The organism is Mycolicibacterium monacense, assembly GCF_010731575.1.
In the GTDB taxonomy this organism is placed as follows: Bacteria; Actinomycetota; Actinomycetes; order Mycobacteriales; family Mycobacteriaceae; genus Mycobacterium; species Mycobacterium monacense.
In genome coordinates this window covers 1089849-1204271 of sequence record NZ_AP022617.1, presented here as the reverse complement: position 1 = coordinate 1204271, position 114423 = coordinate 1089849, and the positions used below count along the sequence as shown (strand labels likewise).

Annotated in this window: 103 protein-coding genes and 1 tRNA gene (2 of these 104 running past the window's edge); 39 read left to right on the top strand and 65 right to left on the bottom strand. The window is 69.8% G+C overall.

The genetic code is table 11. The features are described 5' to 3' along the window. Window positions 1-1481, top strand: partial view of an acyl-CoA dehydrogenase family protein gene (locus G6N49_RS05760; protein WP_011856090.1) — the 3' portion only. It extends 457 nt beyond the left edge of the window; only the last 1481 of its 1938 coding nucleotides appear in the window; its start codon lies off the left edge, out of view; the stop codon is at window positions 1479-1481. On the opposite strand, the gene G6N49_RS05755 is transcribed toward G6N49_RS05760, so the two are convergent. Further along, window positions 1478-1966: an LppP/LprE family lipoprotein gene (locus G6N49_RS05755; RefSeq protein WP_011560819.1), complete on the bottom strand. Its 489-nt coding sequence runs from the start codon at window positions 1964-1966 to the stop codon at window positions 1478-1480. The genes G6N49_RS05760 and G6N49_RS05755 overlap by 4 nt on opposite strands. Window positions 1967-2043: 77 nt before the next feature. Here G6N49_RS05755 and G6N49_RS05750 point away from each other — a divergent pair, with 77 nt between their 5' ends. After that, the gene (locus tag G6N49_RS05750) at window positions 2044-2406 is read left to right on the top strand and encodes an LPXTG cell wall anchor domain-containing protein (protein WP_011856091.1); all 363 of its coding nucleotides are present in this window, start codon (window positions 2044-2046) and stop codon (window positions 2404-2406) included. A gap of 103 nt (window positions 2407-2509) precedes the next feature. Next, window positions 2510-4258, top strand: a complete 1749-nt coding sequence (gene ctaD, locus G6N49_RS05745) for an aa3-type cytochrome oxidase subunit I (RefSeq protein WP_011856092.1) — start codon at window positions 2510-2512, stop codon at window positions 4256-4258. Window positions 4259-4278: 20 nt separating this feature from the next. On the opposite strand, the gene G6N49_RS05740 is transcribed toward ctaD, so the two are convergent. Further along, complete coding sequence (locus G6N49_RS05740; protein WP_011856093.1) at window positions 4279-4593, bottom strand: hypothetical protein; 315 nt, start codon at window positions 4591-4593, stop codon at window positions 4279-4281. 138 nt (window positions 4594-4731) lie between these two features. After that, window positions 4732-4804, bottom strand: a tRNA-Asn gene (locus tag G6N49_RS05735). Window positions 4805-4953: 149 nt separating this feature from the next. Here G6N49_RS05735 and G6N49_RS05730 point away from each other — a divergent pair. Continuing rightward, a complete protein-coding gene (locus tag G6N49_RS05730; protein WP_011560823.1) occupies window positions 4954-5199 on the top strand; it encodes a hypothetical protein in 246 nt (81 codons plus the stop codon). 13 nt (window positions 5200-5212) lie between these two features. Here G6N49_RS05730 and G6N49_RS05725 read toward each other — a convergent pair whose 3' ends face one another. The 3 genes from G6N49_RS05725 to G6N49_RS05715 all read right to left on the bottom strand — a co-directional run bounded on the left by G6N49_RS05725 (window position 5213) and on the right by G6N49_RS05715 (window position 8773). Then, window positions 5213-5506, bottom strand: coding sequence for a DUF7155 family protein (locus G6N49_RS05725; protein ID WP_011560824.1), 294 nt, complete (start codon window positions 5504-5506; stop codon window positions 5213-5215). Between the two features lie 68 nt (window positions 5507-5574). Further along, entirely contained in the window at window positions 5575-7497 is a 1923-nt protein-coding gene (gene dnaG / locus G6N49_RS05720; protein ID WP_011856094.1) for a DNA primase, read from the bottom strand. 4 nt (window positions 7498-7501) lie between these two features. Further along, complete coding sequence (locus G6N49_RS05715; protein WP_011856095.1) at window positions 7502-8773, bottom strand: deoxyguanosinetriphosphate triphosphohydrolase; 1272 nt, start codon at window positions 8771-8773, stop codon at window positions 7502-7504. Between the two features lie 72 nt (window positions 8774-8845). Between G6N49_RS05715 and G6N49_RS05710 the strand changes: the two genes are divergently transcribed. After that, complete coding sequence (locus G6N49_RS05710) at window positions 8846-10837, top strand: TPM domain-containing protein (RefSeq protein WP_011856096.1); 1992 nt, start codon at window positions 8846-8848, stop codon at window positions 10835-10837. 85 nt (window positions 10838-10922) lie between these two features. Here the strand turns inward: G6N49_RS05710 and G6N49_RS05705 are convergent, their stop codons facing one another. Further along, window positions 10923-12329: a glycine--tRNA ligase gene (locus G6N49_RS05705; protein ID WP_011856097.1), complete on the bottom strand. Its 1407-nt coding sequence runs from the start codon at window positions 12327-12329 to the stop codon at window positions 10923-10925. Window positions 12330-12422: 93 nt separating this feature from the next. On the opposite strand from G6N49_RS05705, the gene G6N49_RS05700 reads away from it, so the two are divergent. Beyond that, window positions 12423-12785 carry an ArsR/SmtB family transcription factor gene (locus tag G6N49_RS05700; protein ID WP_011560829.1) on the top strand — a complete coding sequence of 121 codons (363 nt, stop codon included), beginning with the start codon at window positions 12423-12425 and terminating at the stop codon, window positions 12783-12785. Beyond that, window positions 12782-13177 (top strand): Fur family transcriptional regulator, encoded by a 396-nt coding sequence (locus G6N49_RS05695; protein WP_011560830.1) that lies wholly within the window; start codon window positions 12782-12784, stop codon window positions 13175-13177. The genes G6N49_RS05700 and G6N49_RS05695 overlap by 4 nt, the downstream gene beginning before the upstream one ends. On the opposite strand, the gene G6N49_RS05690 is transcribed toward G6N49_RS05695, so the two are convergent. From G6N49_RS05690 to recO, 3 genes are read right to left on the bottom strand one after another with little or no spacing between them, the layout of a single operon-like run. Continuing rightward, window positions 13166-13594: a hypothetical protein gene (locus G6N49_RS05690; protein WP_011560831.1), complete on the bottom strand. Its 429-nt coding sequence runs from the start codon at window positions 13592-13594 to the stop codon at window positions 13166-13168. The genes G6N49_RS05695 and G6N49_RS05690 overlap by 12 nt on opposite strands. Beyond that, window positions 13594-14490 (bottom strand): decaprenyl diphosphate synthase, encoded by an 897-nt coding sequence (locus G6N49_RS05685; RefSeq protein ID WP_011560832.1) that lies wholly within the window; start codon window positions 14488-14490, stop codon window positions 13594-13596. Before G6N49_RS05685 ends, G6N49_RS05690 begins: the two co-directional genes overlap by 1 nt. Then, window positions 14465-15295, bottom strand: coding sequence for a DNA repair protein RecO (gene recO, locus G6N49_RS05680; protein ID WP_011560833.1), 831 nt, complete (start codon window positions 15293-15295; stop codon window positions 14465-14467). Before recO ends, G6N49_RS05685 begins: the two co-directional genes overlap by 26 nt. A gap of 63 nt (window positions 15296-15358) precedes the next feature. Here recO and G6N49_RS05675 point away from each other — a divergent pair, with 63 nt between their 5' ends. Then, on the top strand, window positions 15359-16873 hold the full coding sequence (locus tag G6N49_RS05675) for an amidase (RefSeq protein WP_011560834.1): 1515 nt from the start codon (window positions 15359-15361) through the stop codon (window positions 16871-16873). Here G6N49_RS05675 and era read toward each other — a convergent pair. From era to G6N49_RS05650, 5 genes are all read right to left on the bottom strand, one after another. Continuing rightward, a complete protein-coding gene (gene era / locus G6N49_RS05670; protein WP_011856099.1) occupies window positions 16870-17769 on the bottom strand; it encodes a GTPase Era in 900 nt (299 codons plus the stop codon). The genes G6N49_RS05675 and era overlap by 4 nt on opposite strands. Window positions 17770-17836: 67 nt before the next feature. Continuing rightward, window positions 17837-18157 (bottom strand): cytidine deaminase-like protein, encoded by a 321-nt coding sequence (locus G6N49_RS05665; RefSeq protein WP_011560836.1) that lies wholly within the window; start codon window positions 18155-18157, stop codon window positions 17837-17839. After that, the gene (locus G6N49_RS05660; RefSeq protein WP_011560837.1) at window positions 18150-19460 is read right to left on the bottom strand and encodes a hemolysin family protein; all 1311 of its coding nucleotides are present in this window, start codon (window positions 19458-19460) and stop codon (window positions 18150-18152) included. Before G6N49_RS05660 ends, G6N49_RS05665 begins: the two co-directional genes overlap by 8 nt. Beyond that, the gene (gene ybeY, locus G6N49_RS05655) at window positions 19457-19990 is read right to left on the bottom strand and encodes an rRNA maturation RNase YbeY (RefSeq protein ID WP_011560838.1); all 534 of its coding nucleotides are present in this window, start codon (window positions 19988-19990) and stop codon (window positions 19457-19459) included. Before ybeY ends, G6N49_RS05660 begins: the two co-directional genes overlap by 4 nt. 4 nt (window positions 19991-19994) lie before the next feature. Continuing rightward, the gene (locus tag G6N49_RS05650) at window positions 19995-21068 is read right to left on the bottom strand and encodes a PhoH family protein (RefSeq protein WP_011768298.1); all 1074 of its coding nucleotides are present in this window, start codon (window positions 21066-21068) and stop codon (window positions 19995-19997) included. Between the two features lie 112 nt (window positions 21069-21180). Between G6N49_RS05650 and G6N49_RS05645 the strand changes: the two genes are divergently transcribed. Beyond that, entirely contained in the window at window positions 21181-21777 is a 597-nt protein-coding gene (locus tag G6N49_RS05645; RefSeq protein ID WP_225891946.1) for a DUF998 domain-containing protein, read from the top strand. Here G6N49_RS05645 and G6N49_RS05640 read toward each other — a convergent pair. The 3 genes from G6N49_RS05640 to hrcA are packed head-to-tail and all read right to left on the bottom strand — an operon-like array spanning window position 21748 to window position 24760. Beyond that, complete coding sequence (locus G6N49_RS05640; protein ID WP_011856100.1) at window positions 21748-22494, bottom strand: 16S rRNA (uracil(1498)-N(3))-methyltransferase; 747 nt, start codon at window positions 22492-22494, stop codon at window positions 21748-21750. The genes G6N49_RS05645 and G6N49_RS05640 overlap by 30 nt on opposite strands. A gap of 13 nt (window positions 22495-22507) precedes the next feature. Further along, window positions 22508-23662 (bottom strand): molecular chaperone DnaJ, encoded by a 1155-nt coding sequence (gene dnaJ, locus G6N49_RS05635; RefSeq protein ID WP_011856101.1) that lies wholly within the window; start codon window positions 23660-23662, stop codon window positions 22508-22510. Between the two features lie 54 nt (window positions 23663-23716). After that, window positions 23717-24760 (bottom strand): heat-inducible transcriptional repressor HrcA, encoded by a 1044-nt coding sequence (gene hrcA / locus G6N49_RS05630; protein ID WP_011560843.1) that lies wholly within the window; start codon window positions 24758-24760, stop codon window positions 23717-23719. A gap of 158 nt (window positions 24761-24918) precedes the next feature. On the opposite strand from hrcA, the gene G6N49_RS05625 reads away from it, so the two are divergent. After that, a complete protein-coding gene (locus G6N49_RS05625) occupies window positions 24919-25233 on the top strand; it encodes a type II toxin-antitoxin system VapB family antitoxin (RefSeq protein ID WP_011560844.1) in 315 nt (104 codons plus the stop codon). Between the two features lie 200 nt (window positions 25234-25433). Further along, a complete protein-coding gene (locus tag G6N49_RS05620; protein WP_011856102.1) occupies window positions 25434-26864 on the top strand; it encodes a hypothetical protein in 1431 nt (476 codons plus the stop codon). Window positions 26865-26948: 84 nt separating this feature from the next. Here the strand turns inward: G6N49_RS05620 and G6N49_RS05615 are convergent, their stop codons facing one another. Genes G6N49_RS05615 through G6N49_RS05580 form a run of 8 tightly spaced genes read right to left on the bottom strand, consistent with a single transcriptional unit; the run spans window position 26949 to window position 46538 of the window. Then, entirely contained in the window at window positions 26949-27164 is a 216-nt protein-coding gene (locus tag G6N49_RS05615; protein ID WP_011856103.1) for an MbtH family protein, read from the bottom strand. After that, complete coding sequence (mbtG, locus tag G6N49_RS05610; RefSeq protein WP_011856104.1) at window positions 27142-28434, bottom strand: NADPH-dependent L-lysine N(6)-monooxygenase MbtG; 1293 nt, start codon at window positions 28432-28434, stop codon at window positions 27142-27144. Before mbtG ends, G6N49_RS05615 begins: the two co-directional genes overlap by 23 nt. Then, window positions 28431-32813 (bottom strand): non-ribosomal peptide synthetase, encoded by a 4383-nt coding sequence (locus tag G6N49_RS05605; RefSeq protein ID WP_011856105.1) that lies wholly within the window; start codon window positions 32811-32813, stop codon window positions 28431-28433. The genes mbtG and G6N49_RS05605 overlap by 4 nt, the downstream gene beginning before the upstream one ends. Then, on the bottom strand, window positions 32810-38047 hold the full coding sequence (locus tag G6N49_RS05600) for a non-ribosomal peptide synthetase (protein WP_011856106.1): 5238 nt from the start codon (window positions 38045-38047) through the stop codon (window positions 32810-32812). The genes G6N49_RS05605 and G6N49_RS05600 overlap by 4 nt, the downstream gene beginning before the upstream one ends. Beyond that, a complete protein-coding gene (mbtD, locus tag G6N49_RS05595; RefSeq protein ID WP_011856107.1) occupies window positions 38040-40976 on the bottom strand; it encodes a mycobactin polyketide synthase MbtD in 2937 nt (978 codons plus the stop codon). Before mbtD ends, G6N49_RS05600 begins: the two co-directional genes overlap by 8 nt. After that, complete coding sequence (locus G6N49_RS05590; protein ID WP_011856108.1) at window positions 40973-42304, bottom strand: beta-ketoacyl [acyl carrier protein] synthase domain-containing protein; 1332 nt, start codon at window positions 42302-42304, stop codon at window positions 40973-40975. The genes mbtD and G6N49_RS05590 overlap by 4 nt, the downstream gene beginning before the upstream one ends. Next, window positions 42301-43038, bottom strand: coding sequence for a thioesterase II family protein (locus G6N49_RS05585; RefSeq protein ID WP_011856109.1), 738 nt, complete (start codon window positions 43036-43038; stop codon window positions 42301-42303). Before G6N49_RS05585 ends, G6N49_RS05590 begins: the two co-directional genes overlap by 4 nt. Then, window positions 43035-46538 (bottom strand): non-ribosomal peptide synthetase, encoded by a 3504-nt coding sequence (locus G6N49_RS05580; RefSeq protein ID WP_011856110.1) that lies wholly within the window; start codon window positions 46536-46538, stop codon window positions 43035-43037. Before G6N49_RS05580 ends, G6N49_RS05585 begins: the two co-directional genes overlap by 4 nt. Before the next feature lie 98 nt (window positions 46539-46636). Here G6N49_RS05580 and G6N49_RS05575 point away from each other — a divergent pair, with 98 nt between their 5' ends. After that, window positions 46637-48286 (top strand): (2,3-dihydroxybenzoyl)adenylate synthase, encoded by a 1650-nt coding sequence (locus G6N49_RS05575; RefSeq protein WP_011856111.1) that lies wholly within the window; start codon window positions 46637-46639, stop codon window positions 48284-48286. Between the two features lie 493 nt (window positions 48287-48779). On the opposite strand, the gene G6N49_RS29410 is transcribed toward G6N49_RS05575, so the two are convergent. Next, on the bottom strand, window positions 48780-48986 hold the full coding sequence (locus G6N49_RS29410) for a hypothetical protein (protein WP_041925089.1): 207 nt from the start codon (window positions 48984-48986) through the stop codon (window positions 48780-48782). A 375-nt stretch (window positions 48987-49361) separates the two neighbouring features. Between G6N49_RS29410 and G6N49_RS05565 the strand changes: the two genes are divergently transcribed. Then, entirely contained in the window at window positions 49362-51020 is a 1659-nt protein-coding gene (locus G6N49_RS05565) for an HNH endonuclease signature motif containing protein (protein WP_011856112.1), read from the top strand. A gap of 270 nt (window positions 51021-51290) precedes the next feature. Here the strand turns inward: G6N49_RS05565 and G6N49_RS05560 are convergent, their stop codons facing one another. After that, window positions 51291-56405 (bottom strand): type I polyketide synthase, encoded by a 5115-nt coding sequence (locus G6N49_RS05560; protein WP_011856113.1) that lies wholly within the window; start codon window positions 56403-56405, stop codon window positions 51291-51293. 54 nt (window positions 56406-56459) lie between these two features. Continuing rightward, a complete protein-coding gene (gene hemW / locus G6N49_RS05555; RefSeq protein ID WP_011856114.1) occupies window positions 56460-57638 on the bottom strand; it encodes a radical SAM family heme chaperone HemW in 1179 nt (392 codons plus the stop codon). Window positions 57639-57775: 137 nt separating this feature from the next. On the opposite strand from hemW, the gene G6N49_RS29820 reads away from it, so the two are divergent. The 6 genes from G6N49_RS29820 to G6N49_RS05530 all read left to right on the top strand — a co-directional run bounded on the left by G6N49_RS29820 (window position 57776) and on the right by G6N49_RS05530 (window position 63633). After that, on the top strand, window positions 57776-57871 hold the full coding sequence (locus G6N49_RS29820) for an Ms4527A family Cys-rich leader peptide (RefSeq protein WP_406540074.1): 96 nt from the start codon (window positions 57776-57778) through the stop codon (window positions 57869-57871). A 124-nt stretch (window positions 57872-57995) separates the two neighbouring features. After that, window positions 57996-59678: a nitrite/sulfite reductase gene (locus tag G6N49_RS05550; RefSeq protein WP_011856115.1), complete on the top strand. Its 1683-nt coding sequence runs from the start codon at window positions 57996-57998 to the stop codon at window positions 59676-59678. 8 nt (window positions 59679-59686) lie between these two features. Continuing rightward, the gene (locus G6N49_RS05545) at window positions 59687-60382 is read left to right on the top strand and encodes a phosphoadenylyl-sulfate reductase (protein ID WP_011560858.1); all 696 of its coding nucleotides are present in this window, start codon (window positions 59687-59689) and stop codon (window positions 60380-60382) included. Next, window positions 60379-61083 (top strand): sirohydrochlorin chelatase, encoded by a 705-nt coding sequence (locus tag G6N49_RS05540; protein ID WP_011856116.1) that lies wholly within the window; start codon window positions 60379-60381, stop codon window positions 61081-61083. Before G6N49_RS05545 ends, G6N49_RS05540 begins: the two co-directional genes overlap by 4 nt. A 182-nt stretch (window positions 61084-61265) precedes the next feature. Next, the gene (locus G6N49_RS05535; protein ID WP_011856117.1) at window positions 61266-62642 is read left to right on the top strand and encodes a hemolysin family protein; all 1377 of its coding nucleotides are present in this window, start codon (window positions 61266-61268) and stop codon (window positions 62640-62642) included. Further along, complete coding sequence (locus G6N49_RS05530) at window positions 62635-63633, top strand: hemolysin family protein (RefSeq protein WP_011560861.1); 999 nt, start codon at window positions 62635-62637, stop codon at window positions 63631-63633. The genes G6N49_RS05535 and G6N49_RS05530 overlap by 8 nt, the downstream gene beginning before the upstream one ends. 13 nt (window positions 63634-63646) lie before the next feature. Here G6N49_RS05530 and G6N49_RS05525 read toward each other — a convergent pair whose 3' ends face one another. The 6 genes from G6N49_RS05525 to G6N49_RS05505 all read right to left on the bottom strand — a co-directional run bounded on the left by G6N49_RS05525 (window position 63647) and on the right by G6N49_RS05505 (window position 67920). Then, the gene (locus G6N49_RS05525) at window positions 63647-64678 is read right to left on the bottom strand and encodes a sulfate/molybdate ABC transporter ATP-binding protein (protein WP_011560862.1); all 1032 of its coding nucleotides are present in this window, start codon (window positions 64676-64678) and stop codon (window positions 63647-63649) included. Then, window positions 64675-65496: a sulfate ABC transporter permease subunit CysW gene (cysW, locus tag G6N49_RS05520; protein ID WP_011560863.1), complete on the bottom strand. Its 822-nt coding sequence runs from the start codon at window positions 65494-65496 to the stop codon at window positions 64675-64677. Before cysW ends, G6N49_RS05525 begins: the two co-directional genes overlap by 4 nt. Before the next feature lie 7 nt (window positions 65497-65503). After that, complete coding sequence (gene cysT / locus G6N49_RS05515; protein WP_011560864.1) at window positions 65504-66349, bottom strand: sulfate ABC transporter permease subunit CysT; 846 nt, start codon at window positions 66347-66349, stop codon at window positions 65504-65506. Next, window positions 66346-67383, bottom strand: a complete 1038-nt coding sequence (locus G6N49_RS05510) for a sulfate ABC transporter substrate-binding protein (RefSeq protein WP_011560865.1) — start codon at window positions 67381-67383, stop codon at window positions 66346-66348. Before G6N49_RS05510 ends, cysT begins: the two co-directional genes overlap by 4 nt. A 121-nt stretch (window positions 67384-67504) precedes the next feature. Beyond that, window positions 67505-67597, bottom strand: coding sequence for an Ms4533A family Cys-rich leader peptide (locus G6N49_RS29815; RefSeq protein WP_353612146.1), 93 nt, complete (start codon window positions 67595-67597; stop codon window positions 67505-67507). Window positions 67598-67725: 128 nt separating this feature from the next. Beyond that, window positions 67726-67920 (bottom strand): hypothetical protein, encoded by a 195-nt coding sequence (locus tag G6N49_RS05505; protein WP_011560866.1) that lies wholly within the window; start codon window positions 67918-67920, stop codon window positions 67726-67728. Between the two features lie 111 nt (window positions 67921-68031). Here G6N49_RS05505 and G6N49_RS05500 point away from each other — a divergent pair, with 111 nt between their 5' ends. From G6N49_RS05500 to mddA, 3 genes are all read left to right on the top strand, one after another. Continuing rightward, entirely contained in the window at window positions 68032-70065 is a 2034-nt protein-coding gene (locus tag G6N49_RS05500; RefSeq protein ID WP_406540079.1) for a glycoside hydrolase family 15 protein, read from the top strand. 96 nt (window positions 70066-70161) lie between these two features. Continuing rightward, on the top strand, window positions 70162-70422 hold the full coding sequence (locus tag G6N49_RS05495) for an ANTAR domain-containing protein (protein ID WP_011560868.1): 261 nt from the start codon (window positions 70162-70164) through the stop codon (window positions 70420-70422). A 224-nt stretch (window positions 70423-70646) separates the two neighbouring features. Further along, entirely contained in the window at window positions 70647-71420 is a 774-nt protein-coding gene (mddA, locus tag G6N49_RS05490) for a methanethiol S-methyltransferase (RefSeq protein ID WP_011560869.1), read from the top strand. Between the two features lie 16 nt (window positions 71421-71436). Here mddA and G6N49_RS05485 read toward each other — a convergent pair whose 3' ends face one another. From G6N49_RS05485 to lepA, 7 genes are all read right to left on the bottom strand, one after another. Then, window positions 71437-72492 (bottom strand): hypothetical protein, encoded by a 1056-nt coding sequence (locus G6N49_RS05485; protein WP_011856120.1) that lies wholly within the window; start codon window positions 72490-72492, stop codon window positions 71437-71439. 28 nt (window positions 72493-72520) lie between these two features. Continuing rightward, a complete protein-coding gene (locus G6N49_RS05480; protein WP_011560871.1) occupies window positions 72521-73756 on the bottom strand; it encodes an acyl-CoA dehydrogenase family protein in 1236 nt (411 codons plus the stop codon). Between the two features lie 72 nt (window positions 73757-73828). Then, window positions 73829-74779, bottom strand: a complete 951-nt coding sequence (locus tag G6N49_RS05475; protein WP_234786826.1) for a LysR family transcriptional regulator — start codon at window positions 74777-74779, stop codon at window positions 73829-73831. A 59-nt stretch (window positions 74780-74838) separates the two neighbouring features. Next, the gene (locus G6N49_RS05470; protein WP_041925090.1) at window positions 74839-75819 is read right to left on the bottom strand and encodes an isopenicillin N synthase family dioxygenase; all 981 of its coding nucleotides are present in this window, start codon (window positions 75817-75819) and stop codon (window positions 74839-74841) included. 77 nt (window positions 75820-75896) lie between these two features. Further along, entirely contained in the window at window positions 75897-76592 is a 696-nt protein-coding gene (locus G6N49_RS05465; RefSeq protein ID WP_011856122.1) for a sensor domain-containing protein, read from the bottom strand. An 18-nt stretch (window positions 76593-76610) separates the two neighbouring features. Then, a complete protein-coding gene (locus G6N49_RS05460) occupies window positions 76611-77336 on the bottom strand; it encodes a sensor domain-containing protein (protein ID WP_011560875.1) in 726 nt (241 codons plus the stop codon). 43 nt (window positions 77337-77379) lie between these two features. Next, window positions 77380-79299: a translation elongation factor 4 gene (gene lepA, locus G6N49_RS05455; RefSeq protein WP_011560876.1), complete on the bottom strand. Its 1920-nt coding sequence runs from the start codon at window positions 79297-79299 to the stop codon at window positions 77380-77382. A gap of 22 nt (window positions 79300-79321) precedes the next feature. Here lepA and G6N49_RS05450 point away from each other — a divergent pair, with 22 nt between their 5' ends. From G6N49_RS05450 to G6N49_RS05435, 4 genes are all read left to right on the top strand, one after another. Then, entirely contained in the window at window positions 79322-79945 is a 624-nt protein-coding gene (locus G6N49_RS05450; protein ID WP_011560877.1) for a type II toxin-antitoxin system PemK/MazF family toxin, read from the top strand. Window positions 79946-80008: 63 nt separating this feature from the next. Continuing rightward, window positions 80009-80164: a hypothetical protein gene (locus G6N49_RS05445; protein WP_163647401.1), complete on the top strand. Its 156-nt coding sequence runs from the start codon at window positions 80009-80011 to the stop codon at window positions 80162-80164. Window positions 80165-80216: 52 nt separating this feature from the next. Then, the gene (locus tag G6N49_RS05440; protein ID WP_083045196.1) at window positions 80217-80501 is read left to right on the top strand and encodes a hypothetical protein; all 285 of its coding nucleotides are present in this window, start codon (window positions 80217-80219) and stop codon (window positions 80499-80501) included. 12 nt (window positions 80502-80513) lie between these two features. Next, on the top strand, window positions 80514-80720 hold the full coding sequence (locus G6N49_RS05435) for a hypothetical protein (protein WP_011560879.1): 207 nt from the start codon (window positions 80514-80516) through the stop codon (window positions 80718-80720). A gap of 72 nt (window positions 80721-80792) precedes the next feature. Here G6N49_RS05435 and G6N49_RS05430 read toward each other — a convergent pair whose 3' ends face one another. From G6N49_RS05430 to G6N49_RS05420, 3 genes are read right to left on the bottom strand one after another with little or no spacing between them, the layout of a single operon-like run. Continuing rightward, complete coding sequence (locus G6N49_RS05430) at window positions 80793-81401, bottom strand: GNAT family N-acetyltransferase (RefSeq protein ID WP_179967730.1); 609 nt, start codon at window positions 81399-81401, stop codon at window positions 80793-80795. A 20-nt stretch (window positions 81402-81421) separates the two neighbouring features. After that, entirely contained in the window at window positions 81422-82537 is a 1116-nt protein-coding gene (locus G6N49_RS05425) for an LLM class flavin-dependent oxidoreductase (protein WP_011856125.1), read from the bottom strand. Then, on the bottom strand, window positions 82534-83427 hold the full coding sequence (locus G6N49_RS05420) for an LLM class flavin-dependent oxidoreductase (RefSeq protein ID WP_011856126.1): 894 nt from the start codon (window positions 83425-83427) through the stop codon (window positions 82534-82536). Before G6N49_RS05420 ends, G6N49_RS05425 begins: the two co-directional genes overlap by 4 nt. A gap of 106 nt (window positions 83428-83533) precedes the next feature. Between G6N49_RS05420 and G6N49_RS05415 the strand changes: the two genes are divergently transcribed. Genes G6N49_RS05415 through G6N49_RS05400 form a run of 4 tightly spaced genes read left to right on the top strand, consistent with a single transcriptional unit; the run spans window position 83534 to window position 87538 of the window. Beyond that, window positions 83534-84535, top strand: a complete 1002-nt coding sequence (locus G6N49_RS05415; RefSeq protein ID WP_041925091.1) for a methionine ABC transporter ATP-binding protein — start codon at window positions 83534-83536, stop codon at window positions 84533-84535. Beyond that, window positions 84532-85215, top strand: coding sequence for a methionine ABC transporter permease (locus G6N49_RS05410; protein ID WP_011856128.1), 684 nt, complete (start codon window positions 84532-84534; stop codon window positions 85213-85215). The genes G6N49_RS05415 and G6N49_RS05410 overlap by 4 nt, the downstream gene beginning before the upstream one ends. Before the next feature lie 11 nt (window positions 85216-85226). After that, entirely contained in the window at window positions 85227-86129 is a 903-nt protein-coding gene (locus G6N49_RS05405; RefSeq protein WP_011856129.1) for a MetQ/NlpA family ABC transporter substrate-binding protein, read from the top strand. Window positions 86130-86158: 29 nt separating this feature from the next. After that, a complete protein-coding gene (locus G6N49_RS05400; protein WP_085975479.1) occupies window positions 86159-87538 on the top strand; it encodes an LLM class flavin-dependent oxidoreductase in 1380 nt (459 codons plus the stop codon). Here the strand turns inward: G6N49_RS05400 and G6N49_RS05395 are convergent. Beyond that, window positions 87525-87953 (bottom strand): CBS domain-containing protein, encoded by a 429-nt coding sequence (locus G6N49_RS05395; protein WP_011560887.1) that lies wholly within the window; start codon window positions 87951-87953, stop codon window positions 87525-87527. The genes G6N49_RS05400 and G6N49_RS05395 overlap by 14 nt on opposite strands. 110 nt (window positions 87954-88063) lie before the next feature. Here G6N49_RS05395 and G6N49_RS05390 point away from each other — a divergent pair, with 110 nt between their 5' ends. Further along, on the top strand, window positions 88064-88921 hold the full coding sequence (locus G6N49_RS05390; RefSeq protein WP_011560888.1) for a ribonuclease Z: 858 nt from the start codon (window positions 88064-88066) through the stop codon (window positions 88919-88921). Here the strand turns inward: G6N49_RS05390 and G6N49_RS05385 are convergent. The 3 genes from G6N49_RS05385 to G6N49_RS05375 are packed head-to-tail and all read right to left on the bottom strand — an operon-like array spanning window position 88905 to window position 92397. After that, window positions 88905-89744: a transglutaminase family protein gene (locus G6N49_RS05385; protein ID WP_011560889.1), complete on the bottom strand. Its 840-nt coding sequence runs from the start codon at window positions 89742-89744 to the stop codon at window positions 88905-88907. The genes G6N49_RS05390 and G6N49_RS05385 overlap by 17 nt on opposite strands. Window positions 89745-89746: 2 nt before the next feature. Beyond that, window positions 89747-90721, bottom strand: coding sequence for an alpha-E domain-containing protein (locus G6N49_RS05380; protein ID WP_011560890.1), 975 nt, complete (start codon window positions 90719-90721; stop codon window positions 89747-89749). Window positions 90722-90735: 14 nt separating this feature from the next. Beyond that, window positions 90736-92397: a circularly permuted type 2 ATP-grasp protein gene (locus tag G6N49_RS05375; RefSeq protein WP_082947898.1), complete on the bottom strand. Its 1662-nt coding sequence runs from the start codon at window positions 92395-92397 to the stop codon at window positions 90736-90738. A 150-nt stretch (window positions 92398-92547) separates the two neighbouring features. Here G6N49_RS05375 and rpsT point away from each other — a divergent pair, with 150 nt between their 5' ends. Further along, the gene (rpsT, locus tag G6N49_RS05370) at window positions 92548-92808 is read left to right on the top strand and encodes a 30S ribosomal protein S20 (protein ID WP_011560892.1); all 261 of its coding nucleotides are present in this window, start codon (window positions 92548-92550) and stop codon (window positions 92806-92808) included. 16 nt (window positions 92809-92824) lie between these two features. Here rpsT and holA read toward each other — a convergent pair whose 3' ends face one another. The 4 genes from holA to G6N49_RS05350 all read right to left on the bottom strand — a co-directional run bounded on the left by holA (window position 92825) and on the right by G6N49_RS05350 (window position 96642). Continuing rightward, window positions 92825-93787: a DNA polymerase III subunit delta gene (holA, locus tag G6N49_RS05365; RefSeq protein ID WP_011856130.1), complete on the bottom strand. Its 963-nt coding sequence runs from the start codon at window positions 93785-93787 to the stop codon at window positions 92825-92827. 12 nt (window positions 93788-93799) lie between these two features. Continuing rightward, window positions 93800-95344: a ComEC/Rec2 family competence protein gene (locus G6N49_RS05360; RefSeq protein ID WP_011856131.1), complete on the bottom strand. Its 1545-nt coding sequence runs from the start codon at window positions 95342-95344 to the stop codon at window positions 93800-93802. Then, the gene (locus G6N49_RS05355) at window positions 95341-96144 is read right to left on the bottom strand and encodes a ComEA family DNA-binding protein (protein WP_011560902.1); all 804 of its coding nucleotides are present in this window, start codon (window positions 96142-96144) and stop codon (window positions 95341-95343) included. Before G6N49_RS05355 ends, G6N49_RS05360 begins: the two co-directional genes overlap by 4 nt. A 93-nt stretch (window positions 96145-96237) precedes the next feature. Next, window positions 96238-96642: a RidA family protein gene (locus G6N49_RS05350; RefSeq protein WP_011856132.1), complete on the bottom strand. Its 405-nt coding sequence runs from the start codon at window positions 96640-96642 to the stop codon at window positions 96238-96240. A 51-nt stretch (window positions 96643-96693) separates the two neighbouring features. Here G6N49_RS05350 and G6N49_RS05345 point away from each other — a divergent pair, with 51 nt between their 5' ends. Then, on the top strand, window positions 96694-97749 hold the full coding sequence (locus tag G6N49_RS05345; protein ID WP_011856133.1) for an NAD(P)H-dependent amine dehydrogenase family protein: 1056 nt from the start codon (window positions 96694-96696) through the stop codon (window positions 97747-97749). 61 nt (window positions 97750-97810) lie between these two features. Here the strand turns inward: G6N49_RS05345 and G6N49_RS05340 are convergent, their stop codons facing one another. From G6N49_RS05340 to G6N49_RS05300, 9 genes are all read right to left on the bottom strand, one after another. Then, a complete protein-coding gene (locus G6N49_RS05340) occupies window positions 97811-98449 on the bottom strand; it encodes a maleylpyruvate isomerase family mycothiol-dependent enzyme (protein WP_011856134.1) in 639 nt (212 codons plus the stop codon). Then, window positions 98446-98919, bottom strand: a complete 474-nt coding sequence (locus G6N49_RS05335; protein ID WP_011856135.1) for an SRPBCC family protein — start codon at window positions 98917-98919, stop codon at window positions 98446-98448. The genes G6N49_RS05340 and G6N49_RS05335 overlap by 4 nt, the downstream gene beginning before the upstream one ends. Continuing rightward, the gene (locus G6N49_RS05330) at window positions 98916-99239 is read right to left on the bottom strand and encodes an ArsR/SmtB family transcription factor (RefSeq protein WP_011768316.1); all 324 of its coding nucleotides are present in this window, start codon (window positions 99237-99239) and stop codon (window positions 98916-98918) included. The genes G6N49_RS05335 and G6N49_RS05330 overlap by 4 nt, the downstream gene beginning before the upstream one ends. Before the next feature lie 105 nt (window positions 99240-99344). Beyond that, entirely contained in the window at window positions 99345-100181 is an 837-nt protein-coding gene (locus tag G6N49_RS05325) for a DegV family protein (protein ID WP_011856137.1), read from the bottom strand. Between the two features lie 3 nt (window positions 100182-100184). Then, complete coding sequence (octT, locus tag G6N49_RS05320; protein WP_011856138.1) at window positions 100185-100925, bottom strand: diglucosylglycerate octanoyltransferase; 741 nt, start codon at window positions 100923-100925, stop codon at window positions 100185-100187. Then, window positions 100912-101592: a glucosyl-3-phosphoglycerate phosphatase gene (gene gpgP / locus G6N49_RS05315; protein ID WP_011560910.1), complete on the bottom strand. Its 681-nt coding sequence runs from the start codon at window positions 101590-101592 to the stop codon at window positions 100912-100914. Before gpgP ends, octT begins: the two co-directional genes overlap by 14 nt. Beyond that, on the bottom strand, window positions 101589-101990 hold the full coding sequence (rsfS, locus tag G6N49_RS05310) for a ribosome silencing factor (protein WP_011856139.1): 402 nt from the start codon (window positions 101988-101990) through the stop codon (window positions 101589-101591). The genes gpgP and rsfS overlap by 4 nt, the downstream gene beginning before the upstream one ends. Then, on the bottom strand, window positions 101987-102646 hold the full coding sequence (nadD, locus tag G6N49_RS05305) for a nicotinate-nucleotide adenylyltransferase (protein WP_011560912.1): 660 nt from the start codon (window positions 102644-102646) through the stop codon (window positions 101987-101989). Before nadD ends, rsfS begins: the two co-directional genes overlap by 4 nt. Before the next feature lie 46 nt (window positions 102647-102692). Further along, window positions 102693-103451, bottom strand: coding sequence for a GntR family transcriptional regulator (locus G6N49_RS05300; RefSeq protein WP_011560913.1), 759 nt, complete (start codon window positions 103449-103451; stop codon window positions 102693-102695). Between the two features lie 151 nt (window positions 103452-103602). Between G6N49_RS05300 and G6N49_RS05295 the strand changes: the two genes are divergently transcribed. Genes G6N49_RS05295 through G6N49_RS05280 form a run of 4 tightly spaced genes read left to right on the top strand, consistent with a single transcriptional unit; the run spans window position 103603 to window position 109197 of the window. Then, on the top strand, window positions 103603-105102 hold the full coding sequence (locus G6N49_RS05295; RefSeq protein ID WP_011856140.1) for an amino acid permease: 1500 nt from the start codon (window positions 103603-103605) through the stop codon (window positions 105100-105102). After that, window positions 105102-106550 (top strand): FGGY family carbohydrate kinase, encoded by a 1449-nt coding sequence (locus tag G6N49_RS05290; RefSeq protein WP_011856141.1) that lies wholly within the window; start codon window positions 105102-105104, stop codon window positions 106548-106550. Before G6N49_RS05295 ends, G6N49_RS05290 begins: the two co-directional genes overlap by 1 nt. Continuing rightward, window positions 106547-107959 carry an NAD(P)/FAD-dependent oxidoreductase gene (locus G6N49_RS05285; protein WP_011856142.1) on the top strand — a complete coding sequence of 471 codons (1413 nt, stop codon included), beginning with the start codon at window positions 106547-106549 and terminating at the stop codon, window positions 107957-107959. Before G6N49_RS05290 ends, G6N49_RS05285 begins: the two co-directional genes overlap by 4 nt. Beyond that, window positions 107956-109197, top strand: coding sequence for an NAD(P)/FAD-dependent oxidoreductase (locus tag G6N49_RS05280; protein WP_083045197.1), 1242 nt, complete (start codon window positions 107956-107958; stop codon window positions 109195-109197). The genes G6N49_RS05285 and G6N49_RS05280 overlap by 4 nt, the downstream gene beginning before the upstream one ends. Before the next feature lie 84 nt (window positions 109198-109281). Here G6N49_RS05280 and G6N49_RS05275 read toward each other — a convergent pair whose 3' ends face one another. Genes G6N49_RS05275 through G6N49_RS05265 form a run of 3 tightly spaced genes read right to left on the bottom strand, consistent with a single transcriptional unit; the run spans window position 109282 to window position 112874 of the window. Beyond that, window positions 109282-110724: a vWA domain-containing protein gene (locus G6N49_RS05275; RefSeq protein ID WP_011560918.1), complete on the bottom strand. Its 1443-nt coding sequence runs from the start codon at window positions 110722-110724 to the stop codon at window positions 109282-109284. Then, window positions 110724-111611 carry an AAA family ATPase gene (locus G6N49_RS05270; RefSeq protein ID WP_011856144.1) on the bottom strand — a complete coding sequence of 296 codons (888 nt, stop codon included), beginning with the start codon at window positions 111609-111611 and terminating at the stop codon, window positions 110724-110726. The genes G6N49_RS05275 and G6N49_RS05270 overlap by 1 nt, the downstream gene beginning before the upstream one ends. A 15-nt stretch (window positions 111612-111626) precedes the next feature. Beyond that, window positions 111627-112874, bottom strand: a complete 1248-nt coding sequence (locus G6N49_RS05265; protein ID WP_011560920.1) for a glutamate-5-semialdehyde dehydrogenase — start codon at window positions 112872-112874, stop codon at window positions 111627-111629. A gap of 82 nt (window positions 112875-112956) precedes the next feature. On the opposite strand from G6N49_RS05265, the gene G6N49_RS05260 reads away from it, so the two are divergent. Beyond that, entirely contained in the window at window positions 112957-113814 is an 858-nt protein-coding gene (locus G6N49_RS05260; RefSeq protein ID WP_011856145.1) for a ribokinase, read from the top strand. An 11-nt stretch (window positions 113815-113825) separates the two neighbouring features. Next, on the top strand, window positions 113826-114423 hold the 5' portion of the coding sequence (locus G6N49_RS05255) for an enoyl-CoA hydratase/isomerase family protein (RefSeq protein WP_011856146.1). It continues 224 nt past the right edge of the window; only the first 598 of its 822 coding nucleotides appear in the window; the start codon lies at window positions 113826-113828; its stop codon lies off the right edge, out of view.

Genomic DNA, 114423 nt, shown 5'->3' with positions numbered 1-114423 from the left:
CGGACACCCAGGAGTTCGTCGTGAACTCCCCCACCCCCACCGCCCGCAAGGACTACATCGGTGGTGCGGCCCAGACCGCCCGCATGGCAGCGGTTTTCGCGCAACTCATCACCCACGAGGACGGCAAGCCGGTCAACCACGGCGTGCACTGCGTGCTGGTGCCGATCCGCGACGAGAACGGCAACGACCTGCCCGGGGTCACCACGTCGGACTGCGATTACAAGGGCGGTCTGCCCGGCGTCGACAACGGCCGCATCGTGTTCGACAACGTGCGGGTGCCGCGGGTGAACCTGCTGAACCGCTACGGCGACGTCGCCGAGGACGGGACCTACACCTCCCCGATCGAGAACCCCAACCGGCGGTTCTTCACGATGCTCGGCACGCTGATCCGGGGCCGGGTCACCGTCGGCGGCAGCGGGGCCGCCGCCGCGCGGGTGGCCCTCGACATCGCCACCCGGTATGCGTTGCAGCGCAAGCAGTTCTCCGCACCCGACGGCGGAGAGGTGGTCATCATGGACTACCTCGTGCACCAGCGCAGGCTGCTACCCCTGATCGCCCGCTCGTACGCCCTGCAGTTCGCGCAGAACGAACTCGTCGCCAAATGCCACGAACTGCAGAGCGCCGAGCACCCCGACGCCGAAGAGCAGCGGGAACTTGAGGCCCGCGCGGCCGGCCTCAAGGCGGCCAACACCTGGCACGCCAGCCGGGCGATCCAGGAGTCGCGCGAGGCCTGCGGCGGTGCCGGCTACCTCGCCGAGAACCGGCTCATCGGGCTGCGCGGCGACATCGACGTGTTCACCACCTTCGAAGGTGACAACCACGTGCTCACCCAGCTGGTGGCCAAGGAACTGCTGACCGCCTACGCCGACGACGTCAAGGGGATGAGCCCGGTGGAGTGGGTCCGCTTCGCGGCCAACACCGTCGGCACCCGCGTGATGAAACGTACTGCGGCCGAGACGATCATGCAGACCATCCTCGACACCCGCCAGGACAACGAGGAAGAGGGCAGCCTGTTCAACCGCGGCACCCAGGTGCAGATGTTCGAGGACCGTGAGGAGTATCTGCTGTCCTCGGTGGCCCGCCGGCTGCAGGGCAAGTCCAAGGAGATGTCGGCGTTCGACGCGTTCAACGCCGTGCAGGACCACGTGCTGCACACCGCGCAGGCCCACATCGACCGCATCGTGCTCGAGGCGTTCGTCGCGGGCATCGACGCGTGCGAGGACGAGGAGGCCAGGAACATCCTCGGCATGGTCTGCGACCTGTACGCGCTGTCGGTGATCGAAGAGGACAAGGCCTGGTACATCGAGCACCGCTTCCTGTCCACCGAACGCGCGAAGGCGGTCACCCGCGGCATCAACGAGCGGTGCCGCTCGCTGCGGCCGTACGCGGAACTCCTCGTCGACGGTTTCGGCATCCCCGAGCAGCTGCGCTACGCCGCGATGATGGACCCCAAGGAACTGTTGACGGCGGAGCCGGCCTAGCCGTTGGGGATCGGGTCGACGGCCTCGAGCTTGCCGTCTCCCCCGATCCGGAATCGGACGGTGCCGATACCCGTTGGGCAGCAGGGCGGTTCGTCGCTCTGGCGCCACTGGTACTGCACCTGCACGGTGTCTTCACCGGTCGGCAACACCGAGATGTAGGGCCGCGGATCCGGGGTGGCCGGGCCCAGCGGTGTGTTGCCTGCGAAGAAGAGGACCTGCTGCGGGCTGTCGGGCGCCGCGGCGGTCGGGCCGATCTGCACCCAGTACAGCCGGCAGTCGGTGGTGTGGCCGTTGGCCACCTCGGTCCACGTCGCGCCGGGCGCGGCCGGTGGGGTGCCGCTGATCTCCCGCTGGACCGTGTCGGGGGTGGGACCGTCGGCCGGCGTGCACGTATCGGGTTTGGGGGGCGCAGCCCCGGGCGGGCTCCACCCGCACCCCGCCGTGAGAACACCTGCGGACACGAGCACCGCCAGGACCAGCCGCATGGCCCGAGCCTACGCACCGGGGTCAGCAGCCGATCTCCTACGCTGACCACGACACACCTCTACCGAAGGAGTTGCCGATGGCGTGGTTCCTGGCGATGCAAGGACCGCCCAGCAAGCTCGGTCAGTCGCTGATCTACGAATTGCAGGAGTCGGCGGACCGGGCGAAGCTCGCCGAGGAGATGGCCAGCGCCGCGACGCTGGACCGGGTGGTCCCGGTTCCGGCCATCTTCGGTGGGCAGCGCCAGGAGGTGACGCTCTACGTCCGCCCCGCGGCGTGGGGTGTGTGGGCGTTCTACGAGATGTCCGATGAGGAGCGGCGCCAGATGATGGCCGCCGCCAACCCACTCATGAGCGCACTGGCACAGGCCGCGAAGCAACAGCAGACGGGCAGGGGCCAGAGGCAGGGTCCCGGGCCGAGTCAGACTCCGCTGGGTCTCTAGATCTCATAGTCGTGATCCGACCGGTCCTCGGTTTCGGATCACCGCGGCCCCGATCGGTCTAGCATCGGAACGACGATCGATTCTCGACGTTCCGGGGGTGTCCGTGACAACCGAATCCGTTGTGCAGCCGACGTTGACGGTCAGGCGTCCGTTTCCCGAACGGCTGGGCCCCAAGGGCAACCTGATCTACAAGCTCATCACGACCACCGATCACAAGCTGATCGGCATCATGTACTGCGTCGCCTGCTTCGCATTCTTCCTGGTCGGCGGGCTGATGGCGCTGTTCATCCGCACCGAACTGGCGGTCCCCGGACTGCAGTTCCTGTCGAACGAGCAGTACAACCAGCTGTTCACCATGCACGGCACCGCGATGCTGCTGTTCTACGCGACGCCCATCGTGTTCGGGTTCGCCAACCTGGTGCTGCCGCTGCAGATCGGCGCCCCGGACGTGGCGTTCCCGCGCCTCAACGCGCTGTCGTTCTGGCTGTTCGTCTTCGGTGCGCTGATCGCGCTGGCCGGGTTCATCACCCCCAGTGGTGCCGCGGACTTCGGCTGGACCGCCTATACGCCGCTGTCCGATGCGGTGCACTCACCCGGGCCGGGTGGTGACCTGTGGATCTTCGGCTTGGGTGTGGGCGGTCTTGGCACCATCCTCGGCGGCGTCAACATGATCACCACCGTGGTGTGCATGCGCGCCCCCGGCATGACGATGTTCCGGATGCCGATCTTCACTTGGAACATCCTGGTGACCTCGATCCTGGTGCTGCTGATCTTCCCGCTGCTGACCGCGGCGCTGTTCGCCCTCGCCGCAGACCGCCACCTCGGTGCGCACATCTACGACCCGGCCAACGGCGGTGTGCTGCTGTGGCAGCACCTGTTCTGGTTCTTCGGCCACCCCGAGGTGTATGTCATCGCGCTGCCGTTCTTCGGGATCGTGTCGGAGATCTTCCCGGTGTTCTCCCGCAAGCCGATCTTCGGCTACACCACCCTGATCTACGCCACCATCGCGATCGCCGCGCTGTCGGTGGCGGTGTGGGCGCACCACATGTTCGCGACCGGAGCCGTTCTCCTGCCGTTCTTCTCGTTCATGACGTTCCTCATCGCGGTGCCGACGGGGATCAAGTTCTTCAACTGGATCGGCACGATGTGGCGGGGTCAACTCACCTTCCAGACACCGATGCTGTTCTCGGTGGGCTTCCTGTTGACGTTCCTGCTCGGTGGTCTGTCGGGGGTGCTGCTGGCCAGCCCGCCGCTGGACTTCCACGTCACCGACAGCTACTTCGTCATCGCGCACTTCCACTACGTGCTGTTCGGCACCATCGTGTTCGCCACCTATGCCGGCATCTACTTCTGGTTCCCGAAGATGACCGGCCGACTGCTCGACGAGAAGCTGGGCAAGCTGCACTTCTGGTTGACCTTCATCGGCTTCCACACCACGTTCCTGGTGCAGCACTGGGTCGGTGACGAGGGTATGCCGCGCCGCTACGCCGACTACCTGCCGTCGGACGGGTTCACCACGCTCAACATCGTCTCGACCATCGGGGCGTTCATCCTGGGCATCTCCACGCTGCCGTTCCTGTGGAACATCTTCCGCAGCTGGCGCTACGGCGAGCCCGTCGTGGTCGACGATCCGTGGGGGCACGGAAATTCGCTGGAGTGGGCCACCAGCTGCCCGCCGCCGCGGCACAACTTCACCGAACTGCCCCGCATCCGGTCCGAGCGCCCGGCGTTCGAGCTGCACTACCCGCACATGGTCGAGCGGATGCGCGCCGAGGCGCACATCGGCCGCCACGCGACCGCCGGAGAGATCCAGGAGGGCTACGGGCCACGAACGGAGCCCGACCGCAGCTGAGCTGACGTGGCTGCCTCGGCTCAGGATTTCTCGGAGTCGGATTTCGCGGATTTCTCGGAGTCGTCGCTGTCGTCCGACTCGTCGTCATCGGAAGACTTCTCGTCCTCATCGGAAGACTTCTCATCGTCGGAGGACTTGTCACTGTCGGAGGACTTGTCGCGGTCGGAGGACTCCAGCTTGTCTGCGTGCTTGGTCAGGAGGGCAGCCAGCGCACGGGCCTCCTCGACCTCCAACACGTCTTCGGACACGCGCTCGTCGCCGTCATCGAATCGCTCGAGGGTGATCGCGTTGTCTCGCGTACCGACATCCCACCGACTGCCTTTTTCACGACCCATGACGTTGCTGCCTTCCCGAACGGAGTGACCTGGTCACGTTCGAGTACCCACTCGGAAACGCCGGAACCGGCCGGAAAAGGCTGCGCTATCTTTCATCGACGGTTTGCGGCGACGGAACGGCGCGAATCACGATCTGAGCTCCCCCGGCTGGACTCGAACCAGCAACCCTTCGGTTAACAGCCGAATGCTCTGCCAATTGAGCTACAGGGGACTGCGGTGTCCGCGTGAACCTTCCGCGCGAACCGAGGAGTGACTCTAGCCTATGCACCGGCACCCTCGCCAACGCGCTCCCCGGCACGGCGCGAACCGCCCGTCATGAGGCAGGATGGACACCACGCACCGTCTAGTGGAAGGGCCTTCGTGATCGGGTACGTCGCCGTCATGGCCGTCGGTTATGTGTTGGGTACCAAGGCAGGCCGGCGCCGCTACGAACAGATCGCGGGCACCTACCGCGCGGTGACCAGCAGTCCCGCCGCCAGAGCGGTGATCGATACGTCACGGCGCAAGATCGCCGAACGGGTGTCGCCCGACCCACAGTTGATGACGCTGACGCCGATCGACGAGCAGACGACGGTGCTGCGCCCGGAGGCGCCCACCGAGAAGTGAGGCGCGAGGCGGCCTAGTTGCCGATGCCCTGGCTGATGGTGGTACCGGGCAGCAGCGGACCCGTGGTGAGGCCGACGCCGGCGCCGCCGAAGGCCACCCCAGGCGTAGCGACGCCGACCGGTGTGCCGTTCGAGTAGGACAGGCACTTGCCGTCGTCCTTGTTGCCGAACCATGCCAGGCACGCCGGACCCGCCTGCGTGACCTGCTCGGGTGTGGTGGAGAGCGCAGCAGCCAGCGGAGCGGCCACCGCCGCCGCAGCGAACGCGCCGATCGCGACCGAGCGCCGGATCCGAATCATGGTTGCCACAGGTGTTGCCTTCCCTCGCCGTTCCCCCAACGGGTTATAGCGCGCTCACCATATCGTGTTACGCGGTATCACGCAGTCAAGTCATCCCCGCTGGCCTGTTCGAGCAGGCTGCGGCGGTAGGCCTCCATAGCCACCAGGTCGCCGAACAGCGCGTGGTACTCGTCGCCCTGCTCCACCGGCGACATGCGCTGCAGTTTCGACTTCACCTCGGCGATCTGCCGGCCCACCCAGACCTCCTGGAGCCGGGCCAGGACTCCGCCGATGTAGCGGGGCAGCTTGTCGTCGTCCTCGACCCGGATGGCCTCGACGCTCAACTCGTTGACCAGGTTGGCCGCCTGCGGGCTCGCGGTCTGCTCACGCACCACCTCGATCCACTGCGCACCCGAGAGCCCGGCGGCGGCACCGCCCGCCGCCTCGATCGCGGTGCGCACCGCGCGGTATCCGGGGTGGGTGAAGCTGTCGACGGTCAGCGCGTCGAACACCGGACCGGCCAGCGCGGGATACTGCAGCGCCGATTTGAGCGCCTCGCGCTGCGGCCACAGCGTCGGATCGGCCGGATCGGGCCGCGCGGCCACATCCGGCGCGCGCCGCGGTTGGGCGGGCGCCGCATCCGCTCCATTGCGCCGGCGGCCGCGGTCCGGCATACCGCGCTTGGCCGCCTCTTCGCGCACCCGGTTGAGCACCTGCGCCTCGTCGGCCCATCCGGTCCAGCCGGCCAGCCGGCGCGCGTACTCGTCGCGCAGCGCATAGTCACGGATCCGGGACACCAGAGGTACGCAGCGGCGCAGCGCCTCCACCTGCGCGGCGGGATCGTTGTCGAGGACGTCGCCGGCGGGGATCAGGCTGCGGATGGCGAACTCGAACATCGGGATCCGCCGCGCCACCAGATCGCGCAGCGCGTTGTCACCCGACTTCAGGCGCAGATCGCAGGGATCCATCCCGTCGGCGGCGACCGCGACGAACGACTTGCCGGCCACCTGCTGGTCACCGTCGAACGCCTTGAGCGCGGCCGCCTGCCCGGCGGCGTCCCCGTCGAACACGAAGATCAGCTCGCCGCGGTACCAGTTGTCGTCCATCATCAACCGGCGCAGCAGCGCGAGGTGGCCTTCGCCGAAGGCCGTTCCGCACGAGGCGACGGCGGTGGTCTCGTTGGCCAGGTGCATGGCCATCACGTCGGTGTACCCCTCGACGACGACGGCCCGGTGGGATTTGGCGATATCGCGTTTGGCCAGGTCCAGGCCGAAGAGCACCGCCGACTTCTTGTACAGGACGGTCTCGGGGGTGTTGACGTACTTGGCTTCCATCTGATCGTCGTCGAAGATCCGCCGCGCGCCGAACCCGATCACCTCTCCCCCGGCCGCCCGGATCGGCCAGAGCAACCGGCGGTGGAAGCGGTCCATCGGACCGCGTTTGCCCTCCCGGGACAGTCCGGCCGCCTCGAGCTCCTTGAACTCGAATCCCTTGCGCAGCAAGTGTTTGGTGAGCTTGTCCCAGCCAGAGGGGGCGAAACCGCACCCGAAGCGGGCGGCCGCCTGGGCGTCGAAGTTGCGCTCGATGAGGTACTGCCGGGCCGGGGCGGCCTCGTCGGATGTCAGCGCCTCGGCGTAGAACTCCTGCGCGGCGGCGTTGGCCGCCAGCAGCCGGCTGCGGCTGCCCCGGTCGCGCTGCACGTTGGTGTTCGAGGCGCCGGTGTAGGTGACGGTGTAGCCGATGCGGTCGGCGAGCAGTTCCACCGATTCGACGAAGCTGACGTGCTCGATCTTCTGGACGAACGCGTAGACGTCACCGCCCTCACCGCAGCCGAAGCAGTGGAAGTGGCCGTGGTTGGGCCGCACGTGGAACGACGGCGACTTCTCGTCGTGGAACGGGCACAGGCCCTTGAGCGAATCGGCGCCGGCGCGGCGCAACTGCACGTAGTCGCCGACGACATCCTCGATGCGCACACGTTCACGGATGGCCGCGATGTCGCGATCTGGTATCCGCCCGGCCACCGGGTCAGTCTAGAGGTCGGGGCGATCGGGCTTCGTGCACTCGTTCCAACCGCCCCTCGGTGTAGGACGCGATCTGATCGATCACCACGCGCAGCCGGGCGCCGTCGTCCTCGGCGGCGACGAACTCGGGCGCGAACAGCGGATCCAGGCTGCTCGGCGCCTGCCCCCACAGGATCAGGGCCACCTCGTGGATGCGGGTGCGCTGGTCGGCCTGGATCCCCAGGTGCCCGTGGTCGCTCATGATGAACTGCAGCGCCAGCATTTTCAGCACCGCCACCTCGGCGCGCACCAGGGTCGGCACCGCCAGCTCGGTATCAAAACGGTGTAGCGCACCTCCCCCCGCGACCGACCTGGTCTCGGTGATCGCCGCGTTGGCGAAGCGGCCGACCAGTTCGCTGGTCATCCGTTTGAGCGCGACCGATGCGCCCAGGGTTCCGTCGTACTTACCCACCTGCGACACCACCGGCATCTGCGAGAGGCGTTCGGCCGCGGCCAGCAGGTCGTCGGGCGCCAGGGTCGGGAATGCCTCGGCGCCCAGGCGCGCCAGCGAGGCGGCCGCATCGTCGTCGGCCAGCACCCGCAGGTCGATGCGGCCGGAGACGACGCCGTCCTCGACGTCGTGCACCGAGTAGGCGACGTCGTCGGCCCAGTCCATCACCTGGGCCTCCAGGCACGGCCGCTCGGCCGGGGCGCCGTCGCGCACCCACCGGGCCGCGGCCATGTCGTCGCCGTAGAAGCCGAACTTCGTGCGGTCACCGCGCTGCCACGGGTATTTCGTCACCGCATCCAGCGCCGCCCTGGTCAGGTTGAGCCCGGCGCTGCGACCGGTCGCGTCGAGCACCTTGGGTTCCAGCCGCGTGAGGATGCGGAAGTTCTGCGCATTGCCCTCGAAACCCCCGAAGGCCTTGGCGATCTCGTTGAGTGCGCGTTCGCCGTTGTGGCCGTAGGGCGGGTGGCCGATGTCGTGGGCGAGGCCGGCGAGGTCGACGAGGTCGGGGTCGCAGCCCAGGCCGACGGCCATCCCGCGGCCGATCTGGGCGACCTCGAGCGAATGCGTCAGCCGGGTCCGCGGGGTGTCCCCCTCGCGTGGGCCGACCACCTGCGTCTTGTCGGCGAGGCGGCGCAGCGCCGCACAGTGCAGCACCCGGGCGCGGTCGCGTGCGAAGTCGGTGCGGTGCTCGGTGCCGGTCCCCGGCAGGACAGCACTCTTCGCCGGTTCGTCCACCCGGCGTTGGCGATCGAACTCGTCGTAGCTGTCCTGCAGTCGTGGGTTCACCGAGGCACAGTCTGCCAGGACGGTCCGCCGGTCTTCCGAAGCTCCGGTGTGCGCGGCACTACATTGGCGATCATGCGCATGACGCGACTGCTCGCCCTGCTCGCCACGTTCCTGACGGCGGGCGTCCTACTGGCGCCGGTGACTGCCGCAGCGCCGCCGTTCCGGCTGCCGGGCTATGTCACCGACCAGGCCGGCGCGTTGTCCGCCGCGCAGCGCGGCGAGGTCCAACAGGCGGTCGACCGGCTCTACAACGAGCGCAAGATCCGGCTGTGGGTGGTCTTCGTCGAGGACTTCTCCGGTCAGGGTGCGGTCAACTGGGCGCGCAGCACCATGCGGATCAGCGATCTGGGTGGCTACGACGCGCTGCTGGCGGTGGCGACGGTCGACCGGGCGTACGCACTGCAGGTGCCCTCGACGGTGCCGGATCTCACCGCCGGCAAGGTCGACGAGGTGCGGCGCAACCAGGTCGAACCGGCGCTGCGCGACGGTGACTGGGCCGGCGGTGCGATCGCCGCCGCCGACGGGCTCAACGACGCCGCCGCACCCCGTCAGATCGCCTGGGGTGGGCTGCTGTTCGCGCTGGGCGTGATCGTCCTGGCCGTGTTCGTCCTGTGGGTGTGGGCCCAGCGGCGACGCCGCAAGCGCCGCGCCGCCGAGATCGAACGGGCCCGCCAGGTCGATCCGAGCGATCCGAATGCGCTGGCGTCGGTGTCGCTCGACGCGCTCGAGGAGTTGTCCAAATCGATTGTGGTCGAGGTCGACAACGCCGTGCGCACCAGCAGCAACGAACTCGCCCTCGCCGTCGAGGAGTTCGGCGCCAAGCGCACCGAACCGTTCACCCGCGCCGTCGACACCGCGAAACAGGCGTTGGCGCAGGCGTTCACCGTGCGTCAGCAGCTCGATGACGCGATCCCCGAGACCCCCGCTCAGCGCCGTGACCTCTTGACCCGTGTGGTCGTCTCCGCCGCGAAGGCCGACCGCGAACTCGACGCGCAGACCGAGGCCTTCGAGCAGCTGCGGGAACTGGTGATCAATGCCCCGTCGCGGCTGGACGGCCTGACCCAGAGCGTCGTCGACATCACCGCCCGCATCGAACCGTCCCGGCAGAAGCTGGCCACCCTGCACACCGAATTCGACGCCGCGGCATTGACATCGGTGGCGGGCAACGTCGATGCCGCGACCGAACTGCTGATGTTCGCCGACCACAACATCACCCGCGGGCGGGAGTTGGCCGCCCGGCCGGTGGCCGGTCAGCAGACCGAACTCGTCGATGCGGTGCGCGCCGCGGAATCGGCGTTGAGCCAGGCGAGTTCGCTGCTCGACGCGGTGGACAGCGCCGCCAGCGACATCCGGCGGGCGGCGGCGCACCTGCCCGCGGTCATCGAGGACATCCAGTCCGGTATCCGTCAGGCCGGTGAGTTGTTGGCCGGCGGCGACGTGCCGCAGGGCGCCCAACTCGCGTCCGCGCGTGATGCCGCCTCAGCGGCCGTCGCGACCGCCCAGCAGTCGGGTTCCACCGATCCGCTCGGCGCCTTCACGCAACTGACCAAGGCCGACGCCGACCTCGACCGCCTGCTGGCCACGGTCGAAGAGGAACGTGAGGCCGCCGATCGGCTGAACCGGGCGCTGGAGGAGGCGCTGTTCGTGGCCCGGTCCCGGGTGCGATCGGTGTCGGATTTCATCGACACCCGCCGCGGCAGCATCGGACCGGAGGCCAGGACCCGGCTCGCCGAGGCGGTCCGCCAGATCAGCGCGGCGGACGCCAAACGCTCCACCAACCCGTCCGAGGCGATCGCGCATGCGAACGGCGCGGCCATGCTCGCCGCTCAGGCGCAGCAACTCGCCAACAACGATGTGCAGTACGCACAACAGGCGTACATGGGCCGGTACGGCGGCCGCGGTGGCGGCGGCAACATGGGCGCGATGATCGGCGGGATCCTGATCGGCAACATCCTCAGCGGCGGTATGCGCGGCGGCTTCGGCGGCGGCGGTTTCGGCCCGGGATCCTTCGGCGGGTCCGGTGGCGGTGGCGGCGGGATGTTCGGCGGCGGCGGCCGCTTCTAGGGTCGACCTCCCACCGCGAGCAGACACAAATGTCCCTGAATTACCGCGTGTCGCGGGACATTTGCGTCTGCTCGCGAAGGGCGGCTCAGCAGCCCTTGAGCCGCACCGCCAGGTAGTCGGACACCTCGGATAGTGCGACGCGGTCCTGGGTCATCGTGTCGCGTTCGCGGATCGTCACGGCGTGGTCGGTGAGCGAGTCGAAGTCGACGGTGATGCAGTACGGGGTGCCGATCTCGTCCTGGCGGCGGTAGCGCCGGCCGATCGCCCCCGCATCGTCGAACTCGACGTTCCAGTTCTTGCGCAACTCCGCGGCGAGGTCGCGCGCCTTGGGCGACAGGTCGGCGTGGCGGGACAGCGGCAGTACCGCGGCCTTGACCGGCGCCAGCCGCGGGTCGAGCCGCAAGACCGTGCGCTTGTCGACACCGCCCTTGGCGTTGGGCGCCTCGTCCTCGGTGTAGGAGTCGACCAGGAAGGCCATCAGCGATCGGGTCAGACCCGCCGCCGGCTCGATCACGTATGGCGTGTAGCGGGTCTCGGTGGCCTGGTCGTAGAACGACAGGTCGGCGCCGGAGTGCTTCGCGTGCGTCGACAGGTCGAAATCGGTGCGGTTGGCGACGCCCTCGAGCTCACCCCACGGGTTGCCGGCGAAGCCGAACTTGTACTCGATGTCGACGGTGCGGTCCGAGTAGTGCGACAGCTTGTCCTTCGGGTGCTCGAAGAGGCGCAGGTTGTCACGGTCGATGCCGAGGTCGACGTACCACTGCAGCCGGGTGTCGATCCAGTACTGGTGCCACTCCTTGGCGGTCGACGGCTCGACGAAGAACTCCATCTCCATCTGCTCGAACTCGCGGGTGCGGAAGATGAAGTTGCCCGGGGTGATCTCGTTGCGGAAGCTCTTGCCGATCTGGCCGATGCCGAACGGCGGCTTCTTACGCGCGGTGGTGACCACGTTGGCGAAGTTGACGAAGATGCCCTGCGCGGTCTCGGGCCGCAGGTAGTGCAGACCCTCCTCGGTCTCGATCGGGCCGAGGTAGGTCTTGAGCATCATGTTGAAGTCACGCGGTTCGGTCCACTGACCCTTGGTGCCGCAGTCCGGGCACGCGATCTCGTCCATCGGCACCGAGTCCGGGCCGGCCAGTCCGTCCTTGGCCCCCCTCTTCTCGAAGTAGGCCTCCTGCAGGTGGTCCTGGCGATGGCGCTTGTGGCAGTTCAGGCATTCCACGAGCGGGTCGTTGAACACCTCGACGTGGCCGGAGGCCACCCACACCTGCCGGGGCAGGATGATCGCGCTGTCCAGGCCGACGACGTCGTCACGGCCGGTGACCACCGACCTCCACCACTGCCGCTTGATGTTCTCCTTGAGCTCCACCCCGAGCGGCCCGTAGTCCCACGCCGACTTCGTGCCGCCGTAGATCTCGCCGGATTGGTAGACCAGTCCACGGCGTTTCGCCAGGTTCGCAACGGTGTCGATGATCGAAGAAGATGGAGCCACGGTGCAACAGCGTAGTGGGCGCTGGCGGCCCCTCCCGCCACGGCGTCGGCCACCGTTGACATGCGAATCGATGCATGTATGGTGTCAGCCATAATGAAAATCGTTTCCAGCACGGTGGCGTCGGACGCCGCCCACCAGCACGGGGCGTCGCCGCTGCCGGAGCTCCCGCCGCGCGAGGTACTCGACACCGCCGGCGAGCTGCTGCGCGCCCTGGCCGCGCCGGTCCGGATTGCGATCGTGCTGCACCTGCAGCATTCGGCGCGCTGTGTGCACGAGCTCGTCGACGCGCTGGGCGTTCCGCAGCCGCTGGTCAGCCAGCACCTGCGCATCCTCAAACAGGCGGGCGTGGTGGCCAGCGAGCGGTCCGGCCGCGAGGTGCTCTACCGGCTCGTCGACGCGCATCTGGTGCACATCGTCACCGACGCCGTCGCCCACGCCGGTGAGGACGTCCGGTGAGCCCGGCCCCGGTCCGCGCGACGCGGCAGCGGGCGGCGATCGCCGACCTGCTCGACGGACTCGACGAGTTCCGCTCGGCCCAGGAGCTGCACGACGCGCTCAAGCGCCGCGGTGAGGGCATCGGGTTGACGACGGTCTACCGCACCCTGCAGTCGATGGCGGAGTCCGGTCTGGTCGACGTGCTCCGCACCGACACCGGCGAGTCGGTCTACCGCCGCTGCTCGGCCGACCACCACCATCACCTGGTGTGCCGCGCGTGCGGCGCGGCCGTCGAGATCCAGGGCGGTCAGGTCGAGACGTGGGCCGCCGACATCGCCCGCGAGCACGGATTCTCCGACGTCAGCCACACCATCGAGATCTTCGGTCTGTGCGGGGACTGCTCAGCCCGTTAGCGCCCGGCGGATGTCGGCGCCGGCGCTGAGCACCAGCAGGATCAGCGTGCGCAACGCGTCGTCGGTGAGGCCGGCGGCCGGAAAGTTGTAGCGCAGCAACACATCCGCGGCCTTCTTCGAATTGCGCCTGGCGCCTGCCGCGATCTCCCGGTCGCCGCTCTTGGCCGCCAGCGACACCGTGCCCAGTAGCGTGCCGTGCGCGTGCTCGGCGACCGCGGTGCGCAGTTTGGCGTCCAGCGGCAGATCCCACGCCAGGATCTGGGTGAGCGAGACCAGCTCGAGGCCTTCGGCGATGGTGACCACCCGCAGCGAGGCGATCGTGCCGTCGTGACGCACCGTGAGCGCACCGTCGGATTCGCGGGTCACCGCGTCGACGAACCCGTCGAGCACGGCGGCCAACCGCGGCTGCAGGTCCATCAGGCCCTACCGAAGCGCCGGTTGCGGCTGACATACTCCTCGCACGCCGCCCACAGGTCGCGGCGGTCGTAGTCCGGCCACAGTTTGTCCTGGAAGACGTACTCGGCGTACGCGGACTGCCACAGCAGGAAGTTGCTGGCCCGCTGCTCCCCCGACGTGCGGATGAACAGGTCGACATCGGGGATGTCGGGCCGGTGCAGATGTCTGGCGAACGCCGCCTCGGTGATCCGGCTCGGGTTCACCTTGCCGTCGACGGCCTCCTGCGCGAGCTGGCGCGCCGCCTCGACGATCTCGGTGCGCCCGCCGTAGTTCACGCAGTAGTTGATGGTGATGACGTCGTTGTCGACCGTCATCTCCTCGGCGATGTCGAATTCCTTGCTCACGCTGCGCCACATCCGCGGCCGCGACCCGACCCAGCGCATCCGCACGCCCATGTCGTTGAGGTTCTCCCGGCGGCGGCGGACGACCTCGCGGTTGAACCCCATCAGGAAACGCACCTCTTCGGTGCTGCGCTTCCAGTTCTCGGTGGAGAACGCGTACACCGTCAGGTGTTTGATGCCGATCTCGATGGCCCCGCACGTGATGTCGATCAGCACCGCCTCGCCCATCTTGTGGCCCTCGGTGCGGCCGAGCCCGCGTTGGGTGGCCCACCGGCCGTTGCCGTCCATGACCACCGCGACGTGCTGGGGCACCTGGTCGGCGGGGATCTTGGGCGCGGCGGCCTTGCTGGTGTGCTGCGGCGGGCGGGCGAATCTGCCGTTGGTGTTGGGCGGCAGCTCGGGGAACACCACCGGCCACGTCGACTTGTCGGGGAAGGTCGGATAGTCGTCGGCAGGTGGGTCGAGCTGCGGGAACTGCGACTTCTTGCGCTCAGCTCCCCGCCGCGAGCTGGTCACCCGGTTCGTCACCACGGTGCACATCCTGCCGCAACAGCGAAATCCGGTGATCAGCGACCGCATGATCGACCCGGTAGACGCGCTCCACCAGCGGCAATGTGCGCAGCTGTCGCTCCAGGTGCCACTGCAGATGGGCGGCCACCAGCCCACTGGCCTGGCTGCGGTGCGACGGTGTCGACGCCTCGGCGGCCGGCCAGTCGCCGTCGTGCAGCGCGGACATCAGGTCCAGCACGGCCTGCGGCGGGGTCACCGACCCCGACGGCCGGCAGTGCACGCACACGCTGCCACCCGCCGCGACGTGGAACGCCCGGTGCGGGCCGGGGGTGGCGCAGCGGGCGCATTCGGTCAGCGCCGGCGCCCAGCCCGCGATTCCCATGGCGCGCAACAGGTACGCATCCAACACCAGTTCACGAGGGCGGCTGCCGTCGGCGACCGCGCGCAGCGCACCCACGGTCAGCCGGTGCAGCGCGGGCATCGGGGCGCGCTCCTCACCGGCGAGGCGTTCGGCCGTCTCGAGCACCGCGCACGCCGACGTGTAGCGGCCGTAGTCGCTGACGATGTCGGAGGCGAACGCGTCGATCGCCTGCACCTGGGTGACGATGTCGAGGTTGCGGCCGGGGTGCAGCTGGACGTCGATGTGGGCGAACGGTTCCAGCCGCGCGCCGAACTTGCTGCGGGTACGGCGCACCCCCTTGGCGACCGCACGGACCAGCCCGTGGTCGCGGGTCAGCAGGGTGACGATCCGGTCGGCTTCACCCAGCTTGTGTTGGCGCAGCACGACCGCGCGGTCCCGGTACAGCCGCATCAGACCAGTGTTCCATCACGGTCCGACAATGCTCGGTTGGCAGCGCCGATATGGTTGGAACCGATGGCCGATTCGTCTGCTCCCCGCCCCGCTCGAACCGCCTTCCCGACCCTGACCGACCAGCTCTATCAGCTCGCCAGTGGCGCGGTGACGGCGGACGATCTGGTGCGCCGGTCCCTGCACGCGATCTCGGCGAGCCAGCCGACTCTCAACGCGTTTCGGGTGGTGCTGGCCGAACAGGCCCTCGCCGAGGCCGCCGAGGCCGACCGCCGGCGCGCCGCCGGGGATCAGCGTCCGCTGCTCGGCATCCCGATCGCGGTGAAAGACGACGTCGACATCGCCGGGGTGCCGACGCGCTTCGGGACCGCAGGCACGGTGCGGCCCGCCGACGCCGACGCCGAGGTGGTCCGGCGCCTGCGCGCCGCCGGTGCGGTGATCGTCGGCAAGACCAACACCTGCGAACTCGGCCAGTGGCCGTTCACCAGCGGACCGGCCTTCGGCCACACCCGCAACCCGTGGTCGCGCGAGCACACCCCCGGCGGATCGTCGGGCGGCAGCGCCGCGGCGGTCGCGGCCGGCCTGGTCACCGCGGCGATCGGCTCCGACGGCGCAGGCAGTGTGCGCATCCCGGCGGCCTGGTGCCATCTCGTCGGCATCAAGCCGCAGCGCGGCCGCATCTCGACCTCGCCGCTGGCCGAGGCGTTCAACGGCATCACGGTCAACGGGGTGCTCGCCCGCACCGTCACCGATGCGGCGCTGGTGCTCGATGCGGCGTCGGGCAACGCGGCGGGCGACCGGCACCGGCCCGCACCGGTCCGGGTGTCGGAGTACGTCGCCCGCGCGCCGGGACCGCTGCGGATCGGTTTGTCGACGAAGTTCCCGTTCACCGGCTTCCACGCCACCCTGCACCCCGACATCCGCGCGGCGCTGCACACCGTCTCGGGCCATCTGGAGGAACTGGGCCACACCGTGCGGCCCGCGGACCCCGATTACACGGTCGGCATGTCGTGGAACTTCCTGTCCCGCTCCACCTCTGGGCTGTTGGACTGGGCCGAGCGGCTCGGCTACGGCGTCGACTTCGACAAGCGCACGAAGGCGAATCTGCGGATGGGCCGGCTGCTGTCCGAACACGTCCTGCGCAAGGCGCGCGCCAAGGAGGCCGCCGCGCAGCGCCGAATCGGCTGGGTGTTCAACATCTGCGACGTGGTGCTGGCCCCGACCACCGCGCAGCCACCGCCCCGCGTGCACGACTTCGACGAGCTCGGCGGACTGGCCACCGACCGCACGATGATCAAGGCGTGTCCGGTCACCTGGCCGTGGAACCTGCTCGGCTGGCCGTCGATCAACGTCCCGGCCGGGTTCACCGCCGACGGACTGCCGATCGGCGTGCAGCTCATGGGTCCCGCCGAGAGCGAACCGCTGCTCATCTCGCTGGCCGCCGAACTCGAGGCGGTCAGCGGATGGGTCGCCCGTCAGCCCAAGGTGTGGTGGGATACGCCGCAGATGTCGCAGGCCGCGAAGGCCCCGACGGACGACGGACCGTCCGGCGACCCGCTGGAACTGCGCGAGACGGCTTAAAAGCCCAGTCGGCCAAGCTGTTTGGGGTCGCGCTGCCAGTTCTTGGCGATCTTCACGCGCAGGTCGAGGTAGACCTTCGTGCCGAGCAGCTTCTCGATCTGTAGTCGTGCGGCCGTGCCCACCTCGCGCAACCGCGCGCCACCCTTGCCGATCACGATGCCCTTCTGGCTGTCGCGTTCGACATAGAGGATGGCGTGCACGTCGATGAGGTCGTCCCGGTCCTCGCGCGGGCTCACCTCGTCGATGACCACCGCCAGCGAGTGCGGCAGCTCGTCGCGCACACCTTCGAGCGCGGCCTCGCGGATCAACTCGGCCATCAGCGTCTCTTCGGGTTCGTCGGTCAGTTCGCCGTCGGGGTAGAACGCCGGGCCGGGCGGCAGCTTGCCGGCCAGTACGTCGGTCAGCACGTCGAGCTGTTCACCGGTGGTCGCCGAGACGGGCACGATCTCGGCGTCGGGCCCGATCAGTTCACTGACCGCCATCAACTGCGCGGCGACCCGGTCCTTGGGCACCTTGTCGATCTTGGTGACGATCACGACCAGCGTGGTCCGCGGCGCGACGGCGCGGATCTGCTCGTGGATCCACCGGTCCCCCGGCCCGATCGCCTCGTCGGCGGGGATGCACAGGCCGATCACGTCGACCTCGGAGTAGGTGGTCTTGACCAGGTCGTTGAGCCGCTGCCCCAGCAGCGTGCGCGGCCGGTGCAGACCCGGCGTGTCGACGAGGATGATCTGGAACTCGTCGCGGTGCACGATGCCGCGGATGGTGTGGCGGGTGGTCTGCGGCCGGTTGGACGTGATCGCCACCTTGGTGCCGACGAGCGCGTTGGTCAGGGTCGACTTGCCGGTGTTGGGCCTGCCGACGAAACACACGAAGCCCGAACGGAACTCGCTCATCTATCGCCGAGCCTGCGGTGAGATCGTGATTCCGCTGCGATACGTGATCTGTGAGCAGTCTCGGCGGTCATGAGAGCACCTTCCCGGACCGGTCGGTGACGATCACCGCGGCGTCGGCGGACAGCTCACGCACCGCGGCCACCCCCGCATCGTCGGCCGAGCCGCCGACCAGCACCGCCGCCTCGAACCCGGCGGCCCCGCTCGACACCGCCGCGGCGACCGCCGCCTGCAGGGCGGTCAGCGGGAGCGCGTTGAGCGCCACGGGGGCGCCGGCGTAGGTGCGGCCGTCGAGGTCGCGCACGGCGGCGCCGCCGGCCGCCTCGGCCCGCGCCATGGCGCCGCGCGCCAGCACGACGAGTTTGTCGTCCTCGGGGTCCAGCTCAGTCACCGCGCTCCTCGGGTTCGGTCTCGTCGTCGTGCTCTGGCTCGGTGGGACTGACCAGGACGGTGCCGATGCGCACCCGGCCGCGATGGTCGGGGCCGCCTTCGGCCTTGAGCCGCAAGCCGTCCCAGGTGATCTCGGCGCCGGGCAGCGGTACGCGCCCGAGTTCGAAGGCGACCAGACCGCCGACGGTGTCGACGTCGAGATCCTCGCCGAACTCGATGTCGTAGAGCTCGCCGAGGTCCTCGATGGGCAGCCGCGCGGACACCCGGTACTCCCGGTTGCCGAGTTCTTCGACCGGCGCCACCTCGTCGGTGTCGTACTCGTCGGCGATCTCGCCCACAATCTCCTCGAGGACGTCCTCGATGGTGACCAGCCCGGCGATGGCGCCGTACTCGTCGACCAGCAGCGCCATGTGGTAGCGGTCGCGCTGCATCTCACGTAGCAGTTCGTCGAGCGGTTTGGAGTCCGGCACGAACACCGGATCGCGCATGACCTGTGCGACGGTGGTGTCGCGGCCGCCGTTGACCGAGTAATACGTCTGCTGGACGAGGTCTTTCAGATACACCACGCCGACCACGTCGTCGACGTTCTCCCCGATGACGGGGATGCGGGAGTGTCCGCTGCGGACCGCGAGTGAGGTGGCCTGGCCGGCTGTCTTGTCACTTTCGATCCACACCATCTCGGTGCGCGGCACCATCACCTCGCGAGCCGCGGTGTCGCCGAGTTCGAACACCGACTGGATCATCCGGCGCTCGTCGTCGGCCACCACGCCGCGCTGCTGGGCCAGGTCGACGACCTCACGCAGTTCGATCTCCGAGGCGAACGGCCCGTTGCGGAATCCGCGGCCGGGGGTCAGCGCGTTGCCGATCAACACCAGCAGGCGGCTGATCGGGGTGAGCAGCACCGAGATGGCCTGCAGCGGAAGCGCGGTGTACAGCGCGATGGGATAGGCGTTCTGGCGCCCGACGGTGCGCGGCCCGACGCCGACGGCGACGAAGCTGGCGACCACCATGATGGCCGCGGCCGCGGTCAGTCCCCAGCTCACGCCGAGGTGGCCGTCCAGGTAGGCGGCGAGCAGCACGGTCGCGGTTACCTCGCAGGCGATCCGCAGCAGCACGATGAGGTTGATGTAGCGGGGCCGTTCGTGCATCACCCGCTGCAACCGCACGGCTCCCGGCCGTTCCTCGCGTACGAGTTCCTCGACCCGGGCCATGGACACCGTGCTCAGCGCGGCGTCGATCGCCGCGAACAGCCCACCGAACGCGACGAGCGCGATCACTCCGATGAGTTGGGGAAGTCCGCTCATTCGTCGAAGTACCGGGACTTGTCGAGCAGCCGCCGGTCTCGCTCGGTCTGACGGTCGAGGTGATACGCCTCGACCTGATGGGCCACCCACTCCTCGAGCAGTTCACGCTGCAACGCGAACATCTCTTTCTCCTCGTCGGGTTCGGCGTGGTCGTAGCCCAGCAGGTGCAGGACGCCGTGCACCGTCAGCAGCGCCAGTTCGTGGCCCAGCGAATGGCCCGCCGTCTCCGCCTGTTTCGCGGCGAATTCGGGGCACAGCACGATGTCGCCGAGCATGGCGGGACCCGGTTCGGGCGCATCGGGGCGGCCGCCGGGTTCGAGCTCGTCCATCGGGAAGCTCATCACGTCGGTCGGGCCGGGCAGATCCATCCAGCGCATGTGCAGATCGGCCATCGACGACGTGTCGAGCAGGACCATCGACAGTTCGGCGGCCGGGTTGACGTTCATCTTCTCGATGACGAACCGGGCGACGCTGATCAACTCCTCCTCGGAGACGTCGATGCCCGATTCGTTGGACACCTCGATGCTCATCGCGCTACCGCCGCGACCGGCCGTTGGACGCGCGCCGCTGGGCCCGGTTCAGCTGTGCGGGCTCCTCGAATCTGGCGTACGCGTCGACGATTTCGCCGACCAGGCGGTGACGGACGACGTCGGCGCTGGTGAGTTCGGCGAAGTGGATGTCGTCGATGTTGTCGAGGATGCGCATCGCCGCGCGCAGACCCGACTCCGCACCGCCGGGCAGATCCATCTGGGTGATGTCACCGGTGACGACGATCTTCGAGTTGAAGCCGAGGCGGGTGAGGAACATCTTCATCTGCTCGGCGGTGGTGTTCTGCGCCTCGTCGAGGATGATGAACGCGTCCGAGATCGTCCTGCCCCGCATGTACGCCAGCGGCGCCACCTCGATGACACCGGCGCTCATCAGCTTCGGGATCAGCTCCGGATCCATCATGTCGTGCAACGCGTCGTAGAGGGGCCGCAGATACGGGTCGATCTTCTCGCTGAGCGTGCCGGGCAGGAAGCCGAGGCGCTCACCGGCTTCGACGGCGGGACGAGTCAGGATGATGCGGCTGACCTGCTTGGTCTGCAGGGCACTGACGGCCTTGGCCATCGCGAGGTAGGTCTTACCGGTGCCGGCCGGACCGATGCCGAACACGATGGTGTGCGCGTCGATGGCGTCGACATAGTGCTTCTGGTTCAGCGTCTTGGGCCGGATGGTCTTGCCGCGCCGCGACAGGATGTCCAGCGTGAGCACCTCGGCGGGTGACTCGTCGCCGGTGCCGGTGAGCATCGCCACGCTGTGCCGGATTGCCTCCGGGGTCAGATGCTGGCCACTGGAGACGATGGCGACCAGTTCGGAGACCACCCGTTCCGCGAGCGCGACATCGGCGGGTTCACCGGTGAGGGTGAGTGCGTTGCCGCGGACATGGACGTCTGCCGACAGCAGTCCTTCGAGGGCTCGCAGGTTCTCGTCGGCGGAGCCGAGCAGGCCCATGACGAGATCGGGCGGAACATCAATGCTGCTGCGTACCGGGGTGCCGGTCGACGGTCCCGTCCTGGGGGCCGGAGATGACCCGGACGAGTCAGCGTTCGTTTCGCGGGGCGTCACGTGCTGCTTTCTGCCTGCTTTCTGTCTTGTCCGGGCGGGCCGGCCGTATCGTCGCTGGTCTGAGTCTACCGCCGGGTGCGACACCGCCCCAATGCTTAACCTGGGAGCGCCGATGATCCCCCGCCCCCGCGCCGCAGCGACCGCCTGGATTCTCGGTGCGACGGCCTATCTGACGGCTGAGGCGGTCACCGCCGCGGCGTACCGGCCGTCCTACAGCTACGTCCGTGACTACATCAGCGAACTCGGTGCGCCCGGTCAGCCCTGGGCCGCGCTGATGAATATCGCGTTCGTCGTGCAGGGCGTGTTGTTCCTGTCGGGTGCGGTGCTGGTGAGCGGATCGCGCCACCGGATGCTGACGGCGTTCGCGGTGGCCAACGCGGTCGGCAACATCCTGGTCGGGACCGTGCCCGCGGGCGGGGGCGTGCTGCACATCGTCGGCGCGGCGCTCGCGATCGGCGGCGGCAATGCGGCCGCACTCGCCGGTGCGTCACTGCGGCCCGGTCGCACCTTCCGGTTGTTCTCGAGGGTGATCGGCGGGTTCGGCCTGGCCAGCCTCGGAGCGCTGGGTGTGCAGACGTGGACCGGGATCGTCATGCTGCCCGATCCGGTGTGGGAGCGCGCGAGCGTCTACCCGATCCTGACGTGGCAGGTGTGCGCCGCCGCTTCGTTGGTGGGGGCACTACCGCCAGCGCGGCGTCAGCACCCCTAGTGCGCCGAGCCCGACCGCCGCCGCGGTCGAGGTGCGCAACACCGTCGGACCGAGGCGGACCGCCACCGCCCCCGCCGCCGTCAGGGCATCGAGCTCCTCGTCGGCGATCCCGCCCTCGGGTCCCACGATCAGGGTCACCGCCCGGGCCTGCGTCAGATCCACGCCCGTCAGCGGGCCGGTGGCGGATTCGTGCAGGACCAACACCGTCGCGCCGTCGGCCACCTCGGCGGTCACCCGGCACACCAGCTCGGCCGTCGTCACCACACCGTCGACCGGCGGGATGTGGGCGCGCCGCGACTGCCGCGCCGCGGAGCGGACCACCGCACGCCAGCGCCGCAGACCCTTGTCCACCTTGGCGGCTCCGTCCCAGCGCGCCACGCAGCGGGCGGCCTGCCACGCGAGAACCGCGTCGGCGCCGGCCTCGGTGGCCGACTCCACCGCCAGCTCCGCGCGGTCGGATTTGGGGATCGCCTGGACGACGGTCACTGCCGGCGCGGGTGGTGTGACGGTGCGGCGTTCCAGCACGCGTGCGGTCAGCCGGCCCTTGCCGACGTCCTCGACCACGCAGTGCGCCACGGTGCCGTCGCCATCACCCAGGTCGAGGTGTTCACCGGCACGGGTGCGCCGCACGTTGGTGGCGTGAAAACCGGCGTCGCCGTCGACGACGGCGAGCTCACCGAGGCCGGGCAGCGCGTCGACATAGAAGAGGTCGCGCACGCGACGAGCCTTCCTAGCGGCCGGTGAACGTCTCGCGCAGCCGGCTGAACAGTCCGCCGGCGTTCGACGCGGCCGGTGAACTGCTGGTGCGGACCTCGGCGACGTCCCGGCTGCGATGCTCCTTGAGCTGGCGCAGCAGCTCGATGTCGGTGTGGTCCAGCTTGGCCGGCACCACCACGTCGATGTGGGCGTGCAGGTCGCCCCGGACACCCGACCGCAGGTGCGGCATACCGTGGCCGCGCAGCGTCGACACCGCGCCCGGCTGGGTACCGGCGGCGATGATGAGTTCGAGCGGACCGCCGAGGATGTCGTCGACGCTGACGGTGGTGCCCAGCGCGGCGTCGACCATCGGCACCGACACCGTGCAGTGCAGGTCGTCGCCGTCGCGGACGTACACGTCGTGCGGCTTCTCGTGCACCTCGACGTACAGGTCCCCCGCCGGTCCCCCGCCGGGTCCGACCTCACCCTGGGCGGCCAGCCGCACGCGCATGCCGTCACCGACCCCGGCCGGGATCTTGACGCTGATCTCACGCCGGGCGCGGACGCGGCCGTCGCCGCCGCAGCGGTGGCACGGATCGGGGATCACTTCGCCGACGCCGCCGCACACCGGGCACGGCCGCGTCGTCATGACCTGGCCCAGCAGCGAGCGCTGCACGGTCTGGATCTCACCGCGGCCGCCGCAGGTGTCGCACGTCGCGGGGGTGGAGGTGCCGTGGGTGCCCTTACCGTGGCACAGGTCGCACAGCACGGCGGTGTCGACGGTGACCTGCTTGGTCACACCGGTCGCGCATTCGGCCAGGTCCAACCGCATCCGCAGCAGGGAGTCCGAGCCCGGCCGGACCCGTCCGATGGGTCCGCGGGAGCCGCCGCCACCGCCGAAGAACGCCTCGAACACATCGCCCAGCCCACCGAAACCGGCGCCGAATCCATTCCCGCCCGAGGCGCCCGCACTCTCGAGCGGGTCACCACCGAGGTCGACGATCCGCCGCTTCTCGGGATCGGACAGCACCTCATAGGCGGCGCTGATCTCCTTGAACCGCGCCTGCGCCTCCTCGTCGGGGTTGACGTCGGGGTGCAGCTCGCGGGCGAGCTTGCGATAGGCGCGCTTGATCTCCTGATCGCTGGCGCCCTTGCTCACTCCGAGCAGGCCGTAATAATCGCGTGCCACGCTTGACCTTTCAGTGCCGGTGTACCGGCTGTTGAGACTCTCCCTGCGCCGCGGTCATCGCGTGCCCAGGACCTCACCTATGTACAAAGCAACCGCAGCGACATTAGCGATAGTTCCCGGATAGTCCATCCGTGTGGGACCCACCACACCCATGCCGCCGTAGACCTTGCCCGAACTGCCGTACGCGGTGGTGACCACCGACGTGCCCGCCATCTGCTCGGCCTCGGTCTCGTGACCGATCCGCACGGTGACCTTGCCCGCCTCCTGCTGCGCGGCGAGCAACCGCAGCACCACCACCTGCTCCTCGAGCGCTTCGAGAACCGACCGCAGCGAGCCGCCGAAATCGGCGGTGTTGCGGGTGAGGTTCGCGGTGCCGCCGAGCAGCAGCCGCTCCTCGGTGTGCTCGACCAGGGTCTCGACCAGCACGGTCGCCGAGCGGCCCACAGCGTCGGCCAACCGGTGCGACATCCCGGGACTGCCGCTCAGATGGGTGGCGAGGTCCGAGACCGCCACCGACGCGGCGGAGAGCCGCTTACCCTCCAGTGCCTGGCCCAGCAGATCGCGCAGGGTCGCGAGTTCGTGCTCGTCGATTGCATCGCCGAGTTCGACGATGCGCTGATCGACGCGGCCGGTGTCGGTGATGACGACCAGCAGCAGGCGTGCCGGCGTGAGCGCCACCACCTCCAGGTGGCGGACCGACGAGGTGGACAGGGTCGGGTACTGCACGATCGCGACCTGACGGGTCAACTGCGCCAGCAGGCGCACCGCCCGGCGCAGCACGTCGTCGAGGTCGACGCCGGTCTCGAGGAACTTGAGGATCGCCCGACGTTCGGCCGACGACAGCGGTTTGACGTCGTCGAGGCGGTCGACGAACTCGCGGTAGCCCTTCTCCGTGGGGACGCGCCCGGAACTGGTGTGCGGCTGGGTGATGTACCCCTCGGCCTCCAGGACGGCCATGTCGTTGCGGACGGTCGCACTGGACACCCCGAGGTTGTGTCGCTCCACCAGGGTCTTGGAGCCGATCGGCTCCTTGGTGGCGACGAAGTCGGCGACGATGGCGCGCAGCACCTCGAAGCGGCGGTCGTCGGCACTACCCATCGTGTCCACCCACCTCTCGAGTCCCAGCGCTGTTCGGGGTCCAGTTTACGGTGCTCAGCAGCCGTGTTACGCATCGTGCGCGGTAGGCGTACTACCCACCAACCGAGTTCGGCTAACCTTCGTCGTAACCGGGGGGCAGAGCAACCGAAGGCGCGCTGATGATCTTCAAGGGTGTCCGCGACGGGAAGCCTTATCCCGAGCACGGTCTCAGCTATCGCGAGTGGTCGCGTATCCCGCCCCGCCAGATCCGGCTCGACGAGATCGTGACGACCACGACCGTGCTGGCGCTGGACCGGTTGCTCTCCGAGGATTCGACCTTCTACGGCGACCTGTTCCCCCACGCGGTCCGCTGGCAGGGCGTCATCTATCTCGAGGACGGTCTGCACCGTGCGGTGCGTTCCGCGCTGCGGAACCGCACGGTGCTGCACGCCCGGTTGTACGACATGGACGTGCCCTACTCCCAGCAGATCTAGTCGCCGCGCCCCGGCGCACCCCCAGTGGGCCGGTCCTCAGTTTCCTCTCAGCGCCCCGCCAGTCCTCTCACCAGTGCTTACGTTGGGTAAAGACACCCTAAGTTAAGTTAGGCGAACCTATTGCTACTTAGGTAATGCTCAGCTAACGTTTGGCCTCGCCACAAGTGGCGATCAAACGCAAAATTCCATGAGGAGAACCCGTGCAAGCAGCACTACGCGACGAATTCGGCTGGGACACAACCGAGTCCGCACATTCGATGCCGCGTCGCAACAAGTTCCTGGCCGCCGGTGCGGCTGTGGTCGGCGCAGGCGCCATGGCCGTTACCCCGGTGACGGTGACGCCGACGCTCCCCGACATCCAGGTGCGAGCGGTCGAGCTGTCGGCGGTGGTCGACCCCTTCACCCAGTTCGGTAACAGCATCGAAGCGACGCTGGCCAACCTCGAGTTGCTGGGTACGAACCTGTCGACGGTGACGCTGCCCGCGCTGGGCCAGATCCTGCAGAGCAGCCCGGAGCTGGCCACGGAGCTCCTGGAGACGTTCGCATCGACGGCGGCCGACCCCATCGGCACCCTGACCGCTCTGAAGGGGGTCGTCGATCAGTACGGCCCGATCATCGAATCCGGTAGCGCGGCCTCCAACACCGCTCTGCAGACGGCGTTGGAGAACCTGCCCACGATCCTGCAGAACACGGTCAACTACCTGCAGAACGGTGAATTCGTCGAGGCCTTCAGCGAGGTCAACATCTGGTTCCTGGTGCAGTTCCTGGAGCGGCCGTTCGTCCCGCTGATCCCGACGCTCGGGATCCCGGGTGACATCGCCGACGCCCTGGGCGCGGAAAAGGCCGGCGATGTGCTCGACGCCCTGTTCACCCGCGGCGGGATCAACGGCATCACCAAGGCCGTGCTCGCACCGGCGCTCACGGCGGTTCTGCAGAGTGCGGTCATCCTCGACGAGGTCAGGGCGGCCTACGAGGACGGCGACACCGCGACCGCACTCACCGGGCTGGCCTCGCTGCCGGTGTACGTGACCAACGCGTTCTTCAACGGCTTCGTGCCGCCGTTCCCGACCCGCTCGACCTTCCCCGGGGTGTTCAGTGACGGTGGCCCGGTCGACTACTTCGCCGTCGACCTGCCCCGGATCATCGGGAACGCGCTCAAGCCCGCGACCCCGGCACTCGCCAAGGTGGCGTCGACCGAGGTCGCTCCGGCCGGCGAGACGGTGACCCTGGACATCGGCGCCGACGCCAAGACTCCCGCCGCCGGCGCGGAGGGCACCGACAAAGCGGTGGCGATCGAGGCCGGCACACCGGCAGTCGAGCCCGAGACCGAGGTCGTCGCCCCGGTGACCGAGGACACCGCCGTCTCCCCGGTCACCGAGGAGACCCCCGCGAAGACGACGACCGCCCGCCCGAACGCCCTCAAGGAGTTCGGCGACGGAGTTGCCAAGGCGGTCAACGACACCCGCATCACCCTGAAGAAGACCTTCGGCGGTGCCGGCAAGACCGAGAAGAAGGAGTCGACCGACGAGAAGGAGTCGACCGCGTCGACCCCTGCGAAGGACGACAAGGATTCGGCGCCGGCGAAGTCGGAGTCGAACAGCGGCACGGACTCCAAGCCCGCTGCCGAGTAGGAGCGAACGAAACACCGGGTCCCCCTCACACGAGGGGGACCCGGTCTCGTTGGCGATCACCGCACGGCAGATGGGCGCAGCGCGCTACTCCGAGGCCATCGCCTCACGCAGGCTGCGGGGCCGCAGATCCGTCCAGTTCTGCTCGACGTAGGCCAGGCACTCCGCGCGGGTGGCCTCTCCGAAGACCACGCGCCACCCCGCGGGCACGTCGGCGAACGTCGGCCACAGGCTGTGCTGCTCCTCGTCGTTCACCAGGACGTAGAAGCGGCCGTTCTCGTCATCGAATGGGTTGGTGCTCAATGCTTCTCCTGTTCGTCATGGCTGCGTTCGCCCCGAGGTCCGCGCCGAGGATGCGATCGGACATCAGGCCGAGGCAGCTGAGGTTGGGAAATCCGGGTCCCTGGTTGAGACCGGCGAGCCCGGGCAGGAACAGCTTCGGGGTCACGCCACCGACCGCGAGATCGTGGCCGATCGACTCCTGCAGCAGCTCGCCGGTCAGTGGCCCGCCGAGGCCGAGTTCGAGCAGATCGCGCGCATCCTGGCCGAGCAGCGGCAGGAACCACAACGCGTCGGCACCCTGACCGTCGATCACCAGGTCGAAACCGTGCACGGTCTCCACACGTTCCCCGGCCCGGTCGGTGTGCAGTGTCAACCGGATCCGCCCGTCACGGGGCACCGCGTGGGCGACGCGCCCGCGCAGGTGCCGGATGCGGTCGTCGGCCAGCAGGGCCTCCTGCACACGGGCGGAGAACACGCCGCGGTCGGTGCGGAACATGGCGTCGCGGCGTTCGGCGAGCGTCAGACTGGTCCAGCCGGTGGGGTCGGAGAACAACGTGTTCTCGAAGAAACCCTCACCCCGGGTGAACAGCGTGACCTGAGGTGAGATCACCGTGATCGTCGAAACCCGGTGCCGGAAAAGCTCGTTGAGCATCGACGCGGCGGTCTCGCCGCCGCCGATCATCGCCACGCGTTCGGCGACGATCAGCTCGTGCCCGGCGGTGCGCCGCCAGAAGTCGGCAATCGACATCACCCGCGGATGGCCCGGCAGCAGTGTCCGTTCGGCCTGACCGGGTCCGGTGATCATCACCGCGTCGGCGGCGACGGTCGACTCGGGGGTGCGCAGCTCCCAGCCGCGGTCACCGACCGAGATGCGTTCCACTTCGCCGTGCACCACGTTCATCCCGATGGCGTCGGCGACCCAGCGCAGGTAGGCCGCCCATCGGTGGTGGTTCGGCGCCGGCCTGCCGCGGTCGATCCACTCGGCGAACTGCGAGGTGGCCACCAGGTAGGCCTGCCAGCTGTGCCGCGTCATCCGGTCGTCGAGTTCGGCGTTGCGCCGCGGCAGCAGCGCTGAGCGGTAGGGGAAGCCGATGTCCTTCTCCGGGCTGGTCCCCAACCGGTGCTGCCCGTCGGTCCAGCCGCCTGCGGCGGTCCAGTTCGCGCCCACCCCGGCGCGTTCGACGACCACCACATCCGGTGCGTCGACGCCCATGTTGCGCAGTTCGGCGGCCTTCGCGGCAACGGCGACGGCCTTCGGGCCGGCACCGATCACCGCCAGCGTCGCGGTCATCGGGCAACCTCCTGCAGCGCGTCCTGCCACAGGGTCTGCAGGACCGCGACGTCGTCGGCGGAGAGCACCTCGGGCAGCGTCCGCCACTGGGTGGCCAGGACGGGCGCGTCACCCTGGGGAAGGATCGCGGCCATCACGGTCACCTCGTGCCGGACGGCCAGTTCCGGTTCCGGTAGCACCGACACCGCGCGCAGCAGACCCTTGTCGACGTTGAACGTCCCGGCGCCGCCCACGTCGGCGCGGCCCAGGTAGTTCAGCAGCAGCTGCGGTTGCCGGTAGGCGCAGAGCCGTTCCGCGGTGTCGGCCCGCAGGTATCGCAGCAGACCGAAATCGATTCCCTCACCGGGGATCTCGACCGGCCCGGCATCGGGATCGACCCGTACGGGGTAGATCGCGCTGAACAGTCCGACGGTGTCGCCGGTGTCGGCGTCGGCGCTCACCGCGCTGTCGGCGCGGCCGTGGGTCTCCAGCGCCAGCAGCGGCGGCGGTGTGGGTTGACCGCGGCGCCGTCGCCAGGCGGTGACGGTGCGCGCCGCCGCCAGGGTCAACAGCGTCGGCATGGCCTGCGCGGAGGCGATCAGCCGGGCGGTGAGATCGGGTTCGGTGATGGCGACGCTGACCTCGAGATCGCGGGCGCGGTCGGCTTCCGGGCGCACTCGGCGCGCCCCGAGTTCCGGGTCGGCGCCGTCGAGCTGCGCGGCCCAGAAGTCGGCCGTGTCGAGCCGGTGGGCCCGCTCGCGCACGCGCGCCGACCACTGCCGGTAGGTGGTGTGTTCGCGCGTGGGTGTGGGTGTGCGCCCTGCCCTCAGCGCGTGCCAGGCGGTGTCGAGTTCACCGATGACGACCCGCCACGACGCCGGATCGATCGCCAACACGTGCGCGGTCACCACGAGCACCCCCGGGCCGTGCGCCGGGCGCAGCCACAGCGCCGACCACAGCCGGCCACGTTCCGGATCCAGCCTCTGCACCGCGGTTTCGGTGTGTTCGGCGACCGCGTCGGCGAGGTCACCGCTCACCGCGACTTCCGACAGCAGCTCGTCGGCGGGCGTCTCCGCCTGCGGCACCAGCGTCATGGCGGTGCGGTCGAACCGGGTGCGCAGCACCTCGTGGCCGTCGAGGACGGTGCGCAGCACGGTGCGCAGCGCGTCGGCGGTGATGCCGTCGGGCAGCGGGATCGCCTCGGTCTGCGCCAGCCGGCGCGGGTGGCCGTACTCGTAGAGCCAGTGCACGTTGGGCAGCACCGGGATCGGGTCCGACGAGGCCGCTTCGGTTGCCTGCGAGGAGGATTCGGTACCGGCCTCGGCGTCGACGGCCGTGGCGAGTTCGCGGATCGAACCGCACTCGAGCATGAGTCGGGCCCGCAGCGCGACACCGCGGCGGCGCGCGGCCTGCACCACCGAGAGTGCCACGATGCTGTCCATTCCCAGCGAGAGCAGATCCGCGTTCACGTCCACCGCGGTGGTGCCCAGCAGTTCGGCGACCGCCTCGGCCAGGGCGGCCTCGGTGGGCGTCTCGGGGGCGGCCGCCGGCCCGGCCGCGGCGGCGTCGTACGTGGCGAGCGTGGCGTCGTCGATCTTGCCGTGCGCGGTCAGCGGCAGTTCGTCGAGCACCGCGATGTGGTGCGGTACCAGATAGCGCGGCAGCCGCGTGCTGAGCATGTGGCGCAGTTCGGCGACGGCGACGTCGGTGCCTCCGGTGGCCGCATAGGCCGTCAATCGGGGCCCGGCGCCGTGGCGGCGCACGGCGACATGGGCGGCCCGCACGGCGGGATGGGTCTGCAGCACCGCGCACACCTCGCCGGGTTCGACCCGGAAGCCGCGGATCTTGACCTGATCGTCGCTGCGGCCCAGGTACTGCAGGGCGCCGGTGGCGTCACGGCGCACCACGTCGCCGGTGCGGTACATCCGGTTCCCGGCCAGGAACGGGTCGGCGACGAACCGGCCTGCCGTCTCGGAGGCCCGGTCCAGATAGCCGCGGGCCAGTTGGGCGCCGGACAGGTAGAGCTCCCCCGCGACGCCGTCGGGCAACGGACGCAGCCAGGCGTCGAGCACGTAGGCGCGGGCGTGGCGGGTCGGCGATCCGATCACCGGCTGGGGGTGTTCCGCGATGGCGGCGACGACGGCCTCCACGGTGGTCTCGGTGGGGCCGTAACAGTTGAAGGCCGTCATCGAGGTGCGCGCGCACTCCTCGCGGATGAACCGCCACGTGCCGGAGCCCACGGCTTCGCCACCGAGTGCCAGCACCGCCAGCGGCACCCGCGACATCAACCCGAAAGCCTTGAGCTGAGCGAACATCGACGGGGTGGTGTCGATCATGTCGATGTCATACCGGTCGATGGTGTCGACCAGCGCTTCGGCATCGCGCTGGACCGCGTCGCCGATGATGTGCACCGAATGCCCCTCGAACAACGCGACGAGCGGCTGCCACGCTGCGTCGAAGGTGAACGACCAGGCGTGCGCGATCCGGAGCGGACGGCCCAGCCGTGTCGCCGCCGGCCGTAGGACGTGCCGGGCGTGGTCGTCTGCGTAGGCGAGCACCGCGTCGTGGGTGCCGACCACTCCCTTGGGGATGCCGGTGGTGCCGGAGGTGAACACCGCATAGGCGGCCTGCCCCGGGGCGACGGTCGCCGGTGCCCACGCCCCGTCGGGTGCACCGACGCCGGCCGACAGCGCGTCGACGACGACGGGCGCCGCGGTCTGGCGCAGGATCTCCTCGATCCGCTCCCCGGCCATGCCGGGATCGAGCGGCACGATCATGCCGCCCGCCTTGAGGACGGCGAGCATCGCGATCACGTAATCGGGTCCGCGCGAGAGCCTCACGGCGACCGGCGTTTCGGCGCCGACACCGCGTGCGGTCAGGCCGGCGGCCAGCCGGTCGGCGGCCGCGTCGACCTCGCGGTAGGTGAGCGTGCCGCCGTCCCAGCTGAGCGCGACCGCATCCGGGGTGCGGCGCGCCGCCTCGGTGAACGCGCAGTGCACCCCGGTCCGCGGCGGCGGTTCCGTGACAGCCGGCACCGCAGGGTCGTCGCCGAACAGGATGCGCACGTCGCGAAGTGGCCGGTCCCAGAGGGCGATCAGCCGCTCGACCGTGTCGAGCAGGCCCTGCCCGACGTCGTGCGGGGTCAGCGCGCCCAGGGCGCCGTCGAGGGTCTCCACCAATACGGTCAACCGCTCGTCGGCCATGTGGGCGGCGATGGTGACCGGGAAGTGCGACAGGCTCTCGAGGGCCGCGGGGATGAAGGTGGCGCCGGCGGCTTCGAAGCGGTGGTCGCCGCCGACCAGCCCGCCCGGTGGGAAGTTCTCGTAGACCAGCAGCGAGTCGAACATCTCCCCCACCCCGGCCAGCGCCCGCAGCTCGGAGTGGGCGAGGTAGCTGTGCTCGCGCAGCGCGGCGGCGGTGCGCTGTAATGAAAGGCATTGACTGCCAACGGTGTCCACCGGATCGAGTCGCACCCGCAGCGGAACGGTGTTGATGAACAGGCCGACCATCGTCTCGACGCCCGCGAGTTCACCCGGGCGTCCCGACACCGTCATCCCGAACGTCACGTCACGGCGGTCGGTGAACACCGACAGCATTGCCGCCCAGGCCATCTGCACCAGCGTGTTGACGGTCACGCCCCGCGAGCGGGCCGTCTCGGTGAGCCGTCGGCTGGCGCCGGCGTCCAGTGCGACCTCGGTGCGCCGCGGCAGCCCGGCGGCGGGTTCGACGGCGGACAGCGCCGGGGTGAGCAGCGTCGGAGCGTCGATGCCGGCGAGGTGCTCGGTCCACAGCGCCCGACTCGCCGCCTGGTCACGACCGGCCAGCCAGCCGATGTAGTCACGGTAGGGCCGCGGCGGGTCGCCAAGCGCACCCGGATCCCCGCCGGCGCGGTAGAGCGTCAGCAGTTCGCCGACGAACAGCGGAAGCGACCAGCCGTCGATCACGATGTGGTGCGCGACGATCACCAATCGCCAAGCAGGACCCGGCAATTCGATGAGCAGAAACCGGATCGCAGGCCCCCGTTCGAGGTCGAAGGGGCGCCGTCGCTCACGGTGCTCGAGTTCGGCCGCCTCCTCGGCGGTCCGGGCGCGCACATGCTGCCAGGGCAGGTCGACGCGGGCGGGGACGACCTGGACCGGACGGGGCAGGTCACCGCGGAAGAAGCCGGCCCGCAGGTTCGGATGCCGCGTCAGCAGCGCCGTCGCGCAGTCACGCAGCAGCGCGGTGTCCAGCGTCCCGGTGACGTCGGCGGCCATCGCGATCACGTAGGGATCCGGACGGGGATCGCCGTCGGCGTGCTCGGAGTCCGCGAGCATCGTCATCGAGTACAACCCCTGCTGCAGCGGGCTCAGCGCCATCACGTCCTCGATCGCGTTGGCAGCGGCCTGGGTCCGCGTCACGGCGTGTCCTCCTGCGACGCGTTCCACGACGCCGTCAGCGCCGCGAGTTCGTCCGCGGACAGGCCCGAGGCGCTCATCGGTGCGTGGGCGGTGTCCCCCGCGGGTCCGGACACGTCCGCCGCGGCGTCGACGGCGGCGGCGAGGTCGTACAGCGTGGGTTGTTCGAACACCATCCGAGCGGTCAGCCGAAGGCCCGCGTCGCGGGCGCGGGCGGCCAGCTGCACGGCGAGGATGCTGTCCCCGCCGAGGCTGAAGAAGTCGTCGTGTCGCCTGGTGACCTCGACGTCGAGCACGTCGGCGAGCAGGGTGGCCAGCGCCCGTTCGGTGTCGGTCGCAGGTGGTTCCGCGGTGTGACCGGCCGCCCGCACCGCCGGTTCGGCGGCGAGGCCCTCCGCGCCGACCAGTTCGAGGACGCCGTCGGCGCTCCAGCGGGCCTGATCACCCGTACGGTGCAGCCGCCCACCGGCATCCGCACCGTAGGGGTGGGCGACGAACCGCGTCGCGGTCAGCGCGGCTTCGCCCCAGTGCGCGGCGGCCAGCGGGCCGCCCGCGGTGTAGACGTCGCCGACCACCCCGACGGGCACCGGCCGCAGCGTCTCGTCGAGCACGAATACGCCTCCGCCGCCCCACTGTTCGAGGATGCGCCGCTGCTCCCCGGGCGCACCGATCTCGAGATCTCGCAGCGTGAGGTCCGGCTGGTCGGCGAACGCCGTCACCACACGGCCCAGCCAGCCGACGAACCGCTGTGCGGTCTCGCGGCTGTAGAGCTCCGGGCGGTAGATGACGTGGCCCCGGTATCCGCTCGAGAAGCCGCCGTCCACCCCCCTTTCGGAGGCGAAGAAGTTCAGCGACAGGTCCGCGTGCGCGGCGTCGAACGTCGGCTCGAGCACCGTGACGGTCGTGTCGCCGTCGGGGCCATGGGCGATCACCCGGTCCTCGGGCAGCTGTTCGCGCACGTGCACCACGACGCTGAACAGCGGGTTGCGCGCCAGGGTGCGCACCGGGCTGACCGCGTCGACCACCTGGTCGAACGGCAGATCCTGGTGGGCGTAGGCCTCCAGCGCCATCTCGCGGGCGCGACGGCACACCTCGCGTAGCGTGGGGTTGCCCCGAAGGTCGTTGCGCAGCACCAGGATGTTGATGAAGAACCCGACCAGCTGGTCGAGTTCGGGTTCGGACCGGCCGGCCACCGGGGTGCCCAGCGGAACGTCGGGACCGCCGCCCGCCTTGTGCAACACCACGGCCACCGCCGCCTGCAGCAGCATGAACTCGGTGACGCCGAGTTCGCGGCACAGCGCCGTGAGCTTGTCGCGGGTCGCCCCGTCGATGTGGAATTCGACCGCCCCGGCCCGTCCGCTGGGCACCGGCGGCCGCGCGAAGTCGGGTCGCAGCCCGGTCTCCTCCGGCAGGCCCGCCAGCTGTCGGGTCCAGTAGTCGCGCTGCGGTCCGGCGATGCCGGCGTCGTCGGCGAGAAGCGCCGACTGCCAGGCGCCGAAGTCGGCGTACTGCAGGGGAAGCGGTGCCCACGCGGGAGCTTCACCCGCGGCGCGCGCCCGGTAGGCGGTCAGCAGATCGGCGAACAGTACCGTCGCCGACCAGTGGTCACCGGCGATGTGGTGCATCACCACCGACAGCACGACACCGTCGGGCACGCGCAGCACGGCGGGGCGGATCGGCCGGTCCTGCTCGAGGTCGAAGACGTGGGCGCGTTCGCGGTCGAGTTCGGCGCGCAGCCACTCCTCACCGTCGCCGTGGGCGCGGCGCACGGTCACCGGCTCCGGTGGCAGCACGACCTGGTGCGGCACCCCGTCGATTTCGCGGTACACGGTGCGCAGGATCTCGTGACGGTTGACCACGTCACCGATCGCGGTGACCAGGGCGTCGACGTCGCACGGGCCCCGCAGCCGCGCGGCGAACGGGATGTTGTTGACCACGCTGGGCCCGTCGACGCGGTAGGCGAACCAGGACCGCAGCTGCGACGACGACAGCGGTGCGGGCCCGTCGAGGTGCAGCGGCATCAGCCGTGGTCGTGCCGGCCCGCCCCCGCCCGCGCGCAGGGCGTCGACGTGCCCGGCGAGCTGCGCCACCGTGGCCAGTTCGAAGACCTCCTGGACGCCGATGTCGACCCCGCATGAGGTGCGGACGGCGGCAACGAGTTTGGTGGCGAGCAGCGAGTGCCCGCCGAGGTCGAAGAACGAATCGTCGGCGCCGATGTTCGCGCTGCGGCCGAGCAGTTCGCCGAACAGCCGGGCCATCTCGCGTTCGGTGTCGGTCCCGGGTTCACGGAAGTCGACGGTCGAGGTGAGCTCCGGTGCGGGCAGCGCGGCGCGGTCGATCTTGCCGTGGGTGGTGATCGGGACCTCGTCGAGCACGACGTACGCCGCGGGCACCATGTACTCGGGCAGCGCCGCGGCCACCCGCGCACGGATGCGGTCGACGGCCACCGAGTCGCGGTCCTCACCGCTCACCGGGGTCAGGTAACCGACCAGGCTCTTGCCCAGGTTCGGCAGCTCGCTGACCATCACGACGGCCTGTCCGACACTCGGGTCGACGGAGATGGCGGCCGCCACGTCACCGAGTTCGATGCGGAATCCGCGGATCTTGACCTGTTCGTCGGCGCGTCCGACGAATTCGATGTCCCCGTCGGCGTTGCGGCGGGCCAGATCGCCCGACCGGTAGAGCCGGCCACCGGGGGTGAACGGGTCGGCGACGAAGCGTTCGGCGGTCAGGCCCGGCCTGCGGTGGTAGCCGTGCGCCACATGCGTTCCGCCGATGTAGATCTCGCCGATGACGCCGACGGGCACCGGCTGCAGCGCATCGTCGAGCAGGTGCATCTGGGTGTTGATCTTGGGACGGCCGATCGGCACGATGCGGGTGCCCTGTTTGCCCTCCACCTTGTAGCGGCTGGCGTTGATCACCGTCTCGGTGGGGCCGTAGAAGTTGTGTAGCAGCGCATCGAAGGTGGCGTGGAATTTGTCGGCCACCTCACCGGGCAGTGGCTCACCGCCGATCGGCACCCGCTGCAGGGTGCGCCACTGGTTGACCCCGGGCAGCGACAGGAACAGACCGAGCAGCGACGGCACGAAATGCATTGCGGTGATGCGCTCGTCGCGGAGCAGCTCGGTGAGATAGCCGATGTCGTTGAGCCCGCCCGGGCGGTGGATGACGATCCTCGCGCCGCAGGCGAGCATGCCGAAGATCTCGGCGATCGACACGTCGAAGCTCGGCGAGGCGACCTGCAGCAGCCGGTCCTTGGCGTCGACCTGGTAGTCGGCCTTGAACCAGACGAAGTACTCCGCGACCGGGCGGTGGGATACGGGAACGCCCTTGGGCAGCCCGGTGGTGCCGGAGGTGTAGATCAGATAGGCGGTGTTGTCGGGTAGCAGCGGCCGTACCCGGTCGGCGTCGGTCGGGTCGTGGGCGGGTGTCCCGTCGAGTCCGCTGACCGGTTCCCGCAGGACGAGTTTCGCGTCGCAGTCACCGAGGATGAACGCCAGCCGGTCCTCCGGGTAGGTGGGGTCGACCGGTACGTACACCGCACCGGCCTTCGCCACGCCCAGCGCGGTGACGATCAACTCGGGAGATTTGTCGAGGAGCACCGCCACGCGGTCCTCGGCCCCGATGCCCTGGCCGATCAGCCAGTGCGCGACGCGGTTGGCCTGTTCGTTGATCTCCCGGTAGGTGTAGTGGCGGCCCTCGTAGGCCACCGCGATCTCGTCCGGTGTGGTCGCGGCCTGGGCGGCGATCAGGTCGGGCAGTGTGCGGGGCGGGGTGTCGAAGTGGTCACCGCGGGCGACGTCGTGCAGCCACGCGGCGTCGGCGGCGCTCATCAGCGCCAACCGCGCCAGCGTGGTGTCCGGCCGGTCGAGGGCGCTGCCGAGCAGTACGACGAAATGGTCGAGAAGCTGTTGGGCCAGTGCGGGTTCGATGATCTCCACCAGGTGCTCGACCTCGACCACGGCACCCCCACCCGAGGGCTCCGCATCGAACTCGACCATCACACCCAGCGGCAGCTGGGTGAGGTGGCTACGCAGGTCGGCGCGCTCGCAGTGGACGCCGGCCGGGGCGAATCCGAACCGGTCGGGCCCCCGGAAGCCGAAGCTGACCCTGGTCATCCGCTCGGTGCCGTGCCGACGGTCCGGGTTGAGTTCGCGGACCACCTGGTCGACGTTGACGCCCTGGTGCGCGAAGGCGCCGAGCGCGGTGTCGCGGGTCTGGATCAGCATGTCGCGGAACGACATCGACGTGGTCGGTCGCAGCCGCATCGCGACGGTGTTGCCGTAGTAGCCGATCCGGTCCTCCGTGCCGGTACCGCGGTTGAGCACCGGGGTGGCGACGAGGAAGTCGTCGGCGTGGGTGTAGCGGTGGATCAAGGTGCCGAACACCGCGAGCAGCACCGCATACGGCGTGCATCCGGTCTCGCGGGCCAGGTCGACGACCCGCCGGGCGGTGTCGGCGTCGAGCGCGACACCGGTCCGCGCGGACCGCCAACCGGTCGGCACCGCCGAGCCGGTCGGGCCGGGAAGTTCCAGTGGCTCGGGCGGATCGGCCATCACCCGCCGCCAGTAGGCGAGGTCGTCCGCCGCGTCGCGGGGAACCGCAGGCACGTGGGGCTCCAGCTCCTCCCCCAGGTCCTCGCCGGCGTAGGCACGGGTGAGATCGCCGAAGAAGACCTCCCACGAGCCGTCGTCCCAGGCGATGTGGTGGGCGACCAGCAGCATGACGTACTCGTCGCTCCCGGTGTGCACCATGGTGATCCGCAACGGTGCGTCGGTGGACAGGTCGAACGGCGCGGCGAACTCACGCTGGGCGAGGACCTCGAGGCGGAGCCGCTGCGCCTGCTCGGACTGGTTGGCCAGACCGGTCAGGTCGTGTTCGGCCCAGGCGGGACGCAGGTCGGCGTGCACGGTCGGGCGCGGTGCGCCGGTGTCGTCGGCGGCGTAGGTGGTTCGCAGGACGGGATGTCTGCGCGCGACGGCGTCGAGGGCGCCGCGCAACGCGGCGAGGTCGACGGCGCCGCGGATGCGGTAGGACACGCAGACGTTCAGCAGCGCGCCGGACGGGTCGGCGGCCTGGACGAACCACATCCGCTGCTGCCCCTCGGACAGTTCACGGGTCGAGGGTTCGGTTCCTCTGGGGTGCTGCGACGACAACCCGCGCTCGGTGAGCCTGCGGCGCAGCAGTTCCAGTCGGGCGGTGTCATCCACACCAGTCAGCTCGGTGGTGTCAGTCACGCGGGATTTCCACTTTCTCGTCGAGCTCGGCGACCAGTTCAGCGCCGGTGACTCCGCCCAGCAACGTGGCGAGCGGAACCGTCCGGCCGAGGACGCGTCGGAATCTCTTGCGGAGGTCGAGGGCGAGCAGGGAATCGACCCCGAGGTCGAACAGGGAGGCGTCGAGGTCGATCCCACCGGGGTCGGTGATCTTGAGGACGGCGGCCAGTTCCGCGCGGACCGCGTCGGCGGTGTCCACCGGCGCCGCGGTGGTTTCGGCTGTCTGCGGGTCGCGTACGGGTTCGGTGGCGGCGGAGAACATCTGCATGCGATGCGGGTCGGCGGAGAACACCAGGGGGTCGACGGTGTGGTCGCAGAGGCTGGCCTCGATCGCGGGCAGCGGGGCCATCGGCCGCAGACCGGACCGTTCGATGCGGGCGGTCTCGGCGGCGCCGACGATGCCTTCGCCACTGTCGGATCGCCACAGCCCCCACCGGACGGATACGCAGCGGTGGCCGTCCGCGCGCAACCGTCCGGCCATCGCGTCGAGCATCCGGTTGGCTGCCGAGTACACCGCGTGGCCGTGGCCGCCCCACAGCCCGGACACCGATGAGCACAGGACGATCCGGGCATCGGGGTGCAGCGGCCACAGGTCGGCGAGGTGTGCGAGGCCGGTGACCTTGGCGCCCAACGTGTTCACCGCGGCCGCCGCATCGAGTCGGTCGCCGCTGGCGAAGGTCGCCGCACCCGCGGCGTGGATCACCAGTGACGCACCGATGCCGGCGAAGTCCGTTGCGGTGCGGATGCTCTCGCGGTCGGTGAGGTCGCACGGCACCGACACCACTTCGGTGCCGCGGGCTGCGGTGAGTTCCGCGAGCACCGCCGGATCGACGGCGCGGCGGCTGAGCAGGACGATGCGCCGCGCACCCCGCTCGGCGAGGTGGCGCGCGTAGTGCAGGCCGATCCGGCCGGCACCACCGGTGATCACCACCTCGTCGAGGATCCCGGAGTCCAGCGACCATGCGGGGGCGACGGGGGCGTCGGCCACGGTGCGTCGGTACAGCACCGGACCGTCCCCGCCCCGGATCGCGCGTTCGCCGGCTCCGGTCAGCAGCGTGTCGACGACCGCGGTGTCGATCGTCGGGTCGGCCGGCAGGTCCAGGTGGTGGAAGCCGAGTTCCGGGTTCTCGAGCCCGAGGCTGCGGTGCATCGCGGCGATCGCGGCGGCCGACAGTGCCTGCGGCTCCCCGGTCCGCACCCGTTCCGCGCCTGCGGTGACCAGCCAGATGTCCCGGCACCGTGGGCCCGCCGAAGCCGGGTACCGCAGCGCCCCGGAGCCCACCAGGTCAGTGACCGTCGTGACCGCGGTCTTCGCGTCGGCGCCGCCGGGTTGCGGTGCGACGACGACCATCACGTCCGCGGTGTCCGGGGTGCCGAGCGCCATGCCGGGATGAGCGTCGACGGCCGTCCGCAACCGCTCACCGAACGGGCCGGTCGCCCCGAGTTCCAATACCGTCACCGTGACGGGTGCGGTGTGAGCCGACGGTGTGACGTCGTCGATCGGTTGCCACACCTCCTGCGCCACGGTGATGTCCGCGGTCTCGGAGAGCGGTTCGGGTTGCGCCCACAGCGGCGTGGCGCGCATCGGTGCGTTGGGGAAACCCCGCAACCGGTGCGCGGTGGGTTCGACGGCGTCGCGCCATCCGTGGCCGGGATCCGATATGGCCGCAACCGCGAGGTTGTCCGACAGCGCCTCGGTGATCGGTGTGTCTCGTCTGCCCGATCCGACGAGGGTGGCGGTGGTGTCGCCGAGCAGATCGCCCATCGCGAACAGCAGCTGCGGATGCGCGGACAGCTCGACGAATGTCGTTGCCCCACAACGCCGCGCGGACTCGAAAGCGTGGTCGAAGCGCACCATGGTGCGCAGGTTGGCATACCAGTAGTCGCCGAACATGGCGCCCGCGGGCACCACGTCACCGGTGGCACCCCCGATGAACTGCACCGGGGTGTCGGCGAATACGGCCTGCGGCAACTGCTTCACGAAATCGTCACGCAGGGGTTCGAGGATGCTGGTGTGCACCGGGAAGCCCACGGTGATCTCGCGGGCGAACCGGCCCTGCTCACGGACCAGCGCGACCGCGGCCGATACCGCGCGCCGGTCGCCGGAGACCGCCACCGAGGTCGCGGCGTTGACCACCGACAGCTCGAGCCAGCCCGGCGTGGCCGCGATGACCTGTTGTGCGGTTTCGGGATCCACACCCAGAACGGCGACGGCGTGGTCGCCGGACAGTCGATCCACCACCTCGGCGCGGGCGATCACCACCGCCACCGCGTCGGCCAGGGTGATGGCGCCGGCGAGATAGGCGGCGCCGATCTCGCCGAGACTGTGGCCGACGGTGATGTCGGGAAGCACTCCGTAGGACCGCCAGACGTGCGCGAGCGCGACGGCGTGGGTGAACTGCGCGCCCTCGATCTCGGCTTCCGAGAATTCTTCCGCGGTGCCGGGTGTGGTCAGGTAACGCATCGGCGAGGCGGCGCCCGCCGCGGTGAACGCCTCGGCGCACGCGTCCGCCGCGGCCCGGTACTGCGGCAACTCCTCATAGGCCTGCGTCCCCATCGACGGCCACTGGGTGCCCTGCCCGGGGAAGACGAACGCGATGCGCGACGGGGAACCCTCGGCGCTGCAGGCGACGAGGGGATGCTCGGCGCCCTCGGCGACCGCCCGCAGCCCGTCGGCCAGTTCGTCGCGGTCACCGGCCCGCACGACCGTCCGGTGCCGCCGCACGCGGCGAGTGGTGAGCAGGTGCCCGGCCACGTCGGCGACCGAGGCCGCGGGGTCGTGGTCGAGGTATCCGAGCACGGCGCGGGCATCCTCGGCGACGAGATCGCCGGCATGTGCGCTCAGCAGCACCGGGATCCGCCCGTCGGGCCACCGGTTCGGCCGCGTCACTTCGCTTCCCGGGGCCGGTCCGGCACGGCCACGACCACGTGGGTGTTGGTGCCGCTCATACCGAACGCCGAGACCGCGCCCACGCGTTCGCCGTTGCGGGCCGGCCAGGGGGTGAGCTTGTTCGCCAACCGAAGGCCGCTGGTGTCCCAGTCGATCTCGCGACTGGGCTCGTCGGCGTGCAGGGTGGGCGGGATGGTGGCGCGCTCGGCGGAAACGAGCACCTTGGCCAGCCCGAGGGCGCCCGCCGCCGACTGGGTGTGCCCGATGTTGGACTTCACCGAGCCGAGCAGCGGTCCACGGGCGGGGGCGGTGTCACCGTAGGTGGCCGCCAGCGAGCGCAGTTCGGTCTTGTCACCCAGCCGCGTTCCGGTGCCGTGACCTTCGATCATGCCGACGTCCTCGGGTGAGATCCCGGCCTCTCGGATCGCCTTGCCGAACAGGCGGCTCTGGGCACGTTCGCTGGGCGCGGTCAGCCCGACGGTGCGGCCGTCGGAGTTGATGCTGCTGGCGCGGACCTCGGCGAGGATGTCACGGCCGTCGCGCACCGCGCCTGACTTGCGTTGCAGCACGAACAGTCCCGCGCCCTCGGCCCAGACGGTGCCGCTGGCGTGTGCACTGTAGGGCCGGCAGTGGCCGTCGTCGGAGAGCGCGTGCTGTGTGGAGAATTCGACGAAGTATCCGGGGGACCCCATCACGCACACCCCGCCGGTCAGCGCGAGGTCGCAGTCACCGGATCGCAGCGCCTGCACGGCGAGGTGGAAGGCGGACAGCGCCGAGGAGCAGGAGGTGTCGACGGTGACGGCGGGGCCGGCCAGATCGAGGGTGTAGGCGATCCGCCCGGAGACGACACCCAGCGACGTGCCGGTGATCAGGTGGCCGCTGTGGTGGGAGAACTCGCTGAGTTCGGGCCCGTACTCCAGTGCCGAGGCCCCGAGATAGCAGCCGACGTCGTGGCCGGCCAGGTCGTCGGGGTTGATGCCGCTGTTCTCCAGCGCACGCCACGCCAGGCGCAGCGCCACCCGCTGCTGCGGGTCCATCGCGACGGCCTCGCGCGGCGAGATGCCGAAGAACTCGGGATCGAATGTCGATGCGCTGGTAAGGAATCCGCCGAGATCGTGGATCGGTTTGAAACCCTCGCGCCTGGACCCGGTGAACAGTTCGCGAAGCGACCAGCCGCGGTCGGTGGGAAACGGACACAGCGCCTCGCGCTGTTCGGACAGCAGCGTCCAGTAGTCCTCTGGAGTGTCGATGCCGCCGGGCGCCTCCACCGCCATTCCGACGATGACGACCGGATCCGGTTCGGCGGCGAGTCGGTTCGCGCCGGTCATCCGCCGCCCACCAGCGCAGCCACCTCGTCGAGATGCTCGTCGAGGTAGAAGTGGCCGCCCTGGAACGTCGACAATGTGAACCGGCCCGCGGTGTGGGAGGCCCAGCGCTGCGACCACTCCCGGCTGATCCGGTGGTCGCGGTCACCGCGCAATGCGTGGATGTCGGCGCGGATCTGCACGTCACGCCCGCAGGCGTATCCGCTCAGCGCGCGGTAGTCGGCCCGCACCGCCGTCACGAGGAGTTCGACGAAGTCCTCGTCCTCTAGCAGCCGGGGGTCGGTGCCGCCGAGGTCGACCATGTCGGCCAGGACGTCACGGTCGGTGCTCGGCAGCGGCGCGGCCTCGGCGACGGTCGACGGGGCCTGGCCCGCCGACGCCCACAGCGTGCGCACCGTGACACCGTTGCGTTCGGCGACCCGGGCGAACTCGAACGCCACCACCGCGCCCATGCAGTGGCCGAACAGGTCGAGCGGGCCGAGGCGGTCCCACGGCCCGGCCTCGAACAACTGGGCCGCGAGCGCACCGATGCTGTCCGCCGCGGGATGCCGCAAGCGGTCGGCCCGCTGCGGATACTGCACGATGTGGGTGTCGATTCCGTTGCCGGACAACGACTTCGCCAGCGCGCGGTATGCCGCGGCGGCGCCGCCGGCGTGCGGGAACACGACCGCCGTCGCACCACCGGACGCCGGGAAGTGTTTGACCCAGGGCGCGAACTCGAGTTGCCGGGCCGTCATCGCGACGCCTGCGCGGACGTCGAGTGCAGGGCCGACGCCACATCGGCGGAGTTCATGTCCGCGACTTCGAGGTAGAGCTCGGCGACGCCTTCGAGGCGGTCGCTGCCGGACTCGTGGTCGACCAGCCGCCGGGCCAGCGCACCGACCCTGCGTGCGGCGAAGATGTCGGTGACCATCACCCCCGGGGAGTCGAGCCACTCGCGGATCCGCGCCACCGCCTGGGTGGCCAGCACCGAATCGCCGCCGAGTTCGAAGAAGTCGTCGTCGGCGCCGACGCTGTCGCGGTCCAGCACGGTGGCCACGATGTCGGCCAGCGCCCGCTCGAGCGCCGTCGACGGCGCCCGGTACGTCGGCGCCTGAGCGTTCGCTCGTTCGGCCATGCTGCGGGTCAGCTCCGCGGTGACCGCCCTGCGGTCGATCTTGCCGCCGACCGTGAACGGGACCGCCTCGACCAGCGCGATGTGGCTCGGAACCATGTGTGGCGGAACGAGTTCGGCCATACGGCGGGTCAGCTCGTCGACCGTCACCGCGGGCGACGATGCCCGCACGATGGCGGCCAGCTGCTCGCCGCGGCCGTCACCGGGGGCCGTCAGCACCGCGGCCACGGCGGCCTCGACGACGGCGATGCGGCGCAGTGCAGCCTCCACCTCGCCGAGTTCGATGCGGTATCCGCTGATCTTGACGCGGTGGTCGGCGCGACCGACGAAGTCGATCTGACCGTCGGGCAGGTAACGGACGAGATCGCCGGTGCGGTACCAGGTCCGGCCGTCGTGGACGACGAACCGTTCGGCGGTCAGGTCGGGCCTACCCCGGTACCCGCGGGCGATGCCGCGTCCGCCGACCCACAGTTCTCCGGGCACCCAGTCCGGGCAGTCGGCACCGTCGGCGGCGACGACACGGCAGGCGTTGTTGGGCAGCGGACGGCCGAACGGGACGGCGGACCACTCCCGCGGCAGCTCACCGGGTTCGCAGATGGTGTTGTGGATCGCGGTCTCCGTCGCGCCGCCGAGGCCGGCGAACCGCACACCCGTTGCGGCCCTGCGCAGTTCGCGAACCATCTCGGTGCGCACCCAGTCGCCGCCGGTGGGCACCACCCGCACCGACGGCAGCGCACCGCCCACCTCGAGCAGCATCTCAAGCCAGCCGGGCATCCAGTGCAACACCGTCACCGAGTGCTCGGCGATCAACCGTGCCCAGCTGTCGGGGTCGCGGCGCTGCGCTTCGTCCACGACAACCAGTGACCCGCCGGCGCGCAGCATCCCGAAGACGTCGAGTACGGACAGATCACCTTCGAGCGTGGACAACGCGAGGCTCCGGTCGGAAGGCCCGATCCCGAAGTGGTCGTTGATGAATTCGAGGGTGTTCATCGCCGCGGCGTGGGTGACCTCGACGCCCTTGGGGGCGCCGGTGGAGCCGGACGTGAACAGCACGTAGGCGACCCGGTCGGGCTCGACCGTGGCGGGGGTGACATCGTGCACCCGCGATCCGACCCGGACCGCCTCGGCGATGGTCAGTGCGGGCAGGAAGGTCGGGGGTTCGTCCCCGCACGCCAGCGCCATCCGCACGCCTGCGGTCTGCAGGATGCTGTCCGCACGGTCGGCGGGTTGATCGGCGCCGATCGGTACGTACACCGCGCCTGCGGCGTGGATGGCCAGCAGCGCGGTGACCTGATCGGCGCACTTGGGGCCCATCACCGCGACGGTGTCCCCCGGCTTGATGCCCGCCACCTGAAGCGCACCGGTGACCGCCAGCACCCGTTCGCGCAGTTCGGCATAGGTGAGGGTGCCGGTCGAGCCGATCACCGCGGTGGCGTCGGGTGTGTGTGCGGCGGTGCGGAAGAACCCGTCGTGCAGCGCGTCGTCGCTGCGCCGGGCGCCGGTGTCGTTCACCGCGTCGCGGACCGCGCGTTGCGCGGGTGGCACCGCGGGCGGATCGGCGGCGTCCCAGGCCGCGTCGTCGGCGGCGAGCCGTTCGAGTTCGGCGAGTTGGTAGGCGAACATCGCGTCGATGACGCCGGGCCGGAACGCGTCCTCGCGGACGTCCCAGTTGACCAGCAGTCCCCCGTCGAACGGCGTCACCTGCGCGTCGAGCAGCACCTGCGGGCCCTGGGAGATGTGCCAGACCGGGGTGCCGAACTGGTCGGTGACGTCACCGGCGAACAGATCGCCCAGGCCGAGCGCGCTGGTGAACACGAACGGCGCCAGCGAGGGCGAACCGTGATGGCGGCTCAGATCGCGCAGCACCGACAGACCCGAGTAGGTCGCGTGTTCCGCGGAGGTGTGCAGCGCCTCCTGCATCACCCGCGCCCGCTGCGCCGGGGTGTGCGCCTCGGTGAAGTCGACGTCGAGCATCAGTGACGAGGTGAAGTCGCCGACGAGTTTGTCGACGTCCGGGTGGAACGGCTCGCGGCCGAACATCGGCAGGTTGAGCAGGAAGTGGCGGCTGGTCGACCACCGGGCGAGCGTGCCGGCGTAGCTCGCGGCGAACGCCATCGCCGGTGTGATGCCGCGCGCGCGGGCGGCGGCGAAGAGCCGGTCACGGATGTCGGTGTCGAGGAAGTGCCAGCGTCGGGTGCCGCGGCGCGGGTCACGCTGTTCGGCACGCGGAACCAGCGGCAGCGCGGGCGGTTCGGGGAGATCCGGGATGCGCTCGGTCCACCACCGGCGGTCCTCGTCGACGGTCGGCGCGGGCGTGGCGGTGAACGCGCTGCGGTATTGGCGATAGGTGTACTGCAACTCGGGCAGCTGCGCGCCGCGGTAGAGCGCGGCGAGGTCGGCCATGAAATTGCGGTAGCTCACGGCGTCGGCGGCCTGCATGTCGAGGTCGACGTGCAGACGGGTGCGCCCGTCGGGCAACAGGGTCAGTGCCAGCTCCAGCACCTCGCCCTCGAGCAGTTGGTGTGATTTGGCGTGGCGGATGACCTCGAGCTGTTGTTCGGCGTCGGCGACGTCGAGGTGTCGAAGGTCGGTCACCTTGACGGGCAGATCGCGGTCGCTGATGCGCTGCATGCCGTCGCCGAGGATGTCGACGCGCAGCATGGGGTGGCGCGCGGCGAGCGCGGCGGCCGCGGTACGGAGGCGCTCGGGATCCACCCCCGCACCGTCGAATTCGACGTAGAGGTGGGCGGCCACGCCGCCGAGTTCGGTGAGCTCGTTGCGGCCCACCCACAGCGCGTGCTGGATCGGCGCCAGCGGGAACGGCGCGTCGGGATCTCCGGCGCTCGCCGCAGTGTCACCCGATTGCGTTGCCGCACCGGGGCTTTCCGCGGTGCGTTCACCGACGAGCCGGGTCCAGGCGGCCACGGTGGGGTTCGCCGCCATCGCCGCGAACCGCACGTCGATGCCCTGTTTCCGCCAGCGTCCCGACAGCGACATCATGCGGATGGAGTCCAGGCCCGAGGCGATCAGGTCGGCATCCGGATCGAGTGCGGACTCCTCGATTCCCAGAAGTTCGGCAACCTCGGCCCGTACAGTCTGCGAACTGGTCACAACGGCCTCCACCGTGTTCCTCCAAGTCAACGTAGGCTGCCCTAACTTCAGGAAGGCTATCCTATATTCAGGGAGTCGAACACTCCTACCTCGAGGGGCCTCTACGCGCGATGAGCACCGGATTCCAGCATGTGCACAGCGACCTGACCGATGGCTTCGTCCCATTCCCCGAAGACCGCGCCGAGCAGTACCGGCGGGCCGGGTACTGGACCGGGCGGCCCCTCGAGTCCCTTCTCCTCGACGCGGCACACCGACGGCCCGATCACCCGGCCGTCGTCGACGTCGACGGATCCCTCACGTTCGCGGAGCTGACCGCGCGCGCCGACACCGTCGCCGCGGCGCTGGCCGGACTCGGGATCCGTCCTGGTGACCGGGTGCTGCTGCAACTACCCAACTCCGTGCGTTTCGCCGTCGCGTTCTTCGGTCTGCTGCGGGCGGGCGCGGTGCCGGTGATGTGCCTGCCCGGCCACCGCACCGCCGAGCTGGGACACTTCGCCGACGTCAGCGGCGCGGTGGCGCTGATCGTGCCCGACGAGGTCGGCGGCTTCGACTACCGCGAGATGGCCGCCCAGTTGGTGGCGGACCGGCCCACGCTGCGGCACGTGCTCGTCGACGGTGACCCGGGACCGTTCCTATCGTGGGCGGCACTGATCGACAGCGGCGGCGTGGCACCGGAGATCGGACCCGTCGACACCTCGCTGCCTGCCCTGCTGCTGGTCTCCGGCGGAACGACCGGACTGCCCAAGCTGATCCCCCGCACCCACGACGACTACGTCTACACCGCGGTGTCGAGCGCGCAGGCGTGCCACTTCACCCCCGACGACGTCTACCTGGTGGCGTTGCCGGCCGGCCACAACTTCCCGTTGGCGTGCCCCGGCATGCTGGGGGCAATGACCGTGGGGGCGACGACGGTGTTCACCGCCGATCCCAGCCCGGAGGAGGCGTTCGCGCTCATCGACAAACACCAGGTGACCGTCACCGGGCTGGTCAACGCGCTGGGCAAGCTGTGGGCGCAGGCGTGCGACTGGGAACCGGTGCTGCCGACGTCGCTGCGCCTGGTGCAGGTGGGCGGTTCGCGGATGAGCCCGGAGGAGGCGCGGTTCATCCTCGATCTCCTGACCCCCGGGCTGTCCCAGATCTTCGGAATGGCCGAGGGCATGCTGAATTTCACGCGGCCGGGAGATCCGCTCGACGTCGTGGTGCACACCCAGGGCAGGCCGGTCTCCCCGCACGACGAGATGCGGGTGGTCGACGAGTCCGGTGTCGAGGTCGCACCGGGCGAAGAGGGCGAACTGCTGGTGCGCGGTCCCAACACACTCAACGGGTACTACCGGGCCGACGAGGCCAACGCCCGGTGCTTCAGCCCGGACGGCTTCTACCGCACCGGGGACCGGGTGCGGATCTTCGCCGACGGCCCGCTGGCCGGCAACGTCGAGGTGACCGGCCGGATCAAGGACGTCATCCACCGCGGCGGTGAGACGGTTTCGGCGACCGACCTCGAGGACCATCTGCTGACCCACCCCGCGATCTATGCGGCGGCCGCCGTCGCGCTACCCGACGACTATCTCGGTGAGAAGATCTGCGCCGCAGTGGTGTTCCGCGGCAAGCAGCTCACGCTCGCCGAACTCAACGCATTCCTCGACGAACGCGGGGCGTCCACTCACGCCCGGCCCGACGTGCTGGCTGCGATGCCGTCGCTGCCGCTGACCGCGGTCGGCAAGGTCGACAAGAAGAAGCTCGTCGAGCAGCTGAGCGGGTGAGAGCCTCGTAGCGCAGCAGGGCGGTGCCACCCGGGAGGTTCGGTTCTCCGGCAGCCGCAACGAGATTCATGACGGCAGGATGGCCGCCGCCGGCTGCCTGTACAGAGGCCCCACTCTCGGCAGATGCGACGGACCCGTCCAGCCCGACGGCACCTGGCCGCCAGCGGATCCGAATTTCGCCGAACCACCTGTGCACGTCGACGGCTGATGTCGTGTCGGCACGATGCGTCACGTGGACGCGCGCGCAGGGGCTGGAACGGGATGCCGGCCGGGGCTCCGCTCATGATCAGGGGTGAAGAACTCGGTGGTCGACGCCTGAATCTGTGACGGCGGTCAGCCAAGTGCGCGCCATTCCCCGAGGATGGCATTCGGTTCGTGGGACGTCATCACCTCAACCATTAGATTTCGCTGGCACCCAACTCGCGATCGCGTCGCGGACGTCCAGCACGGCCGTGTCCGCCGCCGCGCGACCGGCGTCCGTGCCGACGGAGTCTTAGGCGACCAGCGGGGTTCCGACAGCCGTCGGAAACAGGCGGGCGAAAGCCTCGTCCGCGGCGCGGTTGCGGGCCGCCAACACGGGCAGCAGCCGTTCGTCGCCCTGCATTTCGGCGGTGGCCGACGAACTGGCGGCGGCGAGCCGCTCACCGATGCGAGCTCCGTAGGCGACGAGGAAGGGCAGCCTGAACGCCTTGGTACGCATTTGTCCCCGGACGCCGTGGCGGCGTCCGGCAACGAGCATCGCCCGGGGCGGTTGCTCTTGCCCATGCGCCGAAGTCTGGCCCATCGGTCTGACACAGAGGGGTGATGCAACGTCGGCGCATTGCCGATCCCGCTCGGCCAGGAAGGCGAGCACCTACGGTGATGCTCTCCGCGATGTCCGCAATGGTGTCCTCGGCGGTGTCGTACCGCTTTATTGGTTCACGAGGCCCAGGGTTGCCGCGATGCCGGCTCCGAGGATGAGAATCTCGTCCACCGCGTCGGAGCGCGTCCCGGTACACCCACAAGACGCATCCGGTAGCCGGAATCGTGACACCACCTGCCGCTGACCAGCACATCTCGGTTTGTCCGTGGTCGAATGTATGTTCGACGTATGTTGGGCAACGAACTCCAGGACGCGGTGACGGCGCTGCGTGCCGCCTTCGACGCGGTGGCCGCCTGTGATGTCGACCTCCTGGATCAGCCCAACCTGCTGGCCGCCCTCGACGACCTCGAAACCCTGGGGTGTCAGCTACCCACGATGAACCATCGCCTGCTGGCGCGCCTGCAAGCCGAGTCCACCCCGCAGCAGTTGGGCGCCAAATCCTGGAAAGAGGTGCTCACGGTCCGGTGGCGGATCTCAGGCAGCGAAGCCCACCGACGCCTCACCGAGGCCAGCCTGTTGGCGCCGCGCCAGGCGATGACCGGTCCGTCGCTGCCACCACTGCTACCGGCCACCGCGGCAGCCCAATCGCTCGGGTGCGTCACCGGTGAACACGTGGAGGTCATCCGTAAAGCGGTCGACAAACTGCCCGCATGGGTGGATACCGCCACCCGGGAGCAGTTCGAGATCACCCTGGTGCGCACCGCGGCCGGGGTGGGTCCCAAGGAACTCAAAGAGGCCGCGGACCTCACGCTGTTTCTGCTCGACCAGGACGGTCCCGAACCCGATGACACCGAACGCGCCCGCAAACGCGGGGTCACCAAGTACAAACAGCGCCCTGATGGAATGGTGGATCTGCGTGCGACGATGACCCCGGAGGCGTGGGCGGTGTGGGAGGTGCTCTTCGCCAAGTACGCCGCCCCGGGGATGTGCAATCCCGACGATCCTGAGCCCTGCACCTCCGGGACACCGTCACAGGCCCAGATCGACAACGATTACCGCAGCCTGGCCCAGCGCCAACACGACGCGATGCTCGCGATCGGGCGCATCGCGTTGATGAGCGGTGACCTCGGACAGCTCAACGGACTACCGGTCTCAATCATCGTCCGCACGACCCTGCAGGATTTGGAGTCGCGTGCCGGGGTGGGCACCACCGGCGGCGGCACCGTCATCCCCATCAAAGATGTGATCCGGATGGCCGGGCATGCCAACCACTACCTGGCGGTATTCGACCGCGCGACCGGATCGGCGCTAAATCTGTTCCGCACAAAAAGGATCGCTTCCCCGGCCCAGCGCATCATGCTCATCGCCCGCGATGGTGGCTGCACCAAACCCGGCTGCACCATCGGTGCCTACGGCTGCCAAGCCCACCACGTCGACGCCGACTGGATCGACGGCGGCAACACCAACGTCGATGAACTCGGGCTCGCGTGCGGACCCGACAACCGCAGCGTCGGCACCAACGACGGCTGGACCACCCGCATGAACGACCAACACGAAGTCGAATGGATCCCGCCACCACAACTGGACACCGGCCAGGCCCGCATCAACTACCACCACCGGCCCGAACGCCTCCTCACCCCGCCCGGCGATCCCGACCTGCCCGGCGCATCGGCGGAACCGGCTGACACTAAAAACATTGGCGACACCGAGCCGAACAACCGCGCGGCCGGGGAGGCAGACGAGACCCGCCCCGCGAAGACCGCTGCACCGGTGGCCGGCGAAACCCGCCAGGCTCCCTGCGCGGAAGATGCCACCACTTCACCAGCCGACGTCAACGAGACGCGGCCCGTGGAGCCGGGCTCGCCGATCCGATCCGCCGACAGCGCCGGTGAACCCGGCGGCCCCGCACCCCCGCAAAATCGGGCGGCTTGAGCGCCGCAGATCGTCGCCACCGCACCCGCACCGCATGACATCGCGACGGGTGAGGCCCTTGCTGCACAGCCGCTGACTCAAGGGAACACCACCACAGCCATACGTTTAGCCGAACTGAAATCCTCTGAAAGTTAATGCGATTCCGACAGACAGCGTGGTGCGGCGTCGCTTTGACGCTCACTTCGATTGACGCCTGCAGGTTGTCCTTCCGTGGATCTGTGGGCCGCCATAACGAGTGGCCACCCGAACCCGGACGAACAACCCTGCTTATTACGCGGCTGAAGAGTCCTCGGCCATCAGCAGTTCGGTGATTCGGTCGGTCACCGCCGCGGCGGTCGGGTACTCCCACAGCAGAGTCGGCGGCAGCGACAGCCCGGTCTGCTTCTCCAGCCGGCGCCGCAGGGCGACGGTCATGATGGAGTCGACACCGATCTCCACCAACGGCAGCCGTAGGTCGACATCATCTGCGGCGCAACCGAGTTCGGAGGAGACCGCGGTGAGCACCTGGCGAGCCGCCCACTCCGCGACGTCCTCGTCACCGCGGTCCGCGACCGGCTCCGCGGATTCGGTGGGCGCGACGTCGGCGAGGATCGGCACCGATGCCGCCGACGGCAGCACCGGCAACACCACCACGTTGGGGTCGTCGTCGCGCATCGCCGAGTCCAGCGCCCGCATCGCGTCGTCGAGTCCCACCGTGCCCATCCCGAGCGCGTCGAGCTGGGCGGCGACGAATCCGGAGGCCGAGCCCATGCCCATACCCCGCCACGCCGTCCACGCGACGCTGGTGGTCCGGTCGCCGAGGCGGCGGCGGTGGCGGGCGAAGGCGTCGAGGTAGGCGTTGCCGCAGGCGTAGGCACCCTGGCCGGGGAAGCCCGCCAGATAGCCGCACGACGAGAACAGCACCATCCAATCCAGCTCGCCGGGCGGGAACAGCTCGTGCAGCGTGTTGAGCCCGGCGACCTTCGGCCGCATCGCCGCGTCGAGATCGTCCGCGGTCGTCGTGGCCAGCAGCGCACCGGCTTCCACGCCCGCGGCGTGAATGACTCCGCGCACCGGCGGCAGGTCGACCAGCGCCGACCGCAGCGCGGTGGCCGCTCCGGGTGCGCCGACGTCGACGGCCGCCACCTTCACCGACACCCCCCGCTGTTCGAGGGCGGAGACCACGGCGACCACTTCCCGGTCGCTGTGGTCGCGCCATGCGCTGCGCTCGGGAATGCCAGACCGCGACACCAGCACCAGACGCCGCGCCCCCAGGTCGGCCAGGCGCTGCGCCAGCCGCAGCCCCAGCACGCCGGTGCCGCCGGTGATCAGGTAGGTACCGCCCGGCGAGCACTGCAGCGGCGCCGCCTCCCCCGGTCCGGCGTGGGCCAACCGCGCCGCGTACGCGACGCCGTCGCGCACCACCACCACACCGTGCCCGTGCAGCGCGCCGAGCGCCCGCACCGGCAACCGGTCCCCGGTGATGTCGAGCACGCCGCCCCACAGGTGTGGATGTTCGGCCGCCGCCACCCGCGCCATTCCCCACAGCGGGGCGTGCGCCGGGTTGACGCCTTCGTGCACGTCGGAGGTCAGCACCCACAACCTGGTTCGAGCACCGGACGCGTCGAGATGCTGCACCGTGCTGAGCACGAGTTCGGCCGACGTCTGCGGTGTCTCGTCGGCGCGCGGCAGCACGAGCACCACCGACCCGCTCGGGAGCGCGCCGAGTTCCGTTGCGTGACCGACAGATCGGTGCGGCACACCGGCCTCGTCGAGGTCGCGGGTGACGAAGGCCCGCGTAGCGGCGTCCCCGCCGACGAGCACCACCTCGGCAGGCAGGTCGGCGTCCGGCCATGCGACCGGTTGCCACGCGACGTGGTGCAACAGCCGCGCCGTGTCGCGGCCGCTGGGATTCTCGAGCTCCTCGAATGCCATGCCGGTCAAGGACACCGAGACCGCACCGGACTCCTCGGCGAGTACCACGTCGGTGACGGTGCCCGCATCGCGGCGGCGTACGTGCAGCAGCGCGACGGCAGGTGGTTTGTCGTGGACGTGCACCCGTTCGATCCGGGCGGGCATGCGCAGTCGCGGCGGACCGTCGAAGATCGTCGAGGCCGCCGAGGTCGCGGCGTCGAGCAGTCCCGCCCACGTCGCCGGCGTCGATCCGTCGACATCGGCCGCGACACGCGCGAAGAGCTCACCGTCACCGCGGTGCAGGTCGAGCACCTGCCAACCGAATCCCATCGCGGCCACGCCGAGGGTCTCCAACGTGTCCACGACATGAGTCGACGGCAACACCTCCGGACACCGCGCGCGGATCTCGTCCTCGTCGAGCACGGTCAGCGCGGGTTCCCCACCCGGCGCGGCCAGCGCGGTGCAGTGGGTCAACCAGCCACCGTCGGCGTCCTCGCCGTCGTCGACCACCCGGGACGCCAGGGCCAGCGAGCGGTCCTGCGACACCACCTGGATGTCGCGCGCGCGTCCCGGCGGCACGGGTGTGCGCAACCGCACGTCGGCCAGATCCGTTCCGGCGGCGGCGAGGAACGTGTTCAGCAGGACGGCGGCGGGCACGATCTCGGTGCCCTGCACCGGGTGGTCGCCCGGGTAGGGCCGCGTCGACAAGTCCAGCCGTGTCTGCCACACCCGTGCGGGCACCGCCCCGGTCACCTCCATCGGGCCGCCGAGCAGGGTGTGCGAATCCGGCTCGTGCACACCGCGACCGCCAGGGGGCGCGGCGGGCGTGCGCCAGTGTCGCCGGTGCACCCACTGCGTTCCGGGAAGATCTGCGGCCCAGGGTTTTTCGGTCTCGACCCGGTGCGCGACCGGTGCGCCGTGGCAGTACAGCGCTCCGACGGCGGCGGCGACGGCAGGCAGCTCGGGCTGTTCGCGCCGCAGCACCGGCACGACCGCGTGGTCGTCGATCGCGTGGTGCGCCAGCGTCTCCGCGATGGAGTGCGCGACCACCGGATGCGCCGACACCTCGAGGAACAGCCGGTGTCCGTCCTCGGCCGCGGCGGTCACGGCTTCGGCGAAGCGCACCCGGCCACGCAGGTTGGCCACCCAGTAGCCGGGGTCGCGTGGTGCGGTCGACCGGGGGTCGGGCAGCGCGGTGGAGTACAGCGGCACGCCGGCGGACTTCGTCGGCGCCAGACCTGCTGTGAGACGGGCGAGTTCGGCGGTCAATCCGTCCATCGCCGGGCTGTGGAACGCCACGTCGGTGTTCACCCGGCGCACCGTCATCCCCTCGTCGGTCCAGCGCGCCGACACCTCCTCGACCGCTTCGACGGTGCCCGAGATGACCGTCGACTCCGGTGAGGCGCTGATCGCCGCCACCACATCGGTGCGGTCGCCCAGGCGCCGGTCGGCCTCGGCGAAGGGAAGACGGACCAGGGCCATCGCCCCCGCGCCGGCCACCGATCGGAAGCCCCGTGCGCGGTAGCAGGCCACCGCGGCCCCGTGGGCGAGGTCGAAGACACCGGCGACCACGTTGGCGGCCACCTCACCGACGGAGTGGCCGATCACCGCGGCCGGATGCAGACCGCGCTCGCGCAGCACCGCGGCCAGGCCGACCTGCATCGCGAACGTCAGCGCCTGCACGCGATCGGTTCCGCCGAGGTCACCGCTGTGCAGCGCGGCACGCGCCGAGAACCCGAGTTCGTCGGCGAACACCGGTTCCACCGCGTCGATGACCGTCGCGAAAGCCGGTTCGTGCGAGAGCAGTTCGCGACCCATGCCGGGCCAGTGCGATCCGTGTCCGGAGAACACCCACACCGCACCGTCGGCCGCACCCGCGAGTACGTTGCCGGTGAGAACCGACGGTGTCGGGCGGTCGTCGGCGAGCGCGTCGAGCCCGGTCACCAGGTCGGCGCCGTCGTGTGCGATCACCGCGGCGCGCACCGGTTCGTGGGAGCGCCGCGCCCACAGGGTCGCGGCCACCTCTCCCACCGAATGTGGTCGCCGCCGAAGGTGATCGGCGAGAGCGGCGGCGTGGCGGATCAGGCGCGCGGACGACCGCCCCGACAGCGGGACGGCCACGGGTTCGGCGTCCGTCTCCGCCTCCGGGCGTACGGCGACCGGCGCCTCTTCCAGCAGGACATGGGCGATGGTGCCGCCGTAGCCGTAGCTGCACACCGCGGCCCGGCGCGCGACATCGTCGCGACGCGGCCACGCCTCGACCCGGGTCGGAACCCGCAGTCCATTCGACGCCCAGTCCACGGCCGGGGTGAGTGTGCGGACACCGGCGGTCGGGGGGATCGCCTCGTGCTGCAGCGCCATCGCCGCCTTGATCAACCCCACCACCCCGGCCCCGCCCTCGAGGTGACCGGTGTTGGGTTTGACCGATCCGACGCGGCACGGTTCACCGTCGGCCCGCCGCGCCCCGTACACGGCGGCGAGCGCGTCGAGTTCGACCGGATCGCCGGTCGGCGTGCCGGTCCCGTGCGCCTCGACGAATCCGACTGTCGCCGGGTCGATTCCGGAGGTCGCACAGGTGCGCCGAAACAGGTCCTCCTGGGCGGCGCCGTTGGGCGACATGATGCCGACCGTGCGTCCGTCCTGGGCCACCGCCCCACCGCGGACGACGGCGATCACCCGGTCACCGTCCCGCACGGCGTCGGCCAACCGCTTGAGCACCACGACCGCGGCGCCCTCACCGCGGCCGTAGCCGTCGGCGTCGGCGTCGAAGCTCTTGCACCGGCCGTCGGGCGCGGTCGCCCCCGCCTGGTCGAGGACCCGGGTCAGACCGGGCCCGATCAGTGCGCTGACACCGCCGGCGAGCGCCAGCGACGTCTCCCCCGTCCGCAGCAGTTGGCACGCCTGGTGCACGGCCACCAGCGAGGCCGCGCACGCCGCATCGAGTGCGACGCTGGGGCCGCGCAGATCGAGCAGGTGCGAGACGCGGTTGGCGATACCGCACAGCGACGTGCCGATCCCGGTCCACGCCTCGATCCCCGGCAGGTCCTCCATGATGAGCTTGCCGTAGTCGTCGGAGTTCACGCCCATCAGCACCGCGGTGTCGCTGCCGGCCAGCGAGCGCGGCGGAATCCCGGCGTGTTCGAGTGCCTCCCAGGAGACTTCGAGCGCCAGTCGCTGCTGCGGATCCATCAGTTCGGCTTCACGCGGTGAGACACCGAAGAATTCGGCGTCGAAACCGGCCAGGTCGTCGAGGAAGGTGCCCCACGGCGTCGTCTCGCGCAGCACCGCGGCGTTGCGGGGGTCGCGCCGCAGATAGGGCTCCCAGCGGTCCGCGGGCACCTCGCGCACGCGACTGCCCCCGTCTAGCAGGAACGTCCAGAAGTCCGCGGGGGTCGCGATGTCGCCGGCCAGCCGGCAGCCGATGCCGACGATCGCGACGGGTTCGGGGAGGCCGGGTGCCAATTGGTTAGCCTTGCCTAAGTCCCTCGACATGCGGGCAATGATGGCACAGCCGCGCCGATCCGGGGCGACCACCTCCGGTCGGATTCAGTCGGCGAGCAGCGTGCGCACCACACCGTCGGCGAGCAGGCGGCCACGGTCGGTGAGGACCAGCGCCGCCCCGTCGACCACCGCGAGGCCGTCGGCCACCACGGTGCCGACGCGACTCCGCTCGTCGGCGGTGAGCATGTCCAGCGGCAGCCCGCTGCGCAGCCGCACCCGCAGCATCACGTCCTCGGTGTGCCGCGCGGCCGGGTCGAGCACCTCGAAATCGGAGACGGGCAGTGCCCCGTCGCCCAGCGCGGTGGCATAGGCGTTGGGATGCCTGACGTTCCACCACCGGGTGTCGCCCAGGAAGCCGTGCGCCCCCGGCCCGACCCCCCACCATTCGCCGCCGGCCCAGTAGCCGAGGTTGTGGCGGCACTCGCCGCCGAACCTGGCCCAGTTCGACACCTCGTACCAGTCGAACCCGGCCTCGCCCAGCCGCGCATCGAGCAGTTCGTACCGCGCCGCCAGCACGTCGTCGTCGGGGGCGGTCACCTCACCGCGCCGCACCCGGCGGGCCAGGGCCGTCCCGTCCTCGACCACCAGCGCGTAGGCCGACACGTGGTCGACCCCCGCCCCGATCGCGGCGTCGGCGGACCGGCGCAGGTCGTCGTCAGTCTCCCCCGGCGTGCCGTAGATCAGGTCGAGGTTGACGTGCCCGAAGCCGGCTGCGCGCGCCTCTCCGGCGGCGGCCACCGCGCGGCCGGGGGAATGCAACCGGTCGAGCACCTTGAGGACATGGCGGGCCGTCGACTGCATACCGAGCGAGACGCGGGTGTAGCCGGCGGCCAGCAGCGCGTCGAACAGTTCGGGTCCCGACGACTCCGGGTTGGCCTCAGTGGTGACCTCGGCGCCGGGCGCCAGTTCGAAGTGCTCGCGCACCGCGGCCAGCACCGCGGTCAGGCCCGCACCGCCCAGCAGCGACGGGGTGCCACCGCCGACGAAGACGGTCCGCACCGGCGGCGGCGTCCCCAACGTCCGGGCCGCGAGCGCCAACTCTTGGCGCATCGCGACCAGCCAGCCCTCGGGGTTGGCGCCGCCCGCCTCCGCGGGGGTGTAGGTGTTGAAGTCGCAGTAGCCGCAGCGGGTCGCGCAGAACGGGACGTGGATGTAGAGGCCGAACGGCCGACCCGCGGTGGCGGCCAGTTCCGGCGCGCGTACGGGGGCGGTTCGGAGGCTCACCTCTCCATCGTCCCAGCGCGACGTCAGATGGCGTAATCCCGCGGCCGATCCGCGGGGCCTGGGGCGACTTTTGCTCACCGCGAGCGCAAATATGGCCCGGTTAGGGCAGGTGCGGCAGTTCGTGGCACAATGGCCGGGTGACTGCCGCGCCGGCCCTCAACACCCGCATCTCGCTGGTGGTGCGTCGGCATGTGGACTTCAAGCGCGTTTGTACTTCTTGTTGTCTGCCTTGACGCGCCTGATCTAGGACCCAGCCCACCCCGCACGTACAGCTGGCCGCCGGATCTGCGCCGCCGGACAGCCCCCCGGTGATTCAGCGCGGTCCCAACGCCGGCTCCCAGCAAGGAGCCAGACCCCATGACCGAGACCCCGACCCGCCCCGCCAAGCCCGTGAAGCGTCCGCGCGGCGAAGGACAGTGGGCACTGGGATACCGCGAGCCGCTCAACGCCAACGAACAGTCCAAGAAGGACGACAACCCGCTCAACGTGCGGGAGCGGATCGAGAACATCTACGCCCCCGGCGGCTTCGACACGATCGACAAGGGCGACCTGCGCGGCCGCTTCCGCTGGTGGGGCCTCTACACCCAACGCAAGCCCGGCTTCGACGGCACGTGGACCGGTGACGAGAACACCGACATGCTCGAAGACGAGTACTTCATGCTGCGGGTCCGCAGCGACGGCGGTGCGCTGACCGCGAAGGCGCTGCGCACCCTCGGTGAGATCTCCACCGAGTTCGCCAGGGACACCGCCGACATCTCCGACCGGCAGAACGTCCAGTACCACTGGATCGACGTCAGGAACATGCCGGAGATCTGGCGCCGGCTCGACGAGGTGGGGTTGCAGACCACAGAGGCGTGCGGCGACTGCCCCCGCGTCGTGCTCGGTTCGCCGCTGGCCGGTGAGTCCCTCGACGAGGTGATCGACGGCACGCCCGCGGTCGACGAGATCGTCAAGCGCTACATCGGCAAGCCGGAGTACTCCAACCTGCCGCGCAAGTTCAAGACCGCGATCTCCGGTCTGCAGGACGTCGTGCACGAGGTCAACGACGTCGCGTTCATCGGTGTGGTGCATCCCGAGCACGGCCCCGGCTTCGACCTGTGGGTCGGCGGCGGGCTGTCCACCAACCCGATGCTGGGCCAGCGCGTCGGGGCCTGGGTTCCGCTCGATGAGGTGCCCGACGTCTGGGAGGGCGTCGTCAGCGTCTTCCGCGACTACGGATACCGGCGCCTGCGCTCCAAGGCCCGGCTGAAGTTCCTGATCAAGGACTGGGGCGTAGAGAAATTCCGCCAGGTTCTCGAGACGGAGTACCTCAAGCGCCCGCTCATCGATGGACCCGCGCCCGACCCCGTGACCCGTCCGATCGACCACGTGGGGGTGCAGAAGCTCAAGAACGGTCTCAACGCCGTCGGCGTCGCCCCCATCGCCGGCCGCGTCTCGGGGACCATCTTGAGCAAGGTCGCCGACCTGGCCGAGGCCGCGGGCAGCGACCGGATCCGGTTCACGCCGTACCAGAAGCTGATCGTGCTGGACGTGCCCGATGAGAAGCTCGACGAGCTGCGGGCCGGGCTGGACGCGTTGGGCCTGCCGTCGACCCCGTCGCACTGGCGGCGAAACCTGATGGCGTGCACGGGAATCGAGTTCTGCAAGCTCAGCTTCGCCGAGACCAGGAGCCGCTCGCAGGTGCTGGTGCCCGAGCTCGAGAAGCGCCTCGAGGACATCAACGCCCAGCTCGACGTGCCGGTGACGATCAACATCAACGGCTGCCCGAACTCGTGCGCCCGTATCCAGGTCGCCGACATCGGGTTCAAGGGCCAGATGGTGGACGACGGGGACGGCCCCGAAGAGGGCTTCCAGGTCCACCTGGGCGGCAGCCTCGGGCTGGACAGCGGTTTCGGCCGCAAGCTGCGCCAGCACAAGGTGCTCGCGACCGAACTCGGCGACTACATCGAGCGGGTGGTTCGCAACTTCGTGAAACAACGCGAGGACGGCGAGCGTTTCGCAACGTGGGCCCTACGAGCAGACGAGGCGGACTTGCGGTGACGGATGTGATGTCGGATATCGACCTGCAGCAACTGGCGGAGCGCGGCGCGGCCGAACTCGGCCCGAACGCGTCGGCGATCGACCTGCTGCGCTGGACCGACGAGAACTTCTCCGGCAACTACGTGGTGGCGTCGAACATGCAGGACGCGGTGCTGGTCGACATGGCGGCGAAGGTCCGGCCCGGTGTGGACGTGCTGTTCCTCGACACCGGCTACCACTTCGCGGAGACCATCGGCACCCGCGATGCGGTGCAGGCGGTGTACGACGTGAACGTCGTCAACGTCACCCCCGAGCGGACCGTCGCCGAACAGGAGGCGCTGCTCGGCAAGGACCTGTTCGCCCGCGAGCCGAACGAGTGCTGCCGTCTGCGCAAGGTCGAACCGCTGACCAAGGCGCTGAGCGGTTATTCGGCCTGGGTCACCGGCATCCGCCGCGTCGAGGCCCCCACCCGGGCCAACGCACCGCTGATCAGCTGGGACAGGGCGTTCGGCCTGGTCAAGATCAACCCGATCGCGGCATGGTCGGACGACGACATGCAGGCCTACATCGCCGCCAACGGCGTGCTGGTCAACCCGCTGGTCGACGAGGGTTACCCGTCGATCGGTTGCGCACCGTGCACGGCCAAGCCGATCGAGGGCGCCGATCCGCGCAGCGGGCGCTGGCAGGGCCTGAACAAGATCGAATGCGGGCTGCACCAGTCTTGAGCACGTTGATCCTGACCGCGCACGGCAGCGTCGACCCGCGGTCGGCGGCGGTCACGCATGCGGTGGCCGGCCGGATCCGGCGGCTGCGACCGTGGCTCGACGTGCGGGCGGCGTTCCTCGAGAAGTGCGCCCCGAGCCTGCACGACGTGCTCTCGGAGACCGGCAACGCCACCGTCGTACCGTTCCTGCTGGCCGATGCCTACCACGCCCGCGTCGACATCCCGGCCGTGATCGACACCGTCGGCGCCCCGGTGCGGACCGCCCCGGTGCTCGGTGAGGATCCCGCACTGCTGTCGGTGGCGCGCCTTCGACTGACCGAGGCGGGGGTCTGCCCCTACGACGACGAACTCGGTGTGATGGTCGTGGCCGTCGGGTCCTCGAATCCATCGGCCAACGCCAGGACCTCGACCGTCGCGCCCGCGCTGGCGGACGGCACCCGGTGGGCGGGTACGAAGGTCGCCTTCGCCACCGGCCCGCACGCCGACCTGGCCGGCACCGCCGCCGCGCTGCGGGATTCGGGCGCCCGTCGGCTCGTGATCGTGCCGTGGTTCCTCGCCCACGGCCGCATCACCGATCGCGTTGCGGATTACGCTGCGCGCGAGGGTATTTCGATGGCCGAGCCGCTGGGGTCGCACAACCTGGTGGCGGCGACGGTGCTCGACCGCTTCGACGACGTGACGGAGACACGCGCCGCGGCCTGACCCCGCGTCGAGTGTGCCTCCACGGCGGGAATCCCGCGAAAGCACCACCGTGTGTACACAGTCGGCGCCGTGACGGCACACTCACAGCACTCTCCCAGCGTCGGTACTCTGGGTGCCGACGGACTATCCGCCCACCTACCGAGCAAGGACTCGATGCCCCCTCTCAGACCCAAGGCGGTCACATGTTGACCGCCGTCGTCGGAATTCTCGTAGGTTTTCTCGTCGTCTTGGCGATCACAGCGTTGACCGGATACTTCGTCGCGCAGGAATTCGCCTACATGGCGGTGGACCGGTCACGGCTCAAGGCCCGCGCTGAGGCGGGCGACCACGCAGCCGCCCGCGCGCTGACCGTCACCCGCCGCACTTCGTTCATGCTGTCGGGTGCCCAATTGGGCATCACGGTCACGGGACTGCTGGTCGGATACGTCGCCGAACCGCTGATCGGGCGCGGTCTGGAAACACTGCTCGGCGGTGCCGGGATCCCGACCGCGGTGGCTGTCGGCATCGGCGGTCTCGTCGCAATCGCGGTCTCGACGGTCGTGCAGATGGTCTTCGGAGAACTCTTCCCGAAGAACCTGGCGATCGCCCGCCCCGAGCCGCTGGCCCGCTGGCTGGCGTTGTCGACAACGATCTATCTCAAGCTGTTCGGCTGGCTCATCTGGCTGTTCGACCAGTCGTCGAACATGCTGCTGCGGCTTCTGCGCATCGAACCGGTGCATGACGTCGAGCATTCGGCGACGCCGCGGGACCTCGAACACATCGTCGCCGCTTCCCGCGATGCCGGGGAGATCCCGCGGGAACTCTCCGCCCTGCTGGACCGTATCCTCGACTTCCCCACCAGCACCGCCGAACACGCGATGATCCCGCGTTCGCGCGTCGACGTGGTCCGCGCCGACGAAGCCGTGCCGGATGTGCTGGAGCGCATGGCCCGCGGGCACACCCGCTATCCCGTCACCGGTTCCGGCCCTGACGACGTCATCGGCGTGATCGACCTACACGACCTGCTCGGCCCCTCTACCCAGTCCACAAGCGGCACCGCCCGTGCGCGCTGCCGCCCGGCCGTGGTCGTCCCGGAGACGCTCCCGCTGCCAAACGTGGTGCGCGAATTGGCTCAGACCGGTGACGAGATGGCGATCGTCATCGACGAATACGGCGGGTTCGCCGGAATCGTCACCGTCGAGGATCTGGCCGAGGAACTCGTCGGCGAGATCGACGACGAACACGACACCGAATCGACGGCGGACATCGTCGCCCGGGACGGCGGCTGGCTGCTCGCCGGCGATCTACCACTCGACGAGGCCGAACGCACCCTCGGGCTGACGCTGCCGGAAGGCGACTACGAAACGGTCGCGGGCATGGTCATCGCACACGCGGCCGGCCTACCCGACGCCGGGGACACCGTCGTCATCGAATTGCCCAGCGACAATGCGGATCTGCTCAACGACGGCCCTGCGCCGGCGCGGCAGATCGTCGCGGAGGTGCGGGCCGTCGACCGGCGGGTACCGTCGCGTGTGTTGGTCACCGTCGACACCCGCACGGAGGGGGGCGACGATGAATAGCCCGTGGGCGGTCGTGGCGATCACCGTCGGGCTCATCAGCCTCAGCGCGTTCTTCGTCGCCGTGGAGTTCGCGTTGATCGCCGCACGCCGCAGCCGGCTCGAGGATGCGGCCGCCGCCAGCGCGGCGGCGCGCGCCGCACTGCGCAGCGCCGGTGAACTGTCGTTGCTGCTCGCCGGCGCCCAGCTGGGCATAACGGCATGCACGCTGCTGTTGGGCGCCGTCACCAAACCGGCTGTGCACCATGCGATCACGCCATGGCTGGCTGGCCTCGGCGCACCGTCGTGGGCGGCCGACGCAAGCGGGTTCGTCCTGGCGCTGGCGATCGTCACGTTCCTGCACCTGGTGATCGGCGAGATGGCGCCGAAATCGTGGGCCATCGCCCATCCTGAACGGTCGGCCACCTTGCTGGCTCTGCCGATGCGAGGGTTCATGTTCCTCACGCGCCCACTGCTGCGTGGCCTCAACCACGCCGCCAACTGGTGCCTGCGCCGGGTCGGGGTCACCCCGGTCGACGAACTGGCCGATGCGCAGGATCCGGATGCGCTGCGTCAGCTCGTCGAACACTCGGCGACGGTGGGCACCCTCGACGAGCGCTATTACGCGAATCTGACCAGCGCGCTGGAACTGGAGGCGCTGAGCGTGGGACAGGTGGCCCGGCGGGACGGCGCGTACAGCGACGTGCAAGCCGATGCGACGCCGGAGGAAATCCAACAGACCGCACACGCGACCGGGCATCTGCGATTGTTGGTGCGCGACGGATCCGACACCGTGGGCGTCGTGCACGTCCGCGACAGCCTGTCGTCCTCGGGTTCGGCGCGCACGTTGATGCGCCCGGTGCTCAGCCTGCCGGAGAGCACCCCGGTGTACGAAGCACTGCGCACCATGCGGGAGACGCGAAGCCACCTGGTCATCGTGGACGGCCCCTCCGGTCGCGGCCTGTTGACCCTGACCGACCTTCTCCACCGGCTGCTGCCCAGTGAGGCGGCGTAGCCGTACAGTCGGGTCAGCGCAGCACGGCCGCCTTCGGCGCCTCGGTGTCCCCGGGGATCTCCGGCACGCGCGTGGCCCGCACGTAGACCGTCTCCCCTTCGCGCAGCCCGAGCGCCTCCGCGTCACCGCGGGTGATCTGCGCGGTGAACGGCGCATGCGTCGCCGCATTGGTCAGCTCGAGGCGAACCTCGAAGCCCAGCACCACGATTCGGTCGATGACGGCCTTGACCACGCCGGTGGCCTGGATCGACTCGCTCTCGTAGATCGGCAGTTCCGGATTGCGGCCGACCCGGATGTCGTGCGGGCGCACGAGCGTGCCGTTGAGCGACGACACCGCGCCCAGGAACGACATCACGAACGCGTTGGCCGGGGTGTCGTACACCTCGGTCGGTGAACCGACCTGTTCGATCCGGCCCTTGTTGAGCACCGCGATGCGGTCGGCGACGTCGAGCGCCTCGGCCTGGTCGTGGGTGACCAGCACGGTGGTGACGTGGACTTCGTCGTGCAGGCGGCGCAGCCAGGCCCGCAGATCCTCGCGCACCTTCGCGTCGAGCGCGCCGAACGGCTCGTCGAGCAGCAGCACCTGCGGATCGACCGCCAGCGCGCGGGCCAGCGCCATCCGCTGCCGCTGCCCGCCGGAGAGCTGATTGGGGTAGCGGTTCTGGAAGCCGGCCAACCCGACGACCTCGAGCAGGTTGTCGACCTTCTCCTTGATCTCCGCCTTGGGCCGCTTGCGGATCTTCAACCCGAACGCGACGTTCTCGCGCACCGAGAGGTGCTTGAACGCCGCGTAATGCTGGAAGACGAAGCCGATGCCGCGGCGCTGGGGCGGTACCGCGGTGACGTCGCGCCCGTTGATCGTGATGGTGCCGGTGTCGGGCTGGTCGAGGCCGGCGATCGCCCGCAGCAACGTCGACTTGCCCGAACCGCTGGGACCGAGCAGTGCGGTGAGCGAACCGGCCGGAACCTCGAAGTCGATGTTGTCCAGCGCCGCGAAGTCGCCGTAGTGCTTGTTGGCGCCGCGCACGATGATCGCGTCTGTCATGACCCTCTGCTCTCCTGTCGGCCCCGACGGGCGTCGAGTACCACCTGGACCACCAGGACGATCACCGCGACCCCCATGAGCAGTGTCGACACAGCGTAGGCACCGTATTCGGCACCCCGGTTGTAACGGTCGGACACCAGCAGCGTCAGGGTCTGCGAGGTGCCCGGCAGGTTCGACGACACCATGATGACCGCGCCGTACTCCCCCAGTGTGCGGGCGATGGTGAGGACCACGCCATACGTGAGACCCCAGCGGATCGACGGCAGCGTGATCCGCCAGAAGGTCTGCCACCACTGCGAGCCCAGGGTCGAGGCGGCTTCCTCCTGGTCGGTGCCGATCTCGTGCAGCACCGGTTCGACCTCGCGGATGACGAACGGCACGGTGACGAAGATGCTCGCGAGCACGATGCCGGGCAGCCCGAAGATGATCTTGAAGCCGAGGTTGTTCTCGACGAATCCGAACACCCCGGCCGACCCCCACAGCAGGATCAGCGCGACACCCACGACCACCGGCGACACCGCGAACGGCAGGTCGATCACCGCCTGGAGCGCGCTCTTACCGCGGAACTTGTTGCGCGCCAACACCAGCGCGGTCGGAACCCCGAACAGCACGTTGAGCGGGACGACGATCGCCACGACGAGCAGCGACAACTGCAGCGCGCTGATGGCCGCGGGGGTCCCGATCGATGCGACGAACGCGCCGATGCCGGGTGAGAAGGTCCGCCACAGGATCAGCCCCACCGGCACGACGACCAGCACCAGGATGTAGGCCAGCGCGACGAAGCGCAGTACCCGGCGCGTCACCGGCGACAACAGCATTGCTCGATCACCCCGCCATCTGTTCCCGTTTGGCCGCCCGCGCGCCGAGCGCGCGCAGGATCAACAGCACGACGAACGAGATCGCCAGCAGCACGATCGAGATGGCGGCCGCACCGGTGCGGTCGTCGTTCTCGATCAGCGTGCGGATCCACTGCGAGGACACCTCGGTCTCCCCCGGCACCGCGCCACCGATGAGCACCACCGAGCCGAACTCGCCGATGGCGCGGGAGAACGCCAGCCCGGCGCCGGACAGCAGCGACGGGAGCAGTGCGGGCAGGATGATCCTGGTCAGGATGGTCCAGTTGTTGGCGCCCAGCGAGGCGGCCGCCTCTTCGACCTCCCGGTCCAGTTCGAGCAGCACCGGCTGCACCGAGCGCACCACGAACGGCAGCGTGACGAACAGCAGCGCGATTCCCACACCCCACTTGGTGTGCTGCAGGTGCAGCTGGACCGGGCTCGCCGGTCCGTAGAGCGCCAGCATGACCAAGCTGGCGACGATCGTGGGCAGCGCGAAGGGCAGGTCGATGACGGCGTCCACCAGCCGTCGGCCCGGAAAGTCGTCGCGGGTGAGCACCCAGGCCACCAGCAGGCCGAAGAAGGCGTTGACGATCGTCACCCCGACCGAGATGGTCAGGGTGACCCGGAACGACTCGAGTGCGGCATTGCCGGTCACGGCGCGGTAGAACGCCTCCCACCCGCCGCCCACGGACTGCCAGAGGATCGCGGCCAGCGGCAGCAGCACGATGACGCTGAGCCAGATGGTCGCGACGCCGACCCGAAGGGACGCGGTACCGCGACGCCGGGCGAATCCGCCCGGCGCCCGGCCGTTGTCACCGTCGACGGCAGTGATCATCCAGTCGCCTGGGTGTAGATCTTGGTGATCGAACCGGAGTCCTTGTTGAACAGCTCGCTGTCCACCTTCTGCCAGCCACCCAGGTCGGCGATGGTCCACAGCTTCTGCGGCGCCGGGAACTGGTCGGCGAACTCCGCGGCGACCGCCGGGTCGACCGGGCGGAACCCGGCCTCGGCCCACAGCTTCTGCGCCTCGGGCGTGTACTGGAAGTTCACGAACGCCGTCGCCTGCTCGAGATGCCGGCTGGAGTTGACCACCGCGACCGGGTTCTCGATCTTGAAGGTCTGCGGGGGGTTGAAGTAGTCGAACTCGTGGCCGAGGCGGCGCGAGTTGATCGCCTCGTTCTCATATGCCAGCAGTACGTCGCCGCTGCCCTGCAGGAAGACGTCGGTGGCCTCGCGCCCGGAGCCGGGCCGCAGCTTGATGTGCTCGCTGACCAGCTGGTTGACGTAGTCGAGACCGGCCTGCGGGTTCTTGCCCCCGTCGCTCTTCACCGCGTACGGGGCGAGCAGGTTCCACTTGGCCGAACCCGAGCTGAGCGGGCTGGGGGTGATGACCTCGACGCCCGGCTTGAGCAGGTCGTCCCAGTCGCGGATGTTCTTCGGGTTGCCCGGGCGGACCATCAGGCTCACCACCGAACCGAACGGAATCCCCTTGGTGGCGTTCTTGTTCCAGTCCTCGCTGACCTTGCCGGACTTCACCAGGCGGGTGATGTCGGGTTCGACCGAGAAGTTCACCACGTCGGCGGGTTTACCCGAGTCGACGCCGCGAGACTGATCGCCGGAGGCGCCGTAGGATGCGGTCACGCCGACCCCCTTACCCTCCTCGGTGGCCGCGAACGCCGGGATGACCTTGGACCACCCGGGTTCGGGCACCGCGTAGGCGACCAGGGTCAGGGTGGTCTCGGCGTTGGAGCCACCGTCGGAGCCCGCGACGTCGCTGGCGCCGCCACCGCACCCGGCCAGAAGTGACGCGGTGGCGGCGAGCGCCGCGGCGACCCGCCAGCGCTTGAAGGTCTTGACTGAGCTGAGCATCGATGGCCTTTCGATCGTCTTCCGTGGAATGCAGGACGGACCCCGTCAAGCGGACACTGGTGACGACGAGAAGGCAGCACGAAAAGTGCCGTCGCCGAAGCCCAACCGCGGACGGGGGGTTTCAGCAACAACAGTGAACGTCAGCAACCGCGCACGAACCCACGGCAATGAGCGCCAAGATGTGGCACTCGCTATTGCCGGACGCCGGATGCATGGCGCGAAGAATAACAGAGCCGCCGGGGTGTCTCACCACGAGCGGTCAGCGAGTCATCAGCCAGGCGACGATGACCAGCAGGATGAGGACGACCAGGATCAGGGTCACCCGCGAGCGCGGCATCCCGGTCATGACGGTTCCTGCCCGTCGTGGCGGGCGCGCCGCAGCACCCGGACACCGGCTGCCAGCGCACCGTCGAGGAGCACGGCCAGCCCATAGGCCAGCAGCAACGCCACCGGCATCACCACCGCCGTCTGTGCGACGAATCCGAGACCGGTCAGCCACAACTCGACGCCGTCCCACCAGCTGAGGAATGCGTCCACCGGGCCAGACTATGCGATGGCCCGGTCCGCGACGGCGGGCCGTCGGCGCTGTCACCGCTCAGCAACGGCCGGACATGGGGTTTGAGTAGACGCCGAGCACGTCGGCAGTCGATGATGGCGGGCATGGTTCTGGAACACACCGAGCCCACCGACGGAGCCGCGACGATCGGGCAGCCGGCCTATCTGCCCGACACTCCGTTGACGGTGACGGCGCCGGTCCCCTACGCGCCGACCGGTGGGCTGCGGAACCCGTTCCCGCCCATCGCCGACTACGGCTTCCTGTCCGACTGCGAGAACACGTGCCTGATCTCCTCGGCCGGCTCCGTCGAGTGGCTGTGCGTGCCCCGCCCGGATTCGCCGAGCGTGTTCGGCGCGATCCTCGACCGCGGTGCAGGTCACTTCCGGCTCGGCCCGTACGGCGTGACGGTGCCCGCGGCGCGGCGTTACCTGCCGGGCAGCCTGATCCTCGAGACCACGTGGCAGACCCACACCGGCTGGCTGATCGTGCGCGACACCCTGGTGATGGGTCCCTGGCACGACCTCGAGGCGCGGTCGCGCACCCACCGGCGCACGCCGATGGACTGGGATGCCGAGCACATCCTGTTGCGCACCGTGCGGTGTGTCAGTGGCACCGTCGAGCTGGTGATGAACTGTGAGCCGTCGTTCGACTACCACCGGGTGAGCGCCGAGTGGGAGTACTCCGGCCCGGCCTACGGTGAGGCGATCGCGCGCGCCAACCGCAACGCCGACTCCCATCCGACGCTGCGGCTCACCACGAACCTGCGGATCGGGTTGGAGGGCCGCGAGGCCAGGGCCCGCACCCGGCTCAAGGAGGGCGACAACGTCTTCGTGGCGCTGTCCTGGTCGAAGCATCCGGCGCCGCAGAACTACGAAGAGGCCGCCGACAAGATGTGGCAGACCAGCGAGGCGTGGCGGCAGTGGATCAACGTCGGCGACTTCCCCGACCACCCGTGGCGGGCGTACCTGCAGCGCAGCGCGCTCACACTCAAGGGCCTGACCTACTCCCCGACCGGCGCGCTGTTGGCCGCGAGCACCACGTCGTTGCCGGAAACACCTCAGGGCGAACGCAATTGGGACTACCGCTACGCGTGGGTGCGGGATTCGACGTTCGCACTGTGGGGTCTCTACACGCTGGGCCTGGACCGCGAGGCCGACGACTTCTTCGCGTTCATCGCCGACGTGTCCGGCGCCAACAACGGGGAGCGCCACCCGCTGCAGGTGATGTACGGCGTCGGGGGTGAGCGCAGCCTGGTCGAGGAGGAACTGCACCACCTGTCGGGGTACGACGGCGCCCGCCCGGTGCGGATCGGCAACGGTGCCTACAACCAGATGCAGCACGACATCTGGGGCACCATGCTCGATTCGGTCTACCTGCACACCAAGTCGCGTGAGCAGATCCCCGAGGCGTTGTGGCCGGTGCTCAAGCACCAGGTCGAGGAGGCCATCAAGCACTGGAAGGAACCCGACCGCGGCATCTGGGAGGTCCGCGGCGAACCGCAGCACTTCACCAGTTCGAAGGTGATGTGCTGGGTGGCGCTCGACCGTGGCGCGAAGCTCGCCGAACTCGAGGGCGAGAAGAGCTACGCCCAGGAGTGGCGCACCATCGCCGAGCAGATCAAGGCCGACATCCTCGCCAACGGCGTCGACTCGCGGGGCGTGTTCACCCAGCGTTACGGCGACGACGCGCTGGACGCCTCCCTGCTGCTGGTGCCGCTGGTCCGGTTCCTGCCGCCGGACGACCCGCGGGTGCGGGCCACGGTGCTGGCGATCGCCGACGAGCTGACCGAGGAGGGTCTGGTCCTGCGCTACCGCGTCGAGGAGACCGACGACGGGTTGGCCGGCGAGGAGGGCACGTTCACGATCTGCTCGTTCTGGCTGGTGTCGGCGCTCGTGGAGATCGGTGAGATCAGCCGTGCCAAGCACCTGTGTGAACGGTTGTTGTCGTTCGCCAGTCCGCTGCACCTCTACGCCGAGGAAATCGAACCCCGCACCGGCCGCCATCTGGGCAACTTCCCGCAGGCGTTCACCCACCTGGCCTTGATCAACGCGGTCGTGCACGTCATCCGCGCCGAGGAGGAAGCCGACAGCTCGGGGGTCTTCGTCCCGGCCAACGCGCCGTCGTAAGGAGACGTTCAGCGGGAAGTCAGGATCACGGTGTATCCATGTCTTGCCAGACGCAGCACCGACTCATCACGATGGTGTTGTCAGTGAGGGGGAAGTATGGACAACCGGATCACGGACGTGACGTCGCGCCGGGTCATCGACATCGCGATCGGCATCCTGGTGGGATTGCGCGGCTGCACCGAACGTCAGGCGTTCGACGAACTGGTCACCGTGGTGAAGCAGACCGGCCTCGGCATCGGCCGGGTCGCCGGCGGGTTGGTGGCGCTGGCCGCCGGATCGTCGTCGGCCGAACACGCCGAGGCGTTCGCCGCCTGGGGTGAGCTGATCCGCGGCGCCCGTCGGGTGCCAACGGGATAGCCGCAGCTCGGGCTTTCGGACCGTCACCGGGCGGTCTACCGTTGACGTGTGGCCACAACGGCCGCCACGAGACGTGATCTCGCCCCTCGCCGGTATCGCGGAGTCACCCGCACCGGCCGGAGCGAAGCGCGACATCCCCTCCCCGACAGCACCTCCGGGCACGAGGGTGTTGCCGTCTGGGCGCCGGTCACGCCGTCGCGGACTGCATACCCCGGGAGTGCGTGATGAGTCGGATCCTCGCCGCCGTGTACGGCATCGTCAGCTATGTCATCTTCCTCGCCGCGTTCTTGTACGCGATCGGCTTCGTCGGCGACTTCGCCGTGCCGCGAACCGTCGACCACGGCGTGGACGCATCGATCGGTGAAGCGGTCGTGGTCAACCTGGTGCTGCTCGGGTTGTTCGCCGTACAGCACAGCGTCATGGCCCGTCCGGCGTTCAAACGCCGGTGGACGCGGTGGGTCCCGCCGGTCGTCGAGCGCAGCACGTACGTCCTGATCGCGAGTCTGCTGCTGCTGCTGCTGTTCTGGCAGTGGCGCACCATGCCGCAGACGGTGTGGGACGTCTCGTGGGCGCCGGGGCGGTTCGCGCTGTGGGTCGCGTTCTGGGCCGGGTGGGCGACGGTGCTGGCGTCGACGTTCATGATCAACCACTTCGACCTGTTCGGGCTGCGACAGGTGTACCTGGGCTGGCGGGGTGAGCCGTACACCGGGCTGAAGTTCCAGACGCTGCTGCTGTACCGGGTGGTGCGCCACCCGATCATGCTCGGGTTCATCGTCGCGTTCTGGGCCACGCCGACCATGTCGGCGGGACATCTGCTCTTCGCCATCGCCACCACGGGCTACATCCTGGTCGCGCTGCGCTTCGAGGAGCACGACCTCACCGAGGCGATGGGCGACGAGTACCGCGACTACCGTCGTCGCGTCCCGATGCTCGTACCCGGCCTGCACCGCGACCACCACCGGCACGCGCCGACCACTCCCTCCGGCGCAGCGGGCTAGCGGCCGCCGCCGGCGCTCAGGCGGGGACGAATTCCCGCGTCGTGAGGTTCTGCCAGGCGGCCAGCACCGCGGCGAGTTGTTCGGCGGAATGCCGCCCCAACCCGCACTCGGTGGAAAGCCCGAACTCGGGCAGGAATTCACGCGCCAGCGCACTGCGCGCCCGTGCCCCGTCGGCGCCGTCCTCGGCGTGCACGAGGCCCAGATAGATCTCGGTGCCCGGTTCGAGCGCGAGATCGGCCAACGGCTGCCAGTGTGCGCGCCTGGTCCATGCCGCCACGGTCGCCGCCTGAATGGCGTCGATCCGCCGCTGCACGTGGCGCGAGAGTCCGTTGGCGAGCGTGACGATCGCGCGGGCGTCCCGCGGCAGGACGTGGCGTCCCCCGCGGGCGGCCGCCTCCTCGTCCGGTGGATCACCCATGAACGGCGAGGCGCCGAACTTGGAGTCGCCGTAGCACAGGTGGAACGTGAGCTCGGCGTCCTCGTGCACCCAGTGCGCGAGCCGCGCGGTGGCCGCGAAGATGGGTTCGAGCCCGCCGTACGGGTTGTCGAACCACCCCTCCACGGTGGCCAGTTCGGTCGGCAGGTCCCACTGGATCGCCAGATCCCGCGGCGGGACCGCCTCCTGGACGGCCTCGACGCTCTCCCGCAGCCGCTGTTCGTATGCGAAGGCGATCTCCACGCGGGAGTCGAACTCGGCGAAGGAATTCACCGCGTTGAACGGTGTCGGAATCGACACCAGGAAGCGCGAATCAGGCGCGAGCACACCACGATCGCGCGCAGCACGGAACAACGCGTACGACTCGGCCGCCACCGAGTGGTAGTCCACCGCCGGGAACTCGACGCTCACCCCGGGGCGGATCCGGGCCCGGCCGTCGACGATGTCGAGCGTCGGGTTGTCCAGGAAGTGGCCGGCCTGCGTGAGCACCCAGTTCGCGCGGTCCCCCGGTTCGCCGTCGGGGACCCGGGTGACGCCCGGCTGCAGATGTGCGCCGACGAGCCGGAACGCGTCCTCGACGCCGGGGACGTTGATGCTGCCGGTCAGGTAGAACCGTGGGTCTTCGTGGTCGGTCATGATGAGATCTCCTGTGCGGCGGACGAAGTCAGAGCAGGACACCGAGGCGCGGGGGAAGCGTGCCGCGCAGGGTGTGGTTGCCGAGGTGGACGTACTTCCAGCGGGCCGGATCGTGCAGCGAGTGCACCCGCACGTTGCGCCAGTGCCGGTCCAGCGCGTACCCGCGGTCGGTGGCCGAGGCGCCGGCGAGTTCGAAGACGCCGCTGGCGATCTCGACGGCGAACTCCTGGGCGAGCGCCTTGGCCGCAGCCACCTGCAGTGAGGCCGCCGCGGCGGATTCACGGGTCAGCTCCGGTTCGGTCAGCGCCTCGTCGATGCGGGCCGTCCCGGCGGCGAGCAGTGCCTCGAGGGCGTAGAGCCGCGCGGTCAGCTCACCGAACCGGCGTACGACGTGCGGTTCGTCGGCGGCGCTGTCGACACCGGCCTCGAACCACGGCCGGCTCTTGGTGGTGACGAAGCGTGCGCCGTCCGTCAGGGCCGCGCGGGCGATCCCGATGTCGACCGCCGCGTGCAGCGCCTGGTCGAAGGCGCCGAGCACCGACGGCGGGGAGGTCACCGGGTCGGGATCGGGACCTTCGTCGATCACGTAGGGATCGTCGACGGCCACCCGGTCGAACACCACCTCGCCGCTGGCGGTGCCACGCTGGCCGAACGACGACCAGCGGTCCAGGTTCAAGGTGACACCGGGATCGGTGGGACGCACGAAAACCGTTGCGCCGTGCGCTGGTTCGGTGTCCGCGATCCGGGCCGCGACGGCGATCCAGCTCGCGCCGAGCGTTCCGGTGGCGTAGTACTTCGTCCCGTCGAGCACCCAGCCACCGCCTGGCCGGCGGGTCACCGTGGTCAGCCGGTCGACGCTGAGCCGGGTACCGCGCTCGACGGTGGCATTGCCCAGTTGGGCTCCGGCCACAACGTCGCGGTAGATCGTCGGGGCCGGTTCCGTGTCACCGAGCCCGCCGATGGCGGCGTTGAGGACGAAGTGCGCCAGCAACAACTGTCCGACCGCCGAATCCGCCTCGGACAGGATGCGCAGCACCTCGACCGCCGTCGAGCGGGGCAGATCGGGTCCGCCGAACCGTTCGGGCACGATGATGCCGAGCAGACCGCTCTCGGCGACGCGGCGCAGTTCCGCCTCGGGCCAGACTCCGCGGACTTCGCGGTCGACGGCACCGACGGCGATCTCGGCCGCGACACGGCGGGCGACCGCGAGGGTCTGGTCCACCGACACCAGGGTCGGGGCGGTGGTCTCGGGCGTGATGGTCATCGGGGGTGGGTCCTTTCGTCGATGGCCGTTCAGTGCGACGGTAGGGGTGACTCCGGTGCGGCGGAAGACGGTTCAAGCGACGCTGGAAGGGCTTGCAGGAACACTGAATACACCGCGGGCCCGCAGTCGCGCGCCGGTGTCCGCCATGAGCGACACCAACCGCGCCAGCGCCGAGGCCGCGGCGGGCTCCGCGGCGGTCGCCACGGCGACCCGGCGCACCGGCCGGTGAGTGAGCCGGCGCACCGCGACGTCGCCGCGCGCTGCCCACGCGGCCAGCGACGGGACGAGTGAGACACCCATGCCGGCGGCGACCATCCCCTGCACCGTGCCGTAGTCGTCGGCGCGGAAGGTCACCTGCGGATCGAAACCCGCACGCCGGCAGGCGGTGTGGAACACCCGGGTGTCGGGGCAGGTGCCCGTCGCGGTGCTCACCACCCACCGCTCGGCGGCCAGCGCCTCGAAGGGCACCTCCACCGCAGCGGCGAATCGATGGTCACGGGGCAGCACCACGAAGAACTCGTCGTCGTAGACGGGCACGGTGTACACCCCCCGGAATTCCGGCGGCTCGCCGGGCACCTCGGTGACCATGGCCGCGTCCGCACCGTCGGCGCCCAGCAGCGCCACCCCGTCGTCCGGATCGGCGGTCACCAATTCGATTCCGGTGGTGGGATATTCATGCCGGAGCCGGGTGATCACCCGCGGCAGGATCGTCGCGGCGGCGCTGCTGAACGAGGCGACGCGCAGCGTGTCGGGCACCGCCGATGCCGCCCGTGCCAAATCCTGTTCGGCAGCGGTGACGGCGCCCAGGATCACGTCGGTGTGTTCGAGCAGCCGGGTGCCCGCCGCGGTGACACGGGTACCGGACGGACCCCGCTCGAGCAGTTTGGCGCCGACATCCCGTTCCAGCGCCGTGATCTGCTGGGAGACCGCGGACGTGGTGTAGTTCAACGACACCGCCGCCGCGCTGAGCGAGCCGCAGCGCACCACTTCGCGCAACACCACGAGCCGGCGGACATCGAACACGTTGTGACCGTACGGCGGCACCGCGAGGCGCCGACAGCATTGCGATCAGGCCGACGCAATCACCGGGTGATGCCGTGATGCAGTTCGGCGACGTCGGGATGCGCCCGGGTGCGCGACTTCCACGCGTTCTCCCCGTAAGTGTTGAAGATCGGGTTGTCCGGGTCGGTTTCCACCCCCCGCGAGCGCACAGCCAGCTCCGGAGGCAACGGCAGGATGGGGATCAGCGCGTCGAGGGCCGGGTTGAGGAAGAACGGGATCGAGATGCGGTCCGTGCCGGGTGGCGGGGCGAGCACACGGTGGCGGGTGGCACGCAGGTACCCACCCGTCGCCACCTCCAGCAGTTCCCCGATGTTGACGATGAAGGCTCCGGGAAGGGGCGGTACGTCGATCCACTCGTCGGGGCCCGACTCGACCTGCAGCCCGACCGATCCCGGTTCGACGAGCAGCAGCGTCAACACCCCGGAGTCCTTGTGCGCGCCCACACCCTGCGCCGTCTGGGTCGTGCCGGGATAGCGCACCACCTTCATCAACGTGGCGGGCCGGTCGGCGAAGGCTGCGTCGAAGGTGTCCTCGGCCGCACCGAGCGACACCGCCCAGTGCCGCAGCAGCCGCACACCCACCTCCGACAGCGCGGCCCCCCACTCTTCGAATGCGGCACGGAATCCCGGCGGCTGCGCCGGCCACAGGTTCGGCCCCTGCAGCCGCCAGTAGCCTTCGGCGCCCTCGATGACGTCGCGCTCCGGTCCGATGTCGATCTGCTCGCGCCAGTCCACGGTGCCGTTGGTCAGTTCCCCACCGAGCCGGGAGTATCCGCGGAACTGCGGGCTGAGCAGTTGGCTGATCTCGTTCTTTCGCTCCGGCGGTTGGGTGAAGAAGTCACGCGCCAGGCGCAGCACCCGCTCGAAGCCCTCGACCGGCACACCGTGCCCGACGAGGTAGAAGAACCCGGCGTCGTGGGCGGCCTCCCGCAACCGGGCGCGGAAACCCGCCGGGTCGGTGTCGGCGTCGGTGAGGTCGAGGACGGGCAGCACGTGCGCCATTGTCGGCCGTCGACGCCGGTGAGGCGAGCGGCGTTCACGATCGCTGGACACCGTTGCAGCGTTGGTGATGGCCGTGCCTAGCGGACCGCCTCCGCGGCGTTGGCCGCCATCTCGGTGGCGATCGTCGCAGCCTCGCCACCCGGGCCGAAGGCGCACGCCCAGGCCTCGACGGTCAGATTCGACACCGCCGACAGCGCGTGCTGACATCCCCATCCGTCGGCGTCGCGCTGCACCGACACCTGCGTCAGCAGAGATCCGTCGTTGATCACCGACGCCATGTCCCACACCGAGCGCACCACCCCGTCGTCGACGGTCAGCGCGGCGCTCGCGCAGTCCTGCCACGTCGTGCGGGAGGCGTCGACGAAGTCCTGCGCCTCCTTGTCCGAGGGGTAGAGCACCGCGGTCTGCTCGACCCAGTGCTGGTTGCCCTCGTCGGGTTCGCGGGCCACCTGATCGCGCATCACGGTCCATCCGCTGTCGGCGTAGACGGGTGCCTCGGCGCCGTAGATCGCCCCGAGACACCCCGGGTCCGACACGTCACCGGAGTGGTCGGTCATCTCCGCGGAGTCGCTGGTGACGGTCATCCGGGTGGAGCCCACGATGCCGTTGAGCTCCCCGATGGACAGCAGTACGTCCGCGACATGTGTCTCCGACAGCGGCGGCACACCGACCGGCACGATGTTCGCGGGCCGCACGGCGTTGCCGGACACGGTGTCCGCGCATCCGGCCGTCAGCGCCACCACACCTATTGCGACCGCCCAGATCCGGCCCATCACTGTCTCCGTCTGCTGTCAGCCGGTCAGTTTGCCGAGCATGATCTGCGCGACGTCGACCGCACCGTCCGCGCCGCCGGTCCTCGCACCGGCGATGTCGGAGATCTCCACGTCGACGATCGCGTCGCCCGCCACGCCCAGCGCACGCTGGATCGGTGTCCCGCTGCCCGCCCCGTGGACCACCACCGCCGAGACCACCCGATCGTCGACCGTCACGTCGGCGATGCTGCTCTGTTCACCCGCACCCGGGCCGCCCCGGTCCAGTACGACCGTCTCGCCGTCGCACCGAGCCCAGTCGTCGGCGGCGGTGGCGAAGAACGCCGCCGCCTCCTCGGTGGAGCCGAGTTGCACCACACCGAAGAACCCGCTCAGCGCCGGGCCGTCGACACTGCCCGCCGCCCACGATCTGCTGGCGACCGACCGCACCGAGCTCGCGCCGTAGACGGCCTGCTGGAGCCGGTAGGTCGTGCTGACACATTCCACCGGCGTCGCCTGGGACCGGTCGACGCCGCGCAGCAGGGTGTCGGCGCCGCCCTCGACGAGCTGGCCCATGAGGCCGGTCGGGGCGATGTCCAGGGCGTCGGAGAGTTCCTCGGTGGTCGGCAGTACCGGCTCGAGCGCGCGCGCCGCCGAGTGGGTGGCTGCCGGGGCCGGGTCGACGGCCACCCCGTCGACCGTGGCCGTGCAACCGGCCGAGAGCAGACACGCGCCGGCCAGCATCGCGGCCAGGCGTGGTGTGCGCATGCCTTTCTCTAGCACGCGGACGCGGCCGGTGCGACCGTTCGGGCTACTTCTTGGGTTTGTCCCCGGCGGCGTCGGTGGACAGCGCGGCGACGAATGCCTCCTGCGGGACGTCGACCCGGCCGATGGTCTTCATCCGCTTCTTGCCTTCCTTCTGCTTCTCGAGCAGTTTGCGCTTCCGGGTGATGTCACCGCCGTAGCACTTGGACAGCACGTCCTTGCGGATGGCGCGGATGTTCTCGCGGGCGATGATCCTCGAGCCGACGGCCGCCTGGACGGGCACTTCGAACTGCTGACGCGGGATCAGTTCCTTGAGCTTGGTGGTCATCTTGTTGCCGTAAGCCGACGCACCGTCCTTGTGCACGATCGCGCTGAACGCGTCGACGGCCTCACCCTGCAACAGGATGTCGACCTTGACCAGGTCGGCCTCCTGTTCGCCTGCCTCCTCGTAGTCGAGGCTGGCGTAGCCGCGGGTGCGGGACTTCAACGAGTCGAAGAAGTCGAAGATGATCTCGCCCAACGGCATCGTGTAGCGCAGCTCCACGCGCTCGGGCGACAGGTAGTCCATGCCGCCGAGTTCGCCGCGGCGGGACTGACAGAGCTCCATGATGGTGCCGATGAACTCGCTCGGCGCGATCACGGTGGTCTTCACGACCGGTTCGTAGACGGTGCGGACCTTGCCCTCGGGCCAGTCCGACGGGTTCGTGACCACGATCTCGGTCCCGTCGTCCTTCTCCACGCGGTACACCACGTTGGGCGCCGTCGAGATCAGGTCGAGGTTGAACTCGCGCTCGAGGCGTTCACGGGTGATCTCCATGTGCAGCAGGCCGAGGAAGCCGCAGCGGAACCCGAAGCCCAGCGCCACCGAGGTCTCGGGTTCGTACGTCAGTGCCGCGTCGTTGAGCTGCAGTTTGTCCAGCGCCTCGCGCAGCACCGGGTAGTCCGACCCGTCGACCGGATACAGGCCGGAGTAGACCATCGGCCGCGGCTCGCGGTACCCGGTGAGGGCCTCCTTCGCGCCGTGGCGGGCGGTCGTGACGGTGTCACCGACCTTCGACTGGCGGACGTCCTTCACGCCGGTGATCAGGTAGCCGACCTCTCCGACACCCAGACCGGCCGAGGGTTTGGGATCGGGCGAGACGATGCCGACCTCGAGCAGCTCGTGGGTGGCACCGGTCGACATCATCGCGATGCGCTCGCGGGGGGTGATCTTGCCGTCGACGACGCGGACGTAGGTGACCACGCCGCGGTAGATGTCGTAGACGGAGTCGAAGATCATCGCGCGGGCCGGGGCATCGGCGTCGCCGGTCGGCGGCGGCACCAGCCGCACCACCTCGTCGAGCAGTTCCCTGACGCCTGCGCCGGTCTTACCGGAGACCCGCAGGACGTCGGACGGTTCGCAGCCGATGATGTGCGCCAGTTCGCCGGCGTAGCGGTCCGGGTCGGCGGCGGGCAGGTCGATCTTGTTGAGCACCGGGATGATGGCCAGGTCGCGGTCCAACGCCAGGTACAGGTTGGCCAGCGTCTGCGCCTCGATGCCCTGGGCGGCGTCGACCAGCAGGATCGCGCCCTCGCAGGCCTCCAGCGCGCGGGACACCTCGTAGGTGAAGTCGACGTGGCCGGGGGTGTCGATGAGGTGCAGGACGAACTTCTCTCCGTTGACCTCCCACGGCAGCCGCACGTTCTGCGCCTTGATCGTGATGCCGCGCTCCCGCTCGATGTCCATCCGGTCGAGGTACTGCGCGCGCATGTCGCGATCCGCGACGACGCCGGTGATGCCCAGCATCCGGTCGGCCAGCGTGGACTTGCCGTGGTCGATGTGCGCGATGATGCAGAAGTTCCGAATCTGCGCCGGCGCGGTGAAGGTCTGGTCGGCGAAGCTGCTGATGGGAATCTCCTGGTAGACGTCGCGACGGGGCGCGTGTGCGCACCTCAAGGGTATCGACCGTGGTGCCCGACGGCACAATCGCGCCCGCCCTTCCTGACCTATGCTCGAAAACATGGCGTCGCAATGGAAGACGTTTCAGCGGTTGGCGGAGAAACTGGTGTTCCAGGAGGCGCCGAAGGTGATCCGCCAGCTACAACAGTCCGAGAACCGCCCGCGCACCGTGCAGCAGGGCATCCAGCAGGGCCTCAAGATCGGCCTGGGGGTCGGCCTCTCGCTCGCGGGTGCCTCCAGCCCGCCCCAGCCCGCCATCGCCGCGGGGCGGCCGGTGACGAGCAACAGCGTCCCGACCGCCCACCGGGCCCGCAAGATCGTCTACGCACCCGACCTCGACGGCCGGGCCGATCCCGGTGAGATCGTGTGGACGTGGGTGGTCTACGAGGACGACCCGACCCGCGGCAAGGACCGTCCCGTGCTCGTCGTGGGCCGCGACCGCCGCACCCTGCTCGGCCTGATGCTGTCCAGCCAGGACCACCGCGGGGACGATCCGAACTGGGTCGCGATCGGCGCCGGCAGCTGGGACTACGACGGCCGGGTCAGCTGGGTGCGCCTCGACCGGGTGCTCGATGTCCCCGAGGAGGGCATCCGCCGCGAGGGGGCGATCCTCGACCGCGCACGCTTCGAGGCCGTCGCCGCCCGGCTGCGCGCCGAGTACTCCTGGAGCTGAGTATTCGACGGCACGGTTAATTTTTTTCCGCGCGGGTAGTCCGTTCATCAGGAAGGACGAGCAATGAACGGACTGGGTGTCGGCCTCGACTCGGCACAGCTCACCACGGCCTCCTCGGCGGAATGGCCGACAGGCGTCCCGGCCATCTGCTTCGCCTGCGGCTACCCCACCATGCATCCGGGACTGTGCGCTTACTGCCGACCCGGTCCGATGCCGTAATCCCCTCGCCTGCCGCCGACCGGCGCAGGCGGGTCAGGGAAGGAGCGTCGCGATGCGAGTACTGCGGGGTCTTCTCGGAGCACTGCTGTGGATCCTCGGCGGCGTCGTCGGCCTCGTCGGCGTAGCCCTGTGCCTCACCGCGATCCTGCTCCCGCTCGGTGTCCCTCTCCTCGCTCTCGCCCGACGTCTGGTGACGCGCGCGGCGCAGCTGATGTTGCCGCGCCCGCTGGCGCATCCGGTCAAGGAACTGGCGAAGACCACCGACAAGACGAGCCGTGACGCACGTAAGGCGGTGCGCGGACAGCGCAAACGCTTGTCGCGAATGGTTTCGAAGTGATGGGAGGCCGACATGCGAGTGTTGAACGGGTTGCTCAACGTGGTGCTGGGAATCGTCTCGGCCGTGCTCGGTGTGGTGCTCGGCGTCGTCGCTGTGCTGGTGTGGCTCGTCGGCCTGATCCTGTGCGTGACAGTCCTGTTGCTGCCCTTGGGCATTCCGGTGCTCCGACTGGGAAGTCGGCTGTTCGGCCTGGCCGGACAGCTCATGCACCTACCGTGACGGCGCCCCGCCCGTGCGCCGAGACTGCTGCCAGATCACGCTTCACCGCGAATCCGTGATCTCACCGCAGTCTCACCGTGGCTGTCGCCACATCGGCCACAGCGAGGGGCCCCCATCCGGCACCCTCAACTCCCCGGTGACCTCGAATCCGAACCGCTCGTAGTACGCGATGTTGTCCGGGTTGCTGGACTCGAGATAGGCCGGCGCGTACTCGGCGTCGCAGCGGTCGAGCCGCGAGCGCATCAGCGCCTGTCCGAAACCCGCCCCGCGTACGGTCGGATCGCTGCCGATGATCGCCAGGTACCAGTGCGGCTCCTCGGGGTGGTGTTCCTTCATCAGGTCGGCCACCTGCTGGCCGATGGCCACCCGCTTGCCGAAGGCGCGGACGAACGCCGGCATCATCAGGAACTCCTCGAGCCGTGTCTGCTTCCACCGGCCCGGCGGATCCCACAGCGCCGCCGCGCCGAGGCCGTCGTCCGCCGCGGCCACCTCCACCCCGCCGCCGCGCAGGAAGTGGTGGCGGGTCATGGTGGCGAACATGCGCGTGAGACCGCGCCCGCGGTCCGCGTCGTCGGGCAGGATCCACTTCATCACCGGGTCGTCGTGGAACGCCCGCCCGAGCACATCGGCCAACTCCCGGACATCCGACCTACGCCCGGGACGGACGTCTACGGCAGCCATCCGCCCACGATCGCACATCCTCAGCCGGCGGGGACCGCCTCGGCGGGAGTGCCGGCCAGGAGCGGAAGCACGCCCTCGCCGACGTGGCGGATCTCCTCGGCCTGCGGGTAGCCCGACAACACGAATTCGCTGATCCCGAGCCGTGCGTACTCCCCGAACACCGCGGCCACCTCGGCGTAACTGCCGGTCGCCGCGGTGCCCGCCCCGTCGCGCAGCAGACTCGGCCCGGCCCACAGCCCCGGGTACACCTCGAGGCTGCGCGCGTCGACGAGTTCACCGGTGGTCAGCGCCGCCATCCGCCGCTGCCCCTCGGATCCGCTGACCAGGTAGCGCTCGTGTGCCCGGCGGACCTCGTCGGCCGACAGCCCCGCGATGAGGTCTTCTGCCCGCTGCCACGCCTGTGCGGAGGTGGGCCGCGCGACGGTGTGCAACCGCACGCCGTACCGCAGCGTGCGCCCGTGCCGGGCGGCCGCGGCCCGCACCCGGTCGATCTTCTCGGCGACCTGATCCGGCGGTTCCCCCCAGGTGAGGTACACGTCGGCGTATTCGGCGGCGACCTCGATGGCTTCCGGCGACGAACCGCCGAAGTAGACGGTCGGCACCTCGGTGAGCGGATACGCCGTCCTGGCGTGGTCGACGGCGTAGAACTCGCCGTGAAAGGAGAAATCGGGCTCCGACCAGATCCCCCGCACGATCCGCAGGAACTCCCCGGTGCGCCGGTACCGCGCCGACTTGTCGATCCCGTCGCCGTAGCGGCGCATCTCGTCGTCGTCGCCACCGGTCACCACGTTGAGCGCCAATCGGCCACCGGTGAACCGCTGGTAGGTGCTGACCTGTTGCGCGGCCAACGTGGGTGACAGCACACCGGGCCGGAACGCCACCAGGTACTTCAGCCGCCGCGTGTGCTGGGCCAGCGCGGCGGTGGCGATCCAGGAGTCCTCGCAGTGCGACCCGGTCGGTGTCAGCACCGCCTCGAAGCCGAAGTCCTCGGCCGCGCGTCCCAGCGCGGTGAGGTTGTGCAGGGTCGGCTCGAGGTGCGACCCGGCCCGCGCCGTCGCACTGCCCCGGTTGTCGGCGATCGTGGTGGTGTCACCGTGGGTGGGCAGATACCAGTGGAACCGCAGCGATCCGTTCACACCGCCACCTCCGCCCGCTGCGACAGCACCTGCACCCGCGGCAGGATCTCCGCGGCGAACCGCTGCATCTCAGCCTCGAACGGCTGGAACGCGAGCATGAACGTCTCGATCCCGAGTCGGTGCCACTCCACGATCCGCTGCGCGACGGTGTCGTAGTCACCGACCAGCCCCGCCGCGGTACCGCCGTTGGGGCCGATGTGCGGACGTTCGCGCAACCGCTGCCACATGACCGAGGCCGGGTCGGTGTCGCGGCTGAACCGGTCGATGGTGTCACCGTCACCGGCACGGTCGCGGGCGTTGAGTTCCCAGTGGTAGTCCAGCAATTCGGCCGCTTCGCGCTGTGTCGGCGCGGTCACGACGAACGCCGCCAACCCGAACCGGATCGGGTCCAGCCCGTGCCTGGGCCTGCGCCGCACGTCGGTGAGGAGCGTGACCGCCTCCTCGGGCGCCTGACCGTTGAGGAAGAGCACGTCGGCCTCGGCCGCCGCGAGGTCCCGTGCCGGCCCCGACTCGCCGCCGAGATAGATGCGCGGCCGGGTGCGGTGTGTGCCGGTGGGGTGCAGGTGGAAGTCGTCGACGTGAAAGTACTTGCCGTGGAATGTGGTCCGCTCCCCCGCCAGCAGCCGCCGCACGATGCGCAGCCATTCGGCGCCGTAGACGTAACGGTCGCCGTGTTCGAGCATGCCGATCCCGGAGCGCTCCAGATCCGGGACCCACCAGCGCACCCGGGACCACGACGCGTTCACCGGATCGTCAGGGTGGCTCAGCGCGGCCATCGTGCCGTGCACGTTGGCCCACACCCCGAACCTGGGATATCCACTCACCGGAAGCACCCTGGTCGTCGCGGCCGGCGGTGTCGACGGTTCAAACCACCGTGAATGCAACGGCATTCGGATCACCGCGATCCAGACGGTGTTCGGGGTGCACCGCCCTGCGTAGGTTTCGCTGCTGTTGTCCACGCAGCGTCGGCTGCCCTCACCACCTCAGCGAGCCCACATGATCGAGATCGACAACCTGACCAAACGGTTCGGCGACCGCACCGTGCTCGACGACATCTCGCTGTCGGTCGGCGCCGGTGAGATCCTCGCCGTCGTCGGACCCAGCGGCGCCGGTAAGAGCACCCTGTCGCGGTGCGTGAGCTTCCTCGAGCGGCCGACCAGCGGTTCGGTCCGCGTCGACGATGCGGATTTCACCCGGCTCGAGGGCGACGCGCTGATCGCCGCCAGGCGCAAGATCGGCGTCATCTTCCAGACCGCACCGCTGCTGCGCCGGCGCACGGTGGCCCAGAACGTCGCGTTACCGCTCGAATACCTGCGTGCCACCGACGATTCCGTATCCCGGCGTGTCACCGAGCTCCTCGACCGCGTCGGGCTGCGCGACCGCAGCGGGTACCATCCCGCACAACTGTCGGGCGGCCAGCGGCAGCGGGTGGGCATCGCCCGAGCACTGGCTCTGGGGCCGTCGGTCCTGCTCTCCGACGAGGCGACCTCCGGACTCGACCCCGCCACCACGAAGTCCATCCTGGCGCTGCTCAGCCATCTGCGCGAGGACTTCGGCCTGTCGATCATCCTGATCACCCACGAGATGGAGGTGGTGCGCGAGATCGCCGACTCGGTCGCGCGCATCGACGACGGGCGCATCGTCGAGAGCGGTTCGGTCACCGACGTGATCCTGGACCCGACCTCGGCACTGGCGCGTGAGCTGCTGCCCGAGCGGCCCAGCGTGCCGGTGCGCGGCGACGCCGAGGTCTGGGAGGTGTCCCATGCCTCCCGCCACGTTCCCCTGGACTGGCTGACGTCGATCCAGTCGGTGCCCGGAATCTCCGGCGTCCAGGTCGACGTGCTCAGCGCCAGCGTCGAGGCGATCCGCGGTGTGGCGGTGGGCCGCGCGGTCCTCGCCATCTCCCCGGCCGCACCGCCCGGATTCGCCGACCATCTCAGCGCCCGCGGTCTGCACGTGACGTCCACAGCGGCCACCGCACGGAAGACGGCGGCATGAATCTCCTTGCCGCCGAGGACTTCAACACCCCCTGGGCCAACGTCCCCGACCTGCTGCTGCCCGCCTACGGCGAGACGTGGCTCATGGTCGGCATCACGATGGCGCTGGTGGTGACGATCGGCATCCCGGTCGGCATCACCCTGCACAACACCTCCGAATTCGGGCTCTATCCGAACCCGCGGGTGTTCGCGGTGCTCAACACCATCGTCAACATCGGGCGGTCCCTGCCGTTCCTGATCCTGATGGCCGCGATCATCCCGGTCACCCGGTTCATCGTCGGCACCACGATCGGCATCCAGGCCGCGATCGTGCCGATGACGGTCGCCGGCGTGCCGTTCTTCGCCCGGCTCGTGCAGAACGCGCTGCGCGAGGTCCGCACCGACGTCGCCGACATGGGACTGGTCTCCGGCGGATCGACACTGCAGGTCATCCGGACGGTGCAGCTCTCGGAGGCGCTGCCCGGTCTCGCCGGGGCGCTGACCGTCAACACCATCGCGATGATCGAGTATTCGGCGATCGCTGGGTCGATCGGTGCGGGCGGCGTGGGCAACCTGGCAATCACCTACGGCTACAACCGATTCGACGACAACATCATGATCGCCACCGCTGTGTCGCTGATCATCACGGTCCAGATCGTGCAATTCACCGGCGACCGTGTCGTCAAGGCCCTCACCCGCTGAAAGGAACCACCATGACCAGTCAGACCAGTTCGCCGGCCGGACCCGGCCTCGACCTCGAGATCAAGAAGCGCAAACGGTGGCCGTGGATCGCCGGCGCCGTCGTCGCGGTGCTCGCCGTCACCGGCGGCATCGTGTACGCCAACGTGTCGAACCAGGACAAGCCGTTCGGCCCCAACCTCAAGGTCGCGACGTGGAGCACCGACATCGCCGCCGAGAACCTGCTGGGCTACATCGCCGAGAACATCGCCCCGTCCCACGGCATCACGATCGAACCGGTGCAGATCGACAACCTCATCGAGATCAACCGCGCCGTCGACGCCGGCAACGTCGCGGGCAACTTCTTCGAACACCAGCCGTTCCTCAACGACGCCATCGCCGCCAACGGATTCGAACTCACCCTGGCCGCACCGACGTTCACCTGGGACCAAGCGACATACTCCGACAAGTACCGGAGCTGGAACCAGCTGCCCGACGGTGCGAGGATCGCGCTGCGCGACGATCCGGCGGGCCAGGCCATCGCACTGCTCGACCTCGCCGAGGCCGGCCAGATCACCCTCAAGCCGGGCAAGGACACCGTCGCCGGATTGCCGCAGCTCGGTGACATCGAGTCGAATCCCAAGAACTACCGGTTCATCCAGGTGCCGATCGGCCAGCTCGCCCGCAGCCTCGCCGACGTCGACGCCGTCGTCGTGCACATCTCCGACGTGTACGCGGCCGGCCTGACCGAGGACCAGATCCTGGCCCGTCACCCGGCCCCGAAGGGCAGCGAAGGCGGTCTGGTGGTCAGCGACAGACACCTCGACGACCCCAACGTGCAGAAGCTGATCGCCACGTTCCAGGATCCCAAGATCGCCGAGTTCCTGGAGACCACCGACAACAAGCTGATCCGCGACACGCTGGGGCCGATCTCGTGAGCAAGCCGCTGTACTTCTCCGCGTTCGTGATGAACACCGCATCCCATGTGCTGCACGGGCTGTGGCGCGCGCCGGAGGCACACAACCACGAGTTCAACTCGCTGCGGCACTGGACGTCGCTGGCCGCCACCGTCGAGAAGGCCGGCTACGACCTGCTGTTCTTCGCCGACGTGTTCGGCCTGCGGGCACCGTGGAACGGCAACTGGCGCAAGGCCGTCGAGGGCGGGATCCAGGTGCCGGTCAACGATCCGTCGGTGCTGGCCTCGGCGCTGGCCACGGTGACGGACACGCTCGGCATCGTGTTCACCAGCTCCATCGTGCAGGACCATCCGTTCAACTTCGCGCGGCGGATGTCCTCGCTCGACCACTACACCGACGGCCGGCTCGGATGGAACATCGTCACCAGCTTCAACCAGAACATGTTCCGCAGCTTCGGCCACGACGGCACGCTGGCCCACGACGAACGCTACGAATGGGCCTATGAGTACCTCGACGTGGTCTACAAGCTGTGGGAGGGATCGTGGGACGAGGATGCGCTGGTCCAGGACAAGGTCCGCGGTGTGCACTCCGATCCGGCCAAGATCCACCGCATCAACCACGTCGGACCGCGCTACCGGGTCGAGGGCCCGCACTTCACGTCCCCGTCACCGCAGCGCACACCGGTGCTGTTCCAGGCCGGCGCCTCCCCGGCCGGACAGCTGTTCTCCGCCCGCAACGCCGAAGGCGTCTACATCAGCAGCCCGAATCCCGCTGCGGCGCATGCCCTGACATCGGAAACCCGGGCGCTGGCCGCCGCCAACGGCCGCGACCCCGGCGCCATCACCTTCGCCCAGGGGCTGTCGTTCGTCATCGGTGACACCCACCGCGAGGCGGTCCGCCGCAGCGACGAGATCAAGCGATACCTCGACCTCGAAGGCGTTGCGCTGCATGCGCTCGGCGACGCCGGGGTCGACGCAGGCCGGTTCCCACTGGACACGCCGTTGAGTGAGCTCGGCGAGTTCACCGGCGTGCAGGGGTTCGCCCGGTGGGCCGCCGAATCGTCCGGCCACAGCGAGCCGACCATCCGCGATCTGGCCTGGGTGCTCGAGGGCGCCAACCGCGTCGTCGGCACCGCCGAGGAAATTGCGGATCGCTTGGAGGAGTGGCGGGAGGCCGGCGTCGACGGCATCAACGTCTATCACGCCACCGTGCCGGGCACGTTCACCGAAGTCGCCGACCGGCTGTTCCCGACGCTGCGCGAGCGGGGCCTGATCGCCACCGACAAGTCAGGGACACTGCGGCACAAGCTGCTGGGGCGCGGCGACCGGCTGCCCGACAGCCACCCGGCGGCGGCCTACCGCGGAGCCTTCGGCGACAACACCCTGCTCGACACGGTGCCCGACCCGGCCGAGGAACTCATCCCCGGGTGATGTAGGCCTGCAGCTGCTCCTGTTCGGTCTGCAACTGCTCCATCCGGTTCTTCACCACGTCGCCGATGCTCACGATCCCGGCCAGCCGGCCGTTGTCGAGCACCGGCACGTGGCGGACGCGGTTGTTGGTCATCAACGCCGACAGATCGTCGACGGGATCGGCCGGTGTACACGTCACCAGCACGCTCGTCATGATCTCCGAGACCGGGCACCGCAGCAGCTCCGCGCCGCGTTCGTGCAGCCGGCGCACCACATCGCGTTCGGAGACCATGCCGACGACGCCGTCCTGGCCGACGACGACCATCGCGCCGATGTTGTGGGTGGCGAGTTCGGCCAGAAGCCCGGTCACCGTGGTGGTCTCGGTGATGGTCGCCACCGCTGAGCCCTTGCTGCGCAGCACGTCCGCTATTCGCATCGCCGCCTCCGCCTTCTGTGATACGGCTCACACCAGGCTAGGCCGTCTTCCCCGGAAGCGGAATAGCCAATCGCCTGACGCCCGCCGCGGCGCAAGGTACCTATGAGGCCATGATCGAAGTGACCCTGCTCGGAACCGGAAGTCCCGTCCCCGACGCGCGGCGGGCCGGCCCGTCGACGCTGGTGCGCGCGGGCGGTCACGCCTTCCTCGTCGACTGCGGTCGCGGCGTCCAGCTCCGCATGGCCGCCGCCGGGATCGCCGCGAACGGGTTGTCGGCGCTACTGCTGACCCATCTGCACAGTGACCACATCGCCGACCTCGGCGACCTGCTGATCACCCGCTGGGTGACCACCTTCACCGACCAGGTGCCGCTGCAGATCATCGGCCCGCCCGGTACCGCCGAGACCGTGACGGCGATGCTCGCGGCGTTCGGCCGCGACATCGGCTACCGCATCGCCCACCACCCCGACCTGACCGCACCCCCACCGGTCGAGGTGCACGAGGTCACCGAGGGTGTGGCGTGGGACCACGACGGCGTCACCGTCCGCGTCGCGCCCACCGACCACCGCCCGGTCGCCCCGACCATCGGGTTCCGCGTCGAACACGCCGACGCCTCGGTGGTGCTCGCCGGCGACACCGTGCCGTGCGCGACGCTCGACGCGCTCGCGGCGGGCGCAGGCGCCCTGGTGCACACCGCCATTCGCAAGGATCTGGTCGAACTGGCGCCCCAGCAGCGGGTGCGCGAGGTCTGCGAGTACCACTCGTCGGTCGAAGAGGCCGCCGAGACCGCGGAGCGGGCCGGCGTCGGGATCCTGGTGCTCACGCACTACCTGCCGCCGATCGCCCCGGGGCAGGAGGCCGACTGGCGGGCGAGGGCGGCCACCGCGTTCCCCCGCCAGATCGAGCTGGGCGACGACCTGCACCGCGTCGAGGTGCATCCGGGCGTGTGCGTCAAGCCAGCCGGGTGATCTCCACGACGACGTCGAGGTCGGTGGACCCCTCCCCCGAGTAGATGCCCTTGAGCGGTGACACGTCCGCGTAGTCGCGTCCGACGCCCACGCTGATGTACTGCTCGTTGATGTCGCTGTCGTTGGTGGGGTCGTAGTGCCACCAGCCCCCGGTCCAGGCCTGCACCCACGCGTGGCTCTGGCCGTCGACGGTGTCGCCGATCGCCGCATCCTTGCGCGGGTGCAGGTAGCCGGATACGTATCGTGCCGGAATTCCCATGCTGCGCAACAGGACCAGCGACAGATGCGCGAAGTCCTGACACACTCCCTTACCCTCGCGCAGCGCGTCGAGACCCGACGAGTGCACGCCGGTGGTCCCCGGCACGTAGTCGAGTTCGGTGTGCACCCAGTTCGCGGCGGCGATGACCGCCTCGTACGGGTCGTGGTACTTCGCGATGCGCTGGCCGACCCGGGCGATGCGCCTGCTGTCCGGGGTGTAGTGCGATGCGGTGAGCACCTCGTCGAACCGGTCGATGACCGCCTCGGACCGCAGATCGTCCCATGTCACGGTTTCCGCGGGACGGTCGTCGACGTCGGTCTCGACCACGGAGGAGGACGTCACCTCGAGTTCGGTGTGCGGTGCGTGCAGGTCGAACGCCGTCACCGCGGTGCCCCAGTAGTCGACGTAGCGGTACTGGCGGGTGGCCGGCGCGGTCTCGACCCGGTTGAGGATGACGTTCTGCCGGGCGTCCGAACGCGGCGTCAAACGGGCCTCGTTGAACGACGCGGTGACCGGCGACTTGTAGGCATAGCCCGTCGCATGTACCACCCGCATCCGCCACATAGCTAGACCTCCCCTTCTTCGATGACCATCGCATTGCGACCGGCATCGGTCCAAGCCACCCACGGCGCGACGTGGAAGTACTGCAGCGCCAACGCTTCTCCGACGTCGCTGCACGTCTTCTGCAACCCGGCCAGCCGTTGCTCGAGCGATTCGAGGAGGACACCGGGATGCATGAATTCCAACTCGCTGCGCGCGCGGCCCAGCAGACGCTGCGCTTCGGCCGTGGCGCCCAACCGGTTGTGCGGTCTGTTGAGCAGTTCGTCGAGGTTGTGCTCGGCTAGGCGCAGCGAATAGAAGATCGACCGCGGGAACAGCCGGTCGAGCATCATGAACTCGACGACGCGGCCGGCGTCCAGCACGCCCCGGTAGGTGCGCAGGTAGGTGTCATGCGCACCGGCCGAACGCAGCAGCGTGACCCACGCTGGCGACGATCCGCTGTCGCCGACGCGCGAGAGCAACAACCGGACCATCATGTCGACGCGTTCGATCGCCCGGCCGAGCACCATGAACCGGTAACCGTCGTCGCGGCTGAGCGTGGAATCGGCCAGCCCGGCGAACATCGCGGCGCGCCCCTCGACGTAGGACAGGAACTCGTGCGGGCCGAAGCGTTTGGCGGCGCGCTCCCGTTCGGCCAGGGCGTTGTAGGTGGTGTTGAGGCACTCCCAGATCTCCGTCGAGGTGACCTCACGTGCGCCACGGGCGTTTTCGCGCGCCGCCGAGATCGAGTCGACGATCGACGTACCGTCGGCGCTGTCGCGGTTGAACGCGACGATGTCGGTCAGCGACCACACGTCGAGCGGATGGTCGGGCGCCTCCATGCCGAGCACCCGCAGCAGCGTCCGGGCCACTCGGTCCGGGTCGACGCTGGAGTCCTCGAGCAGTTGGTGCACCGTGACGTCGAGGATGCGGGCGGTGTCGTCAGCGCGTTCGACGTAGCGTCCGATCCAGTACAGCGATTCGGCGTTGCGTGCCAACATGTTCCGACAACCCCCTACTGCTGCTGCTGTTGCTGCTGCTGCAGCTGTTCTGCGGACTGGGCATCCGCATTCTTGTCCACCTTGTTGGCCTTCGCCGACTTGGGCAGCGAGCGCACCACCTCCGCGGCGGCCAGCTCCCGGTCGGCGGCCGACGCACGCGAGGCCAGCACCCAGGTGTCCTTCGACCCGCCGCCCTGGCTGGAGTTGACCACCAGCGACCCCTCCGGCAGTGCGACGCGGGTGAGTCCGCCGGGCAGCACCCACACATCGTCACCGTCGTTGACCGCGAACGGGCGCAGGTCGACGTGTCGGGGCGCCAGCTTGCCGCCGATCTGGGTCGGTACGGTCGACAGCTGCATCACCGGCTGGGCGATCCACCCGCGGGGGTCGTTGCGGATCTTCTTGCAGATGGTGTTGAGCTCCTTGTCCGATGCATCCGGACCGAACACGATGCCGTACCCGCCGGAGCCCTCGACGGGTTTGATCACCAGTTCGGTGACCCGGTCGAGCACCTCTTCGCGTTCCTCGTCGAGCCAGCAGCGGTAGGTGTCGACGTTCGCCAGGAGCGGCTTCTCGCCCAGGTAGTACTCGATGATCGTCGGCACGTAGGTGTACACGAGCTTGTCGTCGCCGACGCCGTTGCCGACGGCGCTGGAGATGACGACGTTGCCGGCCCGGGCGGCGTTGAGCAGCCCGGCCACCCCGAGCACCGAATCGGGGCGGAACTGCATCGGGTCGAGGAACGCGTCGTCGATGCGGCGGTAGATGACGTCGACCTGGCGCTCACCGGCGGTGGTGCGCATGTAGACCGTGTTGTCGCGGCAGAACAGGTCGCGCCCCTCGACCAGCTCCACGCCCATCTGCCGGGCGAGCAGTGAGTGCTCGAAGTACGCCGAGTTGTAGACCCCCGGTGTCAGCACGACGACCGTCGGGTCGGCCTCGTTGGAGGCGGCCGCGTTGCGCAGGGCCCGCAACAGGTGCGAGGCGTAGTCGTCGACCGCGCGCACCCGGTGGGTGGCGAACAGGTTGGGGAACACCCGCGCCATGGTGCGGCGGTTCTCCATCACATAGGACACCCCGGACGGGGACCGCAGGTTGTCCTCGAGGACCCGGAAGCTGCCGTGTTCGTCACGGATCAGGTCGATGCCCGCGACGTGGATGCGCACACCGTTGGGCGGGCTGATGCCCACCGCCTCGCGGTGGAAGTGCTCACAGGACGTGACCAGCCGACGCGGGATGACGCCGTCGCGCAGGATGTGCTGTTCGCCGTAGATGTCGTCGAGATAGGCCTCGAGTGCCCGCACCCGCTGCGTGATGCCGCGCTCCAACCGCGTCCACTCGGCGGCGGAGATCACCCGCGGCACGAGGTCCAGCGGCAGCGGCCGCTCCTGGCCGGACAGCGAGAACGTGATGCCCTGGTTGATGAACGCCCGGTCCAGCGCATCGGCGCGCGCCTGGAGGTCGGAGGCGTCCGCCGGCTCGAGTTCGGCGAAGATGCCCTTGTAGGGCCCGCGCACGTTGCCCTGGGGGTCGAACATCTCGTCGAAGGCCTTGTCGTAGCCGCCGACGCTGTTGTAGCCGTCGAAGATTCCTTCGTGCCTTTTGGTCCGCGCACCGTTGGTACGGGAGGATCGGCTGGATTCGGTCGGCAGGGTGCGCAGGCTCACCCATGACACTTTGCCCCACACCGGGCGTTCAGGCAGGTTAGCGGGGCTCACTTTGGTCGATTGAGTGCCTCGCTGGTAGCCTGAACAATCGCTGCCCGCCGCCTCGGCGGGGCCGAAGACTTTGCATCATCCATCCGATATTCAGAAGGACTGCTCTACGTGGCCAACATCAAGTCGCAGGAAAAGCGCATCCGTACCAACGAGCGTCGCCGTCTGCGCAACCAGTCGGTGAAGTCCTCGCTGCGCACCGCGGTGCGCGGGTTCCGCGAGGCCCTCGACGCCGGCGACAAGGACAAGGCCGCCGAACTGCTCGTCGCGACCAGCCGCAAGCTGGACAAGGCCGCCAGCAAGGGCGTCATCCACAAGAACCAGGCCGCCAACAAGAAGTCGGCGCTCTCGGTCGCGCTGAACAAGCTCTGAGCGTTCCCCGCGCTCGCTAGTCGGCCACGAGTTCGGCGACTCTGCGCACCGCTGATTCAAGGGCGTAGTCGGCATCTGCCGCTGCGCCCTTGACGTCTGCGTTGAGTGCCGCGACCAGCCGCATGGCCTCCGCCACCGACGCCCGCGACCAGCGCCGCGCCTGCTTCTGCGCCTTCTGCACCCGCCACGGCGGCATGCCCAGTTCACCCGCCAGCCGGTAGGGATCGCCCGACAGTGGCGCGACACGGGCGATGGTGTGCACCGCCTCGGCCAGCGCATCGGCCAGCACCACCTGCGGTTCGCCGCTGAGCATCGCCCATCGCAGCGCCTCGGCGGCCCCGGCGACGTCGCCGGTCACGGCCTTGTCGGCGATGTCGAACCCCTTCACCTCCGCCTTGCCGGAGTGGTACCGACGCACGGCGACCGCGGTGACCTCACCCGCGGTGTCGGCCACCAGCTGCGAGCACGCCGCGGCCAGCTCGCGGATGTCGGAACCGACCGCGTCGAGCACCGCGGTGACGGTGTCGTCGGTGACCTTGACCTTGTGGCTGCGGAACTCCCTGCGCACGAAATCCGCCCGGTCGGCGGCCTTGGCGATCTTGGCGCACGGATGCACCTCGGCGCCGAGCTTCTTGAGCTGATCGGCCAGCGCCTTGGCCCGGCCGCCGCCGGAGTGCACGACGACGAGCATGGTGCCCGGCGGCAGATCGGCCGCCGCTCCTGCGATCAGCGCGACCGCGTCCTTACCGGCCTCGGCGGCCGATTCGAGCACCACCACCCGCTCGTCGGAGAACAGCGACGGGCTGAGCAGTTCGGCGAGTTCGCTGGTGCTCACCTCTCCGGCGCGTAACCGGTCGACCGGGACGTCGTCGGTGCCGGCGAGCTTGCGCGCACTCTTCATCACCGCCGCCACCGCGCGTTCGACGAGCAGTTCCTCGTCCCCCAAGACCAGATGTAGGGCTGCGACCTGTTGGCTCACCCGACGATCGTGTCACGCGCCGCCGACACCGCCGAGCGCGGCGTGGCCGGACGCCGACCACGCCACCAGACCCAGCACCGCCGCACCGGCGGCCAGCCGCACCCACCGCCACCGCCACAGCACGACGAGCGCGATCCCACCCGCCGCGACCAGCCCGACACCGGCCCAGCCGGACGGCACCGGCACCGACGCGCCTGGCACCGCCGCCGCCCAGTCGGCCACCCGCAGCAGCCACCACAGCGGCGGTCCGGTGAACCGGATCAGCAGTCCGGCGCCCGCCGGCCACAGCCAACACAGCGCCGCCGCAGCGGTGCCGATCACCGTGATCGGTGGAATGACCGGCGCGACAACGATATTCGCCAGCACCGACACCAGGCTGACGCGGCCCGAGATCCCCGCCACCAGCGGTGCGGTCACCAACTGCGCCGCCATCGCCACGCCGACGGCGTCGGCGACCGGTTTGGGCCACCCCCGCCCGGTCAGCCGCCGCGACCACACCGGCGCGATCACCACCAGACCGGCTGTCGCCGCCACCGACAGCGCGAACCCGGCGTCCACGGCCAGCTCCGGCGCGACGATCAGGAGGAGCAGCACGCTGGCCGCCAGCGCCGGGATCGCCTGCCTGCGGCGGTGTGTGACCAGCGCGAGCAGGGTGATCGCCCCCATCACCGCGGCCCGCAGCACGCTCGCCGACGGCTGCACGACCACGACGAAGGTGATCAGCGCCAGCGCGGCCAGCGTGACCGCCGCGCGCGGTCCGAGCACCGCCGCGCTGAGCAGCACCGCCCCGCACACGATCGTCACGTTGGCGCCCGACACCGCCGTCAGATGGGTCAGACCCGCGGTGCGGAAGTCCGCCGTCGTGTCCGGTGGAACGGCCGCGGTGTCACCGAGTACGAGAGCGGGCAGCATCGCCGCCTGATCGACCGGCAGCGCCCCGCGCGCGGCGTCGGCCAACCCGCTCCGGACCGACTGCGCCATGCGATGCACCGGCGGCGCCGTCCCCACGGCCGCCTCCCCCGTGGCCGACAGAACGGCGACGGTGAGGTCCCGCCGCGTGGGCCTGCCGATGCCGGCGCGAAACGCCGCCGGGCGGCCCGCGCTCACCTCCGAGAACCCCTTCGCCGACGCGAACACCACCACCCGGCCCGACATGGGCCTGCCGTCCACCGCGTGCAGGACAGCCCGGAACATCAGCCGCCCGCCGCCGAGCGGTCGCGGGCTGTCGCCCGGTGTGACGGTCACCGGCGCAGTGGCCCCGTAGAGCGCCGTGACCGGATGGTGGCGCACCTGGTCGACGCGGACGGTCACCGCGACGGTGAACGCCGCACCCACCACGGCGACGCCCGCGAGCCCGGCGGCCGCCGACCGTATCGCCGCGCCTGCCGTCACCTCGGCACCACCCCACACCGCCGCCGCAGCGGTCGCGGCGATCCCGCCGAGCAGTACGAGTACCGCGGCCGCGGTGTGCCAGTGGATTCCGGCCGCGGTCACCGCCCAGCCGGTCGACGCCGCCGGCACCAGTCGCAGGTCCAGCGGCGCCGCCTCGTCGCTCACACATGGACCAGATCGCGCAGTTTGGCCAGCCGCGCCGGTCCGATGCCGTCCACGTCACCGAGCTGATCGACACTGCTGAACGCGCCGTGGGCATCTCGCCAGGCGACGATCGCCGCCGCGGTGACCGGACCGACGCCCGGCAACGTGTCCAACTGCTCGACGGTGGCGGTGTTGAGGTTCACCGGCTCACCGGGCGCACCGGTCCGTTCGGCCGGCGCAGAACCGGACGGTGCCGCAGCGCCACCGTCGCCCGCCGCCGTGGTGGAGCTGCCCATGGTGGCCGGTTGTCCCGGGCCGGCGGCGATCCCGACGATGATCTGCTCGCCGTCGGTGAGCCGGCGTGCCATGTTCAGCCCGATGAGGTCCGCGCCGTCGACCGCTCCCCCGGCGGCCTCGAGCGCGTCGGCGATCCGGGCGCCCGGCTCGAGGGTCACCAGCCCCGGCTTGTGGACCAGCCCGACCACGCTGACGACCACCGGCTGGTCGGGCGCGGGCTTCGGGGAAGCCGACGACACCATCTCCACCTCGGGCAGTTTCGCCGCGACCACCGGGGGCGGGTCGTCACGCCACATCGTGAACACCGTGACCAGCACGGCGATGACGCCCACGACGGCGAGCCCGACGACACCGGCGCGGCCCGGGTCGGCCCGCACCGCCGCCACCCAGCCCGGCCCCGTCGGCGTGGCCGTATCCGGCAGCCACCGGGACAGGGCGGTATCGGGCCGTGCTCCGTCGTGGTCGGGTTCCTCTTCGGCGCCGAGTCGGCGGTGCAGCCGCTCGGCCGGCTCTTCGGTCCGCATGCGCCCGACGGTAGGGACGCCGTCCGTCGGATCAGCCGCATCCGGCGGCCGGGATGGCGTGGTTGTGGATGAACGCCGCGCTGTGGATGACGGTCAGCGTCCCCATCCGTCGGCGCGCCAGCACGTCCAGTCGATCTCGACGCGGGCACCGACCGCCAGCCCGGTGACCCCGACGCACGTCCGTGACGGCAGCCGGTCGGGAAACCAGGCGGCGTAGGCGGTGTTGAACGCCGCGTACTCCGCCCAGTCGGTCAGGTACGCCCGGACCGCGACCACGTCGTCGAGGCCGCCACCGCACAGTCGGGTGACGCGCAACAGGTTCCGCAGCACCTGATCGGTCTGCGCCTCGATGCCGGTGCCGACGATCTCGCCGGTGTGGTCGGTCGGCATCTGCCCGGTGACGTAGAGCGTCTGCCCCGCGGCCGTCGCGTGGGCGAAGGGCGCGACCGCGGGCGGAACGCCGTCGTCCAGTGTGAAAGTGAAGGATCGGATCGTCATCACCCCTAGTCTCTAGTAGCGACTGCAGGCTCGACGAGGAGGCGCCGCCAGATGACCCCACCGCGCACCGGGCGCCCGGTGCGCGTGATCCAGTGGACCACCGGCAACATCGGCAGGCGGTCGCTGCACGCGATCATCGGCCGTGACGACATGGAACTGGTCGGCGTGTACGCACACGGCGCCGCGAAGGTCGGCGTGGACGCCGCCGAACTCGCGGGGTGGCCGGAACCGACCGGTGTCACCGCCACCGACGACATCGACGCGTTGCTCGCGCTGCGGCCCGACGCCTGCTGCTACAACCCGCTGTGGCCGGACATCGACGAGCTGACCCGGCTCCTCGAGGCCGGCATCAACGTGTGCTCGAGCGCCGCCTGGATCACCGGCGGCAAGCAGTCGCCGGAGGATCTCGACCGTATCCGGAAAGCCTGTGCGGCAGGTAATTCGACGATCTTCGGCAGCGGTGCGCACCCCGGTATGACGAACATGGTCGGCATGGTCCTGTCCGGGGCATGCGAACGCGTCGACGAGATCCGCATCACCGAGTCGGTGGACTGTTCGACCTACGAGTCGGCCGGGACCCAGACGGCGATGGGTTTCTCGCAGGACCCCGACACCCCGGGCCTGGCCGAGAGCGTCCGCCGCGAAAGCGAGGTGTTCGCGGAGTCGGCGGCGATGATGGCCGACGCGATCGGCGCAACGCTCGACCGGATCACCTTCGACGTCGAGTTCAGCACCGCGACCGGCGACACCGACCTCGGGTTCATGCAGATCCCGGCCGGCACCGTCGCCGGGGTGTACGGCTACCACCGCGGCTGGGTGGGCGACCGAAACGTCGTCAGTGTCGGATTCAACTGGATCATGGGCGATCACGTCACCCCGCCCAAACCGCTCGAGCACGGCCACGTCATCCAGGTGTTCGGGCTACCGAATATGCGCACGGTGCTCCACTGTCTGCCGCCGCGCGACTGGACCGAACCCGGTTTCATGGATCTCGGGATGATCTACACCGCGATGCCGGTGACCAATGCGGTGCCCGCGGTGGTCGCCGCACCGCCGGGCATCGTGACGCTCAAGGACCTGCCGCCAGTCACCGGCCGCATCGGCTGACCACCACGCGCGCCGACACCACGGTGGGTGACGCGAAACGCGGGTGAACCCGTCAACTACCCTAGTCTCGGCGAGGGCGAAGCCGTTGCGCGAGAAGAGCTTTGGCGGGGCCGTCCAGGTCCGCGAGTGCAGCCGGACGTCCGGTCATCGCCATCAGCAGGGCCTCCCCTGGTCCGACCACCTCCGGGCCGTCGCCGTGGGTCCAGTCGACATCGGTGGCGCGCAGTCGCAGCCCCCGGATCCGCCGGCCGGCACCCAACCGCGGATTGCCGGGCACCAGCGGCAGGATCCGCGACAGCCGGTCGGCCGGGATGGTGCGCGGCCGGTCCAGCGCGCGGCGGATGTCCTGGTGGTGGATCGTGCCGTCGACGAAGCCGATCATCCCGCCGAACTGCGCGGTGAGCCCCGACGGGTCGAGGTGCCGGTTGAGGTGATCGAGCAGTTCCGACGGGGACAGATGGGAGAATTCGTTCACCCCGACCTGATTCGCGTGGGTGATTCGGCCCTTCACCAAACGCCCGAGGAAGCCGGCGACGCCGAGATCCTCGTAGCTGATGACATGAGCGACAACGTCTTTGACGGTCCACCCGGCGCACAGACTCGGTGCGTACCACTCCTCGGGGGTCAGCGTGGCGAGGAATTCCGCGAGATCGGCGCGTTCGGCGCGCGTCAACTCGGTCAGCGGCGCTTGCGCGGTCACGTCAGCAGGCCCCGGTACCGCGTCAGGTACAGCGGCCAGCCGGCGTCGCCGCCGACACCCGTCGCCACGGATTCCCAGCCGTCACCGTGCCGGTCGAGGTGACGGTGCTCCAGGACGACGCGGGTCCGCTCGGCGGTCTCGCCGACGAACCGCACCTCCACTTCGCTGGTCCGTTCGAGGTCGGCCTCGACCTGCCAGGTGGGGCCGATGTCCCACGTGAACACCACCCGATCCGGCGGCTCGTAGGCCACGATGCGCGCCCACCGGCACTCGCTGCCGTCGACGCCGCGGTCGTAGATGTGTCCACCGACGCGCGGTTCGAACACCGTTGCGGCGATGGGCACTCGCAGCAGGTTGTGCTCACGCGGTTTGAAGTCACCGAACCGCTCGGTGAACACCCGGAACGCACGTTCGAGCGGTGCGTCGACCGTCACCTCGTGACGGACGGTGGTGGATTGCGCCTCCGTCATGGGCCCTCTCCTTCTCGCTGCTCGACGATCTCCTTGAAGTCGGCCAGTGCGCGCGCCCAGAACCGGTCGAGATCGGCGCGCATGGCCGCCAGCCCGTCCGGGTTCAGCTGGTACACGCGACGCGTACCGTCCGCGTGGTCATGGACCAGTCCGGCCCGCTTGAGCACCTTGAGGTGCTGGGACACCGCAGGCCTGCTCACCGGCAGGTCCCTGGCCAACTCGCCGACCGCACAGGGACCGCGCGCGAGCCGTTCGACGATCGAGCGTCTGGTGCGGTCCGCCATCGCCACCCACGCTTCGTCCTGTTGGTAAGTGACCACGAACCGTAAGTTACCACTTACCGAAGCGCGCGTCGAGACCACGGTTGGGTGACGCGGAACGCGCGAGAAGCCGTCAACAACCGTCGTGCCGACGGTCCGACGAGCTCAGGCCGAGAGGCTGACGCACACCCCGACCGCGCCCGCACCGAGGTGGATCGCCAGCACCGGCCCCATGTCGGTGACCGTGAGCGTCTCGATCTGCGGCAGTCGTTCGGTCAGCGCCGCGCCGATCGCGTCGGCGGCATCGTGGTTGTCGACGTGGTGCACGGCCACCGCCGCCCGGCGGTCCCCGACGAACTCCACCACCTGCTCGACGAGTGCGGCGTGCGCCTTGGACGCGGTGCGGATGCGCTGGGCGAGCTCGAGACGACCGTCGACGTCGATGCGCAGCAGGGGTTTCAGGGACAGGGCCGTGCCCAGCCAGGACGACGTCGCGCCGATCCGCCCGCTGCGCCGCAGGTTGTCGAGCCGGTGCACCACGATGAACGCCGACCCCCGCGGCACCGCCGACCGAGCGACCGATTCGACGGTGTCGAGGTCGCCACCGGCGGCCGCGCACCGCGCCGCCGCGGTCGCGACGAAGCCCACCCCCATCGCGGCCGATCGCGAGTTGACCACCCGCACGGCCGAACCGAATTCGCGGGCCGCGGTCACCGCCGAGCTGAACGTGCTCGACAGGGCCGCCGAGAGATGTACCGCGACCACACCGTCGCCGCCGCTGTCGGCCAGCGCCCGCCGGTAGGCCGCACCCAGTTCACCCGGCGTGGCCCCGGCGGTCGTCACGTGCGCGCGCTCGTGGATGTCGTGAGGTATGACATCCACGCCGTCGCGCAGATCGTGCTCGTCGACCAGCACGTGCAGCGGGACCTGTCGGATGTTCCAGCGCCGCAGATCCTCGACCGGCAACCGGGAGGACGCGTCGGTCACCACCACGACCCCCATTGATCAGTTACCCTGCGGCACACCGGCTTCGGCGAGCGCCTTGCGCATGAGCTCGGCCACCGCCTGGTGCGCCTCGAAGTTCCAGTGGATGCCGTCCGGGTTGCCGTGCCCACCGAGGACCTGTTCGGCGACGGCGGCCTTGAGGTCGACCAGGGGGACGTCGTGTTCCTCGGCCCATTCGGTGATCGCCCGTACCGTGCCTGCTCTGCCGTGATGCGCCTTGCCGTAGGTCTCGGCGATGTGCACCGACGGGAGCGAGGCGACGATCGGGATGCCGGGGCGGTTGAAGTCGATGGCGCCCCTGGTCATCTCGAGGTACTCCGCGCTGAGGTGCGGCGGCAGCGCGGCCCGCGCCACCGGTGACAGCCGCGGTTGGATCCAGCCGTACCCGTCGCGCACCCACCGGCGCAGCCACGGTGGCCGCACGTAGCGGATGAGTTCCCGCAGCGCGGTGGGCAGCGGTGACGGCAGCGAATCCATGCCGCCGGTGGCGAAGACGACCGCACCGGCGCGCGGCAACGCCGCCCACGCCCGCGGATCCTGCGTCGCCGCCCACCACACGTCACGGCATGTCCACCCGATGCGGCCGATCAGTTCGAGATCCCAGCCGAGTTGGCCGGCAACGAGATTGGGCCAGATCCGGGGATCGTCGGACGGCAGGCCGCCGGTCGGGCCGTAGTAGGCCAGCGAATCGGCGAAGACCAGTAGCGTGCGGCGGGCCGGGTCGGGCTCAGAGGACGTCATGGCCGACCTGCGCCGAGGCGTTCCACACATCCAGCCGCCAGCGGATGTCGTCGAGGCCGGCGTCGGGCTGCGAGTGTCCCGACAGCTGCACCCAACTGGCGTTTCCCATCCCGCCCAGCACCGGCCAGTTGTCCACCGGCAGGCCCAGCAGATCGGCCGTCAACGCGGCGATGAGGCCGCCGTGGGCGACCAGCACGACGGGGCGGTCGGGTTCGTGACCGTCCGAATCCGAACCCCACTCCGGTTGCCCCGCAACGAGTTCGCCCACCAGCGGCCGGCTACGGGCCGCCACGTCGACGCGGCTCTCCCCGCCGTGCGGCGCCCACCTTGCATCCTCGCGCCAGGCCAGCCGCGCACCCGGGGCGGCGGCGTCGACCTCGAGGTGAGTCATCCCCTGCCAGTCACCCAGATGCGTCTCCCGCAACCGGGTGTCGACCGACACCGGCAGCCCGCAGCGCTCACCGAGCGCGACCGCCGTGTCGAGGGCGCGCCGCAGATCCGAGGACACGATCAGCAGCGGCTGACGTTTGGCCAGCGCCTCGGCGGCGACGACCGCCTGTTCCCTGCCGAGTTCGGACAGCTCGGTGTCGAGTTGCCCCTGCATCCGGCGTCCCGCGTTGAACTCGGTCTGGCCGTGCCGCAGCAGCACCAACCGGCGCACCCTCACGAGACGTCATCCGTTTCTCTTCGCGCAAGCGGCTCATCGCCGTCCAGGTCCACCGGCACCGTCGGGCAGTCCCGCCACAGCCGGTCCAGCGCGTAGAAGTTGCGCTCGTCCTGGTGCTGGATGTGGACGACGATGTCGACGTAGTCGAGCAGGGTCCACCGTCCCTCGCGGGTGCCCTCCCGGCGCGCGGGCTTGTGCCCGGCCAGCCGCATCTTCTCCTCGACCTCGTCGACGATGGCGTTCACCTGTCGTTCGTTGCTCGCCGAGGCGATCACGAAGCAGTCGGTGATGACGAGCTGGCCGGAGACGTCGATGACGACGACGTCGTCGGCGAGTTTCGACGACGCCGCTCGGGCGGCGACGGTCGCCATCTGGATGGCTTCGTCGGAGGCGGTCATTCGGGTGTCCTCAACTCTGGAGTCGGTTCGGGAAGGTAGAGCCTGCGTTTGGTGACGTACTGCACCACTCCGTCGGGCACCAGGTACCAGATTGGCCGCGCCTCGACGGCGCGCTTACGGCAGTCGCTCGACGAGATCGCCAACGCCGGCACCTCCACCAACGACAGCGCGTCGGCGGGAAGTTCCCGAAGGGCGGCCGAGATGTGCTTACCGTCCAGCTCGTAGCCGGGTCTGCTGACCCCGACGAACCGCGCGATCGAGAACATCTCCTCCCAGTTCTGCCACGACAGGATCGAGCCCAGCGCGTCGGCGCCGGTGATGAAGTACAGGTCGGCGTCGGGGTTGAGCTCATGCAGGTCGCGCAGCGTGTCCTTGGTGTAGGTCGGTCCGCCGCGGTCGATGTCCACCCGGCTGACGGAGAACCGGGGGTTGGACGCGGTGGCGATCACCGTCATCAGGTAGCGGTCCTCGGGTGCGGTGACCCGGCGGTCGTGCTTCTGCCAGGGCTGTCCGGTCGGCACGAAGACGACCTCGTCGAGGTCGAACAGGTCGGCCACCTCGCTGGCGGCGACCAGGTGTCCGTGGTGGATGGGATCGAACGTCCCGCCCATCACCCCCAGCCTGCGCGTTCGAATCTCTTCGCGCGAGCGGCTCATCGGACGGGTTTGCACGAACAGCGAGCTTACGGCAGCCAGAGCCCGGTCAGACCGTTGTGCGGTCGACCGTGAGCACCTCGGAGACCTCGAACGCGGCGCGGTCGGCGCGGTAGACGTCGCGCGCGTACTCCACGCAGCGGCCGGCGTCGTCCTCGGTGCGCCGGGTCAGCAGCGTGCCCGCCGAACCGGCCCGCACCGCGAGCTGGGAGCTCGACGTGTCGTCGAGCACGATCGACTCCAGCACCGCCGTCGACCGGGCCAAGCGCATGCCGTAACGATCGCGCAGGACCGCCCACAGCGAACCCTCCTCGGGAGTGTCGAGGATGCCCGGGGTCAGGTCGGCGGGCAGGAAGGTGGTCTCGAGGGCCACGGGTGCGTCGTCGACGCTGCGCAGGCGGTGGAACACGTGCACGGCGGCCCCGTCGGGAAGCGCGAGGGCCAGCTGCACCGCGGGCGTCGGCTGTTGCCGTTCGGCCCACAGCAGGCGCGCGGCGGGCCGGCGTCCGAGCCGGGACACCTCCTCGGAGAAGCTGCCGATGTGGAACCGCACCCGCGGTTCGGCGACGAACGTGCCACGCGGCGGTCTGCGGTAGACCACACCCTCGCTCTCGAGCAGCGACAGCGCCTGCCGGGCGGTCATCCGACTGACGCCGTGCTGTTCGGCGAGTTCGCGTTCCGACGGCAGCAACGTGTGCGGCCCGAGCTGCTCGGTGGCGATCCGGTCGCGGACCAACGCCGCGATGGCGAGGTAACGCGGTGGGTCGCCACCGCCCTGCGGCGGGCTCTTCCTGGCGGCGGCCGGCATGTCTGCAGCGTAGCCGGGTGCTGGATTCACATGGCCAAGGAGAACCGAAGCCGCGCGTCGGGTAAACGCTTTGTTACCTGGCTTGACGATGATGTGGCTCACACCCATACTACGGTTCAACCACATGGTCTATACCAACTCTGGAGGAACGATGTCCGGTCCTGTTCCCGGCGACGGTGACGCCGCCGAACTCGCACAGTTCGGCTACTCCCAATCCCTCGAGCGGCGCACCGGGAAGTTCGCGTCGTTCGCCGTGGCGTTCGCGTTCGTCTCGATCGCCACCGGCATCTTCACCACCTACGGATCGGTGCTGAACTCCTCGGGTCCGATCGGTATCTGGACGTGGCCGATCGCGGTCGTCGGCCAGTTGGCGGTGGCCTTCGTGCTGGGCGCGCTGGCCTCCCGGATCCCCGTGACCGGCTACCACTACCAGTGGATGTCACGCCTGGCCAACCCCGTGCTGGGCTGGATCATCGGCTGGATCTCGTTCACGTTCCTGGCCATCGTGGTCTGCGCGGTCGACTACACGATCGCCTCGACGATCCTGCCGGTGCTGCTGAACTACGAGAGCACCGCCACCATCGCCTGGCTGATCACCGCCGGCGTGCTGCTGATCCAGTTCCTGCTCGTGGCGTTCTCGACGCCCTGGGCCGAACGCGTCAACAACAGCTTCGTCACCCTCGAACTGATCGGCATGGTGGCGCTCACGGTGCTGCTGCTCGTGGTCGCCGCGATCCGCGGGGACATGGACTTCGGCAACCTGTTCAGCAAGGGCGCAGTTCCAGCCGAGGGGTTCTGGAGCTTCGGCGACTGGACGTCGGCGGGCCCCTGGATGCTGGGCTTCCTGCTCGGCGCCTTCACCATCGTCGGCTTCGAATCGGCCGCCAACCTCGCCGAGGAGACCCACGACCCCGAACGGGTGGTGCCGCGCGCGATGTGCCAGGCCGTGCTCGCCTCCGGTGTGCTGGGCTTCCTGTTCCTGGTCGCGGTGACGCTGGCCGCGGGCGATCCCATCGCGCTCGCCGAATCCGGGACGCCGATCGCCGACGTCATCGAATCGACCCTCGGCTCGGTCGTGGCGACACTGCTGCTGCTGATGGTGGTGCTGGCGATCTTCGCGTGCGGTCTGGTCATCATGATCACCGGCGTGCGGCTCACCTGGGCGATGTCGCGGGACAAGCGCTTCCCCGGCTGGCAGCAGTGGGACCAGATCTCGCCGCGGTTCCACACCCCGTTCAAGGCCGCGGTGCTCTACTTCGTCGTCGCCAACCTCATCCTGGCGATCTTCTCCCGCTCGGAGACCGCGCTGTTCACGCTGTTCGGCGCCGCCACCCTGCTGCCCGCGGTGATGTACGCCTCGACCGTGGTGCTCTACCTGATCAAGCGCAAGTCGTTGCCCGCCAACGGGAAATTCGACCTCGGCGCGTGGGAGATCCCGGTCGTCGCGGTGGCAGTGGTCTGGCTGGCCTTCGAACTGGCGCTGTTCCGCGATTCGAGCTTCAAGGAGGCGTGGTCCTACGTCATCGTCATGGTGGTGATCGGTGCGCTGTACCTGGGTTACCTGCTGGCCACCCGCGGCCGCCACGGCTTGTCGATGCCCGATATGCACTCGATCGACGCCGAACTCGACCGTGAGGCCGCGAAGGACTGATGACACATCTGCTCGCCATCGATCAGGGCACGTCGGGGACGAAGGCGATCGTCGTCGACTACGGCTCCGACGGGTCCGGTCGGGTGGTCTCGGTCGCCGAGGTCGCGTTGCGGCCGCAGTACCTCGCCGGTGGCGCGGTCGAGCAGGACCCGGAGGCGATGTGGGATTCGGTGGTCGGTGCCGGCCGGGAAGCGTTGGCGCGGGCGGGTGTTCCCGTCGCGGCGGTCGCACTGGCCAACCAGGGTGAGACGGTCCTGGCGTGGGACCGTGACACCGGCCGCCCGCTGACACCCGCAATCGTCTGGCAGGACCGTCGGGCCGAGTCGGTGTGCGCTCCGCTGGCCGGCTCGGCCGACCGGATCGCGCAGCGGACCGGGCTGGTGCTCGACCCGTACTTCTCGGCGCCGAAGATGGCGTGGCTGCGGGCCGGACTCACCCGCTCCGGGGTCGTCACCACCACCGACACCTGGCTGGTGCACCGGCTGTGCGGCGCGTTCGTCACCGACACCTCCACCGCGAGCCGGTCACTGCTGACCGCACTGGAATCCCCCACCTGGGACGACGAACTGCTCGACCTGTTCGGACTGGCCGGGGAGTCGCTGCCCGCGATCGTCGACAGCGACCAGATCGTCGGCGAGACAGACGTTTTCGGGCCGACGATCCCCGTCGCCGGTCTGATCGTCGACCAGCAGGCCGCCCTGCTGGCCGAGAGCTGCCTGGAGCCGGGCGCCGCCAAATGCACGTACGGCACCGGCGCGTTCCTGCTGGCGCAACTCGGTGAGATCCCGGCCCGGTCGTCGTCGGGGCTGACGACGTCGGTGGCGTGGCGGCTGCGCGGTCAGACCTCGTACTGCGCCGACGGTCAGGTGTACACCGCCGCATCGGCCGTGCGGTGGGCCATCGACCTCGGCCTGGTACCCGCCGCGGACCACCTCGACACCGTCGCGACCGATTCGAGCGACGGGGTGCTGTGCGTCCCGGCGCTCGCGGGTCTGGCTGCGCCGTGGTGGGATTCGGGTGCGACGGCGTCGTTCACCGGTATGACGCTGTCGAGCACCCGCGGACACCTGGTGCGGGCGCTGCTGGAGGGTATCGCCGCCCAGGTCACCGCGCTGGCCGACCTCGTCGGCACCGACCTAGGCCGTCCGCTGACCCGGTTGCGGGTCGACGGCGGGCTGACCCGCTCGACGGTGCTCATGCAGGCCCAGGCCGATCTCGCGCAGATCCCGGTCGACGTGTACCCGTCCCTGCACGCGACCGCGCTGGGCGCCGCCGCATGCGCGCGCCTGGCATTGGAGCCCTCGCTCACACCGGCCGAGGCCGTCGGCACGTGGACTCCCGTGCACACCTACGAACCCCGCTGGTCCGCCGACCACGCCGCCGACTACCTCCAGCGGTGGCGCCGGGCCGCGGAATCGACACTGCAGAACCAAGGAGAGACCTCGTGAGTACGTCCGACGTCAGCGACGTCATCGTCGTGGGTGCGGGCATCGTGGGCAGCGCGATCGCGCGCGCCCTGGCCGGCACCGCGTTGTCGGTGACGCTGCTGGAAGCCCGCGGCGATGTCGGCGACGGCACCAGCAAGGCCAATACGGCCCTGCTGCACACCGGATTCGACGCGAAGCCGGGCACGTTGGAGTCGACGCTGGTGGCCCGCGGCTACGACCTGCTCGGCGCCTACGCCGAGCAGACCGGGATCCCCGTCGAGCGCACCGGCGCACTGCTGGTCGCGTGGACCGACGAGGAACGCGACGCACTGCCGGGTCTGCAGGACAAGGCGCTGCGCAACGGCTACACCGAATGCGAGATCGTCGACGCCGCAGAGGTGTACCGCCGGGTGCCCGACCTGGGGCCCGGCGCGCTGGCCGGCCTCACCGTCCCGGGCGAGTCACTCATCTGCACCTGGACGACCAACCTCGCGCTGGCCACCGACGCCGTCCAGCGGGGTGCCCGGTTGCTGCGCAATGCCCGCGTGCTGCACGCCGAACCGGCCGACGGGCACACCACGCTGCGCACCACGGCCGGCGACGTCCGCGGCCGCTGGATCGTCAACGCCGCCGGTCTCGGCGCGGACGCTCTCGACGCCGAGTTCGGCCACCACCGCTTCACCGTCACACCGCGCCGCGGTGAACTCCTGGTCTTCGACAAGCTCACCCGGCCGATGGTGCCGCTCATCGTGCTCGCGGTCCCCTCGTCACGCGGTAAGGGCGTCCTCGTCAGCCCGACCATCTACGGCAACGTGATGGTCGGCCCGACATCGGAGAACCTGACCGACCGCACGGCCACCGATACCAGCGAGGAGGGTTTCGACTTCCTGCTCAGCAAGGGAAAAGTGTTGATGCCCAAACTCTTCGACGAAGAGGTCACCGCGAGCTACGCGGGCCTGCGGGCCGCGATCGACTCCGACGACTACCTGATCGACGTCGACGCCGCGCAGCGCTACGTGCTGGTCGGCGGCATCCGCTCCACCGGGCTGACGTCGGGGATGGCGATCGCCGAGCACGTCATGGGGCTGCTCGGCGGGACCGACCTCGATCTCGAACCGCGCGCCGACCTGCCGGACCCACCGCGGATGCCCAATATCGGCGAGGTCGGGGTGCGGCCGTACGAGGACGCCGGCCGCATCGCCGCCGACCCCGCGTACGGACGGATCGTGTGCTTCTGCGAACGCGTCACCGCCGGTGAGATCCGCGACGCGTTCGCGTCGACGATCCCACCCGCCGATCTGGACGGGCTCCGCAGGCGCACCCGGGTGATGAACGGCCGTTGCCAGGGGTTCTACTGCGGTGCGCACACGCAGGCGCTTTTGGAGGCCCGCGGCGCCGAGGATGCCGACGATGTGGCGGCGGTGCGATGACGGCGCCGACGCAGAAGGTGGCCGTCGCGATCATCGGCGGCGGACCCGCGGGCCTCACCGCCGCGGCGGCGCTCGCACCCGACGTCGACGTGCTGGTGCTCGAACGCGAGGCCATGACCGGCGGAATCCCCAGGCACAGCGATCATCCCGGCTACGGAATGCGCGACCTCCGGCGATTCATGTCCGGACCCGCCTATGCGCGGCGGCTGACCGCGCAGGCACTCGACGCCGGGGCCATGCTCGAGACCGAGGCGATGGTGACCGGTTGGGGCGGTGAGCGACTGCTGCAGGTCACCACCCCTCGCGGTGTGCGGACGGTGTCGGCCGATGCGGTCGTGCTGGCCACCGGTGCGCGGGAGCGTCCGCGACCGGCCCGGCTCATCCCCGGTGACCGGCCCGACGGGGTGTACACCACCGGACAGCTGCAGAACCTCGTGCACCTGCACCACGCGCGGGTCGGTACGCGCGCGCTGATCGTCGGCGCCGAACTGGTCAGCTGGTCGGCGGTGCTGACACTGCGCGAGGCGGGTTGCGCCACCGTCGCGATGGTCAGCCGGTACCCGAGATCCGAAGCCTATGCCGGGTTCCGGGTCCCGGGCCGGGCGTTGATGAGCGGACCGGTGCTCACCCGCAGCCGGCTGGTGAGCATCCACGGCAAGGACCGGGTGCGCAAGGCGGTGGTCGAGAACCTCGACACCGGTGAGCGCACCACCGTCGACTGCGACACCGTCGTGTTCACCGGCGACTGGATCCCCGACCACGAGCTGGCCCGCACCGGCGGTCTGGCAATGGACGCCGGAACCCGCGGCCCCGTCGTCGACGCCGCGTTGCGCACCAGCGCGCCCGGCGTGTTCGCGGTGGGCAACCTGCTGCACCCGGTGGACACCGCCGACGGGGCGGCGCTCGACGGACGCCACGTGGCCGCGGCGGTGCGGGGCTGGCTGCAGCGCCGCGAAGAACCGTCGCCGGGCGTGCGAATCCGCACCGATGAGCCGTTCAGATGGGTCGCACCGCAACTCATCTCGCCTAACGGCGGGGCCGCCGCCAGGGGTGATCTGCTGTTCTGGGTCGCCGAGTATCGCCGGCTGCCCAAGTTGCGGGCGGTGCAGGACGGCCGGGTGTTGGCGACGGCCCGCACACCCTGGCCCGCGGCGCCGGGGCGGGTCTATCGCGCGCCGTGGTCGCTGGTGGCGAACGCCGATCCGAACGGCGGCGACGTCACGGTGGCGTTCGCCTGACCCTCACTGCGCGAGCATACACAGAGTCGCGTGATCCCCTACGCGAGAGGGCGATTCTGTGTCTGCTCGCGGGGGGAAGGTGAGTTACACCGGCAGCAGCTGGTCGATCACCGCGGCCAGCTGTTTGGCCGAGCGGCACTCGTGCATCGTGATGATGTCCTCGTAACGCGGCGTGGCCGAATCACCGCTGCCCCAAAGGTGTTTCGGTTCGGGGTTGAGCCAGTGCGCGTGGCGGCTGGCGTTGACCATCCGCGCCAGCAGTTCCGTTTCCGGGTTGCGGTAGTTGTTGCGCCCGTCCCCGAGGACGAGCAGCGAACTGCGCGGCGACAGCGCCGTCGGGTACTTGTGCAGGAACGAGACGAAGGCGTTGCCGTAGTCGGAGTGCCCGTCGCGGGTGTACACACCGGCCTCGCGGGTGATGCGCTGCACGGCCACCGCCAGATCCGCGTCGGGGCCGAACAATTCGGTGACCTCGTCGGTGGTGTCGATGAACGCGAAGACGCGTACCCGTGAGAACTGTTGGCGCAGCGCGTGGACGAGCATCAGCGTGAAGGAGCTGAACCCGGCGACCGACCCCGACACGTCGCACAGCACAACGAGTTCCGGCCGCGCCGGGTGCGGTTTCTTGAGCACGACGTCGATCGGCACTCCCCCGGTCGACATGGATTTGCGCAGCGTCTTGCGCATGTCGATCTCACCGGCCCGGGCGCGACGCCGGCGCGCCGCCAGCCGCGTGGCCAACGTGCGCGCCAACGGGGCGACCACCCGGCGCATCTGGCGCAGCTGTTCACCGGAGGCGCGCAGGAACTCGACGTTCTCGGCGAGTTGGGGCACCCCGTACATCTGCACGTGTTCACGGCCCAGCTGCTCCGCCGTACGCCGCTTGGTCTCACCCTCGACCATCTTGCGTAGCTGCGATATGCGTTGCGCCGCAATGGACTTGGCGATCTGCTCCTGGGTGGGAGTGGGTTCGTCACCGTAGGGCGCCAGCAGCCCGGCGAGCAGGCGGCCCTCCAGATCGTCGAGGCTCATCGCCTTGAGCGCCTGATACGACGAGTACGACGGCCCCCGGCTGGAGTTGTAGCGGCCGTAGGACTCCACGATCTGGGCGATCATCGCCGTCAACCGCTCGTCCATCTCGGCCAGGTCGGGGTTGTCGGTCAGCAGCTTCAGCAGCGCCTCGCGCATCGCCTCGACGTCCTCGGGCGGCAGGCCCTGCTCGTCGCTGTCCGCGTCGTCGTCGGCCAGGACGGTCTTACCGCCCAGCGCCGCCGGGAAGAACAAATCGAACATCGCGTCGTAGGTGTCGCGGTGGTCCGGACGCCGCAGCACCGCACACGCGAGGCCTTCCCGCAGAACCTCCCGGTCGCCGAGGCCGAGGACCGCCATCACCCGCCCGGCGTCGACGGTCTCCGACGGGCCCACCGAGATGCCCTGTTTGCGCAGCGCCTCGACGAACTCGACCAGGTGGCCGGGTATCCCGTGCGGGGCGAGCGGCTGTGGCGGTCGGACGCGGCGCGGCGGCATCAGTTGAGCCTTAACTCTCCGGCGGCGCGCTGCTGATCGGACTGGTGTTTGAGCACCACACCGAGGGTGGCGGCGATCATCGCGTCGTCGATGGTGTCCATGCCCAGCGCCAGCACGGTGCGGCCCCAGTCGATGGTCTCGGCCACCGAGGGCAGCTTCTTGAGCTGCATTCCCCGCAGCACGCCGATGATGCGGACCAGTTCGGAGGCCAGGTGCTCGGGAAGCTCGGGCACCCGCGACAGCAGGATCCGTCGCTCGAGATCGGGATCGGGGAAGTCGATGTGCAGGAACAGGCAGCGGCGCTTGAGCGCCTCGGAGAGTTCCCGGGTGGCGTTGGAGGTGAGCACCACGAACGGGGTCCGTTCAGCCTTGATCGTGCCGAGTTCGGGGACGGTGACCGCGAAGTCGGAGAGCACCTCCAGCAGCAGACCCTCGATCTCGATGTCGGCCTTGTCGGTCTCGTCGACCAGCAGCACCGTCGGGTCGGTGCGCCGGATCGCGGTCAGCAGCGGCCGCGACAGCAGGAACTCCTCGCTGAACACGTCGAGTTTCGTGCGGTCCCAGTCCCCCGCTTCGCCGGCGTTACCGGCCTGGATCCGCAGGATCTGCTTGGCGTGGTTCCACTCGTAGAGGGCACGGGCCTCGTCGACACCCTCGTAGCACTGCAGCCGGACCAGTTCCGAACCGGTGGCCTGCGCGACCGCGCGGGCGAGTTCGGTCTTTCCGACACCGGCGGGCCCTTCGACCAGTAGCGGTTTGCCCAGCCGGTCGGCGAGGAACACCGCGGTGGCCGTCGCGGTGTCGGGCAGGTATCCGGTCTCGCCGAGCCGGCGCGCGACGTCGTCGATGTCGGCGAACAGCGGCGCGGGACGTGCGGGGACGCTCAAATCACATCTCCTGTATCAGGCAGGGCGGGTGTGGCCGTCTCCCCAGACAATCCACTTGGTTGACGTCAATTCTGGCAGACCCATCGGGCCGCGGGCGTGCAGCTTCTGGGTGGAGATGCCGATCTCGGCGCCGAATCCGAACTGCTCACCGTCGGTGAACGCCGTCGAGGCGTTGACCATCACCGCGGCCGCGTCCACCCGTTCGGTGAACCGTTGCGCGGCAGCAAGATCGGCGGTGACGATGGCCTCGGTGTGACCGGAGCCGTATTCGTTGACGTGGGCGATGGCCGCGTCGACGCCGTCGACCACCGCCAGCGCGATGTCCATCGAGAGGAATTCGGCGCGCAGTTCCTCCTCGGTGGGGTCGGCGTGCACGGTCACGCCGGCGTCCTGCAGCGCCTTGGTGAGCCGGGGCACGGCCTCCTCGGCGATGGCGGCGTCGATCAGTACCGATTCGGCCGCGTTGCACACGCTCGGCCGACGGGTCTTGGCGTTGAGGAGGATGGTCTCGGCCATGTCGAGGTCCGCGGCGGAATGCACGTAGACGTGGCAGTTGCCGACGCCCGTCTCGATCGTGGGGACCTGGGCGTCACGCACGACGGCGTCGATGAGGCCTGCGCCGCCGCGCGGGATCACGACGTCGACCAGACCGCGGGCCTGGATGAGGTGGGTGACGCTGGCCCGATCGTGGCTGGGCAGCAGCTGCACCGCGTTGGCGTCGAGACCCTCGGCGACCAGCGCCGCCCGCAGCGAGTCGACGAGCGCGGCGTTGGAGTGCGCGGCCGACGAACTGCCGCGCAGCAGCACCGCGTTGCCGGATTTCAGCGTCAGCCCGAACGCGTCGACGGTGACGTTGGGCCGCCCCTCGTAGACGATGCCGACCACGCCGAGCGGAACCCGCTGCTGACGCAGCTGCAGCCCGTTGACCAGCGTGTTACCCCGCAACACCTCACCGACCGGATCGGGCAGGCTCGCCACCTGGCGCAGGCCGGCGGCCACCCCGTCGATGCGCTGCGGGTTGAGCGCCAGCCGGTCGAGCATCGCGTCGGGTGTGCCCGCCGCCCTGGCCTTCTCGAGGTCGCGCTCGTTGCCCGCGATGATGAGGTGCGCATCCATGAGCACCCGGTCGGCGGCCGCACGCAGCGCGCGGTTCTTGGTCTCGGTCGACAGCGTCGCCAGCGTGCGCGAGGCGACCCGGGCCCGGCGGGCGGCGTCGTGGACCTCGGTGCGCAGGTCAGGAGCTGCGGGGGCGTGCACACTCATCAGTCCAGCGTATCGAAGGTGGCGGGGCCGGCCGACGCGTGTCAGGGTCACCGCCGTCCACCGCTGGTCTAGCGTTACGCCCATGGCGGCGGCGCGTGTCTGCGTGGTGGGCAGTGTGAACGCCGATCTGCGCTTCGCGGTGCCGTCGCTACCGCGCCCCGGCCAGACCGTCCTCGCGTCCTCGATGACGACCTCGCCCGGCGGCAAGGGTGGCAATCAGGCGATCGCCGCGGCGCGGGCCGGCGGCGACGTCTCGCTGGTGGCAGCACTCGGCGACGACCCGGCGGCCGGGCAGTTGCGCGCTCACCTGCGCGCGAACGGGGTCGGCCTCGACGGTGTGGTGACGGTGCCCGGCCCCAGCGGCTCGGCCGTCGTGATCGTCGACGCCGCCGCGGAGAACGCCATCGTCGTCGCGCCCGGCGCCAATGCGCACCTGAGCGTGGCGTCGTCGGCGGTGCGTGAGGCGATCGCCGGGGCGGACGTCGTGCTCCTGCAACTCGAGATCCCACTGCATACGGCGAACGACGCGGCCCGGGTGGCGCGCGATGCGGGCGCGGTGGTGATGGTGAACGCCTCCCCCGCGGGCGCGCCGCCCCACGAGCTGCTGAGGCTGTCCGAAGTGGCCGACGTGGTGGTGGTCAATCAGGCCGAGGCCGGTGAATGGCATTGGCCGGTTCCGCATCTGGTCATCACCCGCGGCGCCCGCGGGGCGAGCTACCTCGGTGACGGTGAGCGGTTCGACGTCCCGGCACCCGCGGTCGAGGCCGTCGACACCACCGGCGCCGGTGACGTGTTCGCCGGAGTGCTGGCCGTGCATTGGCGGTCCGGACACGAGAACGCGTTGCGCCGCGCGTGCGTCGCGGGCGCGCTGGCCACCCTGGTACCCGGCGCGGGTGACTGCGCTCCCACCGCCGAAGCGATCGACGACGCATTGAGATGACAGGAGAAGCGATGTCAGAGCACGACGCCCCACGCCCACCGGACGGTGACTGGCTGGGCACGCCCTATCTGCGGTTCACCCGCGAGGGGGCGTTCGGGGTGTGCACGCTCGACCGCCCCGAGGCGCGCAACGCGATGACCCCGGCGATGTACTTCGGCATCAAGTACGCGGTCAACCACGTGGGCACCGATCCCGACCTCGCGGGTCTGTTGATCACCGGGACCGGCGACGTGTTCGCGCCTGGCGGCGACATGGGCGGCGGCGGGGCGGACAACTGGTTGACCTTCGGATCGGCGCTGGGTATGGACGCGTTGCCGTTCGACACGCTGCGCCAGTCCGCGAAACCCGTTGTGGCGGCGGTCAACGGGCTCTGTCAGGGCGGCGGCATGCAGATCGCGCTGTGCAGCGACGTGGCCGTCGTCAGTGATCGCGCCACGTTCCGGGTGCCCGAGCTCTACCGCGGGATCGCCGACACCTACTACAGCCACATGCTGGCGCGGCTGATCGGCCCGGTGCGCACCCGGGACCTGATGTTCACCGGCCGCACCCTGTCGGCGGCCGAGGCCCTGGACTGGGGGCTGGTCGCGCGGGTGGTGCCCCACGACGACC

What these genes read in the sequence shown, in the direction of transcription:
- G6N49_RS05755 (WP_011560819.1), bottom strand. Translation starts at nt 1,966, where the DNA reads ATGCGGCTGGTCCTGGCGGTGCTCGTGTCCGCAGGTGTTCTCACGGCG.
- G6N49_RS05750 (WP_011856091.1), top strand. Translation starts at nt 2,044, where the DNA reads ATGGCGTGGTTCCTGGCGATGCAAGGACCGCCCAGCAAGCTCGGTCAG.
- G6N49_RS05740 (WP_011856093.1), bottom strand. Translation starts at nt 4,593, where the DNA reads ATGGGTCGTGAAAAAGGCAGTCGGTGGGATGTCGGTACGCGAGACAAC.
- G6N49_RS05710 (WP_011856096.1), top strand. Translation starts at nt 8,846, where the DNA reads ATGCGCATGACGCGACTGCTCGCCCTGCTCGCCACGTTCCTGACGGCG.
- G6N49_RS05700 (WP_011560829.1), top strand. Translation starts at nt 12,423, where the DNA reads ATGAAAATCGTTTCCAGCACGGTGGCGTCGGACGCCGCCCACCAGCAC.
- G6N49_RS05690 (WP_011560831.1), bottom strand. Translation starts at nt 13,594, where the DNA reads ATGGACCTGCAGCCGCGGTTGGCCGCCGTGCTCGACGGGTTCGTCGAC.
- recO (WP_011560833.1), bottom strand. Translation starts at nt 15,295, where the DNA reads ATGCGGCTGTACCGGGACCGCGCGGTCGTGCTGCGCCAACACAAGCTG.
- G6N49_RS05675 (WP_011560834.1), top strand. Translation starts at nt 15,359, where the DNA reads ATGGCCGATTCGTCTGCTCCCCGCCCCGCTCGAACCGCCTTCCCGACC.
- era (WP_011856099.1), bottom strand. Translation starts at nt 17,769, where the DNA reads ATGAGCGAGTTCCGTTCGGGCTTCGTGTGTTTCGTCGGCAGGCCCAAC.
- G6N49_RS05660 (WP_011560837.1), bottom strand. Translation starts at nt 19,460, where the DNA reads ATGAGCGGACTTCCCCAACTCATCGGAGTGATCGCGCTCGTCGCGTTC.
- ybeY (WP_011560838.1), bottom strand. Translation starts at nt 19,990, where the DNA reads ATGAGCATCGAGGTGTCCAACGAATCGGGCATCGACGTCTCCGAGGAG.
- G6N49_RS05645 (WP_225891946.1), top strand. Translation starts at nt 21,181, where the DNA reads ATGATCCCCCGCCCCCGCGCCGCAGCGACCGCCTGGATTCTCGGTGCG.
- hrcA (WP_011560843.1), bottom strand. Translation starts at nt 24,760, where the DNA reads ATGGGTAGTGCCGACGACCGCCGCTTCGAGGTGCTGCGCGCCATCGTC.
- G6N49_RS05625 (WP_011560844.1), top strand. Translation starts at nt 24,919, where the DNA reads ATGATCTTCAAGGGTGTCCGCGACGGGAAGCCTTATCCCGAGCACGGT.
- mbtG (WP_011856104.1), bottom strand. Translation starts at nt 28,434, where the DNA reads ATGACCGCGACGCTGGCGGTGATCGGTGCCGGCCCGAAGGCCGTCGCC.
- G6N49_RS05590 (WP_011856108.1), bottom strand. Translation starts at nt 42,304, where the DNA reads ATGACCGGCGCGAACCGACTCGCCGCCGAACCGGATCCGGTCGTCATC.
- G6N49_RS05585 (WP_011856109.1), bottom strand. Translation starts at nt 43,038, where the DNA reads ATGACGGCCCGGCAACTCGAGTTCGCGCCCTGGGTCAAACACTTCCCG.
- G6N49_RS05575 (WP_011856111.1), top strand. Translation starts at nt 46,637, where the DNA reads ATGAGCACCGGATTCCAGCATGTGCACAGCGACCTGACCGATGGCTTC.
- G6N49_RS29410 (WP_041925089.1), bottom strand. Translation starts at nt 48,986, where the DNA reads ATGCGTACCAAGGCGTTCAGGCTGCCCTTCCTCGTCGCCTACGGAGCT.
- G6N49_RS05565 (WP_011856112.1), top strand. Translation starts at nt 49,362, where the DNA reads ATGTATGTTCGACGTATGTTGGGCAACGAACTCCAGGACGCGGTGACG.
- G6N49_RS05560 (WP_011856113.1), bottom strand. Translation starts at nt 56,405, where the DNA reads ATGTCGAGGGACTTAGGCAAGGCTAACCAATTGGCACCCGGCCTCCCC.
- G6N49_RS05550 (WP_011856115.1), top strand. Translation starts at nt 57,996, where the DNA reads ATGACCGAGACCCCGACCCGCCCCGCCAAGCCCGTGAAGCGTCCGCGC.
- G6N49_RS05545 (WP_011560858.1), top strand. Translation starts at nt 59,687, where the DNA reads ATGTCGGATATCGACCTGCAGCAACTGGCGGAGCGCGGCGCGGCCGAA.
- G6N49_RS05535 (WP_011856117.1), top strand. Translation starts at nt 61,266, where the DNA reads ATGTTGACCGCCGTCGTCGGAATTCTCGTAGGTTTTCTCGTCGTCTTG.
- G6N49_RS05530 (WP_011560861.1), top strand. Translation starts at nt 62,635, where the DNA reads ATGAATAGCCCGTGGGCGGTCGTGGCGATCACCGTCGGGCTCATCAGC.
- G6N49_RS05525 (WP_011560862.1), bottom strand. Translation starts at nt 64,678, where the DNA reads ATGACAGACGCGATCATCGTGCGCGGCGCCAACAAGCACTACGGCGAC.
- cysW (WP_011560863.1), bottom strand. Translation starts at nt 65,496, where the DNA reads ATGCTGTTGTCGCCGGTGACGCGCCGGGTACTGCGCTTCGTCGCGCTG.
- cysT (WP_011560864.1), bottom strand. Translation starts at nt 66,349, where the DNA reads ATGATCACTGCCGTCGACGGTGACAACGGCCGGGCGCCGGGCGGATTC.
- G6N49_RS05510 (WP_011560865.1), bottom strand. Translation starts at nt 67,383, where the DNA reads ATGCTCAGCTCAGTCAAGACCTTCAAGCGCTGGCGGGTCGCCGCGGCG.
- G6N49_RS29815 (WP_353612146.1), bottom strand. Translation starts at nt 67,597, where the DNA reads ATGCATCCGGCGTCCGGCAATAGCGAGTGCCACATCTTGGCGCTCATT.
- G6N49_RS05500 (WP_406540079.1), top strand. Translation starts at nt 68,032, where the DNA reads ATGATGGCGGGCATGGTTCTGGAACACACCGAGCCCACCGACGGAGCC.
- G6N49_RS05495 (WP_011560868.1), top strand. Translation starts at nt 70,162, where the DNA reads ATGGACAACCGGATCACGGACGTGACGTCGCGCCGGGTCATCGACATC.
- mddA (WP_011560869.1), top strand. Translation starts at nt 70,647, where the DNA reads ATGAGTCGGATCCTCGCCGCCGTGTACGGCATCGTCAGCTATGTCATC.
- G6N49_RS05485 (WP_011856120.1), bottom strand. Translation starts at nt 72,492, where the DNA reads ATGACCGACCACGAAGACCCACGGTTCTACCTGACCGGCAGCATCAAC.
- G6N49_RS05480 (WP_011560871.1), bottom strand. Translation starts at nt 73,756, where the DNA reads ATGACCATCACGCCCGAGACCACCGCCCCGACCCTGGTGTCGGTGGAC.
- G6N49_RS05470 (WP_041925090.1), bottom strand. Translation starts at nt 75,819, where the DNA reads ATGGCGCACGTGCTGCCCGTCCTCGACCTCACCGACGCCGACACCGAC.
- G6N49_RS05465 (WP_011856122.1), bottom strand. Translation starts at nt 76,592, where the DNA reads ATGGGCCGGATCTGGGCGGTCGCAATAGGTGTGGTGGCGCTGACGGCC.
- G6N49_RS05460 (WP_011560875.1), bottom strand. Translation starts at nt 77,336, where the DNA reads ATGCGCACACCACGCCTGGCCGCGATGCTGGCCGGCGCGTGTCTGCTC.
- G6N49_RS05450 (WP_011560877.1), top strand. Translation starts at nt 79,322, where the DNA reads ATGCTCGAAAACATGGCGTCGCAATGGAAGACGTTTCAGCGGTTGGCG.
- G6N49_RS05445 (WP_163647401.1), top strand. Translation starts at nt 80,009, where the DNA reads ATGAACGGACTGGGTGTCGGCCTCGACTCGGCACAGCTCACCACGGCC.
- G6N49_RS05440 (WP_083045196.1), top strand. Translation starts at nt 80,217, where the DNA reads ATGCGAGTACTGCGGGGTCTTCTCGGAGCACTGCTGTGGATCCTCGGC.
- G6N49_RS05435 (WP_011560879.1), top strand. Translation starts at nt 80,514, where the DNA reads ATGCGAGTGTTGAACGGGTTGCTCAACGTGGTGCTGGGAATCGTCTCG.
- G6N49_RS05430 (WP_179967730.1), bottom strand. Translation starts at nt 81,401, where the DNA reads ATGGCTGCCGTAGACGTCCGTCCCGGGCGTAGGTCGGATGTCCGGGAG.
- G6N49_RS05420 (WP_011856126.1), bottom strand. Translation starts at nt 83,427, where the DNA reads ATGCCGTTGCATTCACGGTGGTTTGAACCGTCGACACCGCCGGCCGCG.
- G6N49_RS05415 (WP_041925091.1), top strand. Translation starts at nt 83,534, where the DNA reads ATGATCGAGATCGACAACCTGACCAAACGGTTCGGCGACCGCACCGTG.
- G6N49_RS05410 (WP_011856128.1), top strand. Translation starts at nt 84,532, where the DNA reads ATGAATCTCCTTGCCGCCGAGGACTTCAACACCCCCTGGGCCAACGTC.
- G6N49_RS05405 (WP_011856129.1), top strand. Translation starts at nt 85,227, where the DNA reads ATGACCAGTCAGACCAGTTCGCCGGCCGGACCCGGCCTCGACCTCGAG.
- G6N49_RS05400 (WP_085975479.1), top strand. Translation starts at nt 86,159, where the DNA reads ATGAACACCGCATCCCATGTGCTGCACGGGCTGTGGCGCGCGCCGGAG.
- G6N49_RS05395 (WP_011560887.1), bottom strand. Translation starts at nt 87,953, where the DNA reads ATGCGAATAGCGGACGTGCTGCGCAGCAAGGGCTCAGCGGTGGCGACC.
- G6N49_RS05390 (WP_011560888.1), top strand. Translation starts at nt 88,064, where the DNA reads ATGATCGAAGTGACCCTGCTCGGAACCGGAAGTCCCGTCCCCGACGCG.
- G6N49_RS05385 (WP_011560889.1), bottom strand. Translation starts at nt 89,744, where the DNA reads ATGTGGCGGATGCGGGTGGTACATGCGACGGGCTATGCCTACAAGTCG.
- G6N49_RS05380 (WP_011560890.1), bottom strand. Translation starts at nt 90,721, where the DNA reads ATGTTGGCACGCAACGCCGAATCGCTGTACTGGATCGGACGCTACGTC.
- G6N49_RS05355 (WP_011560902.1), bottom strand. Translation starts at nt 96,144, where the DNA reads ATGCGGACCGAAGAGCCGGCCGAGCGGCTGCACCGCCGACTCGGCGCC.
- G6N49_RS05350 (WP_011856132.1), bottom strand. Translation starts at nt 96,642, where the DNA reads ATGACGATCCGATCCTTCACTTTCACACTGGACGACGGCGTTCCGCCC.
- G6N49_RS05345 (WP_011856133.1), top strand. Translation starts at nt 96,694, where the DNA reads ATGACCCCACCGCGCACCGGGCGCCCGGTGCGCGTGATCCAGTGGACC.
- G6N49_RS05335 (WP_011856135.1), bottom strand. Translation starts at nt 98,919, where the DNA reads ATGACGGAGGCGCAATCCACCACCGTCCGTCACGAGGTGACGGTCGAC.
- G6N49_RS05325 (WP_011856137.1), bottom strand. Translation starts at nt 100,181, where the DNA reads ATGGGGGTCGTGGTGGTGACCGACGCGTCCTCCCGGTTGCCGGTCGAG.
- octT (WP_011856138.1), bottom strand. Translation starts at nt 100,925, where the DNA reads ATGACGTCCTCTGAGCCCGACCCGGCCCGCCGCACGCTACTGGTCTTC.
- rsfS (WP_011856139.1), bottom strand. Translation starts at nt 101,990, where the DNA reads ATGACCGCCTCCGACGAAGCCATCCAGATGGCGACCGTCGCCGCCCGA.
- nadD (WP_011560912.1), bottom strand. Translation starts at nt 102,646, where the DNA reads ATGAGCCGCTCGCGCGAAGAGATTCGAACGCGCAGGCTGGGGGTGATG.
- G6N49_RS05300 (WP_011560913.1), bottom strand. Translation starts at nt 103,451, where the DNA reads ATGCCGGCCGCCGCCAGGAAGAGCCCGCCGCAGGGCGGTGGCGACCCA.
- G6N49_RS05295 (WP_011856140.1), top strand. Translation starts at nt 103,603, where the DNA reads ATGTCCGGTCCTGTTCCCGGCGACGGTGACGCCGCCGAACTCGCACAG.
- G6N49_RS05290 (WP_011856141.1), top strand. Translation starts at nt 105,102, where the DNA reads ATGACACATCTGCTCGCCATCGATCAGGGCACGTCGGGGACGAAGGCG.
- G6N49_RS05280 (WP_083045197.1), top strand. Translation starts at nt 107,956, where the DNA reads ATGACGGCGCCGACGCAGAAGGTGGCCGTCGCGATCATCGGCGGCGGA.
- G6N49_RS05275 (WP_011560918.1), bottom strand. Translation starts at nt 110,724, where the DNA reads ATGCCGCCGCGCCGCGTCCGACCGCCACAGCCGCTCGCCCCGCACGGG.
- G6N49_RS05265 (WP_011560920.1), bottom strand. Translation starts at nt 112,874, where the DNA reads ATGAGTGTGCACGCCCCCGCAGCTCCTGACCTGCGCACCGAGGTCCAC.
- G6N49_RS05260 (WP_011856145.1), top strand. Translation starts at nt 112,957, where the DNA reads ATGGCGGCGGCGCGTGTCTGCGTGGTGGGCAGTGTGAACGCCGATCTG.